The sequence below is a fragment of the Curtobacterium sp. MCJR17_043 genome, assembly GCF_003224315.2.
Lineage (GTDB): Bacteria > Actinomycetota > Actinomycetes > Actinomycetales > Microbacteriaceae > Curtobacterium.
Window position 1 is genome coordinate 2,115,693 of the sequence record NZ_CP126259.1, and the last position, 115,343, is coordinate 2,231,035.

Genomic DNA, 115,343 nt, shown 5'->3' on the forward strand with positions numbered 1-115,343 from the left:
CGAAGAACAGCGGGATCGCCGAACCGAGGAAGCCCCACACGTACTGCTTCTCGCGACGGACCAGGGCCGGGACGATGAAGGCCCAGATCTGGTACAGCCAGACCGGGCTCGCGATGACGACGCCGATCGTGACCGCGATCTGCAGGCGGAGGTCGAACGCCCCCGTGATCATCGGGAAGTTCAGCTCCGCGGTGTGCCCGCCGACCCGGGCCAGCTGCGTGACCGGGGAGCGGAGCGCGTCGAGCACGAACGGTGTGAGGAACCAGCCGCCGACCGCCGCCACCAGGACCGCGACGACGGCCTTGAACAGGCGGTTGCGCAGCTCGATCAGGTGTTGACCGAGGGACATGCGGCCTTCGGGTTCCTTCGGTCGGCGCCCGTGCCGCTTCTCTCGCCCGCCCGCGGTCGTCGAAGCCATGCACCGATCCTACGGCAGCGGTCTCTCAGTGGACGTCGAGAGCGGCCGCCGCGAACGCGCGCACGGCCTCCCGGGCGGCGGGTGGGTCGATCACCACGGCGCGGCCGGGCAGCCCGGCGACGAGCCGGACGACCCCGTCGAACCCGGCCGACGCCGCGAGCCGGATGCGCACCCGCCCGTCGGCGTCCGGCGCATCCGCGGTGTCGGCGAGGAAGTCGGCGACGAGCGGCAGGGACGAGGCGTCGAGCTCGACCGTGACGATGACGTCCTGGGCGCTCTGCTGGAACAGCGTGTCGGGCAGGACGACGTCCTCGATGGTCCGTTCGGCGGGCCGGTCGTCCACGCGCACGCCGGACATCCGGTCGAGGCGGAAGGTGCGGATGGCCGCGCGGTCGAGGTCCCAGGCGCGCAGGTACCAGTCGGCGTCGATCGACTCGACGCGGAGCGGGTCGACGCGACGCGTGCCGCCCTGCGTCCGCGGTCCCGCGTACTCGAACAGGAGTCCACGTCGCTCGGACATCGCCTGACGGATGACGGTCAGGGACGCGTCGTGCAGGTCCTGGCCGACGGCCACGTTCCCCGCCGCGCCACCCGCACCGCGCGACAGTTTCGCCATCAGTGCCCGGATGGCGTCCGTGTCGGCGGCCTCGGGCAGGGCGGACAGGTACTGGAGGCCCGCGATGAGTGCCGACGCCTCGCGCGCCGACAGCCGCGGGGCGTCGTCGATCGCCACGAGGTTCGTCAGCACGATCATGTCGTTCTGGTCGAAGTCGTCCCAGGCGATGTCGAACAGGTCGCCGTGCTGGTACTGCATGGTCTCGCCCGGGACGCCGGACACCGCGATGAGCTCGACGGCACGCCGGATGCGGGACTCGGGGACCCCGAAGTGCCGGGCGGCCTCGGCGACGGAGACGCGTTCCCGGTCGATGAGGTACGGCACGAGTGCCAGCAGGAAGGCGAGCTTGTCCTGCGCTTGCAGGGGCTGGGCGTCAGCCACGGTCGGGTCCGTCCTCGGGCAGGCGGCGACCGTCCTCGGCGCCGCGGTGGTCGGCGGTCCGCTCGGGCGGCCCGGAGTGGTCGGCGACGAGCACGCGGAGGCGGTCGACCACGCGCTGCCGCAGGTCCTCCGGTTCGACGACCCACACCTCGGGGCCGAACGCGGCGAGTTCCTCGGCCAGGATCTGCGGGTCGACGTGGTGGACCACCAGTTCGCCGTCCGTCGTCGCGGTGGTGTCCCGCCGACGGGCCAGACGGCGTTCGGCGTCCGACCCCGGGACGACGTGCACGGTCGCGGTGCGCTCCGCCCAGACCCGGTCCAGGCCGGCCAGCGCCCGCTCCCCCCGCGTCCGCCGGTGCCGGGTGCTGACCGACCTCGAACAGGGTCACCGGACCGACGATCCGGGACAGCAGGTAGTTCTTCTCGGACCGCGTCGCGAACTCGTGCGCGGCGAGCATCCACCGGCCGCCGTGCTGGACGAGCGCGAGCGGCGCGAGCTCGCGGACGCGGGCCTCGTGGTGGCCCGGCGTGATGTACGCGAACCGGACGGCGGCGCCCCGGTCGAGAGCCGACCGCAGGGGTTCGAACGCGGTGTCCCGGGTGCGCAGCCGCGGGGCGTAGGCACCGATCGCGGTCGCACCGTCGCCGCTCTCGTGCTCCGAGCCGTCGTCCTCGGACCCGGCGGAGCGCACCTTGAGCAGTCCGCGCCTGGAGTCGGCCGACAGGGCGCCCTCGCGCCACGCCATCGCGGCGAGCGACAGCAGGGCGGACTCGTCGGGCGTGAACCGGACGTCGAGCGGCAGGTCGTACTCGCCCTTCGGGATCCGGTAGCGCAGCGTCTGGTTGTTCCCCGCGGCACCCGGCGTCTCGATCGTCTCGAGCGGGATCCCGAGCTCGCGGACGTCGTCCTTGTCGCGCTCGAACTGCCGCTCGAGCGAGGCGTTGTCACCGCCGGGCGCGTACCGCTGCCGGTACCCCTGGACGTTCGCCAGGATCTCGGACTTCGTCAGCCCGGACTCCGTCGAGAGCAGTGCGAGCACGAGGCTGAACAGCCGTTCCTCAGCGGGCACACGGGGAGCACGGGTGGTGGGCACGTGCCGATCCTACGCAGCCGCGGGTCAGCGCGGCATCGCGCCGAGCACGTCGATGACGTACGCGTACGCGGCACCCTGCTGGTGGACGATCGCGAGGACCTGGTCCCCGACGTGCCGGCCGATCAGGGCGTTCCGGATGCCGTCGACGACCTGGCCCTCGGCCAGCGGGAGCGGCTGCGCGCCGGACCCGTCGGTCCAGCTCGAGCCCGCGACGGTGGAGTCGGTCGTGCTGCTCCCCCCACGTGACGGCGGTGTACTTGACGACCGCGGTGTCCTCCGCGGTCAGCGTCGCGCCGTCGCCCTTGCGGAGCAGGTGCTGCTCGTCCTTCTCCGGCGCCGGCCACGAGGGGATGGTGATGCCGGGTGCGCCGTCCGGTGCGAGCACGACGGCGGGCATGCCGTCGCCCGCGAGCTGGGGCGAGCCAGTGGCGCGGGCGGCGAACGCACGCTGCACGTCGACGACGAAGACGGCCGCGTCCTCGGCCTTCCCCGTCGAGCGGGAGGGGGGCGGTCCCCGAGAGTGCCGACTTGGGCATCGCGACGGCGAGTCGGTCGCCGACCTGGGCGCACTCGAGGGCCTCGCCGAGCGCACCGGCGTTGGTCGAACCGGCCGTGATCGGGTTCGAGGAACCGGTGTAGCCGCTGGTCTGGGCGACCTCGCCGGTCGCGCCGTCGACGAGCGTGTACTCGAGGACGACCGGTGTGCCGTCCCCGATCGTGCGGCCGTCGCCCTGGCGGAGGACGGAGACCTGGGTGCCGGTGGCGGTGAGACCGGCGGGCACCGTGACGTCCGGCTGCGAACCGAACGCGCCCCTGGCCGAGACGGCCTCCGACGCGGCTCCGGACGGCGCGCACGTGCTCGACGATCCCGCACCGGGAGCGGCGCACGCCGTCAGTGACGCGACGAGACCGATGGTGACCACGAGTGCGGGGATGGTGCGCACGGATCCTCTTTCCGTTCGATGCAGGACGGGCACGGAGGTCAGCTTAGTGGGCGTCGTCGTCGGGTCCGGACGCCGCCGAGCCACCGTCCTCGCCCGCCTCGGCCGCCGCGACCTTGCGGGCCTGGGCGGCCGCCTGACGCGCGACCTTGCGGAGCTTCTTGTCGCTGGCGCCACGCTCGCCGACGGCGCCGGGGGGTCCAGGCCTCGACGTCCTCGTCCGAGAACTCCGCCTTGCCGGCACGACGCTTCAGGTTCGGCAGGACGACCCCGTCCGCCAGGCGACGTGCGGTGACCAGGAAGCCGGTGTGCGCCACCATCCGGTGGTCCGGTCGCACGGCGAGCCCCTCCACGTGCCACGTGCGCACGAGCGTCTCGCTCGACTGCGGGTCCGTGAAGCGCCCGGTGTCACGGAGGGCCTCGGCGGTGCGCGACAGCTGCGTGACCGTCGCGACGTAGCAGACGATGAGCCCGCCGGGCACGAGGGCGTCGGCGGCCTCGTCGACGCACTCCCACGGAGCCAGCATGTCGAGCACCACGCGGTCGATGCTCTGCGGCTCGACGGCCTGCGGGAGCTCCTCGACGAGGTCCCCGACGGTCACCGACCAGTTGTCCGGGACCGCCCCGAGGAAGGTGCCGACGTTGCCGCGGGCGATCGCGGCGAACTCGTCGCGGCGCTCGAACGACTGCAGGCTGCCGGTCGGGCCGATCGCCCGGAGGAGCCACAGCGAGAGTGCGCCGGAACCGACCCCGGCCTCGACGACCCGTGCGCCGGGGAAGACGTCCGCGAACGCGACGATCTGGGCCGCGTCCTTCGGGTACACGATCGCGGCACCGCGCGGCATCGACATGACGTAGTCGTTGAGCAGGGGACGCAGCGCCAGGTACTCGTCCCCGGAGCTCGCCCGGATGACCGAGCCGTCCGGCTGCCCGATGACGTCGTCGTGCGCGAGCATGCCGCGGTGCGTGTGGTAGACCACGCCGCGCTCGAGCGACAGCGTGGTGAGCTTCCCCTTCGGGCCCGTGAGCTGGACGCGGTCACCGGCACGGAACGGCCCGCGCGGCGGGGTGTGCGGCGCACCCCCGACCGTGTGCGGCAGCTCCACCGCGTCCTGCGCGGTCGGCTCGCCAGGGGTGGTGGGCTCGTCGGTCGTGGCGTCGCTCATCGCGCGTCCCCTTCGGTGACGGGGGCCGACGCCGTGACGGAGGCCGGGCCTCCCTGGCGGTCGGTGGCACGGGCCGCCAGGGCCGGGCCGGTGAGTTCGAGCAGGCGGTCGACGGTCACGCCGTCCAGGGTGTCGAGGAGGACGTCGCAGGCACCCTCGGCGAGCGGGACGATGTGCTCGACGCCCACCGTCACCGCGCCGGACGCGACCGCCGAGGCGACGCCGGTCGCGGAGTCCTCGATCGCGATGCACGTGGTCGGGTCGACCCCGAGCTGCGCGGCCGCGCTCAGGTAGGCGTCCGGGTACGGCTTCGGGCGCTCGACGTCGTCACCGGCGACGACGACCCGGAAGCCGCGTGCGCCGAACGCCTCGGCGGTGACCAGGGCCATCGTGCGGCGCGACATCGTGACGAGTGCGGTCGGGACCCCGCGGTCGTGCAGTTCCTCGACGAGCTCACGGGCACCGGGACGCCACGGCAGGTCGTCCCCGTGCAGGCGCTCGACCACGAAGTCGGTCATCCACGCGACGATCTGCTCGACCTCCATGTCGACGCCCTTGGCACGGAGGATCTCGCCGGACCGCTCGAGGCCGCTGCCGACGAGCGACAGGCCGTCCTCGTGCGTCCACTCGGCGCCGAAGCGCGCGGTGAGCACGACCTGCGACTCCTGCCAGATGGGCTCGGTGTCGATGATCGTGCCGTCCATGTCCCACAGCACGGCTGCGGGCAGCACCGGGTCGGGCCGGACGGTGGTGGGGGGGTTGCGCGGTCACGGGCGACGAGTCTACCGGCGGCGTCGGCGACCCCCGGGCCGGGGACGCCCGCCCGGGGGGCAGCGGGTCTATCGTGGATGCCTGATCGTGCTCCGGTCCGACGCGCGCGACTGCGGGTGCGTCGACCCGCTCCACAACCAGGAGGCCCCTGCCGTGCCACAGCACTCCCCCCTTCAGCGACGGACGACTCCTCGTCGTCGCGTTCGAGGGCTGGAACGACGCCGGCGAGGCCGCGAGCGGACTCGCTCGTCGCATCGTCGACGCCCTCGAGCTCGATGAACTCCGCGAGATCGACGGGGAGCGGTACGTCGACTACCAGTTCAACCGTCCCGAGGTCGGCTTCGACGACGAGGGCGAGCGGGCCGTCACCTGGCCGCGCATCGTCCTGCACGGCCCGAGTGCCGAGGGCCGACCGGTGATCGGGGCGACCGGCGCACCGACCGAGCGGGACGTGTTCGTGCTCGTCGGCCCCGAGCCGTCGCGAACCTGGCGCGCCTTCTGCGCCGAGGTCATCGACCTGGCGGACGTGTACTCGATCGACGCCGTGGTCTTCGTCGGGGCGATGCTCGCCGACGTCCCGCACACCCGGCCCATCTCGGTCTTCGTGTCGAGCGAGAACGCCGGCGTGCGTGCGGCGTTCGACGTGGACAAGTCGACGTACGAGGGCCCGACGGGCATCCTCGGGGTCCTCGCAGACGCGATGGACAAGGCCGGGCTGACCACGCTGTCGCTCTGGGCGTCCGTGCCGCACTACGTGCACAACGCCCCGTCGCCGAAGGCCACCCTGTCGCTGCTCGACAAGATGGAGGAGTTGACGGACGTCACCGTGCCGCGCGGCACCCTGCTCGACGACGCCGCGCAGTGGGAGGAGGGCATCGACGCCCTCGCCGCGGACGACGAGGACATGGCCTCCTACATCGGCCAGCTGGAACAGGCGCGCGACACGGTCGACTCCCCCCGAGGCGTCCGGCGACGCCATCGCGCAGGAGTTCGAGCAGTACCTGCGGCGCCGGGAGCACAAGGACGGCAAGGACGGCGGCGGGGCGGCGGGCGAGGGCCCGTGGCGGCCGCCGCAGCCGCCGCAGTAGACGCGGGCGTGTGACGGACGGGAGGTCCGGTACCAGCTGGTACCGGACCTCCCGTTCGTCTCGGGGTGGCAGCGTCCGCCGCCACGGCGGTCAGGCGATGCGGATGCCGAGCAGGGCGTCGACGAGGTCGACGAGCTCGGGGGGTCGCCGCCGTCCCGCCGGCGATCGCGGTGTCGACCACCGCGACCGCGCCCGGCGTGTCGAGGTCGTCCGCGACCCGGGCCCGGAGCCGCGCCACGACGGCGTCGGCGTCCTGCTCGGAGCCGGAGCCGGAGCGCACCCACGTGTCCCAGGCAGCGAGGCGGCGGCCCGCGTCGTCGAGGTCGCCGTCGGTCCACTCCCAGTCGTCGGAGTACCGGTGCGAGAGCAGGGCCAGGCGGATCGCCCGCGGATCGGCGCCACCGTCGAGGAGCCCGCGCACCGTCACCAGGTTGCCGAGCGACTTGGAGATCTTCGCCCCCCTGGTAGGCGACCATCCCGGTGTGCACGAAGGCGTTCGCCAGCGGCTGGGAGGCCAGGGCCGCGGCGTGCCCGGCGCTCATCTCGTGGTGCGGGAAGACGAGGTCGCTGCCGCCGCCCTGCACGCTGATCGGCAGGCCGAGCTTGTCGCCGGCGATGACGCTGCACTCGATGTGCCAGCCCGGGCGTCCGGGGCCGATCTCGGTGTCCCAGCTCGGTTCGCCCTCGCGCTCGGCACGCCAGAGCAGCGGGTCGAGCCGGTCGCGCTTGCCGGGCCGGTCGGGGTCGCCGCCGCGCTCGGCGGAGAGGGCGAGCATCGTCTCGCGATCGAGACGACTCTCGTCGCCGAGCGTCCAGGCGTCGCTCGGGCGGCTGACGTCGAAGTAGAGGTCCTCGCCGTCGGAGTCCGGCGTCGGCACCGTGTAGGCGTAGCCCGTCTCCTCCAGGTAGGCCACGGCCTCGGCGACGCGCTCGACCTCGTCGGTGACGGCCACGTAGTCGTCCGGCGGCAGGACGCGCAGGGCCTCCATGTCGCGGCGGAACAGGTCGATCTGCGAGGCGGCGAGCTCCCGCCAGTCCACGCCGTCACGCGTCGCCCGCTCGAGGAGCGGGTCGTCGACGTCGGTCGTGTTCTGCGCGTACCGCACCGGCAACCCGGCGTCCCGCCACGCCCGGCCGAGCGTGTCGAAGGCCAGGTACGTCGCGGCGTGCCCGAGGTGCGTGGCGTCGTACGGGGTGATCCCGCAGACGTAGAGCGACGCGTCGTCGTTACCACGCGTCGGGTCGACGGGCTTGCCGGTCGCGGTGTCGTGGACGAGCGGACGGGGGGCCGGCCCCCGGGACCTCGGGGACGCTCGGTGCCTGCCAGGCCCTCACGGCTCGACCACCCCGAGGGAGAGCAGCACGATGAGGACGACACCGAGGAGGATGCGGTAGACCACGAACGGCATGAAGCTCCGCTTGCTGATGTAGTTCATGAACGCGGCGATGACGACGAACCCGACGACGAAGGCCACGACGGTCGCGATCAGGGTGTCCGCCACGCCGAACGGCGCTCCGGTGTCGCCGAGGCTCGTCGCGGCCTCGTACAGCCCGGACAGGAACACCGCGGGGATCGCGAGGAGGAAGGCGAAGCGCGCGGCCGCCGGACGGGTGTACCCGAGGGCGAGCCCCATCGAGACCGTCGCACCGGACCGGGAGACGCCCGGGACGAGCGCGAGGACCTGCGCGAGCCCGATGAGGATGCCGCCCTTGAAGGTCATGTGCTCGATCCGCCGGACCTTCCGTCCGACCCGGTCGAGCACGCCCAGGACGACGCCGAAGACGATGAGCACGATCGCCACGATCCAGAGCGACCGGAACGTGGTCTCGATGCTGTCCTGGAGCAGCAGGCCGACCACGCCGATCGGGATCGTGCCGAGGATGACGAGCCACCCGAGGCGGACGTCCGGGTCGTTCCGCGGGACCTTGCCACCGAGCGCGCCGAACCACCGCCCGATGATCCGGGTGATGTCCTTCCAGAAGTAGATGAGCACGGCGGTCTCGGTACCGAGCTGCGTCACCGCGGTGAAGGCCGCACCGGGGTCCTCCGCATCCGGCAGGAACAGCCCGACGATGCGCAGGTGCGCGCTGGAGGAGACCGGCAGGAACTCGGTCAGACCCTGGACGAAGCCGAGGAAGATCGCCTCGAAGATGTGCACGTGTGCGGCCTTTCGCCGGTGCTGGACTCGGTCGCCGTTCCCGACGACGACCATGCACGGTATCAGTAGGTCGCGAAGAGGTCTCCGAGGACGCGGCGGCCGAACGCCAGCGACTCGAGCGGGACCCGCTCGTCGACGCCGTGGAACATCGCCGGGAAGTCCACCCCGGCGGGCAGCTGCAGCGGCACGAAGCCGTACCCGGCGATGCCGAGACGGGACAGCGCCTTGTTGTCGGTGCCGCCGGAGAGCAGGTACGGCAGGACCGGGGCGCCCGGGTCGTGCCGCTCGAGGACGTCCCGGACGGCGTCGACGAGCGGACCGCCGAAGTCCTGCTCGAGGCCGACGTCCTGGTGCGTCATGGTGACCTCGACGTCCTCGCCGGCGAGTTCCCGCACGCGGGCCAGGACGGTCTCCTCGTCACCGGGCAGGCAGCGGATGTCGACGAGCGCGGTGGCCTCGTCCGGGATCACGTTGTGCTTGTACCCGGCGTGCAGGACGGTCGGGTTCGTGGTGGTGTGCAACGCCGCGTGGATGAACCGCGCCGCGGAGCCGGTGGCCAGGGCGACCTCGTCCGGACCGGTGGCGACCGGGTCGACGCCGAGGAAGCGGGCGACCTCGGCGACCATCGCCTCGGTCGTGTCCGAGAGCCGGACCGGCCACTCCTCGCCGCCGATCCGGCCGACGGCGGCGGCGAGCTTCGTGACGGCGTTGTCGCGGATGACGTGCGAGCCGTGCGCCGCGGTCCCGTGGGTGGTCAGCTTCACCCACATGAGCGCCTTCTCACCGGTCTGGAGCAGGTAGGCGCGACGGTCGCCGAGCGTGATCGAGTAGCCGCCGACCTCGCTGATGGCAGCGGTCGCCCCGGCGAAGACCTCGGGATGCGTGTCCACGACGTGGTGGGCGCCGAGGATGCCCCCGGCCTCCTCGTCCGCGAAGTACGCGATGACGAGGTCGCGCTCGGGAGCGCCCTGGCGTTCGACCACGTCGGCCAACGCCGTGAGCATCATCGCGTCCATGTTCTTCATGTCCACGGCGCCACGACCCCAGAGCGACCCGTCGCGCACCTCGCCGCCGAACGGGTCGACGGACCAGTTCGCCGGGTCGGCCGGGACGACGTCGAGGTGCCCGTGCACGACGAGGCCCGGCTTGCTGCGGTCCCGGCCGGGGACGCGGGCGACGACGCTGACCCGGTCCGGCTCGGACTCGAACAGCTGCGGGGTCAGGCCCAGGTCCTGCAGCGCTGCCTCGACGTAGTGCGCTGCCTCGGTCTCACCCCGGGACTTCCCCTCACCCCAGTTCGTGGTGTCGATCCGGATGAGGTCCCGCGCGATCGCCGCGGTGCGTTCCAGCTCGGACGTCATGCGACAACGCTACCGGCGACACCACCGAGCACCGCGATACGGTCGCGCCGCGCCCGGGATGCGCACCCGTGTTCAGCGTGCGTTCACAGCCGTGCTAGTGTCTTCTCTCGGCAGGAAGGCCGGGGAAACCCGGTCGGACAGCCCGGTGCGAGAGCACCACACCCAGTCCGGGTGGCGGAATTGGTAGACGCGCTAGCTTGAGGTGCTAGTGCCCGTATTAGGGCGTGGGGGGTTCAAGTCCCCCCCTCGGACACGCAGTACCTGGTCTCCGGACCACGTGCTCGGACACTTGTGTTGAGACAAGCGGCGAACGGCCCTCCTTCGGGAGGGCCGTTCGTTTTTCCGCGCCCAGAGCGCGGTGCTGTTCTCGGTCAGCGCCGGGCGCGCCGCACCACCCAGACGGCCACGCCGCCGATGAGCAGGTACGGCCAGGTCGCGACGACGGGGTCGAGCACTCCGTGCCGCCAGTCCCGCCGCGCCGTCCCGAGCCGCGCGCCGACCGGGTCGTCCGCCCGTTCGGCGGCGATCCCGGTTTCCTTGACGAGCCGGTCCGGCCGGCCGCGGAGCGCGTCCGTGACCCGGTGCGTGGCGACGTCGAGGCGGTCGCCGACGACCAGGAGCATCCAGTGGGCCAGCCGTCCCTCGCTGAAGCGGCGGTAGGCGTACCGCTTCACGACGCCGGCGATGCCGGACAGGGGCTGCGCGGTGCCGAACACCGGCGTGACGTGCGCGTGCTCGATCGACCGCTCGCGGCCCTCCCCACCGGGCTGCTGCTCCGGTCGGTCCCAGTGCGCGTTCGTCGCCGAGCCGGCCTCGCGGGACAGCTTCGGGACGCTCGGCCGGTCGGCGAGGTCCAGGTCGCTCCCCCCATCCGGGGATCCGCGCGCGGAGTTCGTCCGCGGACGGCAGGTCGCGCGGCTTGTCCGCCACGTACGCGATGTGGTCGTCGGCGCCGTGGCCGTCCGGTGTGGTGCGCATGCTCTGGTCTCCGTTCTCGCTCACGGCACGATCACCGGCTTGATGCAGCCGTCGAGCTTCGCCGAGAACAGGTGGTACGCCTCGTCGATGTGCTCGAGCGGGATCCGGTGCGTGATGACGTCGCTCGGCTTGAGGTGCCCGGCCTGGATGTGCTCGAGCAGCCGCGGCCACTGGCGCTTCACCGGCGCCTGGTTCATGTGGATGGTGACGCCCTTGTTGAGCGCGTCGCCGAACTTGACGGCGCTCGGGATCGGGCCGTAGGCGCCCATCACCGACACGGTGCCGCCCTTGCGGACACCGTCGATCGCCCAGTTCAGCGCGATGGGCGAGCCGCCCTGCAGCTTGAGCTTCGAGCTCGTCACGTGCTGCAGGTAGTTGCCGTCGGCCTCCGCACCGACCGCGTCGATCACGCTGTCGGCGCCGAGGAAGTCGGTCTGCTTCTTCATCTCGACGACGATGTCGTCCACCTCGGCGAAGTTGATCGTCTCGGCCTGCGCGAACTCGCGGGCCTTCGCCAGGCGGTACTCGAGCTGGTCGACGACGATCACACGGCCGGCGCCCATGAACCACGCGGACTTCGCCGCGTACAGGCCGACCGGGCCGGCGCCGAGCACCACGACGGTGTCGCCTTCGCGGATCGACGCGAGCTGGGCACCGAAGTACCCGGTGCCGAGTGCATCCGTCATCATCAGGGCGTCCTCGGCGTCGAGCCAGTCCGGGATGACCTGCGGGCCGACGTCGGCGAACGGGACGCGGACGCGCTCCGCCTGCCCGCCGTCGTAGCCGCCGGTGGTGTGCGAGTACCCGAAGATGCCGCCGACCGCGGTCGCGTTCGGGTTGACGTTGTGGCAGTTGGTGAACAGGCCGCGGGCGCAGAACCAGCAGGTGCCGCAGGAGATGTGGAACGGGACCATCACCCGGTCGCCGACGCTGAGCGTCTCGACGGACGACCCGACCTCCTCGACGACGCCGATGAACTCGTGACCGAAGGTGTGGCCGACGCGGGTGTCCGGCATCATGCCGTGGTACAGGTGCAGGTCCGACCCGCAGATCGCGGCGCGTTCGACACGGATGACCGCGTCGTTCGGGTGCTCGATCCGGGGGGTCGGGCTTGTCCTCGACGCGGACCCGGTAGGGGCCGCGGTAGGTCATGGCGCGCATGGCGCTCCTCTCGCTCGTACCGTCCACGCTGACGGACGGCGGATGGGAGGCGGCCCAGGCTCGCGTTCGACGCACAGCCGCCACGCGGACGGACGGGAGGCCCGGTACCAGCTGGTACCGGGCCTCCCGTCTGCAGGCAGTCGCGTGCTAGCTCTTCGCGGCGTCCACGAAGTTCTGCCGCGGGTCGGTCTCCTTGATGAGGGACGTCGCGTCGCGGCCGGAGACCGCACCGGTCACCCAGCCGATGACGATGCGCGCCTTGCGGTTCAGCGTCGGCATCGCGTACACGTGGTACGAGCGGTGCGCCATCCACGCCAGCAGGTTCGTCATCTTGATGCCCTTGATGTTCGCCGCGCCCTTGGCGACACCGTACGAGGCGACCGTGCCGATGGACGGGTGGCGGTACTCCACGAGGGGCTTGCCCGTGATCGAGGCGACGATGTTGTCCGCGACGACGACGGCCTGCCGGACGGCGTTCTGGGCGTTCGGCGGGTAGTACGCCGGCTGCTTCTCGGCCGTCAGGTCCGGGACCTGGGCGACGTCGCCGAGGCCCCAGACGCCCGGGACGACCTCGTGCGTGTCCTCGGACTCGACCTGGAGCTTCGCGTTGGCGGCGAGGTGCCCCTTCGGCCCGCGCGGCAGGTCGGTGGCGTCGAGGAGCGGGTTCGGCTTGACGCCGGCCGTCCAGACGAGCAGGCCGGTGGCGAACTCGTCACCGTCGGAGAGCTTGACGATCCCGCCCTCGCAGCTCGGCATGGTGGTCTTGAGGCGGACGTCGATGCCGCGGGCACGGAGGGACTCGAGGGTCCACTTCGACAGCTCGGGGCCGACCTCGGGGGGCGACCCGGTCGAGGGCGTCGATGAGCACCCAGCGCGGCTGTTCGCCGGCGAGCGACGGGTACGTGGCGATCGCGGCCTGGGAGACGTCGAACAGCTCACCGATCGCCTCGACGCCGGTGTAGCCGCCGCCGATGAAGATGCTCGTGAGCAGGCGACGACGCTCGTCCTCGTCGCGCGTGGCGGCGGCCTTCGCGATGTTGTCGAGGAGCTTGGCGCGGACGTACGCGGCCTCCTCGACCGTCTTGAAGCCGACGCCGACCTCGTCGAGGCCGGGCGTCGGGAAGGTACGGGTGACCGAGCCGAGTGCCACCACGAGGTGGTCGTACTCGAAGGACCGGTCGTCACCACCGGCCGTCGCGACGGAGACCGTCTTGTCGGCCGAGGAGATCCCGGTGACCTTGCCCTGGATGACCCGGGTCTTGCGGAGCGCACGTCGGAGTTCGACGGTGACGTCCTTCGGGGCGATGTGACCGCCGGCGACCTCGGGCAGGAACGGCAGGTACGTGTAGTACGTGTTCTGGTCCACGAGGGTGATGCGCATGGGCACCGAGGCGGCGTGCTTCTGGAGCTGCTTGACCGCGGTGTAGCCGGCCGAGCCGCCGCCGAGGACGAGGACGTGGGGGGATGGAGTCTGCCATTCCTCCGGTCTACCCGATCCGGCCCCTCCCCGTCATCAGCGCCGCACCTGTGCGGCCGATCCGGTCCCGATCCGGATCGTCCACGGGTCAGCTGCGGCCGTCGCGGAGGCGCCACCACGCCGTCTCGGCGACCTCGCGGCCGGTGTACACGCCGTGCTGCGTGCGACGGGACTCGTGCAGGGAGAACCGCCGGAGCCGGTAGCCGCCCCCCGAAGCGGTCGATGATCGCCTCGGGTGAGGAGTCCGCGTCGCGCTTGACGTACCAGGTGCGGTCGTCGTCGACCGGCTCGATCACGCGCGGGTCACCGTCGGCCGCCGATGCGGGAGCGGAGGATGTCGATGCGCTTCTGGATCTGCTCGATGCTCGCCTGCGCGACGGCCGGACCACCGCTGATCCGACGGAGCTCGGCGTGGATCGACCCGTGCGGTTCGTTCGCGTGCCGGGACCAGATCGAGACGAGGCGCTGCAGTTCCGACCGCTGCTCCTTGATCGTCATGTACATCGGCCGGTCCGCCGGCTCGGGCGCCTTGGGCGTCCCGTCCTTCGGGACGCGGCCCTTCGAGCGCTTGGCCTGGGTCGCCTGCCGGGCGCGGAGGAGGTCCCGCACCTGGTCGGGCTCGAGCAGCCCGGGGATGCCGATGAAGTCGAGTTCCTCGAGCGACCCGACCTCGCCGCCGGTGCCGAACTCGCCGCCGTCGTAGAGGACCCGGTCGAACGACGCCTGCGAGTCGAGCGCCTCGAACGGCTGCACGTCGAGCAGGCTCTCGGAGGCCCGGTCCTCCTTGTTCGCCTCCGCCACCATGGCGTCCTCGGGGTTGTACATGCCGTCCTCGGCGTCCTTCGGGCGGTCGAGGGCGTGGTCGCGCTCCAGCTCGAGGCTGGCGGCCAGCGCCATCAGCCCGGGCACGCTCGGCAGGAAGACCGACGCGGTCTCGCCGCGACGTCGGGCGCGCACGAAGCGGCCGATGACCTGGGCGAAGAACAGCGGCGTGCTCGCGCTCGTGGCGTAGACGCCGACGCAGAGCCGCGGCACGTCGACGCCCTCGGACACCATCCGGACGGCGACCATCCACCGCGAGGTGTCCTCGGCGAAGGACTGGATCCGGCTCGACCCGGCGGCCTCGTCGGACAGGACCACGGTCGGCCGCTCCCCCCGTGATGCGCTGCAGGATCCGCGCGTACGCCCGGGCGGTCGTGGTGTCGGTCGCGATCACCAGCCCGCCGGCGTCCGGCACGCCACGGCGCACCTCGGTGAGGCGCTTGTCCGCCGCCGAGAGCACGGCGGGCATCCACTCGCCCTCCGGCGACAGCGCGGTGCGCCAGGCCTGCGCGGTGATGTCCTTCGTGACGGGGTCGCCGAGCGAGGCGGCCATCTCGTCGCCCATCCGGGTCTTCCAGCGCATCTGCCCGGCGTAGGCCATGAACAGCACCGGGCGGACGACGCCGTCCTTGAGTGCCCGGCCGTAGCCGTAGTTGTAGTCCGAGATCGAGGTGCGGATCCCCTGCTCGTCCGGGGCGTACTGGACGAACGGGATCGGCGCCGTGTCCGACCGGAACGGCGTGCCGGACAGCGACAGTCGGCGCGTGGCCTTCGTGAACGCCTGCCGGATGCCGTCGCCCCACGTCAGCGCGTCGCCGCCGTGGTGCACCTCGTCGAGGATCACGAGGGTCTTGCCGCCCGCGGTGATCCGCTCGTGCACCTCGGGGTTCATGCCGACCTGCGCGTAGGTGATCGCGACGCCCTGGTAGTGCCGGCCGAACATGCCGTCGCCGTTCTTGAACATCGGGTCGAGCCGGATGTTCACGCGGTCGGCGGCGTCGGCCCACTGCCGCTTCAGGTGCTCGGTGGGCGCGACGACGACCAGGCGGTCGACGGTGCCGCGGGCGAGGAGCTCGGTCGCGAGGCGCAGCGCGAAGGTGGTCTTGCCGGCGCCGGGGGTCGCCGCGGCGAGGAAGTCGCGCGGTTCCTTCTCGAAGTACTTCGTGAGCGCTTCGACCTGCCAGGCGCGGAGCTTCGAGGCGGTGCCCCATGCGGCACGTTCGGGGGAAGGCGGGCGACAGGTGCTCGGCCGCCGCGTTGCCCGCGACCTCGGCGATCGCCGCCGGTCCGGTGGGGCGGTGGTCGTCGGACAGCCCGTCGATCGGGAGTTCGGCGGGTTCCTGGTGCTCGATGTTCTCCGCTGCGCTCACTCCACCCGAGTGTACCGGCACGCGGTCGCCCGACACGTGTCAGTCCTGCCGGGCGTGCGGCACCCGCGGCGTGCTCGGGCCGGGACCGCCGCCGGACCCGCGCACGAGTGACGCGGGACGCAGGACACCGGCACCGAAGCGCGCGGTGACCGCGTCCACGGTCGTCTCGGTCTCCCGCCACGGCGCGTCGTCGTCCCACAGCGCGTTGCTCGCGGCCGCCGGCACGAGGTTCTCGCCGCGGACGCCGATGAGCCGGATCCGGTTGCCCGGACGGTGCAGGACGTCGTACAGCTCGACGGCCTCCCGGTGGATCCGCTTGGCGACGTCGCTCGGCTCGGCGAGGGTGCGGGAGCGGGTGAGCGTCGTGAAGTCGGTGTACCGCACCTTGAGCGCGACGGTCCGGGCCTGGACCTCGGCGCGTCGGAGCCGGACCGCGACCTTCTCGGCGAGTCGGAGGAGTTCCCGCGCCACGTCGTCCCGCTCGGTGAGGTCACGGCCGAACGTGACCTCGTGCCCGATCGACTTCTCACCGACCCCGGCCTCCACCGTGCGCGGGTCCCGGCCCCACGCCAGGTCGTGCAACCGCTGTCCACCGGCCGGACCGAGCAGCGACACCAGGGACGGCAGCGGGGTCGTCGCGAGGTCCCGCACGGTGTGGATCCCCCCGACGCTCGAGCGTCTCCTGCGTCTTGCCCCCCGACGCCCCACAGGGCCGAGACCGGCTGCGGGTGCAGGAAGGCGACGGTGTCGGCGTGCGGGACGACGAGCAGGCCGTCCGGCTTGGCGCGGCTCGAGGCGAGCTTCGCGACGAACTTCGTCGACGCGGCACCCACCGAGCAGTGCAGGCCCGTCTCGGCGAACACGGTGCGGCGGATCTCGGCGCCGATCTGCCACGGCGTGCCGTACAGGCGGAGGGCCCCGGCGACGTCCAGGAACGCCTCGTCGATGCCGAGCCGCTCGACCCGCGGGGTGAAGCGGTCGAAGATCCGCATGACCTGCGCGGAGCGGGCGCTGTACTTCTCGAAGTGCGGCTCGACGATGACGGCGGCGGGACACCGCCGTTTCGCGACCGCCATCGGCATCGCCGAGTTGATGCCGTACCGGCGGGCCTCGTAGGTGGCGGCCGTGACGACGGAGCGGTCGGAGTCGTGCCCGACGATCACCGGCAGGCCGACGAGGTCCGGGCGGTCGAGCAGTTCGACGGAGGCGAAGAAGGCGTCCATGTCGACGTGCAGGACCGTCGCCGAGCGGTCGTCGACGGGCGTGTCGGAGACGATCCGGTTGCGTCCGTCCTGCTTGCTCACCGGGTCATGGTCGCACGGACCGCCGACACCGCAGCTGCCGGTTCACCGCGGCAGCAGACCGAGTTCGGCCGCCGCGATCGTCCGCATCGCCGAGTCCCGTGTCGACGGGTGGTACTGGCCGGCGCGGACGTCCCGGGCCAGGCGGGCGAGTTCGTCGGTCGACCGGAAGGCCGACCCGCCGACGACGCGCATCGCCTCGTCCACCGCGTGCTGCGCGGTGTCCACGGCACGGGCCTTCGTCCCGACGAGCAGCGGGAACCAGCGGTCGGAGTCCACCAGGTCGTCGACGTCGCGCGCCAGTGCGTCGACCTGCAGGTGCACGGCGTCGGTCGCGCTCCGCATCGCGGCCACGGCACGACGGACGTCCAGGTCGGCAGAGCGGGCCGTCCCGTCCGCCGCGGTGCGGGCGGCCACCCGCTCGACCGCGAGCGTCACCGCACGCGAGGCGATGCCGACGTACACGGACGCGACGAGCAGCTCGAACGCGGCGAAGACACCGAAGACCAGCGGATCGGCCACGGGTCCGACGGGCAGGACGCGCACGATCCGGTCGGCGGGTACGTGCAGCCCCTCGAGCAGGGTCGTCCGGCTCTGCGTGGCCCGCATGCCGAGGGTGTCCCAGTCGTCGAGGTGCCGCACGCCACCGTCGCCGCGCAGCGCGAAGCCGTGCACGAGCCGGGGCTCCGGGCCGGACGTGTCCTTGCCGAACACGCTCAGCACGTCCCACGCGGGCGCCAGGGACGTCGAGACCTTCGTGCCTCTGAAGCGGTAGCCGCCGGCGCCGTCCGGCTCGGCCACGGTGCGCGAGTCGAACAGGACCGCGTCGTTGCCGGGCTCGCTCACGCCGAACGCGAGGAGTCGGTCCGCTGCAGCGGCGTCGGTGACGGTGTCGAGGAACGACCCGCCCCTGGCGGACACGGCGCGGGCGGCCTGCACCCACACCTGGTGCATCCCGAGCCCGAGGGCCGTCGCCGGTGCCGCCTCGGCGAGCGTCCGCTGGACCGCTGCGGTCGCCCGGAGACCCAGCCCCGAGCCTCCGTCCCGGACGGGCACGCCGATCCGCAGGTAGCCGGCCCGTCGGAGTTCGTCGAGGTCCTCGACGCAGAACGCGTTGTCCGCGTCGTACCGGGGAGCACGGTCGGCGATGCGGGCGAGGAGCTCGTCCGGCACGGACCAGGGACGCTGCTCGAGCGGGGTGGACGAGGTCATGGGACGAGAGTACGGTCGCCAGGCGTGTCAGACCGTCATCCCTGGACCAGGTTCGTCGCCATCGGTGACTCCTTCACCGAGGGCATCGGCGACCCGGACCCGTCGTCCGTCGGCGGGCACCGCGGGTGGGCCGACCGCGTGGCGGACGCGCTCGCGGACGGCACGGACGAGGACTTCGCGTACGCCAACCTCGCGGTGCGGGGGGCGCCTGCTCCGGCAGATCGTCGACGAGCAGGTGGAGGCGGCGCTCGCCCTCGGACCGGACCTCGTCACGGTGTCCGCGGGCGGGAACGACGTCATCCGTCCCGGTTCCGACCCGGACGAGCTCGCCGAACGGTACGACGGGATGGTGGAGCAGCTCCGCCGGGACGGTGCGACCGTGGTGCTCTTCACCGGACCGGACGTCGGGACCACGCCGGTGCTCGGCATGGTCCGCGGGAAGACCGCGGTCTACAACGAGCACCTGCACGCCATCGCACTCAAGCACGGCGCACTCGTGACGAACCTCTGGGCGCTCCGGGTCCTCCGGGACCCGCGGATGTGGGCGCCGGACCGGCTGCACCACTCGCCGCTCGGGCACGCGACCGTCGCGGCCGCCGTGCTCGACACGCTCGGTGTCCCGCACGCACTCGGACCGTCGGTGCCGGAGCCGCTCGCCGCCCGACCGTGGCGGGAGGCGCGGGTCGAGGACCTGGGTTGGGCGAAGGAGTACCTCGTGCCCTGGGTCGTGCGACGCGTGCGCGGGACGTCCTCCGGTGACGGCGTCACGGCGAAGCGGACCACCCTGCAGCCGGTCACCCGGCGCGACTGAGCACCGAGGCCGACGGTCCCACCCGGACCGCGTGCCCGGCGTGGTCTCCGCGCACGCCGACGCTGCCGCTCAGGCCGGGGTCGCCCGCTTCGGCCACACGGTGTAGCCGAGCGCCCAGAGCAGTTCGACGGCCACGACGACGCCGAGCACCGGGAACCAGGCGACGAGCGGCTCGATCCCCGGCGTCCCCGGTCCACCCCAGGCGATCAGCCCCGCGAGCACGGCCGCGGACAGCGCGGCGGCGATCACCGTGCGCACGACGTCGGCCCAGCACTTCCGCGTGTACGCCCAGCCGAGTGGCTTCGCGGGGGAGTGCCTGCCCGGTCCGGAGGCGTGCGAGGTGCCGGTCCGCCCAGCGCATCATGCGGTGCCCGTAGGTGACCGAGAAGCCGATGTAGAGCGCGGCGAGTCCGTGCTCCCACGTGGCCGATCCCCCCGGCGCGGAGGTCGATCGCGGTGACGACCAGGAGCACGGCGTCGAGCACGGGCGCGAGCACGAGGACCGCGGCGCCGAGCCGCGGCATCCCGGCCACCGACCGCAGGGTCAGGCCGCCGAGGACCGCGATCCAGAAGCCCACCTCGCAGGCGACGATGACGGCGATCACGGGGCGACCAGTGTTGTTGTTGGTACGAGTGTGTTCACACTGGTCATGGTAGTACGACTGTGTACGATCGGCACGTGCCCCGCCTCATCGACCACGACGAACGTGACGCCGTCATCGCCGCCGCCGCCTGGCGTGTCCTCGCCCGCGACGGGCTCCCGGGGTTCTCCGTCCGTCGGGTCGCCGAGGAGGCCGGCCTCGCCACCGCGTCCCTCCGGCGCGCCTTCCCGACGCAGGTGGCACTGCGGACGTACTGCCTCCGGCTCGTCGGCGAACGGGTCCAGGCACGGATGGACGCCGTCACCGTCGACCCCGCCGTCGACCCGCGAGCGTTCGTGCTCGCCTGCTTGGCCGAGCTGCTGCCCCTCGACGCCGACCGACGCTCCGAGACGGAGGTGTGGCTCACCCTCGGGTCACTCGCCCTGACCGACCCGGACGCTCGCGCCGCCCATGCCGAGACGGAACGAGCCCTGGCCCGGGCGTGCCGGTCGCTGCTCGCACTCCTGACACCGGAGGCCGACCCGGACGAGCTGGACACCGCGGCCCGCCGGCTGCACGCCCTGGTCGACGGCCTCGCGCTGCACCTCGTCCATGCTCCGCCGACCGCGGACACCGGGTGGGCGCTCGAGACGCTCGAGTCCGCGGTGCCGACCGCCGCACCGTCGTCGGACCGGCCGGGCCCGCACGACGGCGGACGACCGGCCGCGGGACCCGCCCGTTAGCCCGCCAGCGCGCCCGGGTCGAGCTCCACGCCGCGGAACGGGTTCGTCCACCGCCACCAGACGCCGGGGTCCTCGATCGACCCGTCGAGCTCGAGCGGCACCGTGACCGGGTCGTGGTGCTCGACGGTGAACCGCACGCGGCCGACGCGCTCGCCCGCCGCACCGAGCGTCACCGGTTCGAGCGTCGTCTCCGCCGACACGGTCGTGCTCCCCCCACACCAGGACGGACGCCGCCCGGCTCGCGGTCGCGTCGACCTCGTCCTGCCACGGTGCCGTGTACGTGCCGAACGTCTGTCCCTCGTTCGTCAGGGTCACCACGTGGAAGTCGTCCGCGACCGAGTGCAGCAGCCGCCGGACGTCGGCGTCGAGGGCGTCGTGGTCGACCCCGCCGAGCATGGCGCCGACGACGGTCACCGGTCGGCCGCCACGCTCGTAAGTGGCGGCGAAGAGCAGGCACGCACCCGCTTCGTCGAGGGTGCCGGTCTTGATCCCCTCGACACCGTCCATGCCGAGCAGCTTGTTCGAGTTCTCGATCTCGCCGACACCCGGGACCGTCACCGACGCCGTGCCGACGACCTCCTTGACCACCGGCTCCGCGAGCGCGAGCTGCCCGAGGTCCACCAGGTCGGTCGCCGTCGACCGGTTCCGTGGGTCGAGGCCGGTCGGTTCGACGATCGTGGTGTCGTCCAGCCCGTGGTCGTCGAGCCACGTCGCGGCTGCGGCACGGTAGGCGTCCATCGACCCGAACGCCCAGAGGGCGAGTGACCCCGCGTAGTTGTTCGCCGACTCCATGAGCGCCACCTGCAGCACCCGGTACTCGGACATCCGCCCGTCGGCCGGCAGCGGGGCGACCTCGCCGTTCAGCGCCGCGTACTCCGCGTACAACGCCTCCATCGCCGGCGTGAACCGGACCGACGGCCCCTGCTTCCCGACCGGGAGGGGCTTCTCCTCGAGCACGACGAGCGCCGTCACGATCTTCGAGATGCTCGCGATCGACCGCTGCTGCCGGTCCCCGCTGGTCGTGAGACTCTCCGGGAACCCCTCGGCCTCGACAGCGGTGGCACCGTAGTCCGGGAACCGGAGCTCCGGCGCGCGCACCCTGGGTGCCTCGTAGGTCGCGGTGCTCGCGGTTGCCGGGGCGAACGGCACGAGGGCGGCCGCGGCCAGGAACGCGGCGACCAGCAGGAGGACGGCGACCACGCCGAGCGTCACGGGCCTCCGGAGCGCGGAGCGGGGGCGGCGGACGACGTTCGGCACGAGACCGGATCGTACTGGAGGCCCGGGGCGCGTCCCTGGGACCCGCCGCCGTCGGCGTGTGGCTGGTCCGTGCCTCCCGACGGTCCTGGCGAGACCGTCCGGCGGCCGGGCCGGGCCAGGCCAGGCCGGGCCAGGCCGGGCCAAACCGGTCAGGTCTGGTCTGGTCTGGGCCGGTCAGCGCGAGCGCTGCGCGTGCGCGACCGCCCAGAGACCGACGGCGCTCGCCGCGGCCACGTTCAACGAGTCCACCCCGTGGTGCATCGGGATCCGCACGGTGGTGTCCGCGGCGGCGACCGCCGCGGGCGTCAGGCCCTGGCCCTCCGTGCCCATCACGAGCGCGACGCGCTCGGGGACGTCCGCGACGAAGGCCTCCAGGTCGACGGAGCGGTCGGTGAGCGCCATCGCGGCCACGTGGAAGCCCTGGGCGCGGAGGTCCTCGCCCGCCGCCGGCCACTCCCCGATGCGTGTCCACGGCACCTGCAGCACGGTGCCCATGCTCACCCGGACGCTCCGCCGGTACAGGGGGTCGGCGCACCGCGGGCTGACGAGCACCGCGTCGGCACCGAGCCCGGCGACGCTGCGGAACACCGCGCCGACGTTCGTGTGGTCGACGACGTCCTCGAGGACCACCACGAGGCGTGCGTCGCGGACGACGTCGGCCACGGACGGCAGCGAAGGGCGGTGCATCGCGGCGATCGCCCCGCGGTGCATCCGGAAGCCGGTCAGCTCCTCGAGGAGGGCGTCCGACCCGACGAACACCGGGCCGTCGTGCCCGTCGACCAGGGGCAGGACGCTGTCGAGCCACTTCTCCTGTACGAGCACGCTCCGCGGGACGTGACCGGCCCGGACCGCGCGCTCGATGACGGTGTTCGACTCGGCGATGTACAGGCCACCCTCGGGCTCGGTGACCCGTCGGAGCGCGACGTCGGTCAGGCGCGCGAAGTCGTCGAGGCGCGGGTCGTCGAGGGAGTCGATGCGGACGGGGTGCACGGTGCTCGTTCCGGTCGGGAGGGCGGTGGTGGTCCGGCTCGGGCCCGGCGGCGCGGGTCCCGGTCCGGGGCGGCGCCCGCACGGGGAAGGCCCGGGGACGCTCGGCGGTTGAGGGTACCGTGGACACGATGGCGACGAGCGACGGCACTGCGGACGACACCGCGGGGGGACGACACCGCGACGGACGACAGCGCGACGGACGACACCGCGACGACCGGTGCGACCGCTGCCGCGTTCGAGCAGGCGGTCGCGGTCCTGCAGGGCAAGCGCATCGCCGTGCTCACCGGCGCGGGTGTCAGCACCGACTCCGGGATCCCGGACTACCGCGGAGCAGGCCGGGTGGTCCGCAAGCCGATGACCTTCCAGGAGTTCCTCGCCGATCCCGCCAAGCGGCAGCGCTACTGGGCCGGGTCGCACCTCGGCTGGCGGACCTTCGCCGCGGCACGCCCGAACGACGGGCACCGCGCGCTCGCGGAGCTCGAACAGGCCGGCGTGGTGAGCGGCATCGTCACCCAGAACGTCGACGGGCTGCACCTGCGCGCCGGATCGCGTCGGGTGGTCGAGGTGCACGGCTCGATGGACCGGGCGGTGTGCCTGACGTGCGGGCAGGTCTTCTCCCGCGCCGACCTCGCCGCGGTGCTCGACCGTGACAACCCCTGGATCGACGAGCCCGGGACGGTGCAGCTGCAGCCGGACGGGGACGTCGAGATCACCGACGTCGAGCGGTTCCGCGTGCCGGACTGCACGGTGTGCGGCGGCGTGCTCAAGCCCGACGTGGTGTTCTTCGGCGAGTTCGTGCCCGCCGAGAAGTTCCGCGAGGCCGTGTCCATCGTCGCCGAGGCGGACGCGCTCCTCGTCGTCGGGTCGTCGCTCACCGTGAACTCCGGCGTCCGGCTCCTCGACCACGCGACGCGGCGCAGGCGACCGGTCGTCATCGTCAACCGGGGCGCCACGCGGAGCGACCGTCGTGCCGCGGTGAAGCTCGACGCCGGGACGACCGAGACCCTCGTCGAGCTCGCGGCCCGGCTCACCGCGTCTGCGATGATCGACGGGTGACGACCCTCCTCTGCCTGGTCCGACACGGCGAGACCGACTGGAACCGGCAACGGCGCATCCAGGGGTCGACGGACGTGCCCCTCAACGACACCGGGCGACGGCAGGCGGCCGAGACCGCCGCGCTCCTGGCACGCCGGTCGTTCGACGCCGTCGTCTCGTCGCCCCTGTCCCGGGCCCTCGAGACCGGGACGATCATCGCCGACCACCTCGGGTTGGCCGCCCCGGCGGCGTACGACGGTCTCCGGGAACGCTCCTACGGCGAGGCGGAGGGTCTGACCCACGTCGAGATCGCGGAGCGCTGGCCGCACGACGCCGTCCCCGGGCGCGAGTCCCGCGCGGCGCTCCTCGACCGGGTGACCGAGACGCTCGCCGAGATCGCCGTGCGCTACGACGGCGGCGCGGTCGTCGTCGCGACCCACGGCGCGGTGATCCGGACCGTCGTCGACGCCGCTGCACCCGGGACGGTCGAGCGGTCGACGGTCCCGATCCGCAACGGGTCGGTGCACACCTTCCGGTGGGACCCCGAGCGCTTCCGTGCCGAACTGGTCCGCTCCGACGACCCCATCGACGACCTGTCGGACGCCCCGGGCCGGTACGCGTTCGAGTACCAGAACCCGCTCGAGCGCCGAGGCTGACGCCGCCCATCCGGGGAGCGTGCCGGGCGGCGTCGGACTAGCCTCCGGTGCACGGCGGCCCGACGACCGGGACGCCGCTGCGAGGTGAGGCAGTGAACGCAGGTGGACGGCATGCCGGCGACCGCTCCCGGGAGGGCGACGCCCTCCGTCGCGATCCGTGGGGCGACGACGACGACCTCGATGCCACGTTCGGGCCGGACACGGCCTCCGTCCGGACCCGCACGGGCGGCGAACGGCTCCGGGCCGGGACCCTGGTGGTCGTCGGCGTGGTCGTGGTGGCCGCGGTCCTCGTCCTGGTGCTCGGGGTCATCCTCGGCCAGGTCCAGCGTGGGGTCGGCGGCGTGTTCCCGCAGCCCGACGCGGACGGGCGCCGCTTCGTGACCGCTGCCGCCGCGCTGCCGGGCGTCGCCGCCGTGGACGCGCCCCGGACGGAGAAGACCTCGTTCGCGGGCTACGACGTCACCGCGGTGGTGCACGCCGAGCCCGACCTCCCCGCCACCGACCGACGGGCGCTCGTGACCGCCCTGAGCACCGCGTCCGCCGACTCCTCCGGCTCGGGCGTCCGCATCTGGGCGACGCTCGACCTCGGTGCCGTGCGGGTCGGGGTCTCGGACTCCCCCCGAGACGAGCCAACGGCGACTCGAGCTCGCCGACGGCCTCGCGGCGATCGGCGGCGTGCTCACGGTGACCTGCGTCTTCGCCGACGCGACCGACGGTCGGTCGGACGCCCCCGCCGCACAGGACGTGGTCGTCACCACGCACGGCCAGGGCGTGGGCTTCGCCGCGGTCGCCGCCGCTGCCGAGGCGGTCGGGGACGACGTGTTCCCGGGCGTCCAGGTCCGCACCCGTCACCCCTGACAGGTCGGACCGTCCGGTCTCCTCCGCCGTCCCGTCCGCTCCGCCGTGCCGTCCGGCGTGCCGCCAGCGGTCCGGCCGCGCCCTCAGCTCCGCCGACGCCGCGACCGGTCGGCCACGGCCCGCTCGACCGCCTGCGTGACGCGCTCGGCGGAGTCCTGCCACCGGAACCGGGAAGCCTGCGCGACGGAGGCCGACGACGCCGCGTCCCAGCGGGCCTCCAGGCGGCGGACGGCGGCCGCGACGGCGGACGGTGACGACGGGTCGAAGTACTCCGCCGCGTCGCCGCCGATCTCGCGGAAGATCGGGACGTCGCTGACGACGACCGGTGTACCGACGCCCATCGCCTCGACGAGCGGGATGCCGAACCCCTCGTCGAACGAGGCGGTCGCGAGCGCCGTGGCGGAGCGGAGGACGGCGAGGTACTCGTCGTCGGTCGCTCCGTCGTGGAACACGAGCGCGCCGGCGGGGGCGAGCCGCTGCAACCGCGTGCGGTCGGCGGCGGTGACACGGGACATGCAGTGCAGCGTCCAGTCCGGACCGAGCAGGGGCAGCGCCGCGGCGAGCGTCTCGACGTTCTTGTACGGCATGAACGAGCCCATGTACACGAGCGACTTCGTCCGTCCACCGTCGGCGGCCCGTGGCTCGGCCGGGTCGGCCGCGTTGTACGCGACGGTGACCGGGCGGGTCGTGAGACGGTGCTCGGCGATGAGGCCCGCCGTCGTCCCGGAGACGGTCACGACACCGTCGGCCCCGTTCAGCAGGAGGCGCTGCGGCCACCACGCCAGGTGGAACGCCCGCCAGCCGAGACGCAGCGGCCACGCGAACTCCCGCGGTGGCGTCCGGTTCCGGTAGTAGATGAGGTCGTGCAGGGTCAGCACGAGCGCGTACCGGCGCCCGCGTGAGCCCATCGTCTGCATGGGCGAGAAGACCGCGTCGAGGCCGAGCCGGTTGACGTGCCGCGCGACGAGGGGCTCGCCGGGGTCGGTCGGCGCCGGGATGCGTTCCCACGGCACTCCCCCGGGCAGCGAGGCCAGCTGGCGTTCGTCGGACACGAGCAGGACGTGGTCGTGTCGGTCGGGCAGGTGCGCGGCGATCCCCGCGGTGAAGCGGCTGATCCCGTCGTGTCGACCGATCCGGACGTACCGGCAGTCGATGCCGATGCGCAGGCGCGTCACGAGGGGTCGCCTCCCGTCCGGCGAGTGCGGTCCGCAGCGCCACCGTTCGGTCCCTCGGGAGCGTTCGGTCCCTCCGGCGCGGTCGGTCGGCGCGTGGCGCTCGCCCGGCGCGGGGTGCTCGCCCGCTTCCGTCGGCCGGGAGCGCCCGGGGCGGGGTCCGCCATCCGGCGCAGGACCGCCGCGGCCGCCGCGGCCGGCGTCTCGTAGTGCACGAGGTGACCGACCTCCGGCACGACGACGAGCTCGGCGTCGCGGAGTCGCGACGCGAGGGCACGCTGCTCCGGCACGGCCGTGATGTCGTCACGCTCGGCGGCGACCATGAGCACCGGCACCGCGATCCGGTCGGCGAACTGCGAGACGTCGGAGGTGACCGAGGTCCGGAACGCCTCGAGGACGCTGGTCCGGTTCGCGAACGCCGAGAAGTACCGGTCGTGCTGGTCGTGCACCCAGCGGCGGACCGTCGGGTCGGCGGACTTCAGCATCGCGATGCTCATCGCGCGGACGATCCCGCGGTTGCGCAGCAGCCCGAGGCCGAGCGCGCGGGGCAGCCGGGCGCCGAGCCGGTAGTACGCGATCGCGACGGCCGTACCGATCGCCCGTGGACCCTGCAGGGCCGGGGCGGCGATGGGGTTGACGAGGACGAGCAGGCGCGTGTCGAGCCCGGCGGCCACCGACGCGGCGACGACGATCGAGCCGAACGAGTGCCCGAGGACGACGGTGTCGCCGTCGAGTCCGAGCGCGGAGTGGAAGCCGTCGAGCCAGGCGACGTACGCGTCGAGGTCCGCGGTCGGGAGCGGGTCCGACGTGCCGAAGCCGGGCAGGTCGGGCACGATGACGCGCACGCCCGACGGGTGCCCGGCCACGAGGTGCGCCGCGACGGACTCGAGCCCGTGGTGGTCCCCACGGAAGCCGTGCACCGCGAGCACGGTCGCCGGAGGTGCGTTGCGGGCACGGCCCTCGGCGCCGACCGCCGGCCCGTACTCCCAGTAGTGCGTGGTCCGGCCGTCGACCTGGACCGCGCGGTGCACGACGGGGGGTCGCCGCCAGGAGCGACTGGTACGGGGACAGCACGGGCGGTTGCATCCGCGCCAGTCTAGGGAAGCCCTCCGGCGTGCGCCGTGACCCGTCCTGCGGGTCCCGCCGTGTCGGTGCGGTTGGCTAGCCTGGCCGCGTGACCTCCCCCCGCTGCCGCCGTCGACCCGTCGACCCGGCCCCCCGCAGGACCTGACGACCCGACCGTGGTGGCACGCGCTGGGCGTCTTCGACCTCGAGACCACCGGCATCGACGTCGAGACCGCCCGCATCGTCACCGCCCACGTCGGGCTGATCGACATGACCGGGCGCTCCATCGTCGAGGGTGCGTGGCTCGCCGACCCCGGTGTCGCGATCCCGGAGCAGGCGTCCGCGGTGCACGGGATCACGACCGAACGTGCACGGGCAGAGGGCCGACCGGCCGGCGAGGTCGTCGCCGAGATCGTCGCCGCGGTCGAGGCCGTGTTCGCCCGCGGGATCCCCCCTGGTCATCTACAACGCCCCGTACGACCTCACCGTCCTCGACCGGGAGGCGAAACGGCACGGCATCGCCTCCCCCCGTGATCGGCAACGTCGTCGACCCGCTCGTCATGGACAAGGCGCTCGACACCTACCGCAAGGGCAAGCGCACGCTCGAGGCCGCGTCGGCGTGCTACGGGGTCCGGCTCGACGACGCGCACGACGCCGGCGCGGACGCCATCGCCGCCGGACGGGTCGCGCAGGCCATCGCCGCGAAGTACCCCGACGACCTCGCGATCAGCGCCGAGGAGCTCCACCGCAAGCAGGTCGCCTGGTGCTCGGAGCAGGCGACCTCGTTCCAGGAGTACATGCGGGCGAAGCGTGACCCGACGTTCACCGCGGACGGCCGGTGGCCCCGTCGCCACTCGGTCCCGGGCATGTAGCATTCCGAACGGGGCGTGCTCGACCGTGCCGTCCCCCCTGACGACGCACCACGCACCATGGGGAGATCTGCGCACGTGTTCCTGAAGACCTTCGGGTGGTCCCTGGCCATCACCGTGATCGCCCTGGCCGTGGCGCTCGTGTACGGCGGGTGGAGCGCGGTCATCATCACCGCCATCCTCGGCGTGCTCGAGATCAGCCTCAGCTTCGACAACGCGGTCGTCAACGCCCGCATCCTCGAGCGGATGAACCCGTTCTGGCAGAAGATGTTCCTCACCGTGGGCATCGTCATCGCCGTCTTCGGCATGCGCGTGCTCTTCCCGCTGCTGATCGTCGGGGTCACGGCGTCGCTCAACCCCGTCGAGGCCGTCCAGCTCGCGCTCGAGAAGGGCCCGATCGACGAGCCCGGTACGTACGCATACCTGCTGCACGAGGCACACCCGCAGATCGCCGCGTTCGGCGGCATGTTCCTCCTCATGATCTTCCTCGACTTCATGTTCGAGGAACGCGAGATCCTGTGGCTGAAGTGGCTCGAGGCACCGCTGCTGTTCATCGGCAAGCTCCCGATGGTCAACGTCGTCGTGGCCCTCGTGGTCCTCGCGATCGCGGGCACCACCGCCGGCGACCACCAGTCGATCGTCCTCGTCTCCGGGATCGCCGGACTCGTCACCTACTTCCTCGTGACCGGTCTCGGCGGGCTGTTCGACGTCGACGACCCGGAGGACGACGGCAACTCGTTCGAGAACACCGGCGAGATGGTGGCCGAGGCGAACCGGATCAGCGGCAAGCGCAAGGTCGGCACAGTCGCCGGCAAGGCCGCGTTCCTGCTGTTCCTCTACCTCGAGGTCATCGACGCGTCGTTCTCGTTCGACGGCGTCATCGGCGCCTTCGCGATCACCGCCGACCCGATCATCATCGCGCTCGGCCTCGGCCTCATCGGTGCCCTGTTCGTCCGGTCTCTCACCGTCTTCCTGGTCCGACAGGGCACGCTGGACGAGTTCGAGTACCTCGACCACGGTGCGCACTGGGCGATCGGTGCCCTCGCGGCGATCCTGCTCATCACGATCACCACCGAGGTGAACGAGGTCGTCACCGGCCTGATCGGCGTCGTGTTCATCATCGCCGCGTTCATCTCCTCGGTGGTCCGCAACAAGCACAAGACCGGCGAGCACCAGCCCGCCGACCAGCACGTCCCCGTCGCCTCCTGACACCAGGGGCGACCGCTCCACCGCAACCACACGAAGGGTTCACCGCCATGGGTCTCAGCCTCCAGAAGGGCCAAGCGCTCTCGCTCACGAAGAACGACGGGAGCGCACTGACCCGCGTCCGGCTCGGTCTCGGGTGGGACGCCGTCACGACCAAGCGCGGCCTGTTCGGTCGCAAGGCAGCCGACGTCGACCTCGACGCCTCTGCGATCTTCTTCGGTGCCGACGGCCAGCCGGTGGACTACGTGTGGTTCAACCAGCTCCGGAGCAAAGACGGCTCCGCGCAGCACACCGGCGACAACCTGACCGGCGACGGTGACGGCGACGACGAGGTCATCCGGATCGACCTCAGCGCGGTGCACGGTGCCGTCCAGCAGATCGTGTTCGTCATCAGCAGCTACAGCCGGCAGACGTTCGACAACGTGCAGAACGCGTTCTGCCGGGTGGTCGACGACTCGACGGCCGGCGCTCCCGAGGTCGCCCGCTACCAGCTCACCGACTCCGGGCAGCACACCGCGATGGTCATGGCGAAGGTGTCCCGCACGGGAGCAGGATGGACCTTCACCGCGATCGGTGAGCGGGCCGACGGCCGGACCGTGCAGGACCTCGTCGGTCCGGCGGCAGCCGCACTCTGACCCGCCCGGACACCGCAGCACCGCACCGACGGAAGGACGATCGATGGCGACCCTCTCGCTCTCGAAGGGCAACAACCTCTCGCTGACCAAGACCGACCCGGGCCTGCGCCGGGCGATGATCGGCCTCGGATGGGACCCGCGCACGACCGCGGGCGAGCAGTTCGACCTCGACGCCTCGGCTCTCCTCGTCGGCGCGAACGGCAAGGTCCGCTCGAACGACGACTTCATCTTCTACAACCAGCTGCAGTCGGTCGACGGCTCCGTGGTGCACCAGGGCGACAACCGCACCGGTGAGGGCGACGGGGACGACGAGCAGATCCTCATCGACCTCGACCTCGTGGCCGCGGACGTCGCGCGCGTCGTCATCGTCGTCACCATCGACCAGGCCGACGCCCGGCACCAGAACTTCGGGCAGGTCCGTGGTGCGTTCTGCCGCGTGGTGAACGACGAGACCGGCAACGAGGTCGTCCGCTTCGACCTCACCGAGGACGCGGCCTCGGAGACCGGCATGATCTTCGCCGAGATCTACCGGTACGACGGCGAGTGGAAGTTCCGCGCCGTCGGCCAGGGCTACGCCACCGGACTCCGCGGCGTCGCGACCGACTACGGCGTCGTGCTCGACTGACGCTCCCCTCCAACCCGAAAGGACCGATCATGGCCGGACTCTCCCTCAGCAAGGGCGGCAACCTCTCCCTCACGAAGACGAGCCCGGGACTCACCGTCGCCACCGTCGGCCTCGGCTGGGACCCGCGCACCACCGCCGGCGAGGCCTTCGACCTCGACGCCTCGGCCCTGCTCGTCGGCGCCGACGGCAAGGTGCGCTCGGACGCCGACTTCATCTTCTACAACCAGCCCCGCAGCGCGGACGGTTCCGTCGAGCACAAGGGCGACAACCGCACCGGCCAGGGCGACGGTGACGACGAGCAGATCGTCATCGACCTGCAGAGCCTGCCGGCCGACGTCGACCGCGTGGTCGTCGTGGTGTCGATCGACCAGGGTGAGGCCCGCCGCCAGAACTTCGGACAGGTGCGCAGCGCGTACTCACGGGTGCTCGACCAGGACGGCACGGAGATCGTGCGCTTCGACCTGTCCGAGGACGCCGCTCCGGAGACCGCGATGATCTTCTCGGAGATCTACCGCAACGGCGCCGAGTGGAAGTTCCGTGCGGTCGGCCAGGGCTACCAGTCCGGGCTCGCCGGCGTCGCGACCGACTTCGGCGTCAACCTCAGCTGACCCGCCGGGCCACCACACTCGCCAGCTCTGCACCACCCCGTCCTCCCACCACGTCACAGGAGACCACCGATGCCCGGACCGCTCGCTCCGCCGGAGCCCACCGACCCGTCCCAGGACGCACTCGTCCTCCGCGCTGCCGACGCCGCCGAGGTCGTCACGCCGGATGACGCTCCGGGGATGGTGCCGGTGGACGCCGGTCGTCAGGCGCAGATCGCGGCCCAGGCCCGTGAGTTCGTGGACGAGGTCGCGGGCCTCGACCCGCGGTCGCCGGCGTTCACCGAGAAGGTCGACGGCATCAACGCCATCGCGAGCTCGGAGATCGCCCGGTCGGGCGGCTTCTCGTCCCGCATGCTGGAGCGCTCGCAGTCCTCGGTGGCGGGCGCCAAGCGCACCGGCGACGGCGCCCAGGTGAAGGTCGCGACGACCCTCGGTGACCTGCGCTCCACCGTCGAGGACCTCACGCCGAACCAGGCCGACCTCAGCACGGGCCGGAAGATCCTCGGCATGATCCCCGGCGGCAACAAGCTGGCGAAGTACTTCCAGCGCTACGAGTCGGCGCAGACCCAGCTCGACAAGATCATCAAGTCGCTCATGGCGGGGCAGGACGAACTCCGCAAGGACAACGCGACCCTCGCTGACGAGAAGGTCCAGCTGTGGGAGACCATGCAGCAGCTGAGCGAGTACGCCGTGTTCGCGAAGGCCCTCGACGCGGCCACCGTGTCGAAGATCGAGAGCCTGCGGAACGGCGGTCGGGTCGACGAGGCGCAGAAGCTCGAGTCCGACGTGCTGTTCCCCGTGCGCCAGCGGCACCAGGACATCCTGACGCAGCTCGCCGTGTCCGTGCAGGGCTACCTGGCCATGGACCTCGTGCGGAAGAACAACACGGAGCTCATCAAGGGCGTCGAGCGCGCCCGCACCACGACCATCGCGGCGCTCCGCACGGCCGTCGTCGTGGCGCAGGCCCTCGCGAACCAGAAGATGGTGCTCGACCAGATCGACGCGGTGAACAACACCACGAACGCGATGATCCTGCAGACCAGCGAGATGCTCCGCGACCAGACCACGCGGATCCACGAGCAGGCGACGAACTCCGGTGTGAGCGTCGAGACGCTGCAGAAGGCGTTCGACAACGTGTTCCAGACCATGGACGCGATCGACTCGTTCCGCTCGCAGGCCGCGCAGAACATGTCGTCGACCGTCTCGGCGCTCGAGTCGGGCATCCAGCGCGCGAAGCCGTACCTGGAGCGGGCCCGCCAGGGCGACGACGACCAGCGATCGGTCACGCGATGACGACCGCGGTCGACTCCCGTGCGTGACCGTCTCCGCGCACTGTTCGGCCGCGACGACGACGACCAGGACCGCCGTGTCGCCGACCCCGATGCCGAGACACCCGCGTCGGCGGCGGCCGCTGCTGCGGCACGCATCGACGTCCGCGGATCGGGTGGGGCCGCCGACGACGCGACCGCGGCTGCCGGCCTCGACGACCTCCGTGCCTTCGTGCGCGCCGCCGGGGCCGACCTCCCGACCGTCGTGTCCTCGCGGGTGCGCCACGTGGAGGACCTGCTGCGCGACGCCGCCGGGACCGTGATCGCCCGGGGCGCGTCGACGGAGCAGCGGTACCTGTTCCAGGCCGTCGTCGACGACTACCTGCCCACGCCCGTCCGCACGTACCGGTCCCTGCCCCCCGTCGGACCGCACCCCGGACAGCACCGCCACGGCGACCCTCGCCGGCCAACTCGACGTCGTCGCGGAGACGGTGGAGGACATGCACGATCAGATCAGGAGCGGCGCGATCGCCGAACTCTCCTCGCACGGCCGGTTCCTCCGGGACCGCCTCGGTGACGGTGACGAGGGTCTGCGTCTGCGTGGAGCGGACTCGTGAGCGGGCGGCTCGTCCCGGGAGCGAACGCCGCCGTCACGGCTGAGAACCCCGGGCTCACGGCCGTGGTCGTCGGCATCTCGTGGGACCAGATCGCGAGCCGCGGCCCGTCCGCGGAACTCGTCCCGGTCGCGATCGTGTGCGGGCCCGACGGACGGGTGCTGTCGGACGACGACCTGGTGTTCTTCAACCAGCTCGAGAACGCGGACGCCTCGGTGCGGTACCTCGACGAGTCCGACCAGGAGGAGATCGACGTCGACCTCGCCTCGGTCCCGGACACGGTCGACAAGATCGTCTTCGCGGTCTACCTCGACCCGGACCCGCGGTCACCGAAGGACCTCGGCTCGGTGCGCTCGATGTCCGTCCGGGTGAGCACACCGGACGGTCGGGAACTCCTCGTCTTCCCGCTGCCGTCCGAACGCAACCACATGATCGACGCGGTCATCCTCGGCGAGCTGTACCGCCACCGGTCGGAGTGGAAGTTCCGCGCCGTCGGCCAGGGGTACACGACGGGGCTGACGGGTCTGCGCGCCGACCACGGCATCGGCCGCTCGCGATGACGGCAGGGCACCCGTTCCTCCGCCGGCGCGTCCGTCCCACCCCGCCCGGCCAGGAGGCCCGTCCCGGCGCCGCAACGCCTGGTGCGTCGCATGCGTCGCCCGCTCTCGGCACCGCGGGCACCGGCTCTCCCGTCGGACGGCCGCCGGCCCCGCCGCCACACGTGTCCCCGGCGTCGAGCGGGCAGTCGCAGGCGAGCGGTTCCGGTTCCGGGCTCAGCCTGTCCTTCGGCCGACCGGCACCGACGTCCGGTGGGGGGGAACGCGGCTCCCGCCCCGCCGACGACCGGCCACTCGGTCCCCGGTTCGGCGACGACGGCCACCCCGTCGAACCGGTCCACGCACGCCTCCACCCCGGTGTCCGGTACGACCCGCTCGGACCGTGTCGCCCGTCGCCTGGCCGAGCGCGCCTCCCGGATCCGTCCCTTCCCGGCACCGGACCCCCGTGACGTCCGCGTCCTCGGACCGGACGAGCCCGTCGCCCGCATCGACCGTCGCCGGTCCGCCGTGGGGGGCGCTGCGCATCACCGGGTCCACGAGCGTCGCCTGGGAGTCCGTCGACCGCGTCGTCGGCGCCACCACGGTGGACGGCGCCACCGCCGGACGGGCTGTGCAGACGTCCGGCAACCGACCGCTCGTCGGGTACGACGGTCGCGACGTCCTCGTCTCCCTCCGGCACGTCCGCGACCTCCGGCGTGCCCTCGTGATGTGCCGGGGGGCAGGAGCGTCTCGTCGTGGCCCTGCACGACGGCACGACCCTGGCCGTCGACCCCGGCGACGCGGACACCACGGTGATCCTGGCGCTCTCCGTCATCGACGGTGAACTCGAGCTCCGCGCCGAGCCGTTCCCCCCGGGCGTCCCACGACGGGGACGTCTTCGCCGCATTCGGGTTCGTCCTGTCCGCCCCGACAGTCGGAGTCTGATCCGTGCGCCACTTCGCCGCCGTTCCCGACCAGGAACAGCTGTTCCTCCGCCCGCCCGAGGACGTCACCCGGGACAGCGACCAGGACCTCCGCGCGGTGGCCCTCGGTGCGACGCTGTACACGCCGGGGATCCGCCCCGACCTCGTCCGCGACGTCCGCCGGCAGACCGAGCTCGGTGCCGGGTCGATCGTGCTCTGCCTCGAGGACTCCGTCGGCGACGACGACCTGCCGCGCGCCGAGGCGAACGTGGAGGCGGCACTCCGGACCCTGACCGAGGACGCCGACCCGGCCACGCTGCCGCAGCTGTTCCTGCGCGTCCGGACACCCGAACACCTCACCCGGCTCGTGGACCGGCTCGGCGACCGTGCGCTCGACGTGCTCAGCGGCATCGTCCTGCCGAAGTTCGAGAACAGCGACGGCGTCGGAGCCCGGTGGTTCGACGTGCTCGACGCGGCGAACGCCGGGCGCGGGTCCGACCGTCGGTTGCTCGTCATGCCGATCCTGGAGTCGCCGGCGATCATGCACCGCGAGTCCCGGACGGACGCCCTCGCCGACGTGCACGACCTCCTGCTCGCCCGCCGCCGGGACGTGCTCGCCGTGCGCATCGGCGCCACCGACCTGTCGAGCGTGTACGGCCTCCGGCGCCCCTCGCACCTGACCGTGTACGACGTGCAGGTGCTCGCGTCCGTGATCGGCGACGTGGTGAACGTCCTCGGCCGCGCGCGGGACGGCTTCGTCGTCGCCGGGCCGGTGTGGGAGCACTACCCGGACTCCGACCGCGTGTTCCGCACGCAGCTCCGGGCGTCGCCCTTCCAGGAGGCCGGCGACCTGGCGCTCCGCCGGCAGCTGCTCCTCGAGGGGTTCGACGGGCTCCTCCGCGAGGTCACCCTCGACCAGGCGAACGGTCTCACCGGCAAGACCGTCATCCACCCGCGGCACGTGCCGCTCGTGCACGCCATGTCGGTGGTCAGCGACGAGGAGTTCTCCGACGCGTCGGACGTGCTCGCGAACGCCTCGGGCGGGGTCGCCGCGTCGAGGTACGGCAACAAGATGAACGAGATGAAGCCGCACCACGCCTGGGCGGAACGCACCATGCTGCGGGCCCGGGCGTTCGGTGTGACCACCCCGGACGTGACCTACGTCGACCTGCTCGAGCGGAGCCTCCCGTGACCACGACCACGCTGCCGACCCCCGCCGACCTCGGTGTCGAGCTCGTCGACGACCGGACGGCCCCGGGCGACACGACCGTCCCGCTGTCGTCGCTCGTGCGGCTCGCGCTCCGCCGCAACCCGAAGCGGGCGCACCTGCTCGTCTCGACGGTGCTCGCGAAGCACGTCCCGACGGTGCCGGCGGTCGCGCTCCTGGCCGGCGAGGCGCTCGGCGCACGCGTGGCCGACGTGCTCGACGGCGGCGCGCGCTTCGACGCCGGCGCCGCGGGCCGCTTCCGCGCGGTGCTCGACGCGCAGGCCTCGGCGGGCGACGCCGCAGCACACGACGCGCTGCACCGGACCGCGACGACGCTGCGGACGGACCTCGCGGCCTCCCGTCCGGCCCATCCCGAGGCCCTGGTCCTCGGCTTCGCGGAGACCGCGACCGCGCTCGGCGCCATGGTCGCCGAGTCGCTCGGTGCCGCGACCCTGCACTCCACCCGACACGAGCTCCCCCGGTGTGGCCGCGGCAGCGGGCTTCGACGAGGCGCACTCGCACGCCACCGCGCACCGGCTGCTCCCGGCGCACGACGACTGGTTGCCGACCGACGGCACGGTCGTCCTCGTCGACGACGAGCTCAGCACGGGTGCGACGGCGCGCGCCACCATCCGCGCCCTGCACGCCCTCGCACCGCAGCGGCAGTGGGTGGTGGCCGCACTCGTCGACCTCCGCTCCGACGCCGACGTCGCCGCGACCGAGGCCCTCGCCGTCGAACTCGGGGCCCCCGTGGCCGTGGTCGCGCTCGGTCGCGGGCACGTGACGCTCCCCCGCGGACCTCCCCGCGACGGCCGCGGAGGTCGTCGCGGCCCTCGCCACCCCGCTCGGCGCACCCGGTCCGCTCGACGCCGGCAGCCCGGAGGGCCACGACGTCGCGCCGGACGGCGGCGGGACCGCGGACGGGAGGCCCGTCCCGGACCCGGCACGCGCCTCCCGTCCCGACGCGGTCACCGTGGTGACCGCCGCGCCCACCGCGGTCGACCGGACCGGCACGCCCGCGTCCCGCGTCCGCACCCCGCGCACCGACGTCGAGGGCACCGCCGCCGACCTCGCGACCGTCCTCGGCGAGGCGCCGGGCCGGGTCCTCGTGCTCGGCACCGAGGAGCACATGGCGACCCCGCTCGCGGTGGCCGATGCCCTCCGCCGTCGGACGGGTGCCGACGTCCTGTCCTCCACGAGCACCCGCTCACCCGTCGCCGTCCTCGACGACCCCGCGTGGCCCATCCGGTCCGGGATCCGCCACCGCTCGCACGACGACACCGTCGACGGTCCCGGTGAGCGCTGTGCGTACAACGTGCGCGGGTTCGACGCGGTCGTCGTGGTGCCGGAGCCGGGCACCGAACCGGCCCGGTTGGAGGGTCCGGACGGGCTGCTCCCGGCCCTCGCCGCCGTGACCCCCCCGCGTCGTGCTCGTGACGAGCGCGCTCGCGGACGCCGACGACCGAGCGCAGCGCGACGGTGGGACACCTCCCCGCCCGCTCACCGGGCCGTCCTTCGGCTCCTACGAGCCCGACGACGTCACCTGGCTGCTGCAGGACCTGGCGGACGCCGCCCTCGAGGCGGACACCGCCGACCGGGAGCGTGCGATCCAGCTCGAGGGCGCGAACTACGCCGAGTCGTTGCCGGTCGAGTACGTGCCGACCGAGGCGTACGAGGAGCTGTACCGCGACGCCCTCGGCCGCTCGGCCGACCGCATCGCGGAAGCGGTCGGCATCGTCACCGACCTCGTGCTCCGCGACCGGCCGCACGCCGTGCTCGTGTCCCTCGCGCGCGCCGGCACCCCGGTCGGGATCCTCATGCGCCGGTGGGCCGCAGAACAGCGCGGTGTCCGGCTCCAGCACTACACGGCGAGCATCGTCCGCGGGGTCGGCATCGACGAGACCGCGCTCCGCTGGCTCGCGGCGCACCACGACCCGGCGCAGGTCGTCTTCGTCGACGGGTGGACCGGGAAGGGCGCCATCACGCGCGAACTCACGGACGCGCTCGACCGGTTCGCGGCGACCGACGGCGTGCGGTTCGGCGACGAGCTGGCCGTCCTCGCCGACCCGGCCGGGTGCACCCCGCTGCACGGGACCCGTGACGACTACCTCGTGCCCTCCGCGTGTCTCAACTCGACGGTCTCCGGACTCGTGTCCCGGACCGTGTTCAACCGGTCCTGGACGCCCGAGGGGACGCTGCACGGTGCGAAGCAGTACCGCGAGCTCGCCGGCCGTGACCACTCCCGGTCCTTCGTCGCGACGATCGCCGCCCGGTTCGCTGCGGTCCGCTCCCGGGTGGACGCGGCCGTGGCCGCGGACGGCGGACCGACGGCCCGTGCCGTCGACTGGCGCGGCATGCGGACGGTCGAGGCGATCGGCGCCGAGTACGGCATCGAGGACCTGCACCTCGTCAAGCCCGGCGTCGGCGAGACCACCCGCGTGCTGCTCCGGCGGGTGCCGTGGCAGGTGCTCGTGCGCGATCCCGACGACGTCGACATCGCGCACGTCGTCGCCCTCGCCCGGGAGCGTGGCGTCCCGGTCGTGACCCGGCCCGACCTGTCCTACAGCTGCGTCGGGCTCATCCACCCGCTCGGCAGCCGCGTGACCGGGTCCGCCGCCACGACCACTGGAGCCGACGCATGACCGCCCTCGTCGGGTTCGACCTCGACCGCACCGTGGTCTACTCGTCCGCCGCGCTGATGCTCGACGGTCCGGACGAGGCGGCACCCTCCCTCGTCGTCACCGAGGTGTACCAGGGCCTGCCGCTGTCTTTCATGACCCGCGCGGCGGAGCGTGCCCTGTCGGAGCTCGCCGCGGCCGCCGTCGTCGTGCCGGTGACCACCCGGACGGTCGCACAGTACCGGCGGATCCGCCTGCCGCTGCCGCCCACGGGCTGGGCGGTGACCACGAACGGTGCGGTCGTCCTGCACGACGGGGAGCCGGACCCGGCGTGGACCGAGACGCTCCGCGATGAGATGGCAGCGACGTCGGCGCCGCTGCCGGAGGTCGAGCAGCGCCTCGCGACCGATCTGCCGACCGGGGCGGTCCTCCGCACCCGTCGCGCCGAGGACGTGTTCGTGTACGCCATCGTCGAGCGCTCGGAGCTGCCGGACGCGGCGGTCGAGTCGTTCGCCGCCGACCTCGCCGGGCTGGGCTGGCGGGTGTCCGTGCAGGGCCGGAAGCTCTACGCGGTCCCGGCGCCGATCCGGAAGGAACGAGCCCTGGCCGCCGTCGCCGAGCGGATCGGTGCGACCCGGACCGTCGCCGCCGGGGACTCGCTCCTCGACCGGGAGATGCTCGCCTGGGCGGACGTCGCGATCCGCCCCGCACACGGCGAACTGCACGCCGTCGGTTGGTCGGCGCCGAACCTCGTCGTCACCGCGGCGCAGGGCGTGCTCGCGGGCGAGGAGCTCATCGGGCTCGCGGCTGCGGCGGTGGCGGACGTGCCGGCGTCCGTCTGAGGCCGCGTCCGTCCGCGTCCGCCTCTGCTGCGTCAGCCCCTGCTGTGTCCGCCTCTGCTGCGTCAGCCCCCCGGACGACGAACGGGCGGCCCTCCCTGAGGAGGACCGCCCGTCCGGCGCTGGGAGGCTGCTTACTTGCTGAAGCCCTTGAAGCGCTGGTTGAACTTCTCGACGCGGCCGGCCGAGTCGAGGATGCGCTGCTTGCCCGTGTAGAAGGGGTGCGAGGCGGACGAGATCTCGACGTCGATGACCGGGTAGGTCGCACCGTCGAGCTCGATGGTCTTGTCGCTGTTCGCGGTCGAACGCGTCAGGAACGTCTCACCGGAAGCCAGGTCACGGAAGACGATGGCGCGGTACTCGGGGTGGGTGTCGGTCTTCATGGGGATTCCTCGGTGGATCGCGATGACGGAAGATGGGAAGTCGTTGGCGGACGCCAGCCGTCCACGTTACCAGAACGCGGGACGGATCGGGAGCGCCGCCGTCGGGTGTGTCAGACCGCGCGGGCGGTCCAGCGCCCGGCGTCCTTCGAGACGGTGAGCTCGACGCCGAACGCGGTGGTCAGCGTCTCGGCGGTCAGGACCTCGTCGATCGGGCCCGCGGCCTGCACGTGACCGTCCGACAGGACCAGGGCGTGCGTGAAGCCCGCCGGGATCTCCTCGACGTGGTGGGTGACGATGACGATCGCGGGCGAGTCCTCGCTCTGCGCGTAGCCGCCGAGGGTGCGCACGAGGCTCTCGCGGGCCCCGAGGTCGAGCGAGGCGGCCGGCTCGTCGAGGAACAGCACCTCGGGGTCGGTCATCACGGCGCGGGCGATCTGGACCCGCTTCTGCTCGCCGTCGCTCAGCTCGCCGAAGGTCCGGTCGGTGAAGGCGCCGAGGCCCCACTCCTCGAGCACGCGCTGCGCACGACGGACGTCGAGCTCCTCGTACTCCTCGTTCCAGCGGCCCGTGACCGAGTACGCGGCGGTGAGCACGACGTCGATGACCTTCTCCGTCACCGGGATGCGGCGCGCCAGGGCGGTCGACGCGAAGCCGATCCGCGGGCGGAGGTCGAACAGGTCGGCGCCGCCGAGCTCGGTGCCGAGGACCTCGACGTCACCCGACGTCGGGAAGGTCTGCGCGCCGGCGACCTGCAGCAGCGTGGTCTTGCCGGCACCGTTCGCACCGAGCACCACCCAGCGCTCGTCGTCCCGCACCTCCCACGAGATCCCGTCGAGGATGGTGGCCCCGTTGCGGACCACGGAGACGTCTGACAAGCGCACGACCGAGGGCATGCACCCAGCCTACGCGAGCGGGCTCCGCTCCCCCCGTCAGCGCCGCGCTCGACGGGCAGGAGCCGCGACGGACGGGAGGCCCGGTGCCGGTCACGGGGACCGGCACCGGGCCTCCAGGCCGGCGCGTCAGCGACCGGCGAGGACCTGGTCGTAGACCGCGCGCGTCTTCGTGGCGATGGCGCCCCAGGTGAACTCGCTCTCGACCCGCAGGCGACCGGCGCGGCCCATGAGCTTCGCGAGCCCGAGGTCGCCGAGCACCTCGTTGAGGGTCGCGGCGAGGTCGGCGACGTACCGATCCGGGTCGGTCGGGGTGCCGGTGCCGTCGGTCGCCTGGTCGATCGGCACGATCCGACCGGTCAGCCCGTCGGCGACGACCTCGGGGATCCCGCCGGTCTTCGTGCCGACGACGGGGATGCCGCATGCCATGGCCTCGAGGTTGACGATCCCGAGCGGTTCGTAGATCGAAGGGCAGACGAACACCGTCGCGCTCGACAGCACGTGCACGATCTCGCGGTGCTCGAGCATCCGGTCGATCCAGACGACGCCGCTGCGACGGGTCCGGAGGTCCTCGACGAGTCCGGTGACCTCGGCGAGGATCTCGGGTGTGTCGGGCGCGCCGGCACAGAGCACGACCTGGACGTCCTCGGGCAGCGAGGCCACCGCGCGGAGCAGGTACGGCAGGCCCTTCTGCCGGGTGATGCGGCCGACGAAGACGACGCTCGGGCGGTCCGGGTCGATGCCGAGCGCGCGGACGGCGTCGTCGTCGCGTTCGGGCTTCCAGTCGTCGATGTCGATGCCGTTGTAGACGACCTTGACGCGGTCCGGGTCGATCGACGGGTACGAGCGGAGGATGTCCGCGCGCATCGCCTTCGACACCGCGACGACGCCGTCGGCGTTCGTGAACGCCTCGCGCTCCATCCAGCTCGACAGGCGGTACCCGCCGCCGAGCTGCTCGGCCTTCCACGGGCGGAGCGGCTCCAGGCTGTGCGCGGTCACGACGTGCGGGATGCCGTGCGTCAACTGCGCCAACCGGCCCGCGGAGTTCGCGTACCAGGTGTGGGAGTGCACGAGGTCGGCACCCTCGACGTCCGCCGCGATCTGCACGTCGGTGCCGAGCGCCTGGAGCGCGCCGTTCGCCTGTTCGAGCCCTGCAGGGGTGCGGTACGCCCACACCCCCCTCCTCGTCGCGGAACCCGCCGAACGCCCGGACACGGACGTCGGTGTCCGTCCCGGACCGCAGCGCCGCGGTCAGCTGGGCAACGTGGACACCGGCTCCGCCGTACACCTCTGGCGGATACTCCCTGGTCAGTAGATCGACTCGCACGCGTTCACGGTAACGGTTTCCCAGTGCTGACGCCTACTGTGAACGACATGGCAACGAAGAAGGTATTCGGCATCGTCCTCGCCGGCGGCGAGGGCAAACGACTCATGCCGCTCACCGCGGACCGTGCGAAGCCGGCCGTGCCGTTCGGTGGGAACTTCCGCCTCGTGGACTTCGCGCTGTCGAACCTGGTCAACTCCGGGCTCCAGCGCATCGTCGTCCTGACGCAGTACAAGTCGCACTCACTGGACCGGCACGTCTCGCAGACCTGGCGCATGGAGGGGCTGCTCGGCTCCTACGTGGCCTCGGTCCCCGCGCAGCAGCGGCTCGGCAAGCGCTGGTTCGCCGGCTCGGCCGACGCGATCCTGCAGTCCCTCAACCTGATGCGCGACGAGCGGCCCGACATCGTCGTCGTGGTCGGCGCCGACCACGTGTACCGGATGGACTTCTCGCAGATGGTGGAGGCCCACATCGCCTCCGGTCGCAGCGCCACCGTCGCCGCGATCCGGCAGCCGATCGAGCTCGCCGACCAGTTCGGCGTCATCAAGGTCGACGACGCGGACCCGACCCGCATCGAGGCCTTCCTCGAGAAGCCGAAGGACGCCACCGGCCTGCCGGACTCCCCGGGCGAGGTGCTCGCGTCGATGGGCAACTACGTGTTCGACGCCGACGCCCTCGTCGACGCGGTCCTGCGGGACGGCCAGATCGAGACATCGAACCACGACATGGGTGGCGACATCATCCCGGACTTCGTCGCGCGCGGCGACGCCGGCGTCTACGACCTGCAGCGCAACGAGGTGCCCGGGTCGAACGACCGCGACAAGTACTACTGGCGGGACGTGGGCACGATCGACTCGTTCTTCGACGCGCACATGGACCTCATCGCACCCGTGCCCGTCTTCAACCTGTACAACCAGGACTGGCCGATCTTCAACCAGCAGACGAACCTGCCCCCGGCCAAGTTCGTGCGCGACGCGAACGGCAACACCGGCGCGACGGTCGACTCGATCGTCTCCCTCGGGTGCCTGCTCTCCGGCGCCCAGGTCGAACGCAGCGTCATCGGCCCGTGGGCGACCATCGACTCGCAGGCGCGGGTCCTCGACTCGATCGTCTTCGAACGGGCGACCATCGGGGCGGGTGCCGTGGTGAACCGCGCGATCCTCGACAAGGACGTCGTCCTCGCCCCCCGGTGCCTCGGTCGGTCTCGACCGCGAGGCCGACGAGGCCCGCGGGTTCACCGTGACCGACTCCGGGATCACCGTCGTCGGCAAGGGCGTCCGCGTCGAGGCCTGAGCCACCGTCCGACCCGACGAGGACCCCGTCGCCCGCTCCGGGTGGCGGGGTCCTCGTCGTCGGCCGTGACGCCGGCCACCGTCACACGACCGGGCGTCCCGGTAGCGTGGTCGGGTGCCGCGCTTCCTCGTCGTCCTCGATGCCGACTCCACCCTGCTCGAGGACGAGGTCATCGAACTCCTCGCCGACGCCGCCGGGACCCGGCCACGTGTCCAGGCTGTCACGGAGCGGGCCATGCGCGGCGAGATCGACTTCGCGGCGAGCCTCCGGGAGCGGGTCGCGACGCTGGCGGGCCTCCCGGTCGGGGTGTTCGCCGAGGCGCAGCAGGCCGTCCGGGTCACGGACGGTGCGCGCGAGCTCGTCGAGGGCGTCCACGCCGCCGGTGGGACGGTCGGCGTCGTGTCGGGCGGGTTCCACGAGGTCCTCGACCCGTTCGCCGACGCACTCGGGCTGGACCACTGCCGGGCGAACCGCCTCGAGGTGCGCGACGGCGTGCTGACCGGCCAGGTGCTCGGGGCCGTCGTCGACGCACGGGCGAAGGCGGACTCGCTGCTCGCCTGGGGCGCGGCGGACGGGGTCGACCCGGCACGCACGGTGGCGGTGGGCGACGGCGCGAACGACCTCGGGATGATGGCCGTCGCGGGGCTCGCCGTCGCGTTCGACGCGAAGCCCCGGGTCCGCGCCGAGGCCGACGTGGCCGTGGTCGACCGCGACCTGTCGGTCGTCCTCGCGGCGCTCGGCCTGCGCGGCTGAGGCCAGCCACCGGGGCGTCGCCGGGCGGCGCGCTGCCTGCGACGGACCCGGAGGCGCAGCCCGTCAGTGGCCCATGCCGAGGCCGCCGTCGACCGGGATGACCGCGCCCGAGATGTAGCCGGCACCGTCGCCGGCGAGGAACAGCGTCGCGTCCGCGACGTCGTCCACGCTGCCGTAGCGCGCGGCCGGGATCGCCTTCTTGAACTCGGCCTGCAGCTCCTCCGAGAGGGCAGCGGTCATGTCCGTCTGGATGAACCCGGGAGCGACGACGTTCGCGGTGATGCCGCGTGACCCGAGCTCGCGCGTGATGGAGCGGGCCATGCCGACCAGGGCGGCCTTCGACGACGCGTAGTTGACCTGCCCGATCTGACCGTAGGCGCCGACGACGCTCGACATGAGGACGATCCGGCCGAACTTCGCCTTCATCATCCCCTTCGTCGCGCGCTTGACCACGCGGAAGGTCCCGGTGAGGTTCGTGTCGACCACGCTCGTGAAGTCCTCCTCCGACATGCGGAGCAGGAGCTGGTCGTTCGTGATGCCGGCGTTCGCGACGAGCACCTCGACCGGGCCGAGCGCGGCTTCGACCTCGGTGAAGGCCCGGTCGACCGATGCGGTGTCGGTGATGTCCGCCTGCACGGTGAGCGCACCCTCGGGGCCGCCCTGGCCGTTCCGCGACGTGACCGCGACGCGGTGCCCCGCGGCGACGAACCGGACCGCGAGCGCGTGGCCGATGCCGCGGTTGCCGCCGGTGATGAGGACGGTACGGGGGGGTGGTCATGGGCGCTCCGTTCGTTGGTGGTCGATGGCGGTCGCGGACGCCGGGCCCGGACACGCCCGCACGAGCCTAGCGGTGCGCTCCGGGCGAACGGCCGGTCCCCGCACGGGCCCGCCGTTGTCGTACCCCGGGCGTAAACTGGAGGCCGGCAGACGGAGACCCCACCGCATGAACCGCAAGACGCAGAGCACGCAGCGCATCCAGCTCCAGCGCACGACCCCGGAGCACGTCACCGCGCGCCCGACGGCCGCGCAGAACGTCACGACCCTCCCCGACAACCCGGAGATCGACCGCGCCCACCGGCTCTCCCGCTACGTCTGGCAGATGGCGTTCCGCGTCCTCTGCTTCGTGGCGGCGGTGCTCATCTGGAGCGCCTGGCACAGCTGGATCGCGGTCGTGCCCATCGTCGCGGCAGCGATCGTGCCCTGGGTGGCCGTCGTCCTCGCGAACGCGGGCAACCGGACCGGCGGCGACGTCGTCCGCCCCGGCGGAGCGGTCGAGCTGTACGCCGCTGACACCCGCCTCCGCGACGAGCAGGAAGAAGCCCGCGCCCAGGCGTACCGTTCCGAGCAGGAGCGGCTCCGCGACGCCGCGCAGCGCGCGCAGGAGGACTGGCAGCGCAACGGCGACCGGTCACGGGTGTGGCCGACGCGCAACGGCGGCCGCCGCTGATGGGAGCGACGTTCGACCTGTTCACCGAGCCCGGGGCGACGCCGGTCTGCTCGCGGGCCGGGTGCTCGTCGACGGCGGCCTGGCGTGTGAACTGGCGCAACCCGCGCATCCACGCTGCCGACCGGGTGAAGATCTGGGCGGCGTGTGACGAACACCGCGGCTTCCTCGCGGACTACCTCCGGTCCCGGTCCTTCCCCGTGCGGGTGACCGGCATCGACGAGGACGTGGACGACCTCGACGACACCGCGGCCCGCGCCGCGGGTGACGGGCGATGACGGACGGCTTCGACCCCGGATCCCGGTACGGTCGCCGCCATGCAGAGCGGCTCCGCCGGGCCGCCGCGCGTCCCGCCGCGGACACGGACGACCACAGCGACGGCACCGGGAGACCGGGCGAGCCGTTCGTCGGGTGGCGCTTCGTCCGGAGCCGCCGGTGGCTCGGGTACTTCGCGATCGCCGTCGCCTTCGCGGTCGTGTGCGCCCTGTTCGGCATGTGGCAGTGGGACCGTCGGAACGAGGCGGTCCGACAGAACGCCCAGATCGCCGCGAACTACGACCACGCTCCGGTCCCCCCTCGACGACGTCCTCCCCCCGCGCCGACACGTGGCGCGAGGACCTCACCTGGCTCCGGGTCAGCGTCACCGGCCGGTACGACACCGACCACCAGATGCTCGTCCGGAACCGGGTGCACAACGGTCAGCCCGGGTTCGAGGTGCTCACCCCGCTCGTCACCGCCGACGGCCGGGCGTTCGTCGTGGACCGCGGCTGGGTGCCGACGGGGAACCGCCAGGACAGCCCGGACGACGTCCCCGCCCCGCCGAGCGGGACCGTGAGCGTCGTCGTGCGGTTGCAGGAGTCCGAGCCACGCATCCCCGGCCGCAGCGACCCGGCGGGCTCCGACCAGGTGCAGTCGGTCACGCTCGCCGACGTCGCGGACAAGGCGGGACACCCCATCTGGACCGGTGCCTACGGGCAGCTCGACAGCGAGTCCCCGGCGCCGGCCGAGGCCCGACCGCTCGGGTGGGAACGCCCGAGCGCCGACACCGGCCTGCACTTCAGCTACTTCATCCAGTGGTTCCTGTTCGCGGTCGGCGGGTTCGGCTTCCTCGGCTACGTCATGCTGCAGGAGTACCGGAAGCTCAACCAGGACGACCCCGAGGAGCGGGAACGCGCGCTCGACCGGCAGCGTCGCAAGGAGACGAAGCCGAAGTCGGACGCCGAGATCGAGGACGAGCTCCTCGAGTCGCGGCGCTGAGCCGGCCGGTCACCGCGCTCGGCCGCGCATCCGCCGCGCCACTACGCGAGCTCGATGAGCTCCGCGTACTCCTTGTTCCAGTGGTCCTCGGTGCCGTCCGGGAGCAGCAGGACACGCTCCGGGTTGAGCGCCTCCACCGCGCCGGCGTCGTGCGACACGAGGACGACGGCGCCCTCGAAGCCGGCCAGGGCACCCAGGATCTCCTCGCGCGACGCCGGGTCGAGGTTGTTCGTCGGCTCGTCGAGCAGCAGCACGTTCGCGCCCGAGACCACGATCATCGCGAGCGACAGGCGGGTCTTCTCGCCGCCGGAGAGCACGCCGGCCTTCTTGTAGCCGTCGTCACCCGTGAACAGGAACGAGCCGAGCACCCGACGGGCCTCGGTCTCGTTGAGGTCGGTCGACGCGGAGACCATGTTCTCGATCACCGTGCGGTTGACGTCGATGTTCTCGTGCTCCTGGGCGTAGTAGCCGATGCGCAGGCCGTGGCCGGGCTGGATCTGCCCCGTGTCCGGCTGGTCCGCGCCGGCCAGGATGCGCAGGAGGGTGGTCTTGCCGGCGCCGTTGAAGCCTAGGATGACCACGCGCGAACCGCGGTCGATCGCCAGGTCGACACCCGCGAAGATCTCCAGCGACCCGTAGGACTTCGACAGCCCCTCGGCCATCAGCGGCGTCCGGCCGCAGGGAGCCGGCGTGGGGAACCGGATCTTGGCCACCCGGTCTGCGACACGCTCGTCCTCGAGACCGGCGAGCAGCTTCTCGGCACGAGCGACCATCTGGTGCGCTGCCGCCGCCTTCGACGCCTTCGCACCGAAGCGGGCGGCCTGGTCCTTGAGCGTCGCCGCCTTCTTCTCGGCACCGGCGCGCTCCTTGCGGCGACGCTCCTCGTCGGCGACGCGCTGCCGCTGGTACAGCTTCCAGCCCATGTTGTAGATGTCGATGGTCTGGCGGTTGGCGTCCAGGTAGAACACGCGGTTGACGACCTCTTCGACGAGCTCGACGTCGTGCGAGATCACGATGACGCCGCCGGGGTAGGTCTTGAGGTGCTCGCGCAGCCAGACGACCGAGTCCGCGTCGAGGTGGTTGGTCGGCTCGTCGAGGATCATCGTGTCCGCGTCGGAGAACAGGATGCGCGCGAGCTCGATGCGGCGGCGCTGCCCACCGGACAGCGTCTTCAGCTGCTGGTCGAGGATGCGGTCCGGCAACTTCAGGTTCGAGGCGATCGACGCCGCTTCCGCCTCGGCTGCGTACCCGCCCAGGGCGTTGAACTCGTCGTCGAGTCGCGAGTAGCGCTTCATCGCCTTCTCGGCGACCGCCGCGTCCTCACTGGCCATGTCGATCGTCGCCTTGCGGATCCCGTCGACGAGCTCGCCGAGACCGCGGGCATCGAGGATGCGCTTCCGCGCCGTGTCCTCCGGGTTGCCGGACCGAGGGTCCTGCGGCAGGTAGCCGATCTCGCCGGAGCGGTCGATCTTGCCGTCGGTCGGGGCGGTCTCCCCCGCCAGCGCCTTGGTCATCGTGGTCTTGCCGGCGCCGTTGCGGCCGACGAGGCCGATCTTGTCCCCCCGCTCGACGCGGAAGGACACGTTCTCCATCAGGAGGCGAGCCCCGACGCGGATCTCGAGGTCGTGCACGGCAAGCACAGAGGTCGTCCAATCAGTTGGTGGATGTGCACAACGGTGTGTGCGGGAGGTGCACCGCTACGCTGACGGGACCGATGGTCCGAAACGGACCAGCAGTCCATTCTAGGAGAATCCATGACGAACGCCACCGGGTTCGCTCCCCGCGCAGTCCTCGCCGACCGTCTGCGCACGCACGGCCTCGCCACCGACGCCGCGCTCGTCGCGGGCGGCGCGCTGTTCACCGCCGCGCTCGCGCAGGTCGAGGTGCCGATGTGGCCGGTCCCCGTCACGGGGCAGACCCTGGCCGTCGTCCTCGTCGGCGCGACCCTCGGAGCCCGCCGCGGTGTGCTCTCGATGCTCGTCTACGCGATCGCCGGGCTCGCCGGTGCGCCGTTCTTCGCCGACGCCCAGGGCGGCCTGCAGGCCCTCACCCTGCCGAGCTTCGGGTACGTCATCGGCTTCATCCCCGCGGCCGGCCTCATCGGGTGGCTCGCGCGCCGCAACTGGGACCGCGGGGTCGGTCGCGCCGCAGCGGCCATGCTGCTCGCGAGTGCGGTTCCCTTCGTCACCGGCCTGCCCTACCTCGCGGTGGCCCTCGGCGCCCTCGGTGCTCCGAACGACCTGCAGTCCGTCCTCGCGGCGGGTCTCTACCCCTTCATCGTCGGCGGCATCGCGAAGGCGCTCATCGCCGCTGGCCTGCTGCCCCTCGCCTGGAAGGCGCTCGGCCGCCGCTGATCGCGCTCCGGACCACGTCCGGACAGGAGGCCCGGTACCAGTCGGTACCGGGCCTCCTGTCGTGCGTGCTGGTCGGCTAGATCGAGAAGCCGAGCGCGCGCATCATCTCGCGACCGTCGTCGGTGATCCGCTCCGGACCCCACGGCGGCATCCAGACCCAGTTGATCCGGAAGGCGTCGACGATGCCGTCGAGGGCGTTGGCCGTGTCGTTCTCGATGACGTCGGTCAACGGGCACCCCGCACTCGTCAGCGTCATGCTGATGATGAGGGCGCTCGCTTCGTCGTCCCAGGCGAGGTCGTAGATGAGCCCGAGGTCGACGATGTTCACGCCGAGCTCCGGGTCCTGGACCTCCTTCAGGCCCTCGACGACCTCGTCGAACTTCTCGGGGGCGAGTGTCGTGATCATCGTCACTCCGCCGTGGCCGCAGCGGCCTGCACGTAGCGGTCGTAGCCCTCGTTCTCGAGACGCTCGGCCAGCTCCGGACCGCCCTGCTCCGCGACCTTGCCCGCGACGAACACGTGCACGAAGTCCGGCGTGATGTAGCGGAGGATGCGCGTGTAGTGGGTGATGAGCAGCACGCCGAGCCCGGTCGCGGCCTTCGCGCGGTTGACGCCCTCCGACACGATCTTCAGGGCATCGACGTCGAGGCCGGAGTCGGTCTCGTCGAGCACGGCGAACTTCGGCTTGAGGAGTTCGAGCTGCATGATCTCGTGACGCTTCTTCTCACCACCGGAGAAGCCCTCGTTGACGTTGCGCTCCGCGAAGGACGGGTCCATCTTGAGGTCGGCCATCGACGAGCGGAGGTCCTTGACCCAACCGCGGAGCGCGGGCGCCTCGCCGTCGATCGCGGTCTTCGCCGTGCGGAGGAAGTTCGACACCGTGACGCCGGGGATCTCCACCGGGTACTGCATGGCGAGGAACATGCCCGCTCGGGCGCGCTCGTCGACGCTCATCGCGAGGACGTCCTGCCCGTCGAGCGTGATCGATCCACCGGTCACGTGGTAGCGCGGGTGCCCGGCGATCGTGTAGGCGAGGGTCGACTTGCCGGAGCCGTTCGGACCCATGATCGCGTGGATCTCGCCCTCGTTGATCGTCAGGTCGACGCCCTTGAGGATCTCCTTGGTGCCCTGGTCGGTGTCGATCGAGACCTGCAGGTCGCGGATTTCGAGAGTGGACATTGCGTTCCTTCGGTCGTGGCTGTGGTGCGGCGTCAGCCGCGGAAGAAGTGGACGGGTCAGTCGACCGGGACCGGGTCGTGGACGTCGACGTAGACGTCGCCGTCCCGGACCTCGACCCGGAAGACCGGGACCGGCTCGTACGCCGGGAAGTTCTTCGGCTTGCCGGTCGTCAGGGAGAACTGCGAGCCGTGCGCCCAGCACTCGAGCGAGTCGTCCTCGACGAAGCCCTCGGACAGCGAGATCTCCCCGTGGGTGCAGGTGTCGCCGATGGCGTGCACGGTCCCAGCGGAGTCCTTGACGATCGCGACCGCCGTGCCGTCGACGACGACCCGCATGGGGCTGTCGACGGCGATGTCGCCCTCGGCGCAGACCTTCTCGGCCATCAGGCGTCGGCCCCGGTCGTCCCGGCACCGGTCGACTCGGCGCCGACCAGGTCCGCGGCAGGCCCGGCGAGGACCGTCCGGCCCTCGGCGAGCTCCTGCTCGACCGCGGCGACCAGACGTTCCTCGAGCGCGGGCGCGCCGATCTTCTGGATGACCTCGACGAGGAAGCCGAGGACGACGAGACGCCGTGCCTCCTCCTCGGGGATGCCGCGGGCCTGCAGGTAGAAGAGCTGCTCGTCGTCGAAGCGGCCGGTGGCGCTGGCGTGCCCGGCACCCTCGATGTCCCCGGTCTCGATCTCGAGGTTCGGGATGCTGTCCGCGCGCGTGCCGTCGGTGAGCACGAGGTTCCGGTTCTGCTCGTACGAGTCGGTGCCCGGAGCGGTCCGCCCGATCAGGACGTCCCCGATCCACACCGTGTGCGCGCCGGCGCCCTGCAACGCACCCTTGTAGTTGACGCGGCTGCGGGTGTTCGGTGCGTCGTGGTCGACGTACACCTGCTGCTCGATGTACTGCCCGGCGTCCGCGAAGTACACCCCGTACATCTCCGCGTCGGCGCCCTGCGCGCCGAGGTGCGTCGACGGGTTGACGCGGACGACGTCGCCGCCGAGCGAGACCACCACGTGCTTGAGGAACGCATCGCGGCCGACCTCGGCGAAGTGGGTCGACACGTGCACGGCGTCGTCGTCCCAGTCCTGCACGGTGACGACGGTCAGTCGTGCGCCGTCCCGGACCACGATCTCGAGGTTCTCGCTGAGGAGCGCGGACCCACGGTTGTCGATCACGACGATGCCCTCGGCGTGCTGCTCGGCCGTGATCACGGTGTGCGCGGCACGCGCGTGCGTCCCGAAGTCCGATCGCGTCACGGTCATGGACTCGTGTTCACCGGTCGCCTTCACGGTGATCGCGAGGACGGCGTCACGGGCGCTCCAGGCAGCGGCGGCCGCCCGGTCCTCCGGCAGTCCGGCACCACCGACGCGCGGGTCGTCGCTGCGACCCCATTCGACGTCGGCGCCGGCGGACTGGGTCGCGAGGAAGGGGTACGCCGAGCCGTCCAGCGTGCCCTCGAGGAGCGGCCGGATCTTGTCGAGCGGCGCGAACTTCCAGTTGACCTCTCGGCCGGTCACGGCGGGGAAGGCGCCGACGTCTCCCGAGCGGAACCGCTCGGAACGCGTCTGCACCGGCACCTTGGTGTCCCAGCCGCCGTCGGAGTGCGCCCGGGCGCCGTGCTGGTCCGTACCGCCCGACGTGAGCGTGCTCGCGGGCTCCGTCGGCTGGTCGATGTGGGGAGGAGGGGTGGAGCTGGACATCTAGCCGACGGATCCTTCCATGCTCATCTCGATGAGCTTGTTGAGTTCGAGTGCGTACTCCATCGGGAGCTCGCGAGCGATCGGCTCGATGAACCCGCGCACGATCATCGCCATGGCCTCGTCCTCGGGCATGCCACGCGACATGAGGTAGAACAGCTGCTCCTCGCTGACGCGGGAGACCGTGGCCTCGTGTCCGAGCTGCACGTCGTCCACGCGGATGTCGATCGCCGGGTACGTGTCGCTGCGCGAGACCGTGTCCACGAGCAGCGCGTCACAGCGGACGGTGTTCGCCGAGTGGTGCGCCGCAGGGTCCACGCGGACCTCGCCGCGGTACCCGGCACGACCGCCACCACGGGCGATCGACTTCGAGACGATCGACGACGTCGTGTACGGCGCCATGTGGATCATCTTCGCGCCGGCGTCCTGGTGCTGACCCGGGCCCGCGAAGGCGACCGAGAGGGTCTCGCCCTTGGCGTGCTCGCCGGCCAGGTAGATCGACGGGTACTTCATCGTCACCTTCGAGCCGATGTTGCCGTCGATCCACTCCATGGTGGCGCCCTCGTGCGCGATCGCACGCTTCGTCACGAGGTTGTAGACGTTGTTCGACCAGTTCTGGATCGTTGTGTAGCGCACGCGTGCGTTCTTCTTCACGATGATCTCGACGACGGCGGAGTGCAGGGAGTCCGACTTGTAGATCGGGGCGGTGCAGCCCTCGATGTAGTGGATGTAGGAGTCCTCGTCCGCGATGATCAGCGTCCGCTCGAACTGGCCCATGTTCTCCGTGTTGATGCGGAAGTACGCCTGCAGCGGGATCTCGACGTGGACGCCCTTCGGGACGTAGACGAACGAGCCACCCGACCAGACGGCCGTGTTCAGCGCGGCGAACTTGTTGTCACCGGACGGGATCACGGTGCCGAAGTACTCCTGGAACAGCTCCGGGTGCTCACGCAGCGCCGTGTCGGTGTCCATGAAGATGACACCCTGCTGCTCCAGGTCCTCGCGGATCTGGTGGTAGACGACCTCGGACTCGTACTGCGCGGCGACGCCGGCGACGAGACGCTGACGCTCGGCCTCCGGGATGCCCAGACGCTCGTAGGTCGTCCGGATGTCCTCGGGGAGGTCCTCCCACGACTCGGCCTGGTTCTCCGTCGACTTCACGAAGTACTTGATGTTGTCGAAGTCGATGTCCGACAGGTCCGCACCCCAGGAGGGCATCGGCTTGCGGTCGAAGATCTTCAGCGCCTTGAGGCGGTTCGCCCGCATCCACTCCGGTTCGCCCTTGCGCTCGGAGATGTCGGTGACGACCTCGTCCGAGAGCCCGCGGCGGGCGGAGGCGCCGGCCGCGTCGGAGTCGGCCCAGCCGAATTCGTACTGGCCGAGCCCTTCGAGTTCTGGACGGTCGATGAGCACGTCGGACATGGTCTCCTCGTTTCCTTCTCGCAACAGCGTCTCCGTACAACCCGGTGGTGTCGGACACCATTCCACCGCGGACCGCCGACACGACGGACCGGGTGTTGCTGCCTCGCAACGTCGATGCTTCCACGCAGTCCTGGCATCGAGCGGCGATCTCGGCCCTTTCGGAGCCGGCGCCTGCCTAGACTTGACTGCTGCTGAACCCTCGAATCCTACAGGTCCAGGGCCCGGAACAACAGGAAGGCACCACCCTCGTGACTCGCGTCGCACCGTCCGTCGAGCAGGACACCCCGACCTCGACCCGCTGGTGGTCGCTCCCCCCGGGCCGTGGACCGCCGCGTCGTCGTCCTCGCCTGGGCCTCGTTCGTCGTCGAGGTCGTCCTCATCGGCACGGGCGGACTCGTCCGGCTGACGGCGTCCGGTCTCGGGTGCCCCACCTGGCCGAAGTGCACGACGGACTCCCTCGTCTCGACGCCGGAGATGGGCATCCACGGGGTCATCGAGTTCGGCAACCGTCTGCTGACCTTCGTGCTCGTCATCGTCGCGATCGCGATGTTCCTGGCCGTCGTCCGCATGCGCAAGACCCGGCCGGAACTGTTCTGGCTGGCGTTCGCCCAGGGCGCAGCGATCCCGGTCCAGGCCGTGATCGGCGGCGTGTCGGTCATCACGAACCTCAACCCGTACGTGGTCGGGCTGCACTTCGTCGTCTCCGCGGTGCTCACGAGCGTCACCGCCGCACTGGTCTACCGATCGGTCAACGGCCCGCGGGTGCGCGACCGGATCGTCCCCTCGTGGTACTTCGGCGTCGTCCGAGGTGCAGTGGTCGCCGTCGCCGTGACGGTCCTCGTCGGGATCCTCACGACCGGCAGCGGACCGCACGCCGGGGCGAGCGAGCGCGTCGACGGCGGCGCACTGCACCGGACCGGCTTCGACACCGAGCTCCTGCAGCACCTCCACGCGATCCCCGCCTACGTCACGTTCGCGCTCACCCTCGTCCTGGTCATCGGTGCGGTGCGGCTGCGGATGTCGAGCCGGACTCCGCTCCTGCTCCTCGTCGTCGAGTTCGTCCAGATCGCCGTCGGGCTCACCCAGGCGAAGACCGGGCTCCCGGTCGGGCTGGTCGGCGCCCACATGGTCCTCGCCGGGCTGCTCGTGGCGGCGATGACCGCCGTGGTGCTCTCGACGCGGTCGAGTGCCGGACGGCAGGCCGTCCGCGCCTGACGGTCGGCGCCGGGCAGGACGTCCTCCGCGGGACGATCCCGGGGCCCGAGCCGGACGGGAGGCCCGTACCGGTCCCAGCGACGGCTCCCGTCTCGAGTCAGGTGGCGGCGTCGGCGCGCAGCGCCCGTCCCGAGCCGGACCGACGGCACCCTCGAACCCATCCGCGCCTGCCGTCCTGAGCCGGACCGCTGACACGCTCCGGGCCGACCCGTGCGTCCCGCCCTGAGCCGGACGGGTGGCGTGCTCCTGCCTGGCCCGTGCCTCCCGTCCTGAGCGGGACGGTCGTGATCCTGGCCGTCGCGTGCCTCCTGTCCTCACCCTGACGGAATCCGGACGCGGGCCGACCCGCGGGTCCGGACCGAGCCTGGCCGGGCCGGACCGAGCCGGGATGGACGAACCGCGTGCGAACGGGCCGCACCCCCTGGCCCCGCAGACCCGGACCGTGCCACCGTCTCCCTCGTGGAGAGTGGCGCGGACCTGCGTGCAGCTCGAGGGTCCTTCCCCCCGCCCCGCCGGCGCCGGTCCACGACGGCCCCGGTCTCCGAGGAGACCGGGGCCGTCGTGACGCGCCTCAGATCGTGAAGGTGAAGACCTGCGGCAGCAGCGGGTCGATGCCCACGGCGATGAAGAGCAACGTCAGGTAGGTGATCGAGCTGCGGAACACGCGCATCGGCTGCACCTGCTCCATGTGCTGGATCGCCCGGTTGTACAGCATGTGCGACTCGACGACGAACCAGATGCCGGCCGCGAGGGCGACCACGGTGTACAGCGGGCCCATGGCCGCCACGGGGACGAGCAGCAGCGAGCAGACCAGCGTCGCCCACGCGTACAGCACGACCTGGAGCCCGACGACCGTGCGGCCGCGGACGACGGCGAGCATCGGGACGTCGGCGGCGTCGTAGTCGTCGCGGTACTTCATCGAGAGCGGCCAGTAGTGCGGCGGCGTCCAGAGGAAGATGACCATGAACAGGATGACCGGTGCCCACGTCAGCGACCCGGTGACGGCGGCCCAGCCGATGAGCACGGGCATGCACCCGGCGGAACCGCCCCAGACGATGTTCTGCGGGGTGCGGCGCTTGAGCCAGAGCGTGTAGACGAAGACGTAGATGAGGATCGCGGCGATGCTGAGGGCGGCGGCGAGCCAGTTCACGAAGACGACGAGGACCACCGTCGACGCGATGCCGAGTGCCCACGAGAAGACCAGTGCCTCGCGGTCGGAGAGCTCGCCGGTCACCAGCGGGCGGGTGCTCGTCCGCTTCATCAGCCGGTCGATGTCGCGGTCGATGTAGCAGTTGAAGGCCGAGGCCGAGCCCGCCGACATCGCGCCGCCGAGCATCGTCCAGAAGACGAGCCACAGGTCGGGCACACCCCGTTCCGCGAGGAACATCGTGGGTGCGGTCGTGACGAGCAGCAACTCCATGACGCGCGGCTTGGTGAGCGAGACGTACGCCCGGACCTTGCGGGACAGCATCGACCGACGAACGGTGTCTGGCCTGGTCACGGTGGCAGTCGGCAAGGGAACCTCAGTCTGTTTCGCTGCAGTCCGCACGCTCGGGTGGACGGCACCGTCGGCGTCCGGGCATGCGTGTCCGCGGAATGGTCGCGGCTCACCGACAGTTTACGCGATCGACGGCGCCACGACGATGTCCCGCCGCCGCCCGTCCCGATCCCGCCATCCACTACCCCGACGGCCGGACACGCCCGGTCGTCGGTCCGGAGCCCGATGACCATCCAGCCTCGCCGGTCACCTGGACACCTTCTGAGTGCCGGTTCACTATGCTGGAGAGGCCCTCCCGCAGCGTGCCCCGATGACGTCGGCCGCGTTCGAGCCGGTCGGCTGCCGGCAACGGCACCGCGACGGAGCCCCGGGTCGGCAACATGTCCGTGCGATGGCACGAGCCCTCGCACATGTCGCATCAATGAAGGGTCAACATCCAAGTGGCTGAATTCACCTGGGACGCCATCGACCGGAAGGCCGTCGACACGGCCCGCGTCCTCGCCGCCGACTCTGTCGAGGCGGCCGGCAACGGTCACCCCGGCACCGCGATGAGCCTCGCGCCGCTGGCTCACCTCCTGTTCCAGAAGGTGATGCGCCGCGACCCGAGCGACTCCACGTGGATCGGCCGCGACCGCTTCATCCTCTCGGCAGGCCACGCCTCGATCCTCCAGTACGTGCAGTTCTACTTGCACGGCTACGGCCTCGAGCTCGACGACCTGCAGCACCTGCGCAAGTGGGGCTCGAAGACCCCGGGCCACCCGGAGTACGGCCACACCGACGGCGTCGAGATCACGACCGGCCCGCTCGGCCAGGGCCTCGCCTCCTCCGTGGGCTTCGCCTACGCGCAGCGCTTCGAGCGCGGCCTGTTCGACCCGGAGACCCCGGCCGGCCAGTCGCCGTTCGACCACTACACCTACGTGATCGCCGGAGACGGTGACATGCAGGAGGGCGTCACGAACGAGGCCGCCAGCCTCGCGGGCCGCCAGCAGCTCGGCAACCTCATCGCCTTCTACGACTCGAACCAGATCTCGATCGAGGACGACACCGACATCGCGTTCTCCGAGGACGTCCACGCCCGCTACGAGGCGCTCGGCTGGCACGTCCAGGTCGTCGACTGGAAGAAGACCGGCGAGTACAGCGAGGACGCCGAAGCGCTCCACGCCGCCGTCGAGGCCGCGAAGCAGGTCCACGACAAGCCGTCGCTCATCGTCCTCAAGACGATCATCGGTTGGCCGTCGCCGACCAAGCAGAACTCCGGCAAGATCCACGGCTCCGCACTCGGCGCCGACGAGCTCAAGGGCCTCAAGGAGGTCCTGGGCTTCGACCCCGAGAAGACCTTCGACGTCGACCCCGAGGTCCTCGACTACACCCGTGGTGCGATCGCCAAGGGCCAGGCCGAGCACGCCGAGTGGCAGAAGTCCTTCGACGCGTGGGCCGCGGCCAACGCCGACAAGAAGGCGCTCTTCGACCGCGTCCAGGCGAAGGAGCTCCCGGAGGGCCTCGAGGCCGCACTGCCGGTCTTCAGCTCCGAGAAGGCCGTCTCGACCCGTGCCGCCTCGGGCAAGGTCATCAACGCCATCGCGCCGCTCATGCCCGAGTTCTGGGGCGGTTCGGCCGACCTGGCCGAGTCGAACCTGACCACGATCGAGGACGGCAAGTCCTTCGGTCCGGCCGAGGCCACGACGAAGACCTGGACCACCGACCCGTTCGGCCGCGTCCTGCACTTCGGCATCCGCGAGCACGCCATGGGCTCGATCCTCAACGGCATCGTCCTGCACGGGAACACCCGTCCCTTCGGCGGCACGTTCCTCATCTTCAGCGACTACATGCGTCCGGCGGTCCGTCTCGCCGCGCTCATGAAGGCGCCGGCGATCTACGTCTGGACGCACGACTCCATCGCCCTCGGCGAGGACGGCCCGACGCACCAGCCGATCGAGCAGATCAGCGCCCTCCGTGCGATCCCGGGTCTCGACGTCGTCCGCCCCGCTGACGCCAACGAGGTCGCGTACGCCTGGCTCGAGATGCTCAAGCACCAGGACCGCCCGGCCGGCATCGCGCTGAGCCGTCAGAACCTCCCGGTCTTCGAGCGTGGTGAGGGCGACGCCTCCGGCGAGACGCTCGCCTCCGCGAAGAACGTCGCCAAGGGCGCCTACGTCCTGGCCGAGGCCCCGAACGGCACGCCGGACGTCATCCTCATCGGCACCGGTTCCGAGGTGCAGATCGCGCTCGACGCGCGTGAGCAGCTCAAGGGCGAGGGCATCAACGCCCGCGTCGTCTCGGCTCCGTCGCTCGAGTGGTTCCACGAGCAGGACGAGGCGTACCGCGAGTCGGTCCTGCCGAAGGCCGTCAAGGCCCGCGTCTCGGTCGAGGCCGGGATCGCGATGAGCTGGCGCGACATCGTCGGTGACGCCGGTCGCAGCGTGTCGATCGAGCACTTCGGTGCCTCGGCCGACTACCAGAAGCTGTTCGAGGAGTTCGGCTTCACCACCGAGCACGTCGTCTCGGCGGCCAAGGAATCGATCGCAGCAGCCTCCTGACCCCCTGGGCCGGGCCCGGACTCCGGGCCCGGCCCTTCCGTACGGGAGGCCCGCGGCGACTCCGCCACGGACCTCCCGTCCCGGGGGGCACGTCCCCCCGCACAGACCCCGGCTCGAGCAGCCGACGAACGAAACGAAGAAGAGAAGAAGCGAATGACTGACACCACTCCCACCGAAGCCCTCTCCGCCGTCGGCGTGAGCATCTGGCTCGACGACCTGTCCCGCGAGCTCCTCGAGACCGGCCGTCTCGAGAACCTCATCGCGGACCGCAACGTCGTCGGCGTCACCACCAACCCGACGATCTTCGCCTCGGCCCTCGCCAAGGGCGAGCGCTACGACGCGCAGGTCAAGGAGCTGGCCGCGGCCGGTACCGACGTGACCAACGCGATCTTCGAGATCACGACGCGTGACGTCGCCGACGCGTCGGACATCTTCGCCCCGATCTACGCCTCCTCGAACGGCTTCGACGGCCGCGTCTCGATCGAGGTCGAGCCGGGTCTCGCGCACGACACGGCGAAGACCATCGAGCAGGCGAAGTTCCTGTTCGACAAGGTCGGCAAGGAGAACGTCCTCATCAAGATCCCGGCGACGGTCGACGGCCTCGAGGCCATCACCGAGGTCATCGGCGCGGGCATCTCGGTCAACGTCACCCTGATCTTCTCGCTCGAGCGCTACCGCGCCGTCATCGACGCCTACCTCGGCGGGCTCGAGAAGGCCAAGGCCGCCGGCCACGACCTGTCGAAGATCCACTCGGTCGCGTCGTTCTTCGTGTCGCGCGTCGACTCCGAGATCGACAAGCGTCTCGACGCCATCGGCTCCGACGAGGCCACCGCGCTCAAGTCCAAGGCGGGCATCGCCAACGCCCAGCTCGCCTACCAGGTCTGGACCCAGGCCTTCGCGACCGAGCGTGCCCTCGGCCTGCTCGAGTCCGGCGCGAACACGCAGCGCCCGCTGTGGGCCTCGACCGGCGTCAAGGACCCGTCGCTGCCCGACACGCTCTACGTGACCGAGCTCGCCGCCCCGAACACCGTCAACACGATGCCGGGCAAGACCCTCGAGGCGACGTTCGACCACGGCGAGGTCCACGGCGACGCGATCGCCGGCACCTTCGACGACGCGAACCAGGTCATGGACCAGCTCGCTGCCGTCGGTGTCGACTACGACGACGTCGTCGCGCTGCTCGAGAAGGAAGCCGTCGAGAAGTTCAACGTCTCGTGGGGCGAGCTCGTCGACACGGTCCAGACCGCGCTCGAGAACGCCAAGTAGGAGTGACCGTCTCCATCGCCGCCAGCGGTGACGCGGCGCGGGCCATCGACACGGTGGTCCCGCGCCTCGTCACCGACCTGGTGGCGTCCGGGATCACGGCGCAGGACGCCGCCCTGTGGGGCCCCGCCGCGGAAGCCGAGGCGTCGAAGCGCCTCGGCTGGGTGGAGGCGGTCTCCGTCTCCCGTCCGCTCGTCGCCGAGGTCGCCGCGCTGCGCGAGCAGTTGCTCGCCCAGGGCGTGGACCGGGTGGTGCTCGCCGGCATGGGCGGCTCGTCGCTCGCGCCAGAGGTCATCACCCGCACGGCCGGGGTCCCGCTCGTCGTCCTCGACTCCACCGATCCCGCGCAGGTCCGCGCCGCGCTGACCGACCTCGAGCGCACGGTGCTCGTCGTGTCGTCGAAGTCCGGTTCGACGGTGGAGACGGACTCGCAGCGCCGGGTGTTCGAGCAGGCGTTCCAGGACGCCGGGATCAACCCCGCCGGACGGATCGTCGTCGTCACCGACCCGGGCTCCGCGCTCGAGGCGACGGCACTCGAGGCCGGTCACCGGGTCTTCACCGCCGATCCTACGGTCGGCGGTCGGTACTCCGCGCTCACCGCGTTCGGGCTCGTCCCCGCCGGTCTGGCCGGAGCCGACATCGCCGAACTACTCGACGAGGCCGACGCCATCTCGGTGCTCCTCGCGGTCGACACCGACGAGAACCCCGGGCTCGTGCTCGGAGCAGTCCTCGGCGGGACGGCTCCCCTCCGGGACAAGATCGGGATCGTCGCGGACGGGACGCACATCCTCGGCTTCGGCGACTGGGTCGAACAGCTCATCGCCGAGTCCACCGGCAAGGACGGCCGCGGGCTGCTGCCGGTCGTCCTCGACGTCGACTCCCCCCGAGGTGACCGCGGGTCTGCCCGACCTGCAGGTCGTCCGGCTGGTGGGCTCCCGGGAGGACGAACGACACGTCGCCGCCGGCGAGGTCGAGATCACGGGCACGCTCGGCGGGCAGTTCCTCGTCTGGGAGTACGCGGTCGCGGTCGCCGGGCGCCTGCTCGGGATCAACCCGTTCGACCAGCCCGACGTCGAGGCCGCCAAGGTCGCGGCCCGGGCGCTGCTCGACGCGCCCGCCGCCGAGACGACGGCCCCCCTCGTTCGAGGACGACGGCATCGCGGTCTCCGCGACCGGCGGACTCGAGACCGGCGCGACGCTCACCCAGGCCGTGTCGAGCCTCCTGGCCGCGGTCGGCGAGGACGGCTACCTGGCGGTGCAGGCGTACGTTGACCGTTCGGCCGGCCACGGCCTGGAGGCCCTCCGCGACCTCCTCGCCGAGCGCACGGGCCGTCCCGTCACCTTCGGGTACGGGCCCCGGTTCCTGCACTCGACCGGCCAGTACCACAAGGGCGGTCCCGCGAACGGCGTCTTCCTGCAGATCGTCTCCGACGAGCAGGACGACCTGGCCGTCCCCGGCCGCCCCTTCACCTTCGGTCGGCTCATCCGAGCCCAGGCCGCCGGCGACGCGAGTGTCCTCGCCGAACACGGCCGCCCGGTGCTGACCCTGTCGACGCGGGACCTCCCCGCAGCGACGGCGGTCATCACGGCTGCAGTCACCACCTGATCAAAGGAGTTCACCGACATGTCACCGGTGGCGATCACCCCGGAGCACAACCCGCTCCGGCTGCCCACGGACCGTCGACTGAACCGGATCGCGGGTCCCAGCACCCTCATCATCTTCGGAGTCACGGGAGACCTCTCCCGCAAGAAGCTGATGCCCGCGGTCTACGACCTCGCCAACCGGGGGGCTACTGCCGCCCGGCTTCGCGCTGGTCGGGTTCGCTCGGCGTGACTGGGAGGACCAGGACTTCTCCCAGCTCGTCCACGACGCCGTCAAGGAGCACTCGCGGACCCCGTTCGACGAGGACGTCTGGCGTCAGCTCGAACAGGGCATCCGCTTCGTCCAGGGGTCCTTCGACGACCCCGAGGCGTTCACGCTCCTCAAGGAGACGGTCGACACCCTGGACGCCGAACGCGGGACCCTCGGGAACCACGCGTTCTACCTGTCCATCCCGCCGAAGATGTTCCCGGTCGTCACCGAGCAGCTCAAGCTGTCCGGGCTGACCGAGAAGCGCGACGGGTCGTGGAGCCGGGTCGTGGTCGAGAAGCCCTTCGGTTCGGACCTCCGCACGGCCCGCGAACTGAACGCGATCGTCGAGAGCGTCTTCGCGCCGGACGACGTGTTCCGCATCGACCACTACCTCGGCAAGGAGACCGTCCAGAACCTCCTGACGCTCCGGTTCGCGAACCAGATGTACGAACCCATCTGGAACTCGAACTACGTCGACCACGTGCAGATCACGATGGCCGAGGACATCGGCGTGGCCGGACGTGCCGCCTACTACGACGGCATCGGTGCGGCGCGGGACGTCATCCAGAACCACCTGCTACAGCTCCTCGCCCTCACGGCGATGGAGGAGCCCGTCTCGTTCAAGGCCGGACACCTCCGTGCCGAGAAGGAGAAGGTGCTCTCCGCGGTCCGCCTGCCCGAGGACCTGTCCACGGCGACCAGCCGCGGGCAGTACGCCGGCGGGTGGCAGGGCGGCGAGAAGGTGCTCGGGTTCCTCGAGGAAGCGGGCATGAACCCCGAGTCCACGACCGAGACCTTCGCGGCCATCCGTCTCGACATCGCGACCCGCCGCTGGCAGGGGGGTTCCGTTCTACCTGCGTGCCGGCAAGCGACTCGGCCGCCGCGTCACCGAGATCGCGATCGTGTTCAAGCGCGTGCCCGAGGACGTGTTCGGCATCGAGCAGTCGCCCCTCGGCCAGAACGCGCTCGTCATCCGCGTGCAGCCGGACGAGGGCGTCACGCTCCGCTTCGGCTCGAAGGTCCCCGGCGTCGGGACGCAGGTCCGCGACGTCACGATGGACTTCGGCTACGGCCACGCGTTCACCGAGGCCTCCCCCCGAGGCCTACGAACGGCTCATCCTCGACGTGCTCCTCGGTGACCCGCCGCTGTTCCCGCGGCACCAGGAGGTCGAGCTGTCCTGGAAGATCCTCGACCCGATCGAGGAGTTCTGGCGGACACAGGGCCAGCCCGAACAGTACCGTCCCGGCACGTGGGGCCCGGCTTCGGCCGACGAGCTCCTCGCACGCGACGGTCGGACCTGGAGGCGTCCATGAAGATCGACCTGCCGAACACCACGGTCTCGAAGATCCAGAAGACCCTGGTGCACATCCGCGAGGAGGGCGGCGCCGTCGCACTCGGTCGCGTGCTCACCCTCGTCGTCTCGACCGCTCTCGGCCGCGAGGAAGAGGCGATCGAGGCCGCGAACCAGGCGTCCCGCGAGCACCCGATGCGCGTCGTCATCGTGTCGAAGAACGAGGGCGACATCGCATCCCCCGGCCGTCTCGACGCGCAGATCCGCGTCGGCAGTGACGCGGGTGCCAGCGAGGTCATCGTCCTCCGCGCCTACGGCGAGACCGCTGCGGACGAGGAGAGCCTGGTCACCGGGCTCCTCCTGCCCGACGCGCCCGTCGTGGCGTGGTGGCCGGAAGCCGCGCCGGAGAAGCCGTCGGTCTCGCCGCTCGGCCGGATCGCCCAGCGCCGGATCACCGACGCCGCGGCGCAGAAGGACCCGAACGGCGCGATCATGGCGCTCGCGGACTCCTACGCGCCCGGCGACACGGACTTCGCCTGGACCCGCCTCACGCTGTGGCGGAACCAGCTGGCCGCAGCACTCGACCAGCCGCCGTTCGAGCCGATCACCGCGGTGGAGGTCTCCGGCGCGTTCGACAGCCCGTCGACGGTGCTCCTCGCCGCCTGGCTCGGGCTGCAGCTCAAGGTGCCGGTCGACGTCACGACCTCGCCGCGGGCCACGGGTTCGAGCGGCATCCACGGCGTGAAGCTCGTGCGCGACTCCGGCACCATCGAACTCGAGCGCTCGCTGGTCGACGTGGCGACGCTCTCGATGCCCGGCCAGCCGACGCACGACCTGTCCCTGCCGCGCCGCAATCTGCGCGACTGCCTGGCCGAGGAACTCCGTAGACTCGACCCGGACGTCCTCTTCGGAGACGTCGTCAAGCACGGGGTGGCCAAGCTCCGCGAACGCATCGCGGACTGACCACCGCCACGGTCCGACCGTCCGTCCTCCCCCCGCCCTGCCCGTCAGGTCGGCAGGTCGGACGGCCGGCCGGACCGACCGCGGTCACACCGGTGACCGCACCACGAACACGGGAGTCACGTGACCAACGAACGGCGGGTGCTGGTGCACCCCGACAAGCAGGCCCTCGGCGCCTCCGTCGCCGCACGCTTCATCACGAAGCTCATCGACGTGCTCGACGAGCAGGGACGGGCCGACATCGCGATCAGCGGTGGTTCGGTCTCCACGCTCGTCCTCGCGGCGATCGGGCAGTCGCAGGCGCAGGAGAGCGTCGACTGGTCGAAGGTCCACGTCTGGTGGGTCGACGAGCGCTGGGTGCCCGCGGGTGACGCGGACCGGAACGACGCCGGCACGCAGACGGACTTCCTCGACCACGTGAGCATCCCGGCCGAGAACATCCACCCGATGGCGTCGTCGGACGCCGGCCTCACCATCGACGAGGCCGCGACGCAGTACGAGCGCGAGCTGCACGACGCCGCTCCCGACTCCGCCGACGCGCCCCGCTTCGACATCACGCTGCTCGGGGTCGGTCCGGACGGGCACACCGCGTCGCTGTTCCCGGAGTTCCCGCAGCTCCGCGTGACCGACCGCATGGTCGTGCCCGTCGACGACTCGCCCAAGCCCCCGGCACAGCGCCTGACGCTCACCTACCCGGTGATCAACGCGTCGCAGCGCGTCTGGGTGATCCTGTCCGGCGCCGAGAAGGCATCCGTGCTCGGCCTCGCCCTCGCCGGTGCCGCCGTGGACGAGGTCCCGGTCGGCGGCGTGCAGGGCCGCAAGCGCACCGTCTTCTTCGTCGACCAGGACGCTGCACGCGACGTCCCGGAGAACCTCATCGCGTCGACGTACTGACGCACCGCACGACGGACGGGAGGCCCGGTACCAGCTGGTACCGGGCCTCCCGTCCGTCGCGGGGTCGCCACCGGCGGAGCGGGCTGGTGGCCGCTCGTCGAGGTCGCATGAACTGCCGCGCCATGCGCCCGTAGGCGGCACGCTGTGCGACCTCGGCGGACGGCGCGCGGCATGTCATACGACCTCGACGGGGCCCGAACCGACGAGGACGACCGCGGCGACCTCCCCTGACGACGAAGGCCCCCGCTCCTGACGGAGTGGGGGGCCTTCGGACGTCTGCTGTTACTTGGCGGCGGTGCCGCGGCGCTGACGGAGCTGCTGCAGCGCGTCCTCGAGGAGCTGCGCTGCCTCTTCCTCGGTGCGACGCTCCTTCACGTACGCGAGGTGCGTCTTGTAGGGCTCGGTCTTCGCGACCTGCGGCGGGTTCTCCTTGTCGCGACCGGCCGGGAGACCGGTGGACGGCGAGTCGACCGTCTCCGGGATTTCCTCGTCGGGGGAGGTTCGCGGCGAAGTACCGCACGACCTCGTTGCCCATCGCGTCCCAGTACGAGATCGCGACGCGCTCGGCCTGGACGCCACGGTCCTGCTCGCCCATCGGGCCGGCGCCGACGCGCGACCCACGGATAGCGCTTCCTCCGGATGCCATGTCAGCTCCCTGCCGTGAACTTGTTGATGAGACCGAGCACGATGATGCTCGAGATCCAGAGGAGCCCGAGGATCACGGTGATGCGGTTCAGGTTGCGCTCGGCGACGCCGGATGCCCCGAGGTTGCTCGTCACACCACCGCCGAACATGTCGGAGAGGCCGCCACCGCGACCCTTGTGCAGGAGGATGAGGAGCGTGAGCAGGAGGCTCGTGATCGCGAGCAGGACCTGCAGCACGACGGAGAGTATCGCCACGACGTACCTTTCGTGTCAGTCAGCCATCCGAGTATACCGGTCACGCGAGCTGCGCTCCGGACCCGGACGGGGTGTGTGCACAGCACGAGGCGCGACGGGCGGACCCGTCGCGCCTCCTGCGGTCGTTCTAGAGACCCACGTGCTGCTGGAAGCGCGCGATCGCCGCGAACTCCTGCACGTCGAGCGATGCGCCACCGACGAGTGCGCCGTCGATGTCGGGCTCACGGAGGAAGCCGGCGATGTTGCCCGACTTCACCGAGCCGCCGTAGAGGACGCGGGTGTCGGCTGCGGCCTGGTCGCCCCACGCCGCTGCGATCCCACGGCGCAGTGCGGCGCACTCGTCCTGGGCCTGCTCGGCCGTGGCCGCCTGGCCGGAGCCGATCGCCCAGACCGGTTCGTACGCCACGACGATCTCGGCGGGCTGCACCGCACCGAGGACGACCCCGAGCTGCTCGACCGGCACGACACCGGCGCCGCGCTGTTCGCGCTGCTCACCGGTCTCGCCGACGCACACCACCGGGACGAGGCCGTGCTTGACCGCCGCCGCCGTCTTCGCCGCGACGACCTCGTCCGTCTCACCGTGCATGGTGCGACGTTCGGAGTGCCCGACGATGACGTATTGCGCATCGAGCGCGGCGAGGAACGCGCCGGACACGTCGCCGGTGTACGCGCCGGAGTCGTACTGTGACAGGTCCTGCGCGCCGAAGGCGATCGGCAGCTTGTCGGCCGAGATGAGCGTCTGCACGCTCCGCAGGTCCGTGAACGGTGGGAAGACCGCCACCTCGACGTCGGCGTGGTCGTGCCGAGCGTCCTTCAGCGTCCACGCGAGCTTCTGCACTGTGGCGATGGCCTGGAGGTGGTCCAGGTTCATCTTCCAGTTGCCGGCGATGAACGGCGTGCGGGTCATGCCGTCCACCCCAGCGCTTCGAGGCCGGGGAGCGACTTGCCCTCGAGGAACTCGAGACTCGCTCCGCCGCCGGTGGAGATGTGCCCGAACTGGTCGTCGCGGAACCCGAGCGAGCGGACGGCAGCTGCCGAGTCGCCGCCACCGACGACGCCGAGGCCGTCGACCTCGGTCAGCGCCTGCGCGACGGTCTTCGTACCCGCTGCGAAGGCGGGGGAACTCGAACACGCCCATCGGGCCGTTCCAGAACACCGTCTTCGACGAGGAGACCGCTGCGGCGAACCGTTCCGCGGTCTCGGGGCCGATGTCGAGGCCGATGCCGTCGGTACCGAAGGACGAGGACTCGATCGCGTCGGCCGCGACCGTCTCGTGCTCGGCGTCCGCGGCGAACCCGGAGGCCACCACGACGTCCGTCGGCAGGTCGATCGTCACGCCGAGCTCGGTCGCGCGCGAGAGGTACTCGCGCACGGTGTCGAGCTGGTCCTGCTCGAGCAACGACTTCGCGACCCCGTGGCCCTGCGCCGCGAGGAAGGTGAAGAGCATGCCGCCACCGATGCAGATGGTGTCGACGCGGGGCAGCAGGTGGTCGATGACGCCGAGCTTGTCGCTGACCTTCGACCCGCCGAGCACGACCGTGTACGGGCGCTCCGGGTCCTTCGTCAGACGCTCGAGCACGGTGAGCTCCTGCTCGATGAGCTGTCCTGCCGCGCTCGGGAGCGCAGCGGCCAGCTCGTACACCGAGGCCTGCTTGCGGTGCACGACGCCGAAGCCGTCGGAGACGAACGCATCACCGAGTGCGGCGATGCGGTCGGCGAAGGCGGCGCGTTCGGCGGCGTCCTTCGAGGTCTCCTCCGGGTTGAACCGGAGGTTCTCGAGCAGCAGGACGTCACCGTCCTCGAGGGCCTCGGCGGCCGCGGTCGCCTCGTCGCCGACGGTCTCGCCGACGAAGGTGACCGGCTTCGCCAGCAGTTCGGACAGCCGCTGGGCGACCGGCGCGAGCGAGTACTCGGGGGGCCGGAGTGCCGTCGGGTCGACCGAGGTGCGACACGACGATCACACGCGCACCGGCGGTGATCAGCGTGTTCAGCGTGGTGAGCGACGCCCGCACGCGGCCGTCGTCCGTGATCGTGCCGTCCTTGAGCGGGACGTTCAGGTCACAGCGGACGACGACGCGCTTGCCGGCGAGGTCGCCGAGGTCCTCGAGGGTGCGGAGAGCCATCAGGTCAGAGCTTCTCGCCCACGAACTCGGTCAGGTCGACCAGGCGGTTCGAGTAGCCCCACTCGTTGTCGTACCACGAGGTGATCTTGACGAGGTTGCCCATGACCTTGGTCAGGCCGGAGTCGTAGATCGAGGAGTGCGGGTCCGTCGTGATGTCGGTCGACACCAGCGGGTCCTCGCTGTAGAGCAGGATGCCCTTCAGCGGGCCCTCGGCGGCGGCCTTGTAGACGGCGTTGATCTCGTCGACCGTGACGTCCGACTTGGTCTCGAGCGTGAGGTCCGTGATCGAACCGGTCGGGACCGGCACGCGGAGCGCGAAGCCGTCGAGCTTGCCGGCGAGCTCCGGGAGGACCAGGCCGATGGCCTTCGCCGCACCGGTGGAGGTCGGGACGATGTTCAGGGCCGCGGCACGTGCACGACGCGGGTCCTTGTGCGGGCCGTCCTGCAGGTTCTGGTCGGCGGTGTAGGCGTGGACCGTGGTCATGAGACCGCGCTCGATGCCGAACGCGTCGTGGAACACCTTGGCGAGCGGCGCGAGGCTGTTCGTGGTGCACGAGGCGTTGGAGATGATGTGGTGGTTCGCCGCGTCGTAGGTGTCCTCGTTCACGCCGAGGACGATGGTGACGTCGTCACCGGTCGCCGGGGCGGAGATGATGACCTTCTTGGCGCCCGCGTCGATGTGCTTCTGTGCGTCGGCGGCCTTGGTGAAGAACCCGGTCGACTCGATGACGATGTCGACACCGAGCTCACCCCAGGGGAGGTTGGCGGGGTCGCGCTCGGCGAGCACCTTGATGGCCTTGCCGTCGACGACGATGTTGTCGCCGTCGAGCTCGACGGAGACGCCGAGCTTGCCGGTGATCGAGTCGTACTTGAGCAGGTTCGCGAGCGCGGCGTTGTCGGTGAGGTCGTTCACCGCCACGATCTCGAGGTCGCTGCCCTTGGCCAGAGCGGCCCGGAAGAAGTTACGGCCGATCCGGCCGAAGCCGTTGATACCGATCTTGACGGTCAATGGAGCTCCTGTTGGGTGTGGAGCGCCTCGGGAGGCGCTGCTTTTCGGAGTGTGGAGGCGTCGTCGGGGACGACGGCCGGCCCACGTGTGGTGGACGATACGCCCCGTAACGTCGCCGGAACGACCCTAGCAGTCGGACCCCCTCGGACCACCTGCATGACGTCGACCCGTGCGGGTCGGTGTCCGGTGGCCGAGGGGGTCCGGAGGACGACCGGGCTCAGGCGCCTTCGAGCTCCTCGGGCACGCTCGCCTCGGTGCCGGGCACGCCGAGGTCGGACGCGCGCTTGTCGGCCATCGCGAGCAGTCGGCGGATCCGGCCGGCGATCGCGTCCTTGGTCATGGGCGGGTCCGCGTGCTGGCCGAGCTCGTCGAGCGAGGCGTCACGGTGCTCGAGCCGGAGGGTCCCGGCGTACTGCAGGTGGTCGGGCACGTCGTCGCCGAGGATCTCGAGGGCACGCTCGACGCGGGCGCAGGCGGCGACGGCGGCCTGCGCCGAGCGGCGGAGGTTCGCGTCGTCGAAGTTCACGAGCCGGTTGGCGGTGGCACGGACCTCGCGGCGCTGGCGCATCTCCTCCCAGTCGGCGGTCGTCCGGGCGGCGCCCATCGCGGTGAGCATCTGGCCGATGGCCTCGCCGTCACGGATGACGACCCGGTGCACGCCCCGGACCTCCCGGCCCTTCGCGGCGATCCCGAGGCGGGAGGCGGCACCGACGAGCGCCATCGCGGCCTCGTTGCCCGGGCAGGTGACCTCGAGCGCGGCGGCCCGGCCCGGGTCGGTGAGGGTGCCGGAGGCGAGGAAGGCGCCGCGCCAGATGGCGGCGAGGTCCTCGCGGGTGCCGGTGGTCAGGCGGTTCGGCAGGCCGCGGACCGGGCGACGGCGGGCGTCCATGAGTCCGGTCTGGCGGGCGAGCGTCTCGCCGGCCTCGAGGACGCGGACGAGGTAGCGGGTGCCGCGTCGGGACGAGGCGGTCGACCCGACGGAGGCCTCGCTGCGCACGCCGTACAGCTCGGCGAGGTCCTTCCGGACACGGTGCACGATGATCCGGGTGTCGAGTTCGACCTCGACCGCGATCCGGCCGGAGATGACGTGCAGCCCTCCCGCGAACCGGAGGACGGTCGCGAGCTCGGCGGCGCGGACCGTGTTCCGGTTGACGACGACCCTGGCCAGCTCGTCCTTCACCTCGGCAGTCAACGGCACGGCATCATTCCTTACGTTCTTCGGGGTGGGGTTCCGCGGCCCCGGGGCGCACGCGTGTGGAGACAGCCGGTGGGACGGTCACTCCCGGCCGAGATCTCGGTTCTTCACACGCACGGCGACGTTGGGCATCCCGCGGAGGAGGCTCGCCAGCTCGGCGACGATGGCGACCGAACGGTGCTTGCCGCCGGTACAGCCGATGGCGATCGTAGCGTGTCTTTTGTTCTCCCGCTGGTACCCCTCGAACACCGGCTCGAGCACGGAGGCGTAGCGCTCGACGAACGAGCGGGCTCCCGGCTGCTCGAGGACGTAGTCGGAGACGGGCGCGTCGAGGCCGGTGTGCGGCCGGAGTTCCGGGACCCAGTACGGGTTCGGGATGAAGCGCACGTCGGCCACCATGTCGGCGTCCGCGGGCAGACCGTACTTGAACCCGAAGCTCATCAGGGTGACCTGGACACCGACGAACCGGTCCTCGGCGAACCGCTCCGTGACCGCGTTCGCGAGCTGGTGGATGTTCAGGTCGGAGGTGTCGATGACCATGTCCGACGCTTCCCGCAGCCCGAGCAGCCGCGCCCGTTCCCGGGCGATGCCGTCGAGCAGGGTGTCCTCGCCCTGCAGCGGGTGCGGGCGGCGGACCTGCTCGAACCGTCGGACCAGGACCTCGTCGGTGGCCTCGAGGAACAGCACGCGGACCCGCGCACTGGTGCTCTCGCGGACCTGCTGGACGGCGTGCTCCGGTTCGGTGAAGAAGCGGCCGCCACGCACGTCGACCACGGTCGCGATCTTGGGGATCGACTCCCCCCGCGCGGTCGGCGAGGTCCGTGAGCGGTCCGAGCATCTGGGTGGGCAGGTTGTCGACCACGTACCAGCCGAGGTCCTCGAGCGCCTTCCCCACGGTGGACCGGCCGGCACCGGACATGCCGGTGACGATGAGCACGTCGTGCTGCTGCTGGGAGGTGGTGTCGGTCATCTGCGAAGGAGCTCCGTCGTGGTCGGGCCGGGCGGGTCGCCCGGCCGGTGCGAGCGCCGGCCCAGGTCGGAGACCAGGCTACCGTCCGGCCGGGAGGCCCGTGCGGACGTCATGCGGGCCGCTGCGGCCCGTCGGGCCCCGCGTCGGGGACGCGCACCGGGCCTCCCGACCGGGCGCCGACCGGTTCGGCACCTGTGTCCGGTGCGCTGGCCGTGGTGGGAGCACTGGCCGGGGTGGGAGCACTGGCCGGGGTGGGAGCACTGGCCGACTCCGGGGCGCTCACCGGGACGGTGGCGAGCTTGCGCACCACGGCGGCCGCGGTCGCGGGCCCGACACCGGGCACCTCGCCGACCTCCTCCGCGGTGGCCTGCCGCAACCGGGTGACCGAGCCGAAGTGCTTCAGCAGCGCCGCGACACGGCTCGGCCCGAGCCCGGGGATCTCCGACAGCTGCGACTTGACGTCCCGCTTGCGCCGCGTGCGCTGGTGCGTGATCGCGAAGCGGTGGGCCTCGTCTCGCAGGCGCTGGATGAGGAAGAGCGCCTCGGAGTTGCGGGGCAGGATGACCGGGAAGTCGTCGTCGGGCAGCCAGAGCTCCTCGAGCCGCTTCGCGATCCCGACGAGCGCGATGTCGGTCACCCCGGCCTCGTCCAGCGCGCGCTTCGCCGCCGCGACCTGCGGCTGCCCACCGTCCACCACGAGGAGCTGCGGCCGGTACGCGAAGCGCTTCGTCGGCTTCGTGCCGTCGACCACGTCGTCCACGGTCGCATCGGGGACGTCGGGCAGGGCCGCGTCCTCGTCGAGGCGGGCGAGCCGCCGTGTGAGGACCTGGTACATGCTGTCCGTGTCGTCGGTCGTCTCGGCGATCGTGTACCGGCGGTACTGGTCCTTGCGGGGCAGCCCGTCCTCGAAGACGACCATCGAGGCGACGACGTTGGTGCCTTGCAGGTGCGAGATGTCGTAGCACTCCATCCGCAGCGGCGCCTCGGTCATGCCGAGGGCCTCCTGGATGTCGGCGAGGGCCGCAGCACGGGTCGTGTAGTCGGCCGAGCGCTTGGTCTTGTAGAGCATGAGCGCCTGCTGGGCGTTCTGCGAGGCGGTCCGGGCCAGACCGGCACGGTCCCCGCGCTGGGCGGTGCTGAGCTTCGTGCCACGACCACCCCGGCGGTCGCTGAGCCACTGCTGCAGGGCGTCGGCGTCGTCGGGCAGGACCGGCACCACGACCTCGCGCGGCGGTTCCTCACCACCGGCACCGGCGGGCAGGTCCGTCCCGGCGTACACGCCCTGGACGATCTGCTCGACGAGGTCCCCGGTGCTGATGTCGAGTTCCTTGTCGACCACCCAACCGCGCACACCGCGGATCCGGCCGCCCCGCACCGAGAACAGCTGCACGGCGGCGGCGAGCTCGTCCTCGGCGATGCCGAACAGGTCGAGGTCCACCGAGTCCTTGAGCACCACGGCGGACTTCTCGAGCACGGCTTCGAGGGCCTCGACCTGGTCCCGGTAGCGCGCCGCCTGCTCGTACTGCATGGCGTCGGCCGAGGCGGCCATGCGCTGCCGCAGCTGCGTGATCACACGCCGGTCGTAGCTGCCCATGAAGCGGACGAACTCCTCGACCAGCGCCCGGTGCTCCTCGATCGTGACCCGCTGCGAACACGGTCCGCCGCACTTGCCGATCTGCCCCGGGAAGCACGGCTTGCCGGTCTGCATCGCGCGCTTGTACGACGACTCCGAGCAGGTGCGGATCGGGAACACCTTGATCATGAGGTCGATCGTGTCGTGCACCGCCCAGATCTTCGGGTAGGGCCCGAAGTACTTCGCGCCCTTGATCTTGCGGTTGCGCGTGACCATCACCCGCGGCGCCTCGTCCGCCATCGTGATCGCCATGTACGGGTAGGACTTGTCGTCGCGGAACTTGACGTTGAAGGGCGGGTCGAACTCCTTGATCCAGGTGTACTCGAGCTGGAGCGCCTCGATCTCGGAACCGACCGTGGTCCACTCGACGCTGCGCGCCGTCAGCACCATGCGCCGGGTGCGCTCGTGCAGCGTCGGCAACGGCGCGAAGTAGTTGCTCAGCCGCGCGCGGAGGTTCTTCGCCTTGCCGACGTAGAGCACCCGGCCGGCCTCGTCGCGCCACCGGTACACGCCCGGGTCGGTCGGGATCTCACCGGCCTTCGGACGCCATGCGACGGTGTCCGCCACCTACCGAGCACCCGCCTTCGCCGCCGCGGCGCCGCGCACCTCGCCCTGTCGGCCCTGCACGGACCGCTGCTTGCCGACGCGGGCGTCCTGGGCGTCGAGGATCTCCCGCAGGAAGACCCCGGTGTGGCTCTCGGGGACGTCGGCGACGTGCTCCGGCGTACCGGTCGCGAGCACCGTACCGCCGCCGGACCCGCCCTCGGGCCCCATGTCGATGAGCCAGTCGGCGGACTTGATGACGTCGAGGTTGTGTTCGATCGTGATCACCGTGTTGCCCTTGTCGACCAGGCTCTGCAGCACGAGGAGCAGCTTGCGGACGTCCTCGAAGTGCAGACCCGTGGTCGGCTCGTCGAGCACGTACACCGTGCGGCCGTTCGAACGGCGCTGGAGCTCGGTGGCGAGCTTCACGCGCTGGGCCTCGCCGCCGGAGAGCGTCGTGGCGCTCTGCCCGAGCCGGACGTACCCGAGGCCCACGTCGACGAGCGTCGCCATGTAGCGGTGGATCGCGGAGATCGGCTCGAAGAACTCGGCCGCCTCGCTGATCGGCATGTCGAGCACCTCGGAGATGTTCTTGCCCTTGTAGTGCACCTGCAGCGTCTCGCGGTTGTACCGGGCACCGCCGCAGACCTCGCACGCGACGTAGACGTCGGGCAGGAAGTTCATCTCGATCTTGATCGTGCCGTCGCCGGAGCAGTTCTCGCAGCGACCGCCCTTGACGTTGAAGCTGAAGCGCCCGGGCTGGTACCCGCGGGTCTTCGCCTCCTGCGTCTCGGCGAACAGCTGCCGGATGCGGTCGAACACGCCCGTGTAGGTCGCCGGGTTGGACCGCGGCGTCCGGCCGATCGGCGCCTGGTCGACGTGCACGACCTTGTCGAGCTGGTCGAGGCCCTTCACACGGGTGTGCTTGCCGGCGATGTGCCGGGCACCGTTGAGCTGGTTGGCGAGCACCTTGTAGAGGATGTCGTTGACCAGCGTCGACTTGCCCGAGCCGCTCACGCCCGTGACCGCCGTGAACACGCCGAGCGGGAAGTCGACGTCCACGTCCTTGAGGTTGTTCGCCCGCGCACCCTGCACGCTGATGACGCGCTTGCGGTTCACCTTGCGGCGCTCGGACGGCATCTCGATCGCCCGACGTCCGGCCAGGTAGTCACCCGTGATCGACTCGCGGTTCTCGATCATGTCCGCGTAGGAGCCCGAGTGCACGACGTTGCCGCCGTTGACGCCCGCGCCAGGACCGATGTCGACGACCCAGTCCGCGGTGCGGATCGTGTCCTCGTCGTGCTCGACGACGATGAGGGTGTTGCCGAGGTCCTTGAGCTTGACCAGGGTGTCGATGAGCCGGCGGTTGTCGCGCTGGTGCAGCCCGATGCTCGGCTCGTCGAGGACGTACAGCACGCCCGTCAGACCGGACCCGATCTGGGTCGCGAGCCGGATGCGCTGTGCTTCGCCGCCGGAGAGACCGCCGGCTCCGCGCGCCAGGGTCAGGTAGTTGAGGCCGACCTCGAGCAGGAACTCGAGCCGCGCCCGGATCTCGCGCAGCACGGCGGCGGCGATGTGCGCCTCCCGCGCGGTGAGCGTGATGTCGGCCATGAAGCCGTAGGCCTCGTCGAGCGCCATGTCCGTGACGTCGGCGATGCTGCGGCCGTCCACCGTCACCGCGAGGACCTCCGGCTTGAGGCGGGTGCCGTCGCACACGGGGCACGGCACCTCGCGCAGGTAGCCCTGGAACCGCTGGCGCTGCGAGTCGGTCTCGGCCTCGGCGAACTTGCGCTCGATGTAGGGCATGACGCCCTCGAACCCGCTCGTGTACCGCATCTCGCGGCCGAAGCGGTTCTTCCAGGACACCGAGACCTCGAAGTCCTTGCCGGTGAGGATGGCGGCCTGCACCGACGCGGGCAGCTGGTTCCACGGCGTGTCCAGGCGGAAGCCGAGCTCCTTGCCGAGACCGGCGAGCAGCTTCTCGAAGTAGGAGTACAGGCCGCTCGTCCCGGTCCAGGGCAGCAGGACGCCGTCGGCCAGGGAGGCCTCGGGGTCGCCGAGGACGAGGTCCGGGTCGACCGACATCCGCGTGCCGAGGCCGGAGCACTCGGGGCAGGCGCCGAACGGCGCGTTGAAGGAGAACGTCCGCGGCTCGATCTCGGTGAGCGCGAGCGGGTGGTTGTTCGGGCACGAGAGGTTCTCGGAGTAGGTGCGGACCGCGCCGGGGCCCTCGTGGTCGACGAGGTCGATCGCGACGGTGCCGTTCGTGAGCCGCAGCGCCGTCTCGAGGGAGTCGGTCAGCCGGCCGAGGATGTCGTCGCTCGCCACCAGCCGGTCGATGATGACCGAGATGTCGTGCTTGACCTGCTTCTTGAGCGTCGGCGGGTTGCTCAGCTGGATGCGCTCCCCGTCGACGATCGCGCGCGCGTAGCCGGACGCGGCGAGCTCCTGGAAGAGGTCGACGAACTCGCCCTTCTTCTTCGACACGATCGGCGCGAGCACCTGGAACCGGGTGCCGGTCTCCTGCGTCATGAGCTGGTCGGCGATCTGCTGCACGCTCTGCTTGCTGATCACCTCACCGCAGACGGGGCAGTGCGGGATGCCGATGCGCGCCCAGAGCAGACGCATGTAGTCGTAGACCTCGGTGATGGTGCCCACCGTGGACCGCGGGTTGCGGTTCGTCGACTTCTGGTCGATCGACACCGCGGGCGACAGGCCCTCGATGAAGTCGACGTCCGGCCGGTCGACCTGGCCGAGGAACTGGCGCGCGTACGCGGACAGCGACTCCACGTACCGCCGCTGCCCCTCGGCGAAGATCGTGTCGAACGCCAGCGAGGACTTGCCGGAGCCGGACAGTCCGGTGAAGACGACGAGCGAGTCGCGCGGGATCTCGAGGTCGACGTCGCGGAGGTTGTGCACGCGTGCGCCACGGACGCTCAGCGTCGACGTGTCGTGCGGAGCCGTCCCACCGGGCAGGTGCAGGTCCGACGGCTCGTCGAAGTCATCCGGGTCGGACATGGCGGTTCCGCGGTCAGAGGTGATGGTCATCGCAGACGATTCTACGAAGCCGCTCCGACAATCGTCCGCCGGTGCGGATCAGCCGAGTGCGTCGAGAGCGAACGCGACCCCGGAGGCGTCTTCGCTCGCGGCCCACAGCCGCGCCGCTTCGCCGCGGTCGTGTGCGCGCGGCTCGGCGGGGACGACGGCCGCAGGCCCGCGGAGCTGGAACCAGCCGGCCGGACCCCAGTACTGGCCGGACCGGACGTCGGTGCCGACGGCGGCGTGGACGAGCGGCACCGCACCGGCGTCCTTGCCCTGCGCGATCCAGCGCTGGCCCGGCCCGATCCAGGCGGGCTCGGCGCCCGAGGACACAGGACCCGGTGTCCCGACGCCGTGGGCACCCGGACGGCCGGTCGCCGTGCGCCGTCCGGTCAACGAGTCGAGCGCGAGGCCGGGGTGCGCCACGACGCTCGTCACGCGCGACCCGGCGTCGGCGAGCCGCTGCGCGAGTTCGAACCCGAAGAGCATCGCAGCGAGCTTGCTCCGCGCGTACTGCCGGTAGCCGTTGTAGTGCCCGGCTCCGAGCGGGTCGTGGCGGTCGAGTGTCACCCAGCGGTGCGAGATCGACCCGAGGTGGACGACCCGACCACCCGTGGCGGTGAGCAGCGGGAGCACGAGACCGGTCCACGCGAAGTGGCCGAGGTGGTTCGTGCCGATCTGCAGCTCGTGGCCCTCGGTGGTGGAGCGTCGCTCGCGCGAGCCGACCACCCCGGCGTTGTTGAGGACCGCGTGCACGGGTCCGAGCGCCGCGAGCGAGTCGGCCGCGGACCGTACGGAGCCGAGGTCGGCGAGGTCGAGGTGCACGTGCTCGAGCGTTGCGTCGGGCACCACCGCCCGGATGCTCCGCTCCGCCGCGGTCGCCTTCTCGGGGTTCCGGGTCGCGAGGACGACCCGGTGTCCGGCGGCGGCCAGCTGCTCGGCGGCCTGGTACCCCAGGCCCGCGCTGGCGCCCGTCACCACCACCGTGCGACGGGCGTCGTCCGACGCCGACGGCTCCCCCCGGCTCAGACGACATGGCCTGCGGACTCCATCTGCCGCAGCGCCTTCTTGAGGTCCTGCACCTCGTCGCGGAGCCGGGCCGCGAGCTCGAACTTCAGTTCGGCCGCGGCCTGCAGCATCTGGTCGTTCAGGTCGGCGATCGTCGCCTCGAGCTGGGTCGCGCCCTCGCCCGCGATGCCCTCGCGACGGAGGGACGGCGTGGGGGCACGTCGACCGTCCCGCACGCCGCCACCGCGACGCTCGAGGAGCTCGCGGGTGTCGTCGTTCTCGCGGTTCAGGACCTCGGTGATGTCCGCGATCTTCTTGCGGAGCGGCTGCGGGTCGATGCCGTGCTCGAGGTTGTAGGCGACCTGCTTCTCACGCCGCCGGTCGGTCTCCTCGATGGCCTGCTTCATCGAGTCGGTCATCTTGTCGGCGTACATGAGCACCTGACCCGACACGTTGCGGGCCGCGCGACCGATCGTCTGGATGAGCGACGTCGACGACCGCAGGAACCCCTCCTTGTCGGCGTCGAGGATCGCGACGAGGGAGACCTCGGGCAGGTCGAGACCCTCGCGGAGCAGGTTGATGCCGATGAGGACGTCGTACACGCCCTGGCGCAGCTCGGTCAGGAGCTCCACGCGCTTCAGGGTGTCCACGTCCGAGTGCAGGTACCGCACACGCACGCCGGCGTTCCCGAGGAAGTCGGTCAGTTCCTCCGCCATCCGCTTGGTGAGGGTGGTGACGAGGACGCGTTCGTCCTTCTCGGTCCGCTGCTTGATCTCCTCGAGCAGGTCGTCGATCTGGCCGTCGCTCGGCTTGATGACGATCTCGGGGTCGACCAGGCCGGTCGGACGGATGATCTGCTCGACGACGCTGTCCGTGATGCCGAGCTCGTACTTGCCCGGGGTGGCGGACAGGAAGACCTTCTGCCCGACACGGTCGAGGAACTCCTCCCACTTCAGCGGGCGGTTGTCCATCGCGCTCGGCAGCCGGAACCCGTGCTCCACGAGGGTGCGCTTGCGGGAGGCGTCGCCCTCGTACATCGCGCCGATCTGCGGCACGGTGACGTGCGACTCGTCGATGACGAGGAGGAAGTCGTCCGGGAAGTAGTCGATGAGACAGTGCGGCGCTTCCCCGGGGCCGCGGCCCTCCATGTGCCGGGAGTAGTTCTCGATGCCCGAGCAGAAGCCGATCTGCTCCATCATCTCGATGTCGAACGTCGTGCGCATCCGGAGCCGCTGGGCCTCGAGCAGCTTCCCCTGGCCCTCGAGCTCGGCGAGTCGTTCGGCGAGTTCCTCCTTGATGGAGCTGATCGCCCGGTGCATGACGTCGGTGTCCGCGACGTAGTGCGACGCCGGGAAGATCGACACGGCCGGCAGGTCGTCGATGACGTTGCCCGTCAGCGGGTGGAGCGAGGACAGTGCCTCGATCTCGTCCCCGAACATCTCGATGCGGATCGCGTGCTCTTCGTACATCGGGATGATCTCGAGCGTGTCGCCGCGGACCCGGAAGGTGCCACGGGCGAAGTCGACGTCGTTGCGCTGGTACTGCATGCTGACGAACTTCCGCACGAGCTGGTCGCGCGAGATGGTCTGGCCGATGTGCAGCGCCACCGAGGCGTTCATGTACTGCTCCGGCGTGCCGAGGCCGTAGATGCACGAGACGGTGGACACCACGACGGAGTCCCGTCGGCTGAGGAGCGAGTTCGTCGTCGAGTGCCGGAGCCGCTCGACCTCGGCGTTGACGGAGGAGTCCTTCTCGATGAAGGTGTCGGTCTGCGGGACGTACGCCTCGGGCTGGTAGTAGTCGTAGTACGACACGAAGTACTCGACGGCGTTGTTCGGCATGAGCCCACGGAACTCGTTCGCGAGCTGCGCGGCCAGCGTCTTGTTGTGCGCGAGCACGAGTGTCGGCCGCTGCACCTGCTCGATCAGCCACGCCGTCGTCGCCGACTTGCCGGTACCCGTGGCGCCGAGCAGCACCACGTCCGTCTCACCGGCGTTGATGCGGCCCGCGAGCTCGGCGATCGCCGCGGGCTGGTCACCGCTCGGCGAGTACTCACTGACGACCTCGAACGGACGGATGGCACGCGTGGGCTTGACGGCGACTCCCATGCTGTCCACAGTAGGCGCGGCTGACGACATCGGACGGTTCTGCTCGCCCACGGCGTACTGTCACCTGATAGCGGACTCCGAGGGTCCTGATCGGCGACGGTCGTAGCCTCCGGTCCGTTCAGCAACCCGACCGAAGAGGCCCCATGACCACGGCCCCCGCTGCGGCGCCAGCACCGATCCCGACGAAGGGCACCCCGTTCCGCGGACGCATCCGCGGCCGGGTGCTCGTCCTGCTCTGCTTCATGTACGCGATCTCGTACATCGACCGGACGAACATCTCCACGGCCCTGCCGCACATCACCGAGGAGTTCGGGCTCACCGAGTCCGCCGCCGGGTACGTCGTGGCGGCCTTCTCACTCCCCCTACGCGCTGCTCCAGGTGTTCGGCGGGACGATCAGCGAGAAGGCGGGTCCGCGCCGCGCGCTCTTCGTCATCACCGTGGTGTGGGGCGTCGCGACGCTCTGGACCGGTCTCGCGGTCGGGTTCTGGACGCTGCTCGCCGCACGGCTCCTCCTCGGCCTCAGCGAAGCGGCCGCCTTCCCGTCCGCGACCCAGGCGATGAGCCGGTGGATCCCGCGCGACCGGAACGGTTTCGCGCAGGGCGTCGTGCACTCGGCCGCCCGCCTCGGCAACGCCCTCGCGCCCCTCCTCGTGGCGTACTTCATCGCGATCAGCGGATGGCGACTCGCCTTCTTCGCCACGGCCCTCCTGTCCGTCGCCTGGGGCATCGTCTGGTTCGTCGCCTTCCGGGACCGCCCCGAGGACGCCCGCGGGATCACCGGGACCGAGTTGGCGGAGCTCCCGCCCGTGGAGACCCGGGCGACCCGGCCGCCGGTCCCGTGGCGGGCCCTCGCGAAGCAGATCCTGCCGGTCTCCTTCGTCGACTTCGGCTACGGCTGGACGCTCTGGGTGTTCCTGACCTGGATCCCGACCTTCCTCAGCGACGAGTACGACCTCGAGATCACCGCCTTCGCGTGGTTCACCACCGCGGTGCTGCTCGCCGGCGTCGTCGGCGACACCGTCGGCGGCATGCTGAGCGACCGGATCATCCACCGCGGCGGGGACAGCCGTCACGCGCGCCGGGTGGTCCTGGTCGTCGGGCTCGGCGGGTCGCTCGTGTGCCTGCTGCCCCTGCTTGTCGCCGGACAGAGCCTCACCGTGGCCACGGTGTCGCTCGCGCTGTCGTTCTTCTTCCTCGAGCTCTGCAACGCGAACCTGTGGGCGATCCCGATGGACGTCGCGCCGCAGTGGTCGGGCACCGCGTCCGGCTTCATGAACACCGGCTTCGGCGTGGCGGGCGTCGTCTCGCCCATCGTCTTCGGCACGCTCATCGAGGCCTCCGGCTGGCAGATCCCGTTCGGGATCTCCTGCGCCCTCCTCGCGGCCGCCGCCGTCGTGGCGTGGGTGATGAAGCCCCAGCGGCTCACCATGACGGACGGGGTGCTCGAGACCGGTGTCCCGGCAGCGGAGCGCGGCGGGACCCCCCTGACCGCACGGCCGGGAGGCCCACAGCACCCCGGACCGGCAGGGCTGCTCAGGCGGCGGTGCGCGCGACGCGGCGTCGTGCGCGCGACGGGCGGCCGGTGAGCGGCACGCTGAGCGGCGTCCACCGGAACACCTCGGTCACCGCGACCGACAGCACGAGGACGAGCACGACGGTCACGAGCGTCAGCCACGGCTTCGGCACCACGGCTTCGAGCCAGCTGTCCCCGTACAGCAGGATCCAGATCACGAACGGGTGGCTGAGGAAGATCCCGAACGACCGGTCCGAGGCGTAGTCGACGACCCGGGCCAGTGGGCTGTCGGCGCGGCGGCGGTCCGCCCACGCGGCGCCGATCGTCAGGAACCCGACGAAGACCGCGGTGCTCCACAGCACCTGGACGGGCTGCAGCGGAGTACCGGCGGCGTAGAGGGACTGCCCGAGGCCGACCTGCACCCACCAGACCCCGAGCGTGACGGCACCGGCCCCGGCGAACGCCCACAGGACGGCCCGTCGGTGCTCGCGGATGAAGCGCAGGAACGCATCGGCGTGGTCCGCGGCGACGGCACCCGCCACGATGAAGAACACGTACGAGAAGAAGAACTGCTTCTGGTAGCCGTGCAACCAGTCGATCGAGTGCGGCTCGTACTTGTAGGCGGCGAAGACGGCCAGCTGGACGACGAACGAGACCACCAGGAGCGTGACGTGGTGCCGCCGGGTGACCCTGACCAACCAGACGATCACCGGCAGGAGCAGGTACACCTGCATCGTCACGAGCAGGAAGTACAGGTGGTACCAGGCCGTCCCGGTGACGATCCCCTCGGCTGCGGTCGTCACGAGTGCCGGGACGTCCCCCCCGGGTCGTCCCGTCGATGAGCCAGGCCGCCACGACGTACACGAACGACCAGGCCAGGTACGGCACGCCGACGAGCAGGAACCGGCGGGGCCAGAACTGCGCGAGCGGCCGTGGGCGGAGGGACCAGCTGTACACCAGGACGAACGCGGTCAGCGAGAAGAAGACCAGCCGGGTGAAGTGCAGCAGGCCGAGCACGGCGTAGAGCCCGACGTCGTCGGAGGCGACCGTGTGGCTCGTCGTGTGGACGCCGATGACGCAGGCGAAGGTGAGGATGCGCAGGACGTCGACCTCGTACAGGTGGCGCGGGCGCCCGGACGCCGTCCGCGTCGGCGTCTGCACGCCCGTCGTCGTGCCCGTGGTGCCGGCCACAGTGGCGCCGGCTGCAGTGGTGCCGGCCGCATCGGTGGCGGTCGCACTCGTGCCGGTCGTTGCGCTCGCGGCGTCGTGCCCGGTCGGTGTGGGACGCGCGCTCACCGTGACTCGGCCATGGCTCGGACGCGGGCCCGCTGGACCTTGCCGGTGGGGGGCGCGCGGGAGGTCGGGCACCAGGGAGATCTCGGCCGGCCGACGGAACCGGGTCAGGGCGGACTCCGCCAGCGCCGCGAGGTCCTCGAGCAGGCCCGCGGTGTCGACGTCCTCCTGCGCGATGACGTAGGCCACGGGGACGGCACCGAGCACGTCGTCCGGCCGCCCGACCACGACGGCCTCGAGCACGCGAGGGTCACGCAGCAGGACGTCCTCCACCTCCGACGGGTAGACCTTCTCGCCGCCGCGGTTGATGACGTCGTCGGAGCGGCCCGCGAGGGACACCCAGCCGTCCGGTGCGACCGACCCGAGGTCCCCGGTCGACAGCCACCCGTCGGCGTCGAACCGGTCGGCCGCGCGTCCACCCAGGTACGACCGGACGATGCCCGGTCCCCGTACCCAGAGCGCACCGATCTCGCCGGCCGGCAGCACCGCACCGTCCTCGCCGCGGACCTGCACCTCGGAACCGACGGGCAGTCCGACGGACCCGGGTCGCGCCGGTGCGCCGAGCGGCGTCGCGGTGATCTGGCTGGCTCCCTCGGTCATGCCCCAACTCACGACGAGCGGGACGTTCCCGAGGGCGGCGCGCACCGTGTCGGGCAGCGGGGCCGACGCGCTCCGGACGAAGCGGAGCGTCTCCGGGAACGCCAACGGACCGGTCTTGGCGAGGACCGCGAGGACCGCGGGCACCGCGTTGAGCCAGGTGATCCGGCGCTCCTCGAGCAGTTCCCAGAAGTCGGTCCGTCGGAACCGGCGGTCGAGCACGAGCGTCGCGCCGGCGACGAGGGTGGCGAGGAGGCCCACGACCTCGGCGTTGACGTGGAACAGCGGCAGCGAGTTGAACCCGCGGTCGTACTCGGTCAGCCGGTTGTGCTCCGCCACGGCGCGGGCGACGGCGAGCAACTGTGACTCCGGCAGCTCGACGCCCTTCGGCGTCCCGGTCGACCCGGAGGTGAACAGGACGACCGAGCCCTGTCCGGGAGCGTCCGGCACACCCTCCGCCACGTCGCCGTCACGCACCCCGGTCGGGAGGTACGTGGCCGCGTCCACACCGGCGGCCGGCGCTCCGGCGACGGTCGCGTCCTCCGGACGGTCGGAGACGACCATGACCGCACCCCCCCAGGAGGGCTGCGAGCCGAGCGGGTTCGGTGGCCGGCTGGCCGGTGTCGACCGGGACCGACCGCCGACCGGAGGCGACCGCGGCGAGGTGGACGACGGCGAAGGCGAGCGGGTCGCCGACGTCGACGAGGACACCGCCGGAGGCCGGCATCCCGATCGCGTCGAAGGTGCGCGACCAGGCGGTCACGGCGTCGTGCAGCGCACGGTACGTGAGGACGCGGTCCGAACGGGCGTCCTCGAGGTACGAGCGGTCGCCGTCCTGCTCGGCTCGGCGGCGGACGAGGTCGGCGAGCCCGGGCAGCGTCGGCGGTCCACCGACCGCGGTCGCCGGGTCGTCCCCGCTGTCGGGGACGCCCGGGGGAGGTGGGAGAGGAGGGATCGCCGTCGTGCTGCACCGTCCCATCGTATTTCCGGCGCCTATGACCGCGCGGAGGGAACGACGGGCGTGGGGAACCGGTGCAGCAACCACTGCCACAACGCGAGCATGTGCGGGTCGCCGTGCTCGTCGAGCGGGGTCGTGTCCTTGACCACCCGGGAGTGCGCGTGGCGGGCATCACCGCCGGGCAGCCTGGTCAGGATCGCGTGCGGGTCGGCCCCGGGACGTGGCGGAGCGGTCCGGGTCCGCCAGGGCCCGCCCGTGCCACCGGCGCCGCCCCGTCCCTCGAGTCCGAGCGCCGTCCACGAACCGGTGATCCTCGGTCGGTAGGAGTCGCGGACGTCGTCGAGCGCGTACATGCGGGTCGCCGGGGTCCGGCCGGGGCGGTCCATCCAGGCCGCGTGGACCGGACCGACGGACTCCACCGGCGCGGCGAACATCAGGGCACCGAGGACGGGCCGGATGTGGGCGATGTACGCGGCCTCGCCTCCGCCCTGTGAGTGGCCGGCGACGACGATGTCCCCCCCAGGTGATGTCCTCGTCGGCCTGCACGAACCGCCCCCCAGCCGCCGTCGGGGTCCACCTCGTCCAGGTGTGCCACCGCGTCCCGGAACCGCGACACGATCGAGCCCGCCGGGGTGACGCTGCTGTACTCCGAACTCCGGGTGCCGTCGAACCGGTTCCGCTGGACCTGTCCGTAGCAGCGCGCATCGGCCTCGCACGTCGCGGACAGTGTCTTGCCGAGGTTCCAGTAGTCGAGTCCGAGCACGTGGTACCCGTCGCCCAGCGCCGTCGTCAGGAAGCGCTGGTACTCGGCCGGCTTCGACCGCGTGGCCGGCAGGAACAGCAGCAGCGGACCGTCCGGTGTGGTCCGGGCGGCGAAGTCGTTCCGGTTCGGTGACAACCGCTCGCCGTCGATGGAGCCCAGACGGAAGCGGTGGAAGACGTCGTGCGGCGTCTCCTCGGGGCCGAGCGTCCGGTGCGGCAGCCCCGGACGCCCGCCCTCGGCGACCCGCTGCCCGCCGAGCACGTTCGCGCCGACGAGCGAGGCCAGACCGATCGCGACCAGGACGAGGACCGCGACGACGAGCAGGCGGTGGTGAGCCCTCATCGGACGAGTCGGGCCCAGACCTCGTCCGCCGAGCGGATCGTGTCCTCGACCGAGCGGGTCGCGTCGACGACGTGGTCGGCGAGGGCGAGACGGTCCGCGTCCGACGCCTGGGCGGCGACCCGCCGCTCGGCGTCCGCACGCGCCATGCCACGGTGCGCGACGAGCCGCTCGACCCGGACCGCGGCCGGGGCGTCGACGACCACGACGGCGTCGAAGCGCAGGGGGCGTGCGCCGGCCGCCTCGGCCAGGAGCGGCACGTCGTAGACGACGACCGCGTCGGGGTCCGCGGCCCCGGCGGCGTCGAACCGCTCCTGCGCGAGACGCCACACCTCCGGGTGGGTGATGCCCTCCAGGTCCTTCCGGGCGGCGGCGTCCGCGAACACGATCGCGCCGAGCGCCGGACGGTCGAGCTCGCCCTCCTCCGTCACGACCGCGGGGCCGAACCGCTCCCGCACCGCGGCGAGGCCAGCGCTGCCCGGAGCGACGGCGTCCCGCGCGAGCTGGTCGGCGTCCACCACCACCGCGCCGTGTTCGGCGAACCGCCTGGAGACCGTCGACTTGCCCGCGGCGATGCCGCCCGTGAGTCCGATGATGCGCACGACGACAGCGTGGCACGGACGGCTCCACGAACGCCGGAAGCCCGGCCCGACCGCCCCGTGCGGGACGATCAGGACCGGGCTCCGGTCAGTGCGACTCGATCAGTCGATCGAGCGGTGCTCAGTTGGTCGAGCTGAGCTTCTCACGGAGTGCCGCGAGGGACGCGTCGTCGGCGAGGGTGCCGGCGCCGGTCGTCTCGCTCGTGAACGACGACGAGGCAGCGGCCGGGAGGTCGAAGCCACCCTGCGCCTCTTCGGTGAGCGACTTGGCGACCTGGGCCTTGTGGGCCTCCCAACGGGCCTGGGCCGCAGCGTACTGACGCTCCCACTCCTCGCGCTGGGTGTCGTAGCCCTCGAGCCACTCGTTCGTCTCCGGGTCGAAGCCCTCGGGGTACTTGTAGTCACCCTTGTCGTCGTACTCGGTCGGCATGCCGTAGAGCGCCGGGTCGAACTCGGTGCTCTCCGGGTCGACGCCCTCGTTGGCCTGCTTGAGGCTGAGCGAGATGCGGCGACGGTCGAGGTCGATGTCGATGATCTTGACGAACACCTCGTCGCCCACGGACACGACCTGCTCGGCGAGCTCGACGTGCTTGTTCGAGAGCTCCGAGATGTGCACGAGACCCTCGATGCCGTCCGCGACGCGGACGAACGCACCGAACGGCACGAGCTTCGTGACCTTGCCCGGCGCGATCTGACCGATCGCGTGGGTGCGGGCGAAGACCTGCCACGGGTCTTCCTGCGTGGCCTTGAGCGAGAGCGACACGCGCTCGCGGTCCAGGTCCACCTCGAGGATCTCGACGGTGACTTCCTGACCGACCTCGACGACCTCGCTGGCGTGCTCGATGTGCTTCCAGCTGAGCTCGGAGACGTGGACGAGACCGTCGACGCCGCCGAGGTCGACGAACGCACCGAAGTTGACGATCGACGAGACGACGCCCTTGCGGACCTGGCCCTTGTGGAGGTTGTTGAGGAACGTGGTGCGCGACTCGGACTGCGTCTGCTCGAGCAGGGCGCGGCGCGAGAGGACCACGTTGTTGCGGTTCTTGTCGAGCTCGAGGATCTTCGCCTCGAGCTCCTGACCGAGGTACGGCGTCAGGTCGCGGACACGGCGCAGCTCGATGAGCGAGGCCGGGAGGAAGCCGCGGAGGCCGATGTCGACGATGAGACCGCCCTTGACGACCTCGATGACCGTACCGGTCACGACACCGTCGGACTCCTTGATCTTCTCGACGTCGCCCCATGCACGCTCGTACTGTGCACGCTTCTTCGACAGGATCAGGCGGCCTTCCTTGTCCTCCTTCTGGAGGACCAGGGCCTCGACCTCGTCACCGACGTTGACGACCTCGTTGGGGTCGACGTCGTGCTTGATCGAGAGCTCGCGCGAGGGGATGACACCCTCGGTCTTGTACCCGACGTCGAGGAGGACCTCGTCGCGGTCGATCTTCACGACGGTGCCGGAGATGAGGTCTCCGTCGTTGAAGAACTTCAGGGTCTTCTCGACCTCGGCCAGGAAGTCATCAGCCGAGCCGATGTCGTTGATGGCGACCTGCTTGGGAGCCTTGGTCGTGGTGGTTGTCATGTAGAGATTGCTCCGAACGGACATGAGTCGGGCCAGGCGGCGAGGGAGCGACCCCCCGGTCCGCGATCCGGTCCTGCAGGTCGTGCGACCTGTCGGACCCGGTGCGAGCCACCGTGGCGGTGTGTGTTGTTGGCGCGGATTGCGCCGCACAAGTCTATCCAGCGGGACCGGCGCCCACAACCGGGCGTGTCACGGTCAGCCGACGAGCGCACTCCGCAGCGTGTCGAGCCCGACGCCGCCGAGTGCCAGGGCGCGGTGGTGGAACGCCTTGAGGTCGAAGGACGACCCCTCGCGGGCGGCCACGTCGTCCCGGATCGACTCCCAGACCCGCTGCCCGACCTTGTACGACGGGGCCTGACCCGGCCACCCGAAGTAGCGCGCGACCTCGAACTGCACGAACGCGGGGTCCATGTTGACGTTCCGCCCCATGAAGTCGAGCGCGTACTCCCACGTCCAGCCGCCGCCGTCCGGGTTGGTCTTCTGCAGGTGCACCCCGATGTCGAGGACCACGCGGGCCGCGCGCATCCGCTGACCGTCGAGCATGCCGAGGCGGTCGCCGTCGTCGTCGAGGAACCCGAGCTGCTCCATCAACCGCTCGGCGTACAGCGCCCAGCCCTCGACGTGTCCCGACGGACCGGCGAGTTGGCGCCGCCAGGTGTTGAGCTCGCCGCGGTTGTACACGGCCTGGCTGATCTGCAGGTGGTGCCCCGGGACGCCCTCGTGGTAGACCGTCGTCTTCTCCCGCCAGGTGCCGAACTCCGTGACGCCCTGCGGGACGGACCACCACATCCGCCCGGCGCGCGAGAAGTCGTCCGACGGGCCGGTGTAGTAGATCCCGCCCTCCTGGGTGGGCGCGATCCGGCACTCCAGGCGCTTGATCGGGTCGGCGATGTCGAAGTACCGGCCGTCCATCGCCCGGATCGACTCGTCGCTGGTCTCCTGCATCCAGGCGCGGAGGGCGTCCGTGCCGTGCAGGACCCGCGACGGATCGGCGTCGAGGACCTCGATCGCGCGGGCGACGCTCGCGCCGGACTCGATGCGGTCCGCGATCCGCTCCTGCTCGTCGCGCATCCGGGCGAGTTCCTCGATGCCCCACTCGTACGTCTCGTCCAGGTCGACCACGGCGCCGAGGAACCGGCGGGAGTGCAGGGCGTAGTCGTCGCGACCGACCGCGTCGACCGGGGTCGAGAGCGGCAGGACGTCGTGCTGCAGGAAGGCGCCGAAGGACCGGTAGGCGGCCGCGGCGACCTCGGCCCCGCGCGTCAGTTCGGCGCGCAGCTGCTCCGGGACCGGCGCCCCGCCCTCGAGCGCGGCGCCGTCGACGAGCTGCCGGAAGAACCCGTCCGGTGCGCCGTTCCGGCCGGCCTGTTCGGCGATGAGCTCGACCTGGCGCTTCGCGGCGGTGACGCCCTCGCGGGTGCCCTCGAGCAGCGTCTCCCGGTACCCCTCGAGGGCGTCCGGGAGGGCCTGCAGACGTCCGGCGACGTCCTGCCAGTCGTCCGTCGTGGCGGTCGGCATGAGGTCGAACACGTCCCGGAGGGACTGCGCGGGGCTCTGGATGACGTTGAGGTCCCGGAGGTGCAGCCTCCGCTCGTACGACTCGACGGTCAGGTCGAGCTCGGATCCGAGGTCGGCCTTCGTGACCCGGTCGACGTCGTCGCGGGCGTCGGCGGCGTCCAGTGCACGGCGGGCGGCGCGAGCGGCGTCGGCGAGGGCCGCGGCACCCGCCGGGGACGTGTCGCCGTAGGAGTCGGTGCGCCCGGGCACACCGATGTACGTGGCGACCGTCGGGTCGAGCTCGACGAGCGTGGTGACCCACTGCTCGGCGACCTGGTCGACGGCGGACGGCTGGCGGACGGGACGGTCATCGCTCATGTCGTCGACCCTACCCAGCCCCGCTCCCCCCGGTCACCGGAGGCGAGCGGCGAGGCGGACGGGAGGCGTGCCTCCCGTCCGTCCCGCCGCTCGCGTCGGGCGGTCCGACGGGCAGTGCGCCACGGTCAGTGCGCCGCGGACTCCCAGTTCCGGCCGACGCCGACCGACACGTCGAGCGGCACGCTCAGCTCGGCGGCACCGCCCATGCGGGTCCGGAGGATCTCCTCGACGCGCTCCTGCTCGCCCGGCGCGACCTCGAGGATGAGTTCGTCGTGCACCTGCAGCAGCAGCCGGGAGCCGAGGTCGCCGTCGCGCAGGTCCGCGTCGACCCCGAGCATCGCGATCTTCATGATGTCCGCCGCAGATCCCTGGATCGGCGCGTTCAGGGCGGCACGCTCGGCGTTCTCGCGAAGCACCCGGTTCGGGCTCTTCAGGTCCGGGAACGGTCGGCGACGGCCGAAGATCGTCTCGGTGTACCCGTCCTCGCGCGCCTGCTCGACCACGTTCCGGAGGTAGTCCCGTACGGCGCCGAAGCGGGCGAAGTACTCCGTCATGAGCGTGCGGGCCTCGCTCTGCTCGATGCGGAGCTGCTTCGACAGCCCGAACGCGCTGAGACCGTACGCCAGGCCGTAGGACATCGCCTTGACCTTGGTGCGCATCTCGGGGCTGACGTCGGACGGTTCGACGCCGAAGACGCGGGCGCCGACGAACCGGTGCAGGTCCTCGCCCTCGTTGAACGCCTGGATCAGGCCGGCGTCCCCGGACAGGTGCGCCATGATCCGCATCTCGATCTGCGAGTAGTCGGCCGTGAGCAGTGTCGTGTACGGCTCGGCGACGGCGAACGCGGACCGGATGCGGCGCCCGACGGCGGTCTTCACCGGGATGTTCTGCAGGTTCGGGTCCGTGGAGGAGACCCGTCCGGTGCTCGTGCCGGTCTGCTCGTACCGGGTGTGGATGCGACCGTCGACGACCGCGGCGTCGAGGGTGTCGACGATCTGCCGGAGCTTCGTGGCGTCGCGGTGCTGCAGCAGCAGTCCGAGGAACGGGTGCGGGTGCTGCTCCTGCAGGTCGGCCAGGCTCGCGGCGTCCGTGGAGAACCCGGTCTTCGTCTTCCGGGTCTTCGGCATCGCGAGCTCGGTGAACAGGACCTCCTGCAGCTGCTTCGGCGACCCGAGGTTGACCTCGTGCCCGATCTCCGCGAAGGCCTGCTGCGCGAGGTCGGCGGCGCGCTCCCCCCCAGCTCGTGGGAGAGCCCGGTGAGCACCGGCCGGTCGATCCCGACACCGGTGGTCTCCATCCGCGCGAGCACCGCCGTCAGCGGGAGCTCGATGTCGTCGAGCACCGTCAGCGAGCTCGGGTCGATGCGGGCACGCAGGGCCGTGGTGACGCGGAGCACGTACCAGGCGTGCACGCCGACGTTGACCGGCTCCGTCTCGGGGACGAGCTGGTTCGGGTCGGCGGTCGGCAGCTCCTCGCCCAGTTCCTGGTACACGAGGTCCGCGAGGGGCTGCCCCTGCTTGCCGGGGTTCGCGAGCCAACCGGTGATGCGGGCGTCCCCTGCGACGCCCGCGACCGTGAACCCCGCGGTCCCGAGCGCCTTGATCGCGGCCTTCGCGTCGTGGAAGTGCTTCGGGGCGTCCGAGGCGAACCACGTGGCCAACTGCTCGTAGTCGAGCGCCCCGCTGCCGCCCGGCACGAGGACGGCGTCGTCGTGGGTGGCGATGCCGATCGCGCTCAGACGACCGTCGATGACCTCGACCGCGACGCCGTACCCGTTCTCGGCGTCCGCGGCGTCCTTCCGCTCGAGCCAGTGACCGAGTTCCTCGTCGATGAGGGTCTTCACCGGCGGCGGCGTGGGACCGGCGTCCTCGACGGTACCGTCGGTGGTGACGGCGTCGGCCGCGTCCCCGCCGCCCACCACCTTGAAGACGCGGTCGAGCAGCGTGCGGAACTGCAGGGTCGCGAACAGCTCGCGGACCGCGGCTTCGTCGAGCGGTCGGAGGGCGACGTCGGCGGGACCGACCGGCAACTCGACGTCGGTGACGAGCCGGTTCAGCTTCCGGTCCCGGATCGCCCGGTCCTTCTGCTCGCGCAGGTTGTTGCCGACGACGCCCTTGATCTCGTCGGCGTGCTCGAGCACGCCGTCGAGCGACCCGTACTGGGTGATCCACTTGACGGCGGTCTTCTCGCCGACCTTGTCGATGCCGATCAGGTTGTCGCTCGTCTCACCGACGAGGGCGGCGATGTCCGGGTACTGGTGCGGCTCGATGCCGTAGCGCTCGTACACCTTGTCGCGGTCGTAGCGGGTGAGCTCGGAGACCCCGCGCACGGACGGGTACAGCAGCGTGACGTCGTCGTTCACGAGCTGGATCGAGTCGCGGTCGCCGGACACGACGTACACCTGGAACCCCTGGTCGGCGCCCTGCTTCGAGAGGGTCGCGAGGATGTCGTCGGCCTCGAAGTCCTCCTTCGTGACGGTGGTGATGCCCATCGCCTCGAGCGCCTGCTGCAGGAGGGGGGATCTGGCCCTTGAACTCCGCGGGGGGTCTCGGAGCGCGTGCCCTTGTAGTCCTCGTACTCCCGTGTGCGGAACGAGAACCGGGAGATGTCGAACGCGACCGCCAGGTGCGTCGGCTTCTCGCGCTGGAGGAGCATGAGCAGCATCGAGATGAAGCCGTGGATGGCGTTCGTGTGCTGCCCCTCGCGGTTCACGAAACTGTCGACCGGGAGGGCGTAGAACGCCCGGAACGCGAGCGAGTGGCCGTCGATGACCATGAGGGTAGGCTTTGCGGAGTCCGACACCCGGACAGCCTACCGACGGCCCCCGACGGCCGGCCCCGGGCCGGCTCCGAGGACGGCGGGCAGGACCACCGCCCGAGGAGCACGCATGACCGACGCGACCACCACCACCGGCTCCCCCCGAGGGCCTCGCCGAGTACGCCGACCGCGGCATGGGCGAACTCGCGGAGAAGATGGGCATGGTGTTCACCGAGCTCTCCGCCGAGCGTGCCGTCGCGAGCATCCCCGTCGAGGGCAACCGCCAGCCGGTCGGGCTCCTGCACGGTGGCGCGTACGTCGTCCTCGCAGAGAGCCTCGGCTCGATGGCGGCGAACATCCACGCCGGCCCGGGTCGGTACGCCATGGGCATCGAGCTGAGCGCCTCGCACTCCCGCAGCGCGACGAGCGGCCGTGTGACCGGCACGTGCACCGCGATCCACCTCGGCGGCACCCTCACGACGCACGAGATCGTCCTCACCGACGACGAGGGCCGTCGTTGCTCGACGGTGCGCATCACGAACATCATCCGCGACGCTCGCTGACCCCCGCGGTCGGTCAGCCCTCGGGCGGCGCCTGGAGCAGCAGTCGGGCGTCCCCGAACCCGAGCCGCCGGTACAGCGTCTCGCCGGCGACGCTCGAGTGCACCGTCGTCCGCTCCGCCCCGACCTCCTCGGCGAGGTCGAGTGCCGCACGGACCAGCCGCTGCGCGACACCGCGGCCCCTGGCCTCGGGTGCGACGTACACCGTCTGCACGTCCGCGGTGCACCGCTCCGGGCGGTCCGGGGTCGGTGGTCGGGCGACGATCGCGAGCCAGGCCATGCCGACGACGACCCCGTCGAGCTCGGCGACCACGCACCGGTGCGTCTCCGGGTGCGCGAGCGCGAAGGCCGCCATGGCCTCGCGGAACGCCTCGGGCGTCCCGGCCGGGGCCGTGCCGTCCTCGTCCACCCGCCACCGCCACCGCAGGTCGGCCACCGTCGCCATGTCCTCCGACCGGGAGGCCCGGATCACCACGTCGTCCATGTGCCCAGCCTGCCAGCTGGTGGCGCCGGAACGAGGACCGCACGACGCCGGACGCACGGAAGGCGCCGTCCGCTCCGGACGGCGCCTTCCGTGGGGTGGCTGGTGGGACTACTTCTTGGCGCTGAGCTGCTCGATGATCGCCTTGGCGACGTCGTGCATCGTGAGCCGGCGGTCCATGGACGCCTTCTGGATCCAGCGGAACGCCTCGGGCTCGGTGAGGCCCATCTTCTCGTTGAGCAGGCCCTTGGCGCGGTCGACGAGCTTGCGGGTCTCGAAGCGCTCGACGAGGTCCGCGACCTCGGCCTCGAGCGTGATGATCTGCTGGTACCGCGAGAGGGCGATCTCGATCGCGGGGAGCAGGTCGTTCGGGGTGAAGGGCTTCACCACGTAGGCCAGCGCGCCGGCCTCGGTCGCACGCTCGACGAGTTCCTTCTGGCTGAACGCCGTGAGCAGGACGACCGGGGCGATGTGGTTCTTCGACAGCTTCTCGGCCGCGGAGATGCCGTCGAGCTGCGGCATCTTGACGTCCATGATCACGAGGTCGGGACGCAGGTCGGTGGCGAGCTGCACCGCGGTCTCGCCGTCTCCGGCCTCACCGACCACGTCGAACCCGTTGTCGCGGAGGATCTCGACGATGTCGAGACGGATGAGCGACTCGTCCTCGGCGACGACGACGCGACGGGGTGCGGCTGCGGTTGCTTCTGTGTCACTCACGACGAAGAGCCTACTAGACGCGCGATCGGACGGCGGCATCCGGACGCGATCCCCAGCGGGTCCGATCGGGCACCTGACGGAACCGGCCGAGCGGACCGAGTACGAGTGGCGGGACTCGAACCCGCACGCCAGAGGCAGAGCATTTTGAGTGCCCCGTGTCTACCATTCCACCACACTCGCGAGCGGAGCCAGCGTAGCAGCCACCGCGACGACGCCCCGCCCGGACCGACGCCCTCCCCGCACGGTACGGTCGGAGGTCCGGCAGTCCAGTCAGGAGGAGCCACGGTGGATTCACGCGCCGTCCGCACGTTCCGGGCGTTCGTCATCGTCACCGGCGCCGTCGCGATCGTCGCCGGCATCGTCGCCGTCGTGTGGCCGCGGCCGACACTGGTGCTCGTCGCGCTGCTCTTCGGGGTGTACCTCGTCGTCTCCGGGGCCATGCGGGTCTTCGCGGCCGCGCGGGGACACGGCACGTCGACCGTCTGGCGCTGGACCTCCGGCGTCGTCGGGTCCCTCGTCGGGGTCGCCGGACTCGTCACGCTCGTCGACCCCGCGGTACCGCTCGTCGTCTACGCGGTCCTGGCCGGGGTCGGGTTCCTCGTCGAGGGCGTCGCGGCGCTCGTCGGTGCCCTCGTCGGGCACCCCGGTTCCTCCCGGGTGCCGTCCGTCGTGAGCGGGCTGCTGTCGCTGCTCTGCGGCGTCGCGGTGCTGCTCGCCCCGACGCTCGCCCTCGAGGTCTTCACCGTCCTGGCCGGCATCGCCCTCGTCGGCGTCGGCAGCGCGGCGCTGCTCCTCCTGCCCGCGCGCGCCTCCGCCCGGCGCTGAACCGGATCGACGCAGCCCGGCGGCGGGGCTGCGTCAGGCCGACCCGGTCCCGAAGAGCAGACCGAGGACGTACGTCACGGCGGCGGCGCCGAAGCCGATCCCCAGCTGTCGGAGCGCCCGCCGGAGCGGCGACGCTCCGCTGAGCACACCGACCACGGCACCGGTGCCGAGCAGCGCGAGGCCGACGAGCGCCGAGGCCACCCCGATCGCGGCCCAGCCGTCGAGCCCGACCAGGTACGGCAGGACCGGGATGACCGCACCGGAGGCGAAGAAGCAGAAGCTGGAGAGCGCAGCGCTCGTGCCGGTGCCGACCGCCTCGTGCTCGTCGGCCCCCCCTCCGTGCCGACCGGGCGGGGCAGCGCAGAGCGGCTCCGCACCACCGGCACCCCGCCGGTCGCGGGGCCGGCCAGCAGGGCGGCGAGGACCTCGTCGGCGTGGGCTGCGGCCTCGTCCTCGGACATCCCGCGCGCCCGGTAGACCAGCGCGAGCTCGTTGGCGTCCACGTCGAGGTCGGCGACCGCGCGCTGTGCTTCGGGATGCGGGGTCGATGCGTCGAGGAGCTCCCGCTGTGACCGGACGGACACGTACTCCCCCCGCCCCCATGGACAGCGCGCCGGCCAGCAGGCCCGCGATGCCGCTGAGCAGGACGAAGTGCCGGTCCGCCCCGGAGGCGCTCACACCGATGATGAGCGCGAGGTTCGACACCAGTCCGTCGTTGGCGCCGAACACCGCCGCGCGGAAGGTGCCGGACAGGCGCATCCGCCCGCGGTTCGCCAGCCCGCGGACGACTTCGCCGTGGATCCGCTCGTCGGCCGCCATCTGCGCGGTCGCGTCGGCGTCGTCCGCGTACGGCGAGCGGTCCTCCGCGCGCTGCATGAGCGCGAGCACGAAGACCGAACCGAACCGCGCCGCCAGCGCGGCGAGCACCCGGGTACGGAGGCTCCCCCCGCAGCGGTCGTCCGACGTCGTCCCCGAGCAGGTCGCGCCAGTGCTGCTCGTGACGCCCCCTCGGCCTCGGCCAGGGCGACGAGGATCTCGCGCTCCTCGCCGGTGCGTCGCGAGGCGAGGTTCCGGTAGACGGCCGCCTCGGCACGCTCGTCGGCGAGGTACCGGCGCCACCGCTGCACGTCGGCGCGGGACCGGGACGCGGTGTCGGTCCGGAGGCTCGGATCACCCATGCGACGCTCCTCGCGTACTCGTGCCGGTCGGTGTGGACGGGACCACGGTACCCGCGTGCGGACCGCGCCCGACGGGTGTCGTGCCTCCCGGCCGGGACGGCGGAGGCCGCCACCCTGGTGGGTGACGGCCTTCCGGGTCGTGTCGGTCACGGACCGACGCGACCGTGCTCAGTCGCGGACGTAGGCGGGTGCCGCCTCGGCGTGCGCGTCGCCCACCCGGTGCACGCGCAGGTCGTTCGTCGAGCCCTCGAGTCCGGGAGGCGAGCCGGCCGTGACGATGACCCGGTCGCCGGGGACGGCGAGGCCGTTGCCGATGAGGACGTCGTCCACCTGGGAGAAGAGCTCGTCGGTGTGGGTCTTCCGGTCCACCAGGTAGGACCGCACGCCCCACGTCATCGCCAGACGACGACGCGTCGTCTCGTTCGGGGTGAAGGCGATGATCGGCAGCCCGTGGCGCAGGCGGGACATGCGGCGGGCCGAGTCACCGGACTCGGTGAACACGCAGAGGTACGACGCCTCGGTGAACTCCGCGATCTCGACCGCTGCGAGGGTGATCGCGCCACCGAGCGTGCGGGGCTTCGTGCCGAGCGGGGCGATGCGCTCGAGGCCGTGGTCCTCCGTCGACTCGACGATGCGGGCCATCGTGCGCACGGTCTCCACCGGGTACTCACCGACGCTCGTCTCACCGGAGAGCATGACGGCGTCGGCACCGTCGAGGACGGCGTTCGCGACGTCGGACGTCTCGGCGCGTGTCGGGATCGGGGACGAGATCATCGACTCGAGCATCTGGGTCGCGACGATGACCGGCTTGGCCATGCGGCGGGACAGCTCGACCGCGCGCTTCTGCACGATCGGGACGGCCTCCAACGGGAGCTCGACGCCGAGGTCACCACGGGCGACCATGATCGAGTCGAACGCGTCGATGATCTCCTCGAGCGCGTCGACGGCCTGCGGCTTCTCGACCTTGGCGATCACCGGGAGGCGCTTGCCCTCCTCGTCCATGATCTGGTGCGCACGCTCGACGTCGGCGGCGTTGCGGACGAACGAGAGCGCGATGAGGTCCGCGCCCATGCGGATGCCCCAACGGAGGTCGGCTTCGTCCTTCTCGCTCAGCGCGGGCACGTTCACCGCGACACCGGGCAGGTTGATGCCCTTGTTGTTCGAGACGGTGCCGGCGACGACGACCTCCGTGCGGACGCGCACGCCGTCGGTGTCGAGGACGCGGAGGCGCACACGGCCGTCGTCGATGAGCAGCGGGTCGCCCGGCTTGACGTCCTGCGGCAGCCCCTTGAACGTGGTCCCGCAGACGTCCTTCGTGCCCGGCACGTCCTCCGTCGTGATCGTGAAGACGTCGCCGACGGCGAGCTCGTGCGGGCCGTCGGCGAACTTCGCCAGACGGATCTTCGGGCCCTGCAGGTCGACGAGGATCGCGACGGGCTTGCCCAGCTCCTCGGCGGCGCGACGCACGTTCTCGTAGTTGACCTCGTGCACGCTGTAGTCACCGTGGCTGAGGTTCAGGCGGGCGACGTCGACCCCGGCCTGGATGATCTGCTTGACGACCTCGTAGTCGGAGGTGGCAGGTCCGAGCGTCGAAACGATCTTTGCGCGTCTCAATGGATTCCTTCGTGTGGTGGAGGTGGCTTCGCGGAACGACGAGAGGCCACCAGCACCCTATCGAGTGCCGGTGGCCTCCCGTCTACGAGGTGGGGACCATCAGACCGAGATCGCCCGGTCCGTCGCCTTGACCGGAGCCGGCAGGATCGTCGACCCCTCGAGGTACTCGTCGACCTTCGCCGCGGCGGCACGCCCCTCGGCGATCGCCCAGACGATCAGGGACTGCCCACGACCGGCGTCGCCGGCGACGAACACGCCCGGCTCGTTCGTGGTGTAGTCCGCCTGGCGGGACACCGCGCCCGACACGGTGGTCGGGAGCCCCAGCTGCGGCTCGATCGTGTCGGTCTCCGGACCGGTGAAGCCCATCGCGATGAGCACGAGGTCCGCGGGGATCTCACGCTCGGTGCCGGCCTTCGGGACACGGCGGCCGTCGACGTACTCGGTCTCGGCGACGCGGAGCGCACGGACCTCGCCGGCCTCGTTCGCCAGGAACTCGACCGTGGTGGCCAGGAACATGCGCTCCCCGCCCTCCTCGTGCGCGCTCGTGACCTCGAACACCGTGGCGAACATCGGCCACGGCTGGTCCGACGGGCGCTCCAGCGGCGGCTGCTTGCCGATCGCCAGGTTCGTCACGCTGAGCGCACCCTGGCGGTGGGCGGTGCCGATGCAGTCCGCGCCGGTGTCACCGCCGCCGATGACGACGACGTGCTTGCCCTCGGCCGTGACCTGGTTGTCGACCACGGTGCCCGCGTTCGCCTTGTTCTGCTGGACGAGGTAGTCCATGGCGAAGTGCACGCCGGCGAGGTCACGACCCGGGATCGGGAGGTCGCGCGGCACGGTCGCCCCGGTGGCGACCACGACCGCGTCGTACCGCGACTTCAGGTCGTCCCAGGTGATGTCCCGGCCGATCTCGACACCGGCACGGAAGCGGGTGCCCTCGGCCTGCATCTGCGCGAGGCGGGCGTCGATCTGCCGCTTCTCCATCTTGAAGTCCGGGATGCCGTAGCGGAGCAGACCACCGATGCGGTCGTCCCGCTCGTACACGGCGACCGTGTGCCCGGCGCGGGTCAGCTGCTGCGCGGCGGCGAGCCCTGCGGGACCGGAACCGACGACCGCGACGGTCTTGCCGGTGAGGCGCTCCGGCGGGTGCGGCGTGACCCATCCGTTCTGGTACGCCTCGTCGATGATCGAGACCTCGACCTGCTTGATCGTCACCGGCGGCTGGTTGATGCCGAGCACGCAGGACGCCTCGCATGGAGCCGGGCACAGTCGCCCCGTGAACTCCGGGAAGTTGTTCGTCGCGTGCAGACGCTCGATGGCCTGGCGACCCTCGCCGCGCCACGTGAGGTCGTTCCACTCCGGGATGAGGTTGCCGAGCGGGCAGCCCTGGTGGCAGAACGGCACGCCGCAGTCCATGCAGCGCCCGGCCTGTCGCTTGAGCGCGCCGGACTCCTGCTGCTCGTAGACCTCTTTCCAGTCCATGAGCCGCAGCGGGACGGGACGGCGGGCCGGCAGTTCACGTTCCTGGACCTTCAGGAACCCCTTGGGGTCAGCCACGGGTCACCTCCTGGGTGAGGGTGCGGGTCGAGCGGGAGTGGAGGCGGGTGCGCGCGTGGTCAGCCACCGGTGACCTCCAGGATGCGGTTCCAGACGACGGTGCCGTCCGGGTCGAGGCCCTCGTCGACGGCCTGCTGACGCGTCTGGAGCACCGCCGCGTAGTCACGCGGGAGCACCTTGACGAACTCGGACAGGTCGCCCGAGTCGAGCAGCCCGGCGGCGATCGTCGAGCCGGTCTCGTCGGCGTGCCGGCGGAGCAGGTCGGTGACGATCGCGACGTCGGCGCTGTCGAGCGGTTCCAGGCGGAGCTCACCGGACGTGAGCGCATCGGTGTTGACGAGCTCGCGACGGAGTCCGCGGACGTAGGCCGTGCCTCCCGACATGCCCGCGCCGAGGTTCCGGCCGGTCTCGCCCAGGATGAGCGCGAGCCCGCCGGTCATGTACTCGAGTGCGTGGTCACCCACGCCCTCGACGACCGCGGTGGCACCGGAGTTGCGGACCAGGAAGCGCTCCCCCCACGATGCCGCGGATGAACATGCTGCCCTGGGTCGCGCCGTAGCCGATGACGTTGCCGGCGATGACGTTCTCCGACGGGTCGAAGCCCGCGTCCGCCGCCGGGCGGACGACGATCTCGCCACCGGACAGCCCCTTGCCGACGTAGTCGTTGCTGTCGCCCACGAGCCGCAGGGTGATGCCGGCCGGCAGGAACGCGCCGAGCGACTGACCCGCGGAACCGCGGAGGGTGATGTCGATCGAACCGGTCGGCAGGCCGTTCTCCCCGTGCCGGAGCGTCACCTCGTGGCCGAGCATCGTCCCGACCGCGCGTTCCGTGTTGCGGATCGGCAGGTCGAGCGTCAGCGTGCCGCCGTGCTCGAGCACGTCGGACGCCTCGGCGATGAGCCGGTTGTCGAAGTGCTGCTCGAGCTCGTGGTCCTGCGCGCGGCGCCGGGTGCGCGGCTCGTCCGCCCCGAAGTCCGGCCCCTTGAGGACGGGTTCGAGGTCGAGTCCGGACGCCTTCCAGTGCGCAACCGCACGGTCCACGTCGAGCACGTCGGCGCGTCCGATGGCCTCGTCGAGGCTGCGGAACCCGAGCTCGGCGAGCAGTTCGCGCACCTCTTGCGCGATGAACTCGAAGAAGTTCACGACGAACTCGGGCTTGCCCGAGAACCGCGCCCGGAGCTCCGGGTTCTGGGTGGCGACGCCCACCGGGCAGGTGTCGAGGTGGCAGACGCGCATCATGATGCAGCCCTCGACGATGAGCGGCGCCGTCGCGAAGCCGTACTCCTCGGCACCGAGCAGGGCCGCCACGAGCACGTCGCGCCCGGTCTTCATCTGGCCGTCGACCTGCACCGTGACACGGTCGCGCATGCCGTTGAGCATGAGCGTCTGCTGGGTCTCGGCCAGACCGATCTCCCACGGGGTACCCGCGTGCTTGAGCGAGTTGAGCGGGCTCGCGCCGGTGCCGCCGTCGTGACCCGAGACGAGCACGACGTCGGCCAGTGCCTTCGTCACGCCCGCTGCGACCGCGCCGATGCCGGACTGGCTGACGAGCTTGACGTGCACGCGGGCCGAGGGGTTGGCGCGCTTGACGTCGAAGATCAGCTGCTTGAGGTCCTCGATCGAGTAGATGTCGTGGTGCGGCGGCGGCGAGATGAGGCCGACGCCCGCCGTGGCGTGCCGCGTCCGGGCCACCCACGGGTAGACCTTCTGCGGCGGCAGCTGCCCGCCCTCGCCGGGCTTCGCGCCCTGCGCCATCTTGAGCTGGATGTCGGTGGCGTGGGTCAGGTACATGCTCGTCACGCCGAACCGGCCGGACGCGACCTGCTTGATGGCGCTGCGCCGCTCGGGGTCGAGCAGACGCTCGACGTCCTCGCCGCCCTCGCCCGTGTTCGAGCGACCGCCGAGGCGGTTCATGGCGATCGCGAGCGTCTCGTGTGCTTCCTGCGAGATCGACCCGTACGACATCGCGCCGGTGTTGAACCGCTTGACGATCTCCGCGATCGGCTCGACCTCGTCGAGCGGTACGGGCTTGCGCGTGCCGTGCGAGAACCCGAACAGGCCGCGCAGCGTCACGAGCTGCTCGGACTGGTCGTCGACGGCCTTCGAGTACTCGCGGAACACGTCGTACCGGCGGGCTCGCGTGGCGTGCTGCAGCCGGAAGACGGTGTCCGGGTTGAAGAGGTGCGGCGGGCCCTCACGGCGCCACTGGTACTCGCCGCCGGTCTGCAGTCGCTCGTGCGAGAGCACGGCGCCGTCCTGCGGATACGCCTGGGCGTGTCGCTCAGCGTTCTCCGCGGCGATCACGTCGACGTCGACTCCACCGAGGATCGACGACGTGCCGGTGAAGTACCGGTCGACGACCTCCTGGCTGAGACCGACCGCCTCGAACGCCTGGGCGCCGGCGTAGCTCGACACCGTCGAGATGCCCATCTTCGACATGATCTTCAGGACGCCCTTGCCGAGCGCCTTGATCACGTTCTTGACGGCCTGCTCCGGCGTGAGCCCGGTGATCATGCCCGAGCGCACGAGGTTCTCGCACGTCTCCATCGCCAGGTACGGGTTGATCGCGGACGCGCCGTAGCCGATGAGCGTCGCGACGTGGTGCACCTCGCGGACGTCGCCGGCCTCGACGATCAGACCGACCTTCATGCGCTGCTCGGTGCGGATGAGGTGGTGGTGCACGGCGGCGAGCAGCAGCAGGCTCGGGATCGGCGCGTACTCGGCGTTGCCGTCACGGTCCGACAGGACGATGAACTGCTTGCCGGACTCGATCGCCGCGTCGACCTCGTCGCACACGGCGGTGATGCGCTGCTCCATGGCCGTCTCGCCGGCGTCCACGCGGTAGAGCCCGCGGATCGTCACGGTGAGGTGCCGCCCGGACGCCGTCTCGAAGTGCTGGATCTTCGCGAGCTCGTCGTTGTCGATCACCGGGAAGTCGAGCACGATCTGCTTCGCGTGCTCGGGCCCGGCGGTGAGCAGGTTGCGCTCCGGCCCGAGGCCGAGCCCCATCGAGGTGATGACCTGCTCGCGGATCGAGTCGAGCGGCGGGTTCGTCACCTGGGCGAACTGCTGCGTGAAGTAGTCGAACAGCAGTCGCGGACGCTGCGACAGGACCGCGATCGGGGTGTCGGAGCCCATCGCGCCGAGCGGCTCGGCCCCGGTCTGCGCCATCGGGCGGAGCAGGATCCGGACCTCTTCCTCGGTGTACCCGAAGGCGCGCTGCCGCCGGGTGACCGAGGCCGGGGTGTGCACGATGTGCTCGCGCTCGGGCAGGTCGGCCAGGTTGATGCGACCGGACTCGAGCCACTCGGACCAGGGTCCGGACGCGGCGAGCTCGCGCTTGACCTCGTCGTCCTCGATGATCCGGCCGTTCTCGGTGTCGACGAGGAACATCCGGCCCGGGCGCAGACGGCCCTTGCGGACCACCTTCGACGCGGGCACGTCGATGACGCCCGTCTCGCTGCCCATCACGATGAGCCCGTCGTCGGTCACCAGGAAGCGTCCGGGACGCAGGCCGTTGCGGTCGAGCGTGGCGCCGACGAGCGTGCCGTCGGTGAACGTGATCGCGGCGGGGCCGTCCCACGGCTCCATGAGCATCGAGTGGTACTCGTAGAAGGCGCGGAGTTCGGGGTCCATGTCGACCTGGTTCTCCCAGGCCTCCGGCACCATCATCGACATCGCGTGCGGGAGGGACCGACCGGTCAGGGTGAGGAGTTCGAGCACCTCGTCGAACGACGCGGAGTCGCTCGCACCCGGGCTCACGATCGGCAGCAGCGGTGCCATGTCGCCGAGGAGCTCGCTCTCGAGCTGCGACTGGCGGGCCCGCATCCAGTTCCGGTTGCCGCGCACGGTGTTGATCTCACCGTTGTGGGCGAGGGAGCGGAACGGCTGCGCGAGCGGCCACGACGGGAAGGTGTTCGTCGAGTAGCGCGAGTGCACGATCGCCAGACGCGACGCGAAGCGCTCGTCGCTGAGGTCGGGGTAGAACGGCTCGAGCTGGAGCGTCGTGACCATGCCCTTGTAGACCATGGTGCGGCTCGACAGCGACATGAAGTAGAGCTCGCTGTCCTGCTCCGCACGCTTCCGGAGTCGGAACGCCTGGCGGTCGAGCTCGATGCCGGAACGCGGCGCGCCGTGCTCGTCCGTGTGCGTGGACACGACGAAGACCTGCTCGAAGGCGGGCATCGCCGCACGCGCCAGGGTGCCGAGGACCTCGGGCCGGACCGGCACCTCACGCCAGCCGAGCACGCGGAGCCCCTCGTCCGCCGCGAGTGCCTCGACGGTCGCCTTCACGGTGGCGCGGGCGTCGACGTCGAGCGGCAGGTAGGCGGTGCCGACCGCGTACTGGCCGGCGTCCGGCAGGGCGAACGGCGCGACCTCGCGGAAGAACGCGTCCGGGACCTGACAGAGGATGCCCGCGCCGTCACCGGTGCCGGCGTCCGAGCCCACGGCACCGCGGTGCTCGAGGTTCCGGAGCGCGCCGAGCGCGGCGTCGACGATGTCGTGCCCGGGCGTCCCGCGGAGCGTCGCGACCATCGCGAGACCACAGGCGTCCTTCTCGTTCGCCGGGTCGTACATCCCGGCGGCGTCGGGGACCGCCGAGAAACGTCGGTGCGGCGAGCGGAGCCCGGTCCGGGACGACGAGTCCGTCGCGCCGTTCGGGACTGCAGAGGGCTGAGATGGCAGGAGCGCCATGGGGAACCGTCCTCACGAGGAAGTGGAACAGGGACAGCGGTGGCCCGGTGGTGCGTTCCGCCCGAGCGGGCGGGACTGGTGCCCGTGCTCGCCGCCAGGAGGTGTCCGGGCGGCGTGCGAGGAGTGGGGCCCGCTTGTGGCGGACCGCGATCGCGGTGTGGTGCTGGGTTCGGGAGAGGTCGGGACCTCAGTGTCGGTCGGCTGCGCTGGCGACCGGCTCCGGATCGGCGACACCGGTCGTGGTGTCGTGCTCCGAGTAGGTGTCGTCCGAGTCTACATCGGACTTCGAGCGGGGCTCGCGACCCGGCAGGTACGGGCTCGGCTCCTTGCCGAGGTGACGACGGGACTGCACCCAGAAGACCAGCAGGCCCAGCAGGATCGCGGCGAAGGACATCCAGACGTTGGTCCGGACGCCGCCGAAGGTCTCGCTCGTGTCCACGCGGATCGACTCGAGGACGGAGCGGCCGACGCCGTACCAGATGAGGTACAGGGCCATCACACGACCCCACTGCAGGCGGAACTTCCGGTCGAGGAGCAGGATGACCACGGCACCGACGACGTTCCAGATGATCTCGTACAGGAAGGTCGGGTGGAACAGGACGCCCTCGGGCAGGCCGGCCGGGTACGCCGGGTTGGTCGCCTCGATCTGCAGGCCCCACGGCAGGCTCGTCGGCATGCCGAACAGCTCGTGGTTGAAGTAGTTGCCGAGACGGCCGGCGGCCTGGGCGAGCAGGACGCCGGGCGCGGCGGCGTCGATGAACGCCGAGAACCGCAGGCCGGTCTGCCGGCAGCCGATCCAGGCGCCGAGCGACCCGAGGATCAGCGCGCCGAAGATCGCGAGTCCGCCCTCCCACACGTAGAACACCGAGAGCGGGTCGATCCCGGGACCGAAGTAGTCGTCGACGTGCGTGAGCACGTGGAACAGGCGGCCGCCGATGATGCCCGCCGGCACCGCCCAGATGGCGATGTCGATGATGACCCAGCGCTCGGCACCGCGCGCGTTCAGCCGGGAGTTCGTGAGCAGCACCGCGATGACGATCCCGACGAGGATGCAGATCGCGTACGCGTGGATCCGGAAGTCCAGCGGCATCGAGATGCCGAACGTGCTCTGCAGCCAGGCGGTCAGGTCGAAGTACTGCCACGCCGTGCTCGGGCTCGGGATGCTCAGGAGGGACATGTGGGTGCTGTCGCCTTTCACGGGGCTGGTGGTCGCCGGTCCTGGTGGTGCCGGGGGCCGGTCGGCCCCGATCACTGTAGCGCGGGTCGACCCGGCTCAGCGCCGCGCGGAACCCGACGACAGGTCGGCGGCACGCTCCGCGACGCCGGTGACCCCGAGGTCCGCCAGTGCCCGGACGAACGCGGAGCCGATGATCGCGCCGTCCGCGTACTCGAGCACCTCGGCGACCTGGTCGGCGGTCGAGATGCCGAGGCCGACGCACGTGCGCTCGACACCGGCGTCGCGGAGCCGCGAGACGACGGTGCGGGCCGCGCTGTCGACGCCGGATCGGGCACCGGTGACGCCCATCGTCGAGACGGCGTAGACGAAGCCGCGGCTCCGGTCCACGGCCTGCTTCATCCGGGCGTCCGTGGAGGACGGGGCCGCGAGGAACACCCGGTCGAGCCCGGTGCGCTCCGAGGCGTCGATCCACTGCCGGCCCTCGTCCGGGATCAGGTCCGGCGTGATGAGGCCGGCCGCCCCGGCCGCGACGAGGTCGTCCGCGAACCGGTCCACGCCGTACCGCAGCACGGGGTTCCAGTACGTCATCACGAGGACGGGGGTGTCGACGCCCTCGGTTATCGCGTGCACCGCGTCGAAGACCTGCGCGACCTTGAAGCCGTTCGCCAGGCTCTCCTCCGCGGCGCGCTGGATGACCGGTCCGTCCATCACGGGGTCGGAGTACGGCAGCCCGAGCTCGATGACGTCGACGCCGTTCTCGGCGAGGGCCACGGCGGCGTCGATGCTCGTCTGCAGGTCCGGGTAGCCCGCCGGGAGGTACCCGACGACGGCACCGGCGCGCTCGTCGTTCGCGCGGTCGATGGTCGCGGCGACGGTCTTGTTCGTGCTCACGACTGCACCGCCGTCTCGTCGAGGATGCCGAAGTACCGACTGGCGGAGGCCACGTCCTTGTCGCCGCGGCCGGACAGGTTCACGAGGACGACGCCGTCGGGGCCGAGCTCCTTGCCGAGCTTGATCGCCCCGGCCAGGGCGTGGGACGACTCGATCGCGGGGATGATGCCCTCGGTCCGGCTCAACAGGCGGAAGGCCTCCATCGCCTCGGTGTCCGTGATCGGCTCGTACGTCGCCCGACCGATCGAGGCCAGGTAGGCGTGCTCCGGTCCGACGCTCGGGTAGTCGAGCCCGGCCGAGATGCTGTGGCTCTCGATCGTCTGCCCGTCCTCGTCCTGCATCAGGTAGGACTTCGCACCCTGCAGGACGCCCTCGCGACCGAGGGTGATGCTCGCGGCGTGCCGACCCGTCTCCACCCCGTCGCCCCCGGCCTCGAAGCCGTACAGCCGGACGGACTCGTCGTCGAGGAAGGCCTCGAAGATGCCCATGGCGTTCGACCCACCGCCGACGCAGGCGGCGACGACGTCCGGCAGGCGCCCGACGCGGTCGAGGACCTGCTGACGCGCCTCTTCGCCGATCACCTTGTGGAACTGTCGCACCATCTCCGGGAACGGGTGCGGACCGGCGACGGTCCCGAGCAGGTAGTGCGTCGAATCGACGTTCGCGACCCAGTCCCGCAGGGCCTCGTTGATGGCGTCCTTCAGCGTGCGCGAGCCGGTCTCCACCGGGATGACCTGCGCGCCGAGGAGCCGCATGCGGGCCACGTTGAGCGCCTGTCGCTCGGTGTCGACGGCGCCCATGTACACGACGCAGTCCATGCCGAAGAGGGCCGCCGCCGTCGCGGTCGCGACGCCGTGCTGTCCCGCTCCGGTCTCCGCGATCAGGCGGGTCTTGCCGAGCCGGCGCGCGACGAGCGCCTGCCCGAGGACGTTGTTGATCTTGTGCGAGCCGGTGTGGTTGAGGTCCTCGCGCTTCAGGACCACCCGGGCACCACCGGCGTGCTTCGCGAACCGCGGCACCTCGGTGATGATCGACGGCCGCCCGGTGTACTCGCGGTGGAGCGTGTCGAGCTCGTCCCGGAAGGACTGGTCGGCCCAGGCCTCCCGGAAGGCGGCTTCGAGCTCGTCGAGCGCCAGGACGAGCGACTCGGGGACGAACCGCCCGCCGAAGTCGCCGAAGTACGGGCCTTGCAGGTCACGGAGTGAGGTCACGGTGGTGCTCCCGGGAGTGCCCGGCACGGGGCCGGACGGGTTGTCAGCCGTCGATGAACGACGCGAGCGTGGCGGCGGGGTCGGCGCCGGTGACGAGCGCCTCCCCGACGAGGACGACGTCCGCCCCGGCGGACCGGTAGTGGGCGACGTCGGCGGGGGGTCTTCACGGCGGACTCGGCGACGCGCACGACCCCGTCGGGGATGCGGTCGGCGAGCGAGCCGAACAGGTCACGGTCGAGCGAGAAGTCGGTGAGGTCGCGGGCGTTGACACCCAGGATGCGAGCACCGGCGTCCAGCCCACGGGAGACCTCGTCCGCCGAGTGCGCCTCGACCAGGACGCGCATACCGAGCTCCTCGGCGAGGCCGTGCAGCTCGCCCAGGGCGGGCTGCTCGAGTGCGGCGACGATCAGCAGGACGAGGTCGGCCCCCCGCCGCACGCGCTTCCAGCACCTGGTACGGGTCGGCGATGAAGTCCTTGCGGAGCACCGGCACCGACACCCGGGCCTTGACCGCCTCGAGGTCGGCGAGCGACCCGAGGAACCTGCGCCCTTCGGTCAGGACGCTGATCGCCGAGGCTCCGCCGCGCTCGTAGTCGGCGGCGAGCGACGCCGGGTCCTCGATGGGCGCCATCGACCCACGGGACGGGCTGGCCCGCTTGACCTCGGCGAGGACCTTGACGCGGTCCCCCGGCGTGAGGAACGTGAGGGCGTCGAGCGGGGACGCGACCCGGTCGAGGTCACGCTCGACGTCCGCGTACGGCCGGTCCAGGCGACGGGCCGCGGCGTCCTCGAGCGCGCCGGCGACGAGGGTCAGGAGGAGGTTCTCGGAGGGCGCGGCAGGCACGCGCTCACTCGCCGTGGTGCTTGGGGACGAACTTCGGGCCGTTCACGCCGTAGCCGGCCTTGCCCATGACCGCGCCGACGACGAGACCGATGACCACGACGGCGGCGGATGCCCACACGCCCCAGGCCATGTCGAACCAGAAGAAGAGCGTCCCGGCGGCGAAGCCGATCAGCATGATGACGACGGCCGTCCAGGCCGCCGGCGAGTGGCCTTCGCCGAGTTCTGCGGGCTCAGTGTTGCTCACGGTGCTCCTCGTTGTCGCTGGCGCCGCCGGTCGGGCGACGCTCCGACGATCCTACCGCGTCCGTGGTCCGGACCCGCCCGTCGGCGGCGTCCCCCCGCGGTCGGGTCGAGACCCGCGCTCAGGTCGTCCCAGTCGACGACGGCGTCGCGGACGACGGGCGCCCGGGACCCGGTCCGGGAGGCGCCGGTCCCGTCTGACGTGCCGGCGCCGTCCGACGTGCCGGTGCCGTCCGACGCATGGGAGCCGGAGACGTCCGCTGCCGACCCGGGCGTGGCGGCGTCGCCGTACTTCCGGCTCGGACCGGGCCAGGACCGCTGCAGGACGAGCACGGCGACGCCGAGGAGGGCTGCGAGCACGCCGCCGGTGATCCCCACCACGGGCCAGATGCTGACGTCGACGCGCGTGACGACCTGCCGGACGGCGCCGATGTCGCTCACGCCGGCGACGGACCCCACGGCGCTGCGTGCGGCGGCCACCGGGTCGGACAGTGCGGAGATCCCGGTCACCACGACGGCCACGCCGAGCAGGACCTGCACGACCGCGAGCACGACCCGGACGACACGACCGGCGATCGTCAACGCGAGGAACAGCGCGAGGCTCGCGATCGCGACCGCGGTGTACTGCGGCACGACCGTCGCGCCGTCGGCGGCCACGGTCTTCACGACCGCCGCGGAGTGGTCGAGGTGCACGGTGAACCAGGTCTGCGTCCACGCGAGCATCACGAGGCCCGCGACCGCGAGCCCGACGACGACCACGAGCGGTCGGGAGCGCTTCACCGGAGCACCCCGGTCATCCGGTTCGCGGTCGCGACGGCACGCAGCGGCGCCGCGGCCTTGTTGACCGACTCGAGGTGCTCGCTCGTCGGGTCGGAGTCGGCGACGAGCCCGGCCCCGGCCTGCACCCGGGCGACGCCGTCCTGGATCAGGGCGGTGCGGATCGCGATCGCGACGTCGGCGTCCCCGGCGAAGTCGAAGTACCCGACGACGCCCGCGTAGGCACCGCGCGCCGCCGGTTCGAGCTCGTCGATGATCTGCAGTGCCCGCGGCTTCGGTGCCCCGGAGAGCGTGCCGGCCGGGAAGGTCGCGCGGAACACGTCGATCGCGGACGCCCCGGGCCGGACGGCCCCCTCGACGCTCGACACGAGGTGCATGACGTGGCTGAACCGTTCGACCGTCATGAACTCGGTCACCGCGACCGTGCCCGGCTCGCACACCTTCTGCAGGTCGTTGCGGGCCAGGTCGACGAGCATGAGGTGCTCGGCCCGTTCCTTCGGGTCCTGCAGCAGTTCCTCGCCCAGGCGGACGTCCTCCTCCGTGGTGGCACCGCGGGGTCGGGAGCCGGCGATCGGGTGCGTCATGGCCCGGCCGTCCTGGACCTTCACGAGCGCCTCCGGCGACGCGCCGACGATCCAGAAGGGCTCGCCATCGGTGCCCGCCAGGGACAGGAAGTACATGTACGGGCTCGGGTTGAGCGTCCGCAGCACGCGGTAGACGTCCAGCGGGTCGGCCGTCACGTCGTGGTCGAACCGCTGCGAGATGACCACCTGGAAGACGTCGCCGTCGCGGATGTACCGCTTCGACCGCTCGATCGCCGCCGCGTACTCCTCCGGGGTGGACCGGGAGCGTGCGGTCGGTTCGGCGATGTCGAACGCCTCGGCGACGGTGGCGACGCTCGGCTGCACGAGGTCGGCCTGCATCCGGTCGAGTCGGGTCTGGGCGTCGGACCACAGCGTGTCGGCGTCGTCCGTGCCGTCGTGCAGGGCGCTCGCGACGAGCAGCACGAGCCCGGTGCGGTGGTCGAGCGCGGCCAGCTCGGCGACGAAGGACAGCGCCTGGCCGGGCACGTCGAAGTCCGCCGGCGGCGCGTCGGGCAGGTGCTCGAGCTGGCGGACGGCCTCCCACCCGATGAACCCCACCGTGCCGCCGACGAGCGGCGGGGTCCCGGGCACGCGGGGTGTGGCCCACCGCTCGTGCAGTCGGGCGAGGACCTCCAGCGGAGCGCCGTCGAGGGACCCGACGGCACGTTCCGCCGACAGGCCGGTGTCGATCCAGGCCGCCCGGTCACCCTCCTGCGTCAGGACGCCGAAGCTCCGCACGCCGACGAAGGACCAGCGCGACCACAGCCCACCCTGTCCGGCGGACTCGAGCAGGAACGACCCGGGGCGTCCGTCGGCGAGCTTCCGGTAGACACCGACGGGCGTCTCGCTGTCGGCGAAGAGCGCACGGACGACGGGGACGACGCGGTGCCCCTCGGCGACCAGCCGGTCGAAGTCGGCACGGCTGGTGGTGCGGGGTGCGTCGCTCACCGGTCGGACCCCGCCGCGGGCTCGGCGGCGTCGCCGGGGCCGGTCTGCGCGTCGGCCGGTGCGGACGCCGTCACCGGGTCGAGCGGGTCGACGTCGAAGCAGCTGCGCGCACCGGTGTGGCAGGCCGCCCCCCACCTGGTGCACCGTCACGAGCAGGGTGTCGTCGTCGCAGTCGAGGGCCGCACCGCGGACGTACTGGGCGTGCCCGGACGTGTCGCCCTTGCGCCAGTACTCGCGCCGGGACCGCGACCAGAAGGTCACCCGACCCTCGGTCAGGGTGCGGCGGAGGGCCTCCCGGTCCATGTAGCCGAGCATGAGGACGTCCTTCGACGATTCCTCCTGCACGATGGCGGGGAGCAGTCCGTCCGCACCGAAGCGCGCGCGGTCGAGGACCGCTCCGGTGCTGGTGCTGGTGCTGTCGGTCATGAGACCACCAGCCTACGGCCCGGCGCGGTCGGCGACCGGCGCGGCGGTCCGACCCGGCCGGGAGGCCCGTCCCGCGCGGTCCGGCCGGCTCAGCGGACGACGTGCCCGGTGGCGCGCAGCGCGTCCTTGACGTCGCCGACGGTCATCTCGCCACGGTGGAAGACGCTCGCCGCGAGGACCGCGTCGGCTCCCGCGTCGATGGCCGGTGCGAAGTGCTCGACGCGTCCTGCGCCTCCCGAGGCGATGACCGGCACCGAGGACACCGCGCGGACCGCGGTGACGAGCTCGAGGTCGAACCCGTTCTTCGTGCCGTCCGCGTCGATCGAGTTGACGAGGAGCTCGCCCGCGCCGCGCTCAACAGCATCGCGCGCCCAGGCGATCGCGTCGATGTCGGTCTCGGTGCGGCCGCCGTGGGTCGTGACGACGAAGCCCGAGGCGGTGCGGGCGGAGCGCTTGACGTCGAGCGAGAGCACGACCGCCTGCGAGCCGAACCGGTCGGCGATCTCGGTGACGAGCTCGGGCCGGGCGATCGCGGCGCTGTTCACGCCGATCTTGTCCGCACCGCACTGCTGCAGCCGCGAGACGTCGTCGACGCTCCGGACACCACCCCCGACGGTGAGCGGGATGAACACCTGCTCGGCGGTGCGGGTGACGGTGTCCCACATCGTCGCGCGGTTCTCGACCGTCGCCCCGACGTCCAGGAAGGTCAGTTCGTCCGCGCCCTGCTCGTAGTAGCGGGCGGCCAGCTCGACCGGGTCGCCGGCGTCCTGCAGGTCGAGGAAGTTGACGCCCTTGACGACCCGGCCGCCGGACACGTCCAGGCACGGGATGACACGGACGGACACGCCGCCGAGGGCGGTCGCGACGGGCGCGTCGGTCACAGGCGTGCGGCGTGGATCGGGCTGACGAGGATGGCCCGCGCGCCGAGGTCGTAGAGCGCGTCCATGATGAGGTTCGCGTCCTCGCGCGGGATCATCACCCGGACCGCGGACCAGTCGCGGTCGTGCAGCGGTGAGACGGTCGGTGACTCGATGCCCGAGGCGATCGCCGTCGCCCGTTCGAGCAGCTCGGACGGGATGTCGTAGTCGAGCATGACGTACCCGCGGGCGACCAGCACGCCCTGCAGGCGGCGGCGGAGGACGTCGATCCCGGCGATGCTCTCGTCCGTGGTGATGAGGACCGCGGTGGACTCGAGGATGACCGGACCGAAGATCTCGAGGCCCGCGGCGCGGAGCGTGCTGCCGGTGGACACGACGTCCGCGACCGCGTCGGCGACACCGAGGCGGACCGCGCTCTCCACGGCGCCGTCGAGCTTCACGAGCGTCGCGGTCACGCCGTGCCGCGCGAGGAACTCGCCGACGAGTCCGGGGTAGCTCGTCGCGACCCGGACGCCCTCGAGGTCCTGCAGCGTGGCGTAGCGACCGGGGGCCCCGGCGAACCGGAAGGTGGAGTCGGCGAACCCGAGCGCGTCGACCTCGTGCGCGGCCGAGCCGGAGTCGAGCAGCAGGTCACGGCCGGTGACGCCGACGTCGAGCGCGCCCGAGCCGACGTAGGTCGCGATGTCGCGCGGCCGCAGGAAGAAGAACTCCACCCCGTTGCGCTCGTCGAGCAGGTGCAGCGCCTTCGGGTCACGGCGACCGGCGTACCCGGCCTCCCGGAGCATCTCGGAGGCGGTCTCGGACAGGGAGCCCTTGTTGGGCACGGCGATGCGGAGCATCAGGGGTCTGCTTCCTGGAGGAGGGTCGGTGACGGGTCTGCGGTGCGCTGGACCAGCGCTCCCTACAGATGTCGCCAGACGTCCGCCGGGGTGAGGCCCTTCGCGACCATGAGCACCTGCAGGTGGTACACGAGCTGCGAGATCTCCTCTGAGGTGCGCTCGTCGCCCTCGTACTCGGCCGCCATCCAGACCTCGGCGGCCTCTTCCACGATCTTCTTGCCGATCTGGTGCACGCCGGCATCCAGTTCGGCGACGGTGCCGGAGCCCTCCGGGCGCGTCCGCGCCTTCTCGGTCAGCTCCGCGAACAGGTCGTCGAACGTCTTCACGCTCCCAGGCTACCGGTCCGCGAGGGCACGCTGCGCCGCCGCCCGGAGATCGGCGATGCGCGCTGCCGGCTCCCCGCCGTACACCGCGGAGCCGGCGACCAGGGTGTCGGCGCCGCTCCGCACGGCCTGGGGTACGGTGTCGACCGCGATGCCGCCGTCGACCTCGAGCCAGACGTCGAGCCCCGACGCGTCGACCGCCGCCCGGGCGTCGGCGAGCTTCGGCATCACCTCGGGCATGAACGACTGCCCGCCGAACCCCGGCTCGACGGTCATGAGCAGGACCATGTCGTAGGCGTCGAGGTGGTGCAGCACCTGGGTCACCGGCGTGCCGGGCTTCAGGGCGACGGCGGCACGGGCCCCGTTCGACCGGATCGCCGCGGCGGTGGCCACGGGGTCGGTCGCCGCCTCGAAGTGGAACGTCACGCTGGCCGCGCCGGTCTCGGCGTACTTCGGTGCCTCGGTGTCGGCGTCGGTGATCATGAGGTGGACGTCGAGCGGGACCGGCGAGACCTGCTGCAGGCGCTGCACGATCGGCAGCCCGAGCGTCAGGTTCGGCACGAAGTGGTTGTCCATGACGTCGACGTGCACCATGTCGGCGGTGTCGATGCGCTGGAGCTCGCGCTCGAGGTTCGCGAAGTCGGCGGACAGGATGCTCGGCGAGATGCGGATCGTCACCCGTCGAGCCTACCGGCCGCGGTTCAGGCCGTTCGGCGCACGAGTGCGATGAACATCGCGTCGGTGCCGATGCGGTGCGGCCAGAGCTGCACCGTCCGGCCGTCCGCGACCCGGGGGGTCACGAGCGGCCACCGACCGGACCACGGACGCCGTGTCGAGCTGCTCGAGCTCGTGCCCGTGGCGGCGCATCAGGGCGTCGACCTGTCCGCGGGTCTCCGCCAGGTGCGGCGAGCACGTCACGTAGGCGAGCGTGCCGCCCGGTACGAGGACCCGGACCGCGGCCTCGAGCAGTTCCTCCTGCAGGACGGCCAGCTCCGCGACGTCCTCGGGCTGCTTCCGCCAGCGGGCCTCCGGACGACGGCGCAGCGCACCGAGCCCGGTGCACGGCGCGTCGAGCAGGATGCGGTCGAACCGCACGCCGGAGCCGTCCTGTCCGAAGCGACGGCCGTCGCCCTCGACCACCGTGACGGTGTCGCGGAAGTCCCGGAGGGCCTCCCGGACGAGTCCCACCCGGGCCGGGACGAGCTCGTTCGCGACGAGGGTCGCCCCGGCCTGCGCGGCCTCGGCCGCCAGGAGCGCCGCCTTGCCGCCGGGACCGGCGCAGAGGTCGAGCCACCGCTCGCCGGGACGGACCTCGGAGGACCGGGAGAGCGCGAGGGCGGCGAGCTGCGAGCCCTCGTCCTGCACCCGGAGGCGCCCGGCCGCGACGCCGGGGACGCGTGCCGGGTCGCCGGCGACCCCGCGGATGCCGACCGGTGAGACGGGCAGGTCGGGCGCGACCGGTGCGGTCGCGGGCGCGGTGTCGCCACCGGCGGTGTCGGCGGCGGCGGCGTCGTCGCCGACAGCGCGGTCGCCGGTCGTGTCGTCGTCGGCGGGACCGACGGGAGGCTCGTCACCGGAGGCGTCGTCGTCACCCGTGGCGCGCGCGGTCGCCTGCTCGACGTCCTCCGCGGTGGCGACGCCGGGCAGTGCCGCGAGCTGGACCCGGGGCGCCTCGTTGTCGGCCGCCAGGAGTGCGACGAGTTCGTCGCGGGAGCGCTCGGCGGCGAGGGCGTCACGGAACGCCGACACGACCCAGACCGGGTGCGACCACCGCGTCGCGAGCAGTGCCTCGCCACCGAGGCCCGCCGTCACCAGGGCGTCCCACTCCTCCGGGGTCTTCGCGGCGACCTTCCGCATCACGGCGTTGACGAAGCCGGTGGCCCGGGCGACCCCGACCTCTCGGGCGAGTTCGACCGTGGCGGACACGGCCGCGTGGGTCGGTGTCCGCATGGCGAGCAGCTGGTGGACGCCGAGGCGCATCACGTCGAGCACGTCGGCCTCGACGAGGTCCGCGCGACGTCCGGAGGCCAGGGCGACGACGGCGTCGTACCGGCCGATCATCCGGATGGTGCCGTAGGTCAGCTCGGTCGCGAAGCCGGCGTCGCGGGCGCTCAACCCGGCGCGGCGGATGCGGGTCGGCAGCAGGAGGTTCGCGTAGGCGTCGTCGACCTGCACGGCACGGAGCACGTCGAACGCGACCCGGCGGGCGCTGACCTGGCGGGCTGCCTGGGGACGACCGCCGGTCCGACGACCGCCGACACCGGGTCCGCCGCTGCGCCGGCCCTCGTCGCCGCTCCCCTGTCGGCCCCGCGGCCGTGCCTGTCCCGCGCTCATGCGAGCACCTTCCCGTCGAGCGGACCGAGCCCGCGGGCCCAGGCCGCGGCGTCCATCGCCTTCTTGCCGGCCGGCTGCACCTCGCGCAGCACGAGCGGCTCGTCCGCCGTGCCGACCAGCAGCACACCGTCCACCAGTCGGAGCGCACCGGGGGGCGGGACGCGGGGCGGCCTCCCCCCGCGCCTCCCGGTCCGACCCGGCCCGCCCGGAGCAGCTTGACCCGGGTCTCGCCGAGCAGCGCGAACGCGCCGGGCTCGGGGGGTGACCCCGCGGAGTCGTGCGTGCACGACGGCGGCGGGGGGCGGCGAAGTCGGTGCGGCCGTCCTCGAGCGTCAGCTTCGGCGCCGTCGTCGGCTCGCCGACCTGGTCGGCGGCGACCGCGGTCCCGGCGGCGAGGTCGTCGACGACCCGGACGACGAGCTCCGCGCCGCGCTCGGCCATCGCGCTGAGGACGTCGCCCGACGTCGCCTCGGGATCGATCGTGAACGGCTCGGTCGCGAAGACCGGGCCGGCGTCCA

At 71.6% G+C, this 115,343-nt stretch carries 83 protein-coding genes, 2 tRNA genes and 29 pseudogenes (2 of these 114 cut by a window edge); 39 read left to right on the forward strand and 75 right to left on the reverse strand.

What is annotated here, in order from left to right:
- The 7 genes and pseudogenes from tatC to DEJ15_RS11020 all read right to left on the reverse strand — a co-directional run.
- Positions 1 to 349 carry the start of a twin-arginine translocase subunit TatC gene (tatC, locus tag DEJ15_RS10990; protein WP_110824970.1) on the reverse strand. 404 nt of this gene lie to the left of the window's left edge, so only the first 349 of its 753 coding nucleotides appear in the window; the start codon lies at positions 347 to 349; its stop codon lies beyond the left edge, outside the window.
- A 94-nt stretch (positions 350 to 443) separates the two neighbouring features.
- Complete coding sequence (locus tag DEJ15_RS10995; RefSeq protein ID WP_110824971.1) at positions 444 to 1,415, reverse strand: helix-turn-helix transcriptional regulator; 972 nt, start codon at positions 1,413 to 1,415, stop codon at positions 444 to 446.
- Positions 1,408 to 1,704: a WCX domain-containing protein gene (locus tag DEJ15_RS11000; protein ID WP_284174989.1), complete on the reverse strand. Its 297-nt coding sequence runs from the start codon at positions 1,702 to 1,704 to the stop codon at positions 1,408 to 1,410. The genes DEJ15_RS10995 and DEJ15_RS11000 overlap by 8 nt, the downstream gene beginning before the upstream one ends.
- A 169-nt stretch (positions 1,705 to 1,873) precedes the next feature.
- Positions 1,874 to 2,161 (reverse strand): annotated as a pseudogene (locus tag DEJ15_RS11005) (WYL domain-containing protein); the annotation flags it as partial.
- 470 nt (positions 2,162 to 2,631) lie between these two features.
- Positions 2,632 to 3,453, reverse strand: coding sequence for a hypothetical protein (locus tag DEJ15_RS11010; RefSeq protein WP_284174990.1), 822 nt, complete (start codon positions 3,451 to 3,453; stop codon positions 2,632 to 2,634).
- A gap of 43 nt (positions 3,454 to 3,496) precedes the next feature.
- Positions 3,497 to 4,616: pseudogene (locus DEJ15_RS11015) on the reverse strand (tRNA (adenine-N1)-methyltransferase).
- Positions 4,613 to 5,347, reverse strand: coding sequence for an HAD family hydrolase (locus tag DEJ15_RS11020; protein ID WP_284174991.1), 735 nt, complete (start codon positions 5,345 to 5,347; stop codon positions 4,613 to 4,615). Before DEJ15_RS11020 ends, DEJ15_RS11015 begins: the two are co-directional and overlap by 4 nt.
- 188 nt (positions 5,348 to 5,535) lie before the next feature.
- Between DEJ15_RS11020 and DEJ15_RS11025 the strand changes: the two are divergent.
- A pseudogene (locus DEJ15_RS11025) lies at positions 5,536 to 6,475 on the forward strand (proteasome assembly chaperone family protein).
- Positions 6,476 to 6,565: 90 nt separating this feature from the next.
- On the opposite strand, the pseudogene mshC reads toward DEJ15_RS11025, so the two are convergent.
- The 3 genes and pseudogenes from mshC to DEJ15_RS11040 form a co-directional block, all read right to left on the reverse strand.
- Positions 6,566 to 7,810, reverse strand: a pseudogene (mshC, locus tag DEJ15_RS11030) (cysteine--1-D-myo-inosityl 2-amino-2-deoxy-alpha-D-glucopyranoside ligase).
- A complete protein-coding gene (locus DEJ15_RS11035; RefSeq protein WP_110825208.1) occupies positions 7,807 to 8,634 on the reverse strand; it encodes an undecaprenyl-diphosphate phosphatase in 828 nt (275 codons plus the stop codon). Before DEJ15_RS11035 ends, mshC begins: the two are co-directional and overlap by 4 nt.
- Before the next feature lie 62 nt (positions 8,635 to 8,696).
- Positions 8,697 to 9,995, reverse strand: coding sequence for a M20/M25/M40 family metallo-hydrolase (locus DEJ15_RS11040; protein WP_110824975.1), 1,299 nt, complete (start codon positions 9,993 to 9,995; stop codon positions 8,697 to 8,699).
- 165 nt (positions 9,996 to 10,160) lie between these two features.
- On the opposite strand from DEJ15_RS11040, the gene DEJ15_RS11045 reads away from it, so the two are divergent.
- Positions 10,161 to 10,248, forward strand: a tRNA-Leu gene (locus DEJ15_RS11045).
- Between the two features lie 118 nt (positions 10,249 to 10,366).
- Here the strand turns inward: DEJ15_RS11045 and DEJ15_RS11050 are convergent.
- The 6 genes and pseudogenes from DEJ15_RS11050 to DEJ15_RS11080 form a co-directional block, all read right to left on the reverse strand.
- Positions 10,367 to 10,711, reverse strand: coding sequence for a hypothetical protein (locus DEJ15_RS11050; RefSeq protein WP_284174992.1), 345 nt, complete (start codon positions 10,709 to 10,711; stop codon positions 10,367 to 10,369).
- Between the two features lie 282 nt (positions 10,712 to 10,993).
- A pseudogene (locus DEJ15_RS11055) lies at positions 10,994 to 12,134 on the reverse strand (zinc-dependent alcohol dehydrogenase).
- Positions 12,135 to 12,281: 147 nt separating this feature from the next.
- Positions 12,282 to 13,533: pseudogene (locus tag DEJ15_RS18470) on the reverse strand (NAD(P)/FAD-dependent oxidoreductase); the annotation flags it as partial.
- Between the two features lie 381 nt (positions 13,534 to 13,914).
- A pseudogene (locus tag DEJ15_RS11070) lies at positions 13,915 to 15,746 on the reverse strand (DEAD/DEAH box helicase).
- Between the two features lie 96 nt (positions 15,747 to 15,842).
- A pseudogene (dinB, locus tag DEJ15_RS19550) lies at positions 15,843 to 17,107 on the reverse strand (DNA polymerase IV).
- 42 nt (positions 17,108 to 17,149) lie between these two features.
- The gene (locus tag DEJ15_RS11080) at positions 17,150 to 18,316 is read right to left on the reverse strand and encodes an acyl-CoA dehydrogenase family protein (RefSeq protein ID WP_110824980.1); all 1,167 of its coding nucleotides are present in this window, start codon (positions 18,314 to 18,316) and stop codon (positions 17,150 to 17,152) included.
- Here DEJ15_RS11080 and DEJ15_RS11085 point away from each other — a divergent pair.
- Positions 18,315 to 19,127 carry an SGNH/GDSL hydrolase family protein gene (locus DEJ15_RS11085; protein ID WP_284174993.1) on the forward strand — a complete coding sequence of 271 codons (813 nt, stop codon included), beginning with the start codon at positions 18,315 to 18,317 and terminating at the stop codon, positions 19,125 to 19,127. The genes DEJ15_RS11080 and DEJ15_RS11085 overlap by 2 nt on opposite strands.
- A gap of 69 nt (positions 19,128 to 19,196) precedes the next feature.
- Here DEJ15_RS11085 and DEJ15_RS11090 read toward each other — a convergent pair whose 3' ends face one another.
- Positions 19,197 to 19,385: a hypothetical protein gene (locus tag DEJ15_RS11090; RefSeq protein ID WP_284174994.1), complete on the reverse strand. Its 189-nt coding sequence runs from the start codon at positions 19,383 to 19,385 to the stop codon at positions 19,197 to 19,199.
- On the reverse strand, positions 19,373 to 19,732 hold the full coding sequence (locus DEJ15_RS11095; RefSeq protein WP_284174995.1) for a hypothetical protein: 360 nt from the start codon (positions 19,730 to 19,732) through the stop codon (positions 19,373 to 19,375). The genes DEJ15_RS11090 and DEJ15_RS11095 overlap by 13 nt, the downstream gene beginning before the upstream one ends.
- A gap of 74 nt (positions 19,733 to 19,806) precedes the next feature.
- Between DEJ15_RS11095 and DEJ15_RS18485 the strand changes: the two genes are divergently transcribed.
- The gene (locus DEJ15_RS18485) at positions 19,807 to 20,451 is read left to right on the forward strand and encodes a TetR/AcrR family transcriptional regulator (protein WP_181419535.1); all 645 of its coding nucleotides are present in this window, start codon (positions 19,807 to 19,809) and stop codon (positions 20,449 to 20,451) included.
- Between the two features lie 417 nt (positions 20,452 to 20,868).
- On the opposite strand, the pseudogene DEJ15_RS18490 reads toward DEJ15_RS18485, so the two are convergent.
- Positions 20,869 to 21,708, reverse strand: a pseudogene (locus DEJ15_RS18490) (D-alanyl-D-alanine carboxypeptidase family protein); the annotation flags it as partial.
- A gap of 174 nt (positions 21,709 to 21,882) precedes the next feature.
- The gene (locus DEJ15_RS11105) at positions 21,883 to 22,698 is read right to left on the reverse strand and encodes a TrmH family RNA methyltransferase (RefSeq protein ID WP_110824985.1); all 816 of its coding nucleotides are present in this window, start codon (positions 22,696 to 22,698) and stop codon (positions 21,883 to 21,885) included.
- Between the two features lie 255 nt (positions 22,699 to 22,953).
- On the opposite strand from DEJ15_RS11105, the gene DEJ15_RS11110 reads away from it, so the two are divergent.
- From DEJ15_RS11110 to DEJ15_RS11120, 3 genes are all read left to right on the forward strand, one after another.
- Complete coding sequence (locus tag DEJ15_RS11110) at positions 22,954 to 23,754, forward strand: NAD-dependent protein deacetylase (RefSeq protein ID WP_284176197.1); 801 nt, start codon at positions 22,954 to 22,956, stop codon at positions 23,752 to 23,754.
- Entirely contained in the window at positions 23,751 to 24,389 is a 639-nt protein-coding gene (locus DEJ15_RS11115; RefSeq protein WP_110824987.1) for a histidine phosphatase family protein, read from the forward strand. The genes DEJ15_RS11110 and DEJ15_RS11115 overlap by 4 nt, the downstream gene beginning before the upstream one ends.
- 675 nt (positions 24,390 to 25,064) lie before the next feature.
- The gene (locus tag DEJ15_RS11120) at positions 25,065 to 25,247 is read left to right on the forward strand and encodes a hypothetical protein (protein WP_284174997.1); all 183 of its coding nucleotides are present in this window, start codon (positions 25,065 to 25,067) and stop codon (positions 25,245 to 25,247) included.
- 83 nt (positions 25,248 to 25,330) lie between these two features.
- On the opposite strand, the gene DEJ15_RS11125 is transcribed toward DEJ15_RS11120, so the two are convergent.
- Both DEJ15_RS11125 and DEJ15_RS11130 read right to left on the reverse strand, forming a co-directional pair.
- Entirely contained in the window at positions 25,331 to 26,413 is a 1,083-nt protein-coding gene (locus tag DEJ15_RS11125; protein WP_110825211.1) for a glycosyltransferase family 4 protein, read from the reverse strand.
- 5 nt (positions 26,414 to 26,418) lie between these two features.
- Entirely contained in the window at positions 26,419 to 27,450 is a 1,032-nt protein-coding gene (locus DEJ15_RS11130; RefSeq protein WP_349814699.1) for an alpha/beta fold hydrolase, read from the reverse strand.
- Between the two features lie 196 nt (positions 27,451 to 27,646).
- Between DEJ15_RS11130 and DEJ15_RS11135 the strand changes: the two are divergent.
- From DEJ15_RS11135 to DEJ15_RS11195, 15 genes and pseudogenes are all read left to right on the forward strand, one after another.
- Positions 27,647 to 28,356 (forward strand): annotated as a pseudogene (locus DEJ15_RS11135) (exonuclease domain-containing protein).
- A 75-nt stretch (positions 28,357 to 28,431) separates the two neighbouring features.
- Positions 28,432 to 29,562: a DUF475 domain-containing protein gene (locus DEJ15_RS11140; RefSeq protein ID WP_110824990.1), complete on the forward strand. Its 1,131-nt coding sequence runs from the start codon at positions 28,432 to 28,434 to the stop codon at positions 29,560 to 29,562.
- A gap of 47 nt (positions 29,563 to 29,609) precedes the next feature.
- Entirely contained in the window at positions 29,610 to 30,194 is a 585-nt protein-coding gene (locus DEJ15_RS11145) for a TerD family protein (protein WP_110824991.1), read from the forward strand.
- A gap of 43 nt (positions 30,195 to 30,237) precedes the next feature.
- Positions 30,238 to 30,819 (forward strand): TerD family protein, encoded by a 582-nt coding sequence (locus DEJ15_RS11150; protein WP_110824992.1) that lies wholly within the window; start codon positions 30,238 to 30,240, stop codon positions 30,817 to 30,819.
- A 29-nt stretch (positions 30,820 to 30,848) separates the two neighbouring features.
- Positions 30,849 to 31,427, forward strand: a complete 579-nt coding sequence (locus tag DEJ15_RS11155) for a TerD family protein (RefSeq protein ID WP_110824993.1) — start codon at positions 30,849 to 30,851, stop codon at positions 31,425 to 31,427.
- Between the two features lie 69 nt (positions 31,428 to 31,496).
- On the forward strand, positions 31,497 to 32,717 hold the full coding sequence (locus tag DEJ15_RS11160) for a toxic anion resistance protein (protein ID WP_110824994.1): 1,221 nt from the start codon (positions 31,497 to 31,499) through the stop codon (positions 32,715 to 32,717).
- 18 nt (positions 32,718 to 32,735) lie between these two features.
- Complete coding sequence (locus tag DEJ15_RS11165) at positions 32,736 to 33,269, forward strand: hypothetical protein (protein WP_284174999.1); 534 nt, start codon at positions 32,736 to 32,738, stop codon at positions 33,267 to 33,269.
- A 36-nt stretch (positions 33,270 to 33,305) separates the two neighbouring features.
- A complete protein-coding gene (locus DEJ15_RS11170) occupies positions 33,306 to 33,866 on the forward strand; it encodes a TerD family protein (protein ID WP_110824996.1) in 561 nt (186 codons plus the stop codon).
- Between the two features lie 442 nt (positions 33,867 to 34,308).
- Complete coding sequence (locus DEJ15_RS11175) at positions 34,309 to 34,686, forward strand: hypothetical protein (protein ID WP_284175000.1); 378 nt, start codon at positions 34,309 to 34,311, stop codon at positions 34,684 to 34,686.
- 104 nt (positions 34,687 to 34,790) lie between these two features.
- Entirely contained in the window at positions 34,791 to 35,957 is a 1,167-nt protein-coding gene (locus DEJ15_RS11180) for an HpcH/HpaI aldolase/citrate lyase family protein (RefSeq protein ID WP_110824998.1), read from the forward strand.
- A 95-nt stretch (positions 35,958 to 36,052) separates the two neighbouring features.
- Positions 36,053 to 36,439 (forward strand): annotated as a pseudogene (locus DEJ15_RS18495) (phosphoribosyltransferase domain-containing protein); the annotation flags it as partial.
- Positions 36,440 to 36,455: 16 nt separating this feature from the next.
- A pseudogene (locus DEJ15_RS18500) lies at positions 36,456 to 36,689 on the forward strand (phosphoribosyltransferase domain-containing protein); the annotation flags it as partial.
- Between the two features lie 259 nt (positions 36,690 to 36,948).
- Positions 36,949 to 37,347: pseudogene (locus DEJ15_RS18505) on the forward strand (TRSP domain-containing protein); the annotation flags it as partial.
- 58 nt (positions 37,348 to 37,405) lie between these two features.
- On the forward strand, positions 37,406 to 38,614 hold the full coding sequence (locus tag DEJ15_RS11190) for a cysteine protease StiP family protein (protein WP_284175002.1): 1,209 nt from the start codon (positions 37,406 to 37,408) through the stop codon (positions 38,612 to 38,614).
- Positions 38,611 to 39,432 (forward strand): HAD family hydrolase, encoded by an 822-nt coding sequence (locus DEJ15_RS11195; RefSeq protein ID WP_110825000.1) that lies wholly within the window; start codon positions 38,611 to 38,613, stop codon positions 39,430 to 39,432. The genes DEJ15_RS11190 and DEJ15_RS11195 overlap by 4 nt, the downstream gene beginning before the upstream one ends.
- A gap of 131 nt (positions 39,433 to 39,563) precedes the next feature.
- Here the strand turns inward: DEJ15_RS11195 and DEJ15_RS11200 are convergent, their stop codons facing one another.
- The 3 genes and pseudogenes from DEJ15_RS11200 to glgA all read right to left on the reverse strand — a co-directional run bounded on the left by DEJ15_RS11200 (position 39,564) and on the right by glgA (position 42,029).
- Positions 39,564 to 39,812 carry a type B 50S ribosomal protein L31 gene (locus DEJ15_RS11200; RefSeq protein WP_017887280.1) on the reverse strand — a complete coding sequence of 83 codons (249 nt, stop codon included), beginning with the start codon at positions 39,810 to 39,812 and terminating at the stop codon, positions 39,564 to 39,566.
- 110 nt (positions 39,813 to 39,922) lie between these two features.
- Positions 39,923 to 40,705, reverse strand: coding sequence for an ABC transporter ATP-binding protein (locus tag DEJ15_RS11205; protein ID WP_110825001.1), 783 nt, complete (start codon positions 40,703 to 40,705; stop codon positions 39,923 to 39,925).
- A 126-nt stretch (positions 40,706 to 40,831) separates the two neighbouring features.
- A pseudogene (gene glgA / locus DEJ15_RS11210) lies at positions 40,832 to 42,029 on the reverse strand (glycogen synthase).
- 47 nt (positions 42,030 to 42,076) lie between these two features.
- On the opposite strand from glgA, the pseudogene glgC reads away from it, so the two are divergent.
- Both glgC and serB read left to right on the forward strand, forming a co-directional pair.
- Positions 42,077 to 43,319, forward strand: a pseudogene (gene glgC / locus DEJ15_RS11215) (glucose-1-phosphate adenylyltransferase).
- 114 nt (positions 43,320 to 43,433) lie between these two features.
- Entirely contained in the window at positions 43,434 to 44,072 is a 639-nt protein-coding gene (gene serB, locus DEJ15_RS11220; RefSeq protein ID WP_110825004.1) for a phosphoserine phosphatase SerB, read from the forward strand.
- 63 nt (positions 44,073 to 44,135) lie between these two features.
- Here the strand turns inward: serB and fabG are convergent, their stop codons facing one another.
- The gene (fabG, locus tag DEJ15_RS11225) at positions 44,136 to 44,825 is read right to left on the reverse strand and encodes a 3-oxoacyl-ACP reductase FabG (protein WP_284176198.1); all 690 of its coding nucleotides are present in this window, start codon (positions 44,823 to 44,825) and stop codon (positions 44,136 to 44,138) included.
- A gap of 190 nt (positions 44,826 to 45,015) precedes the next feature.
- On the opposite strand from fabG, the gene DEJ15_RS11230 reads away from it, so the two are divergent.
- The 4 genes and pseudogenes from DEJ15_RS11230 to DEJ15_RS11240 all read left to right on the forward strand — a co-directional run bounded on the left by DEJ15_RS11230 (position 45,016) and on the right by DEJ15_RS11240 (position 46,773).
- Positions 45,016 to 45,519: a DUF3099 domain-containing protein gene (locus tag DEJ15_RS11230; protein ID WP_110825006.1), complete on the forward strand. Its 504-nt coding sequence runs from the start codon at positions 45,016 to 45,018 to the stop codon at positions 45,517 to 45,519.
- Positions 45,519 to 45,794 carry a hypothetical protein gene (locus DEJ15_RS11235; RefSeq protein WP_110825213.1) on the forward strand — a complete coding sequence of 92 codons (276 nt, stop codon included), beginning with the start codon at positions 45,519 to 45,521 and terminating at the stop codon, positions 45,792 to 45,794. Before DEJ15_RS11230 ends, DEJ15_RS11235 begins: the two co-directional genes overlap by 1 nt.
- A pseudogene (locus DEJ15_RS18510) lies at positions 45,791 to 46,033 on the forward strand (SURF1 family cytochrome oxidase biogenesis protein); the annotation flags it as partial. The gene DEJ15_RS11235 and the pseudogene DEJ15_RS18510, both read left to right, overlap by 4 nt.
- Complete coding sequence (locus tag DEJ15_RS11240) at positions 46,018 to 46,773, forward strand: SURF1 family protein (protein WP_349814700.1); 756 nt, start codon at positions 46,018 to 46,020, stop codon at positions 46,771 to 46,773. The pseudogene DEJ15_RS18510 and the gene DEJ15_RS11240, both read left to right, overlap by 16 nt.
- Before the next feature lie 41 nt (positions 46,774 to 46,814).
- Here the strand turns inward: DEJ15_RS11240 and DEJ15_RS11245 are convergent, their stop codons facing one another.
- A complete protein-coding gene (locus DEJ15_RS11245) occupies positions 46,815 to 48,413 on the reverse strand; it encodes an ABC-F family ATP-binding cassette domain-containing protein (protein ID WP_110825008.1) in 1,599 nt (532 codons plus the stop codon).
- Positions 48,414 to 48,527: 114 nt separating this feature from the next.
- On the opposite strand from DEJ15_RS11245, the gene DEJ15_RS11250 reads away from it, so the two are divergent.
- On the forward strand, positions 48,528 to 49,127 hold the full coding sequence (locus tag DEJ15_RS11250) for a biotin transporter BioY (RefSeq protein ID WP_110825009.1): 600 nt from the start codon (positions 48,528 to 48,530) through the stop codon (positions 49,125 to 49,127).
- A gap of 76 nt (positions 49,128 to 49,203) precedes the next feature.
- Here DEJ15_RS11250 and DEJ15_RS11255 read toward each other — a convergent pair whose 3' ends face one another.
- The 5 genes from DEJ15_RS11255 to sufB are packed head-to-tail and all read right to left on the reverse strand — an operon-like array spanning position 49,204 to position 53,415.
- On the reverse strand, positions 49,204 to 49,533 hold the full coding sequence (locus tag DEJ15_RS11255; protein ID WP_110825214.1) for a metal-sulfur cluster assembly factor: 330 nt from the start codon (positions 49,531 to 49,533) through the stop codon (positions 49,204 to 49,206).
- Positions 49,534 to 49,535: 2 nt separating this feature from the next.
- On the reverse strand, positions 49,536 to 50,306 hold the full coding sequence (sufC, locus tag DEJ15_RS11260; RefSeq protein ID WP_110825010.1) for a Fe-S cluster assembly ATPase SufC: 771 nt from the start codon (positions 50,304 to 50,306) through the stop codon (positions 49,536 to 49,538).
- Between the two features lie 56 nt (positions 50,307 to 50,362).
- Entirely contained in the window at positions 50,363 to 50,689 is a 327-nt protein-coding gene (locus tag DEJ15_RS11265) for a non-heme iron oxygenase ferredoxin subunit (RefSeq protein WP_110825011.1), read from the reverse strand.
- Positions 50,689 to 51,996 (reverse strand): Fe-S cluster assembly protein SufD, encoded by a 1,308-nt coding sequence (gene sufD / locus DEJ15_RS11270; protein ID WP_110825012.1) that lies wholly within the window; start codon positions 51,994 to 51,996, stop codon positions 50,689 to 50,691. Before sufD ends, DEJ15_RS11265 begins: the two co-directional genes overlap by 1 nt.
- Complete coding sequence (gene sufB / locus DEJ15_RS11275) at positions 51,997 to 53,415, reverse strand: Fe-S cluster assembly protein SufB (RefSeq protein WP_110825013.1); 1,419 nt, start codon at positions 53,413 to 53,415, stop codon at positions 51,997 to 51,999.
- Positions 53,416 to 53,736: 321 nt separating this feature from the next.
- Here sufB and DEJ15_RS11280 point away from each other — a divergent pair, with 321 nt between their 5' ends.
- The gene (locus tag DEJ15_RS11280; RefSeq protein WP_284175003.1) at positions 53,737 to 54,630 is read left to right on the forward strand and encodes a COX15/CtaA family protein; all 894 of its coding nucleotides are present in this window, start codon (positions 53,737 to 53,739) and stop codon (positions 54,628 to 54,630) included.
- A 571-nt stretch (positions 54,631 to 55,201) separates the two neighbouring features.
- Here DEJ15_RS11280 and DEJ15_RS11285 read toward each other — a convergent pair.
- Positions 55,202 to 56,131, reverse strand: coding sequence for a heme o synthase (locus tag DEJ15_RS11285; protein WP_181419534.1), 930 nt, complete (start codon positions 56,129 to 56,131; stop codon positions 55,202 to 55,204).
- 437 nt (positions 56,132 to 56,568) lie between these two features.
- On the opposite strand from DEJ15_RS11285, the gene tkt reads away from it, so the two are divergent.
- From tkt to pgl, 6 genes and pseudogenes are all read left to right on the forward strand, one after another.
- Entirely contained in the window at positions 56,569 to 58,665 is a 2,097-nt protein-coding gene (gene tkt, locus DEJ15_RS11290; RefSeq protein ID WP_110825016.1) for a transketolase, read from the forward strand.
- Positions 58,666 to 58,818: 153 nt separating this feature from the next.
- Positions 58,819 to 59,931 (forward strand): transaldolase, encoded by a 1,113-nt coding sequence (tal, locus tag DEJ15_RS11295; protein WP_110825017.1) that lies wholly within the window; start codon positions 58,819 to 58,821, stop codon positions 59,929 to 59,931.
- Between the two features lie 2 nt (positions 59,932 to 59,933).
- A pseudogene (locus tag DEJ15_RS11300) lies at positions 59,934 to 61,534 on the forward strand (phosphoglucose isomerase-related protein).
- Positions 61,535 to 61,552: 18 nt separating this feature from the next.
- Positions 61,553 to 63,094, forward strand: a pseudogene (gene zwf / locus DEJ15_RS11305) (glucose-6-phosphate dehydrogenase).
- Positions 63,091 to 64,035 (forward strand): glucose-6-phosphate dehydrogenase assembly protein OpcA, encoded by a 945-nt coding sequence (locus DEJ15_RS11310; protein WP_110825020.1) that lies wholly within the window; start codon positions 63,091 to 63,093, stop codon positions 64,033 to 64,035. The pseudogene zwf and the gene DEJ15_RS11310 overlap by 4 nt, the downstream one beginning before the upstream one ends.
- Positions 64,036 to 64,155: 120 nt before the next feature.
- A complete protein-coding gene (pgl, locus tag DEJ15_RS11315; protein WP_110825021.1) occupies positions 64,156 to 64,926 on the forward strand; it encodes a 6-phosphogluconolactonase in 771 nt (256 codons plus the stop codon).
- A gap of 282 nt (positions 64,927 to 65,208) precedes the next feature.
- Here pgl and DEJ15_RS11320 read toward each other — a convergent pair.
- The 12 genes and pseudogenes from DEJ15_RS11320 to DEJ15_RS11375 all read right to left on the reverse strand — a co-directional run bounded on the left by DEJ15_RS11320 (position 65,209) and on the right by DEJ15_RS11375 (position 79,736).
- Positions 65,209 to 65,572 (reverse strand): annotated as a pseudogene (locus DEJ15_RS11320) (RNA polymerase-binding protein RbpA).
- Between the two features lies 1 nt (position 65,573).
- Complete coding sequence (gene secG / locus DEJ15_RS11325; protein WP_110825023.1) at positions 65,574 to 65,825, reverse strand: preprotein translocase subunit SecG; 252 nt, start codon at positions 65,823 to 65,825, stop codon at positions 65,574 to 65,576.
- A 127-nt stretch (positions 65,826 to 65,952) separates the two neighbouring features.
- A complete protein-coding gene (gene tpiA / locus DEJ15_RS11330; RefSeq protein ID WP_110825215.1) occupies positions 65,953 to 66,732 on the reverse strand; it encodes a triose-phosphate isomerase in 780 nt (259 codons plus the stop codon).
- A pseudogene (locus DEJ15_RS11335) lies at positions 66,729 to 67,948 on the reverse strand (phosphoglycerate kinase). The gene tpiA and the pseudogene DEJ15_RS11335 overlap by 4 nt, the downstream one beginning before the upstream one ends.
- 4 nt (positions 67,949 to 67,952) lie before the next feature.
- A complete protein-coding gene (gene gap / locus DEJ15_RS11340) occupies positions 67,953 to 68,957 on the reverse strand; it encodes a type I glyceraldehyde-3-phosphate dehydrogenase (RefSeq protein WP_110825025.1) in 1,005 nt (334 codons plus the stop codon).
- A gap of 217 nt (positions 68,958 to 69,174) precedes the next feature.
- Entirely contained in the window at positions 69,175 to 70,155 is a 981-nt protein-coding gene (gene whiA / locus DEJ15_RS11345; protein ID WP_110825026.1) for a DNA-binding protein WhiA, read from the reverse strand.
- A gap of 78 nt (positions 70,156 to 70,233) precedes the next feature.
- A pseudogene (rapZ, locus tag DEJ15_RS11350) lies at positions 70,234 to 71,122 on the reverse strand (RNase adapter RapZ).
- 109 nt (positions 71,123 to 71,231) lie between these two features.
- Positions 71,232 to 73,322: an excinuclease ABC subunit UvrC gene (gene uvrC / locus DEJ15_RS11355; protein WP_110825028.1), complete on the reverse strand. Its 2,091-nt coding sequence runs from the start codon at positions 73,320 to 73,322 to the stop codon at positions 71,232 to 71,234.
- Complete coding sequence (gene uvrA / locus DEJ15_RS11360; RefSeq protein ID WP_258365883.1) at positions 73,323 to 76,346, reverse strand: excinuclease ABC subunit UvrA; 3,024 nt, start codon at positions 76,344 to 76,346, stop codon at positions 73,323 to 73,325. It lies immediately after the preceding gene.
- Between the two features lie 48 nt (positions 76,347 to 76,394).
- Positions 76,395 to 77,315, reverse strand: coding sequence for an SDR family NAD(P)-dependent oxidoreductase (locus DEJ15_RS11365; RefSeq protein ID WP_284175004.1), 921 nt, complete (start codon positions 77,313 to 77,315; stop codon positions 76,395 to 76,397).
- Between the two features lie 47 nt (positions 77,316 to 77,362).
- Positions 77,363 to 79,453: an excinuclease ABC subunit UvrB gene (gene uvrB, locus DEJ15_RS11370; RefSeq protein ID WP_110825030.1), complete on the reverse strand. Its 2,091-nt coding sequence runs from the start codon at positions 79,451 to 79,453 to the stop codon at positions 77,363 to 77,365.
- 118 nt (positions 79,454 to 79,571) lie between these two features.
- Positions 79,572 to 79,736, reverse strand: a complete 165-nt coding sequence (locus DEJ15_RS11375; RefSeq protein WP_284175005.1) for a hypothetical protein — start codon at positions 79,734 to 79,736, stop codon at positions 79,572 to 79,574.
- Positions 79,737 to 79,822: 86 nt separating this feature from the next.
- On the opposite strand from DEJ15_RS11375, the gene DEJ15_RS11380 reads away from it, so the two are divergent.
- On the forward strand, positions 79,823 to 81,040 hold the full coding sequence (locus DEJ15_RS11380) for an MFS transporter (RefSeq protein ID WP_284176199.1): 1,218 nt from the start codon (positions 79,823 to 79,825) through the stop codon (positions 81,038 to 81,040).
- Here DEJ15_RS11380 and DEJ15_RS11385 read toward each other — a convergent pair.
- The 9 genes and pseudogenes from DEJ15_RS11385 to polA all read right to left on the reverse strand — a co-directional run bounded on the left by DEJ15_RS11385 (position 80,988) and on the right by polA (position 91,772).
- Positions 80,988 to 81,770, reverse strand: coding sequence for an acyltransferase family protein (locus tag DEJ15_RS11385; RefSeq protein WP_284175006.1), 783 nt, complete (start codon positions 81,768 to 81,770; stop codon positions 80,988 to 80,990). The two genes, DEJ15_RS11380 and DEJ15_RS11385, sit on opposite strands and share 53 nt — an antisense overlap.
- An 82-nt stretch (positions 81,771 to 81,852) precedes the next feature.
- A pseudogene (locus tag DEJ15_RS18515) lies at positions 81,853 to 83,421 on the reverse strand (class I adenylate-forming enzyme family protein); the annotation flags it as partial.
- Positions 83,327 to 83,836 carry a hypothetical protein gene (locus DEJ15_RS11395; protein WP_284175008.1) on the reverse strand — a complete coding sequence of 170 codons (510 nt, stop codon included), beginning with the start codon at positions 83,834 to 83,836 and terminating at the stop codon, positions 83,327 to 83,329. The gene DEJ15_RS11395 and the pseudogene DEJ15_RS18515, both read right to left, overlap by 95 nt.
- 14 nt (positions 83,837 to 83,850) lie before the next feature.
- Positions 83,851 to 84,249, reverse strand: coding sequence for a hypothetical protein (locus DEJ15_RS11400; RefSeq protein ID WP_284175009.1), 399 nt, complete (start codon positions 84,247 to 84,249; stop codon positions 83,851 to 83,853).
- Complete coding sequence (locus tag DEJ15_RS11405) at positions 84,249 to 84,920, reverse strand: hypothetical protein (protein ID WP_284175010.1); 672 nt, start codon at positions 84,918 to 84,920, stop codon at positions 84,249 to 84,251. Before DEJ15_RS11405 ends, DEJ15_RS11400 begins: the two co-directional genes overlap by 1 nt.
- Positions 84,917 to 85,519, reverse strand: coding sequence for a dephospho-CoA kinase (gene coaE / locus DEJ15_RS11410; RefSeq protein ID WP_110825034.1), 603 nt, complete (start codon positions 85,517 to 85,519; stop codon positions 84,917 to 84,919). Before coaE ends, DEJ15_RS11405 begins: the two co-directional genes overlap by 4 nt.
- A 118-nt stretch (positions 85,520 to 85,637) precedes the next feature.
- Positions 85,638 to 87,095 carry a 30S ribosomal protein S1 gene (gene rpsA / locus DEJ15_RS11415; protein ID WP_110825035.1) on the reverse strand — a complete coding sequence of 486 codons (1,458 nt, stop codon included), beginning with the start codon at positions 87,093 to 87,095 and terminating at the stop codon, positions 85,638 to 85,640.
- 195 nt (positions 87,096 to 87,290) lie between these two features.
- Positions 87,291 to 88,970 carry a DUF885 domain-containing protein gene (locus DEJ15_RS11420; RefSeq protein WP_110825036.1) on the reverse strand — a complete coding sequence of 560 codons (1,680 nt, stop codon included), beginning with the start codon at positions 88,968 to 88,970 and terminating at the stop codon, positions 87,291 to 87,293.
- Between the two features lie 125 nt (positions 88,971 to 89,095).
- Positions 89,096 to 91,772: pseudogene (gene polA / locus DEJ15_RS11425) on the reverse strand (DNA polymerase I).
- Positions 91,773 to 91,921: 149 nt separating this feature from the next.
- On the opposite strand from polA, the gene DEJ15_RS11430 reads away from it, so the two are divergent.
- The gene (locus DEJ15_RS11430; RefSeq protein ID WP_284175011.1) at positions 91,922 to 92,290 is read left to right on the forward strand and encodes a PaaI family thioesterase; all 369 of its coding nucleotides are present in this window, start codon (positions 91,922 to 91,924) and stop codon (positions 92,288 to 92,290) included.
- A 13-nt stretch (positions 92,291 to 92,303) separates the two neighbouring features.
- Here DEJ15_RS11430 and DEJ15_RS11435 read toward each other — a convergent pair whose 3' ends face one another.
- The 3 genes from DEJ15_RS11435 to DEJ15_RS11445 all read right to left on the reverse strand — a co-directional run bounded on the left by DEJ15_RS11435 (position 92,304) and on the right by DEJ15_RS11445 (position 93,665).
- Entirely contained in the window at positions 92,304 to 92,771 is a 468-nt protein-coding gene (locus DEJ15_RS11435) for a GNAT family N-acetyltransferase (RefSeq protein WP_110825039.1), read from the reverse strand.
- Positions 92,772 to 92,879: 108 nt separating this feature from the next.
- Positions 92,880 to 93,485: an ANTAR domain-containing response regulator gene (locus DEJ15_RS11440; protein ID WP_110825040.1), complete on the reverse strand. Its 606-nt coding sequence runs from the start codon at positions 93,483 to 93,485 to the stop codon at positions 92,880 to 92,882.
- A 100-nt stretch (positions 93,486 to 93,585) separates the two neighbouring features.
- Positions 93,586 to 93,665, reverse strand: a tRNA-Leu gene (locus tag DEJ15_RS11445).
- A gap of 105 nt (positions 93,666 to 93,770) precedes the next feature.
- On the opposite strand from DEJ15_RS11445, the gene DEJ15_RS11450 reads away from it, so the two are divergent.
- A complete protein-coding gene (locus tag DEJ15_RS11450) occupies positions 93,771 to 94,310 on the forward strand; it encodes an HdeD family acid-resistance protein (RefSeq protein ID WP_181419531.1) in 540 nt (179 codons plus the stop codon).
- A gap of 33 nt (positions 94,311 to 94,343) precedes the next feature.
- Here DEJ15_RS11450 and DEJ15_RS11455 read toward each other — a convergent pair.
- The 18 genes and pseudogenes from DEJ15_RS11455 to DEJ15_RS18525 form a co-directional block, all read right to left on the reverse strand.
- Positions 94,344 to 95,488: pseudogene (locus DEJ15_RS11455) on the reverse strand (VIT1/CCC1 transporter family protein).
- A 168-nt stretch (positions 95,489 to 95,656) separates the two neighbouring features.
- Positions 95,657 to 97,102: a pyruvate kinase gene (gene pyk / locus DEJ15_RS11460; protein WP_110825043.1), complete on the reverse strand. Its 1,446-nt coding sequence runs from the start codon at positions 97,100 to 97,102 to the stop codon at positions 95,657 to 95,659.
- A gap of 99 nt (positions 97,103 to 97,201) precedes the next feature.
- On the reverse strand, positions 97,202 to 98,659 hold the full coding sequence (locus DEJ15_RS11465; protein ID WP_110825044.1) for a glutamate synthase subunit beta: 1,458 nt from the start codon (positions 98,657 to 98,659) through the stop codon (positions 97,202 to 97,204).
- 59 nt (positions 98,660 to 98,718) lie between these two features.
- Positions 98,719 to 103,237 (reverse strand): annotated as a pseudogene (gltB, locus tag DEJ15_RS11470) (glutamate synthase large subunit).
- 304 nt (positions 103,238 to 103,541) lie between these two features.
- Positions 103,542 to 104,531, reverse strand: a complete 990-nt coding sequence (gene lgt / locus DEJ15_RS11475) for a prolipoprotein diacylglyceryl transferase (RefSeq protein WP_110825046.1) — start codon at positions 104,529 to 104,531, stop codon at positions 103,542 to 103,544.
- 96 nt (positions 104,532 to 104,627) lie between these two features.
- A complete protein-coding gene (trpA, locus tag DEJ15_RS11480) occupies positions 104,628 to 105,422 on the reverse strand; it encodes a tryptophan synthase subunit alpha (protein ID WP_110825047.1) in 795 nt (264 codons plus the stop codon).
- The gene (trpB, locus tag DEJ15_RS11485; RefSeq protein WP_110825217.1) at positions 105,419 to 106,633 is read right to left on the reverse strand and encodes a tryptophan synthase subunit beta; all 1,215 of its coding nucleotides are present in this window, start codon (positions 106,631 to 106,633) and stop codon (positions 105,419 to 105,421) included. The genes trpA and trpB overlap by 4 nt, the downstream gene beginning before the upstream one ends.
- Before the next feature lie 43 nt (positions 106,634 to 106,676).
- Positions 106,677 to 107,476, reverse strand: a pseudogene (gene trpC, locus DEJ15_RS11490) (indole-3-glycerol phosphate synthase TrpC).
- Between the two features lie 4 nt (positions 107,477 to 107,480).
- Entirely contained in the window at positions 107,481 to 107,720 is a 240-nt protein-coding gene (locus tag DEJ15_RS11495) for a DUF6704 family protein (protein WP_110825049.1), read from the reverse strand.
- The gene (locus tag DEJ15_RS11500) at positions 107,717 to 108,496 is read right to left on the reverse strand and encodes a Trp biosynthesis-associated membrane protein (protein WP_284175012.1); all 780 of its coding nucleotides are present in this window, start codon (positions 108,494 to 108,496) and stop codon (positions 107,717 to 107,719) included. Before DEJ15_RS11500 ends, DEJ15_RS11495 begins: the two co-directional genes overlap by 4 nt.
- The gene (locus tag DEJ15_RS11505; RefSeq protein ID WP_110825051.1) at positions 108,493 to 110,025 is read right to left on the reverse strand and encodes an anthranilate synthase component I; all 1,533 of its coding nucleotides are present in this window, start codon (positions 110,023 to 110,025) and stop codon (positions 108,493 to 108,495) included. Before DEJ15_RS11505 ends, DEJ15_RS11500 begins: the two co-directional genes overlap by 4 nt.
- Positions 110,022 to 110,451, reverse strand: a pseudogene (gene hisI, locus DEJ15_RS11510) (phosphoribosyl-AMP cyclohydrolase). Before hisI ends, DEJ15_RS11505 begins: the two are co-directional and overlap by 4 nt.
- An 89-nt stretch (positions 110,452 to 110,540) precedes the next feature.
- Positions 110,541 to 111,332 (reverse strand): imidazole glycerol phosphate synthase subunit HisF, encoded by a 792-nt coding sequence (gene hisF, locus DEJ15_RS11515; RefSeq protein WP_258365882.1) that lies wholly within the window; start codon positions 111,330 to 111,332, stop codon positions 110,541 to 110,543.
- Positions 111,329 to 112,168, reverse strand: a complete 840-nt coding sequence (gene hisG, locus DEJ15_RS11520) for an ATP phosphoribosyltransferase (protein WP_110825053.1) — start codon at positions 112,166 to 112,168, stop codon at positions 111,329 to 111,331. The genes hisF and hisG overlap by 4 nt, the downstream gene beginning before the upstream one ends.
- A gap of 62 nt (positions 112,169 to 112,230) precedes the next feature.
- Positions 112,231 to 112,494, reverse strand: coding sequence for a phosphoribosyl-ATP diphosphatase (locus tag DEJ15_RS11525; protein WP_058742152.1), 264 nt, complete (start codon positions 112,492 to 112,494; stop codon positions 112,231 to 112,233).
- Between the two features lie 9 nt (positions 112,495 to 112,503).
- Positions 112,504 to 113,169 (reverse strand): ribulose-phosphate 3-epimerase, encoded by a 666-nt coding sequence (rpe, locus tag DEJ15_RS11530; protein ID WP_110825054.1) that lies wholly within the window; start codon positions 113,167 to 113,169, stop codon positions 112,504 to 112,506.
- Between the two features lie 23 nt (positions 113,170 to 113,192).
- Positions 113,193 to 114,825: pseudogene (locus tag DEJ15_RS11535) on the reverse strand (RsmB/NOP family class I SAM-dependent RNA methyltransferase).
- A 462-nt stretch (positions 114,826 to 115,287) separates the two neighbouring features.
- Positions 115,288 to 115,343: pseudogene (locus DEJ15_RS18525) on the reverse strand (methionyl-tRNA formyltransferase) (its annotated part continues 247 nt past the right edge of the window); the annotation flags it as partial.

Excerpts from the sequence above, each read along its gene's own strand:
- DEJ15_RS11255 (WP_110825214.1), bottom strand. The coding sequence starts at position 49,533 with ATGATCACGACACTCGCCCCCGAGAAGTTCGACGAGGTCGTCGAGGGC.
- DEJ15_RS11040 (WP_110824975.1), bottom strand. The coding sequence starts at position 9,995 with ATGACGTCCGAGCTGGAACGCACCGCGGCGATCGCGCGGGACCTCATC.
- DEJ15_RS11205 (WP_110825001.1), bottom strand. The coding sequence starts at position 40,705 with ATGCCCTCGGTCGTGCGCTTGTCAGACGTCTCCGTGGTCCGCAACGGG.
- hisG (WP_110825053.1), bottom strand. The coding sequence starts at position 112,168 with ATGCTCCGCATCGCCGTGCCCAACAAGGGCTCCCTGTCCGAGACCGCC.
- DEJ15_RS11195 (WP_110825000.1), top strand. The coding sequence starts at position 38,611 with ATGACCGCCCTCGTCGGGTTCGACCTCGACCGCACCGTGGTCTACTCG.
- sufC (WP_110825010.1), bottom strand. The coding sequence starts at position 50,306 with ATGTCCACTCTCGAAATCCGCGACCTGCAGGTCTCGATCGACACCGAC.
- DEJ15_RS11145 (WP_110824991.1), top strand. The coding sequence starts at position 29,610 with ATGGGTCTCAGCCTCCAGAAGGGCCAAGCGCTCTCGCTCACGAAGAAC.
- DEJ15_RS11435 (WP_110825039.1), bottom strand. The coding sequence starts at position 92,771 with ATGGACGACGTGGTGATCCGGGCCTCCCGGTCGGAGGACATGGCGACG.
- sufD (WP_110825012.1), bottom strand. The coding sequence starts at position 51,996 with ATGTCCAGCTCCACCCCTCCTCCCCACATCGACCAGCCGACGGAGCCC.
- tpiA (WP_110825215.1), bottom strand. The coding sequence starts at position 66,732 with ATGACCCGCACGCCGTTCATCGCCGGCAACTGGAAGATGAACCTGGAC.
- uvrB (WP_110825030.1), bottom strand. The coding sequence starts at position 79,453 with ATGGGAGTCGCCGTCAAGCCCACGCGTGCCATCCGTCCGTTCGAGGTC.
- DEJ15_RS11405 (WP_284175010.1), bottom strand. The coding sequence starts at position 84,920 with ATGAGGGCTCACCACCGCCTGCTCGTCGTCGCGGTCCTCGTCCTGGTC.
- DEJ15_RS11155 (WP_110824993.1), top strand. The coding sequence starts at position 30,849 with ATGGCCGGACTCTCCCTCAGCAAGGGCGGCAACCTCTCCCTCACGAAG.
- DEJ15_RS11200 (WP_017887280.1), bottom strand. The coding sequence starts at position 39,812 with ATGAAGACCGACACCCACCCCGAGTACCGCGCCATCGTCTTCCGTGAC.
- DEJ15_RS11265 (WP_110825011.1), bottom strand. The coding sequence starts at position 50,689 with ATGGCCGAGAAGGTCTGCGCCGAGGGCGACATCGCCGTCGACAGCCCC.
- DEJ15_RS11420 (WP_110825036.1), bottom strand. The coding sequence starts at position 88,970 with ATGAGCGATGACCGTCCCGTCCGCCAGCCGTCCGCCGTCGACCAGGTC.
- DEJ15_RS11395 (WP_284175008.1), bottom strand. The coding sequence starts at position 83,836 with ATGGGACGGTGCAGCACGACGGCGATCCCTCCTCTCCCACCTCCCCCG.
- DEJ15_RS11430 (WP_284175011.1), top strand. The coding sequence starts at position 91,922 with ATGGGCGAACTCGCGGAGAAGATGGGCATGGTGTTCACCGAGCTCTCC.
- DEJ15_RS11080 (WP_110824980.1), bottom strand. The coding sequence starts at position 18,316 with ATGACCTCGTCCACCCCGCTCGAGCAGCGTCCCTGGTCCGTGCCGGAC.
- rpsA (WP_110825035.1), bottom strand. The coding sequence starts at position 87,095 with ATGACAACCACCACGACCAAGGCTCCCAAGCAGGTCGCCATCAACGAC.
- DEJ15_RS11400 (WP_284175009.1), bottom strand. The coding sequence starts at position 84,249 with ATGTTCGCCGCGCCGGTGGAGTCCGTCGGTCCGGTCCACGCGGCCTGG.
- DEJ15_RS11085 (WP_284174993.1), top strand. The coding sequence starts at position 18,315 with ATGGGACGAGAGTACGGTCGCCAGGCGTGTCAGACCGTCATCCCTGGA.
- DEJ15_RS11250 (WP_110825009.1), top strand. The coding sequence starts at position 48,528 with ATGACGAACGCCACCGGGTTCGCTCCCCGCGCAGTCCTCGCCGACCGT.
- uvrA (WP_258365883.1), bottom strand. The coding sequence starts at position 76,346 with ATGACCATCACCTCTGACCGCGGAACCGCCATGTCCGACCCGGATGAC.
- DEJ15_RS11235 (WP_110825213.1), top strand. The coding sequence starts at position 45,519 with ATGGGAGCGACGTTCGACCTGTTCACCGAGCCCGGGGCGACGCCGGTC.
- lgt (WP_110825046.1), bottom strand. The coding sequence starts at position 104,531 with ATGTCCCTCCTGAGCATCCCGAGCCCGAGCACGGCGTGGCAGTACTTC.
- DEJ15_RS11230 (WP_110825006.1), top strand. The coding sequence starts at position 45,016 with ATGAACCGCAAGACGCAGAGCACGCAGCGCATCCAGCTCCAGCGCACG.
- tal (WP_110825017.1), top strand. The coding sequence starts at position 58,819 with ATGACTGACACCACTCCCACCGAAGCCCTCTCCGCCGTCGGCGTGAGC.
- DEJ15_RS11310 (WP_110825020.1), top strand. The coding sequence starts at position 63,091 with ATGAAGATCGACCTGCCGAACACCACGGTCTCGAAGATCCAGAAGACC.
- DEJ15_RS11150 (WP_110824992.1), top strand. The coding sequence starts at position 30,238 with ATGGCGACCCTCTCGCTCTCGAAGGGCAACAACCTCTCGCTGACCAAG.
- DEJ15_RS11160 (WP_110824994.1), top strand. The coding sequence starts at position 31,497 with ATGCCCGGACCGCTCGCTCCGCCGGAGCCCACCGACCCGTCCCAGGAC.
- sufB (WP_110825013.1), bottom strand. The coding sequence starts at position 53,415 with ATGTCCGACGTGCTCATCGACCGTCCAGAACTCGAAGGGCTCGGCCAG.